This window comes from Pseudomonas sp. Hz4, from assembly GCF_054898165.1.
Map to the genome: position 1 here is coordinate 565,730 of NZ_CM142719.1, position 115,343 is coordinate 681,072.

Annotated in this window: 100 protein-coding genes and 3 pseudogenes (2 of these 103 running past the window's edge); 48 read left to right on the forward strand and 55 right to left on the reverse strand. The window is 59.8% G+C overall.

The window, feature by feature from the left end:
- The 5 genes from ntrC to glnA form a co-directional block, all read right to left on the reverse strand.
- Positions 1–585, reverse strand: partial view of a nitrogen regulation protein NR(I) gene (gene ntrC / locus ACYZTR_RS02580; protein WP_449642787.1) — the 5' end (the start) only. The gene continues 852 nt to the left of window position 1, outside the view; the window shows 585 of its 1,437 coding nt (coding positions 1–585); its start codon is at positions 583–585; the stop codon falls past the left edge of the window.
- Positions 582–1,667, reverse strand: coding sequence for a nitrogen regulation protein NR(II) (gene glnL / locus ACYZTR_RS02585; RefSeq protein ID WP_008024908.1), 1,086 nt, complete (start codon positions 1,665–1,667; stop codon positions 582–584). Before glnL ends, ntrC begins: the two co-directional genes overlap by 4 nt.
- Positions 1,668–1,897: 230 nt before the next feature.
- Positions 1,898–2,518 (reverse strand): DUF4124 domain-containing protein, encoded by a 621-nt coding sequence (locus ACYZTR_RS02590; RefSeq protein WP_461976197.1) that lies wholly within the window; start codon positions 2,516–2,518, stop codon positions 1,898–1,900.
- Complete coding sequence (locus ACYZTR_RS02595) at positions 2,515–3,030, reverse strand: DUF4124 domain-containing protein (RefSeq protein ID WP_461976199.1); 516 nt, start codon at positions 3,028–3,030, stop codon at positions 2,515–2,517. The genes ACYZTR_RS02590 and ACYZTR_RS02595 overlap by 4 nt, the downstream gene beginning before the upstream one ends.
- A gap of 205 nt (positions 3,031–3,235) precedes the next feature.
- On the reverse strand, positions 3,236–4,642 hold the full coding sequence (glnA, locus tag ACYZTR_RS02600; protein WP_449642784.1) for a glutamate--ammonia ligase: 1,407 nt from the start codon (positions 4,640–4,642) through the stop codon (positions 3,236–3,238).
- A gap of 330 nt (positions 4,643–4,972) precedes the next feature.
- On the opposite strand from glnA, the gene thiI reads away from it, so the two are divergent.
- Both thiI and typA read left to right on the forward strand, forming a co-directional pair.
- On the forward strand, positions 4,973–6,427 hold the full coding sequence (gene thiI, locus ACYZTR_RS02605) for a tRNA uracil 4-sulfurtransferase ThiI (RefSeq protein ID WP_461976201.1): 1,455 nt from the start codon (positions 4,973–4,975) through the stop codon (positions 6,425–6,427).
- 139 nt (positions 6,428–6,566) lie between these two features.
- Positions 6,567–8,387, forward strand: coding sequence for a translational GTPase TypA (gene typA / locus ACYZTR_RS02610; RefSeq protein WP_461976203.1), 1,821 nt, complete (start codon positions 6,567–6,569; stop codon positions 8,385–8,387).
- A gap of 205 nt (positions 8,388–8,592) precedes the next feature.
- Here typA and ACYZTR_RS02615 read toward each other — a convergent pair whose 3' ends face one another.
- Complete coding sequence (locus ACYZTR_RS02615; protein ID WP_008149447.1) at positions 8,593–9,036, reverse strand: YkgJ family cysteine cluster protein; 444 nt, start codon at positions 9,034–9,036, stop codon at positions 8,593–8,595.
- A 254-nt stretch (positions 9,037–9,290) separates the two neighbouring features.
- Between ACYZTR_RS02615 and ACYZTR_RS02620 the strand changes: the two genes are divergently transcribed.
- The 5 genes from ACYZTR_RS02620 (at position 9,291) to ACYZTR_RS02640 (ending at position 18,606) form a co-directional block, all read left to right on the forward strand.
- Positions 9,291–11,741 (forward strand): glycogen/starch/alpha-glucan phosphorylase, encoded by a 2,451-nt coding sequence (locus ACYZTR_RS02620; RefSeq protein ID WP_461976205.1) that lies wholly within the window; start codon positions 9,291–9,293, stop codon positions 11,739–11,741.
- Between the two features lie 130 nt (positions 11,742–11,871).
- A complete protein-coding gene (locus ACYZTR_RS02625) occupies positions 11,872–15,459 on the forward strand; it encodes a DUF2339 domain-containing protein (protein ID WP_461976207.1) in 3,588 nt (1,195 codons plus the stop codon).
- Positions 15,456–16,829: a DUF3999 domain-containing protein gene (locus tag ACYZTR_RS02630; protein ID WP_461976209.1), complete on the forward strand. Its 1,374-nt coding sequence runs from the start codon at positions 15,456–15,458 to the stop codon at positions 16,827–16,829. The genes ACYZTR_RS02625 and ACYZTR_RS02630 overlap by 4 nt, the downstream gene beginning before the upstream one ends.
- Before the next feature lie 159 nt (positions 16,830–16,988).
- The gene (locus tag ACYZTR_RS02635) at positions 16,989–17,999 is read left to right on the forward strand and encodes a class 1 fructose-bisphosphatase (RefSeq protein WP_461976211.1); all 1,011 of its coding nucleotides are present in this window, start codon (positions 16,989–16,991) and stop codon (positions 17,997–17,999) included.
- A gap of 4 nt (positions 18,000–18,003) precedes the next feature.
- Positions 18,004–18,606, forward strand: a complete 603-nt coding sequence (locus ACYZTR_RS02640) for a DUF924 family protein (protein ID WP_461976213.1) — start codon at positions 18,004–18,006, stop codon at positions 18,604–18,606.
- A gap of 45 nt (positions 18,607–18,651) precedes the next feature.
- Here the strand turns inward: ACYZTR_RS02640 and ACYZTR_RS02645 are convergent, their stop codons facing one another.
- Positions 18,652–19,416, reverse strand: coding sequence for a methyl-accepting chemotaxis protein (locus tag ACYZTR_RS02645; protein ID WP_461979559.1), 765 nt, complete (start codon positions 19,414–19,416; stop codon positions 18,652–18,654).
- A 93-nt stretch (positions 19,417–19,509) separates the two neighbouring features.
- Positions 19,510–20,601, reverse strand: a pseudogene (locus tag ACYZTR_RS02650) (HAMP domain-containing protein); the annotation flags it as partial.
- Positions 20,602–20,826: 225 nt separating this feature from the next.
- On the opposite strand from ACYZTR_RS02650, the gene ACYZTR_RS02655 reads away from it, so the two are divergent.
- Positions 20,827–21,081, forward strand: a complete 255-nt coding sequence (locus ACYZTR_RS02655; RefSeq protein WP_461976215.1) for a hypothetical protein — start codon at positions 20,827–20,829, stop codon at positions 21,079–21,081.
- A gap of 31 nt (positions 21,082–21,112) precedes the next feature.
- On the forward strand, positions 21,113–21,682 hold the full coding sequence (locus tag ACYZTR_RS02660) for a lipocalin family protein (RefSeq protein WP_461976217.1): 570 nt from the start codon (positions 21,113–21,115) through the stop codon (positions 21,680–21,682).
- Between the two features lie 130 nt (positions 21,683–21,812).
- Here ACYZTR_RS02660 and ACYZTR_RS02665 read toward each other — a convergent pair whose 3' ends face one another.
- Complete coding sequence (locus tag ACYZTR_RS02665; RefSeq protein ID WP_461976219.1) at positions 21,813–23,177, reverse strand: formimidoylglutamate deiminase; 1,365 nt, start codon at positions 23,175–23,177, stop codon at positions 21,813–21,815.
- A gap of 305 nt (positions 23,178–23,482) precedes the next feature.
- On the opposite strand from ACYZTR_RS02665, the gene hutC reads away from it, so the two are divergent.
- The 17 genes from hutC to mdoH all read left to right on the forward strand — a co-directional run bounded on the left by hutC (position 23,483) and on the right by mdoH (position 44,999).
- Entirely contained in the window at positions 23,483–24,193 is a 711-nt protein-coding gene (gene hutC, locus ACYZTR_RS02670) for a histidine utilization repressor (protein ID WP_177326944.1), read from the forward strand.
- Between the two features lie 10 nt (positions 24,194–24,203).
- Positions 24,204–24,773 (forward strand): HutD/Ves family protein, encoded by a 570-nt coding sequence (locus ACYZTR_RS02675; protein ID WP_461976221.1) that lies wholly within the window; start codon positions 24,204–24,206, stop codon positions 24,771–24,773.
- Between the two features lie 479 nt (positions 24,774–25,252).
- Entirely contained in the window at positions 25,253–26,956 is a 1,704-nt protein-coding gene (gene hutU, locus ACYZTR_RS02680) for a urocanate hydratase (RefSeq protein WP_461976223.1), read from the forward strand.
- Between the two features lie 55 nt (positions 26,957–27,011).
- Complete coding sequence (locus ACYZTR_RS02685) at positions 27,012–28,484, forward strand: purine-cytosine permease family protein (RefSeq protein WP_461976225.1); 1,473 nt, start codon at positions 27,012–27,014, stop codon at positions 28,482–28,484.
- Between the two features lie 68 nt (positions 28,485–28,552).
- A complete protein-coding gene (locus ACYZTR_RS02690; RefSeq protein ID WP_461976227.1) occupies positions 28,553–29,521 on the forward strand; it encodes an ABC transporter substrate-binding protein in 969 nt (322 codons plus the stop codon).
- 70 nt (positions 29,522–29,591) lie between these two features.
- On the forward strand, positions 29,592–30,443 hold the full coding sequence (locus tag ACYZTR_RS02695) for an ABC transporter permease (RefSeq protein WP_461976229.1): 852 nt from the start codon (positions 29,592–29,594) through the stop codon (positions 30,441–30,443).
- Complete coding sequence (locus ACYZTR_RS02700) at positions 30,440–31,270, forward strand: quaternary amine ABC transporter ATP-binding protein (protein ID WP_109627517.1); 831 nt, start codon at positions 30,440–30,442, stop codon at positions 31,268–31,270. The genes ACYZTR_RS02695 and ACYZTR_RS02700 overlap by 4 nt, the downstream gene beginning before the upstream one ends.
- Before the next feature lie 153 nt (positions 31,271–31,423).
- Positions 31,424–32,947 carry an HAL/PAL/TAL family ammonia-lyase gene (locus ACYZTR_RS02705; protein WP_461976231.1) on the forward strand — a complete coding sequence of 508 codons (1,524 nt, stop codon included), beginning with the start codon at positions 31,424–31,426 and terminating at the stop codon, positions 32,945–32,947.
- Positions 32,948–33,067: 120 nt separating this feature from the next.
- A complete protein-coding gene (hutH, locus tag ACYZTR_RS02710) occupies positions 33,068–34,600 on the forward strand; it encodes a histidine ammonia-lyase (RefSeq protein WP_461976233.1) in 1,533 nt (510 codons plus the stop codon).
- Between the two features lie 126 nt (positions 34,601–34,726).
- Positions 34,727–35,932 carry an imidazolonepropionase gene (gene hutI, locus ACYZTR_RS02715; RefSeq protein WP_461976235.1) on the forward strand — a complete coding sequence of 402 codons (1,206 nt, stop codon included), beginning with the start codon at positions 34,727–34,729 and terminating at the stop codon, positions 35,930–35,932.
- A 10-nt stretch (positions 35,933–35,942) separates the two neighbouring features.
- Positions 35,943–36,743, forward strand: a complete 801-nt coding sequence (hutG, locus tag ACYZTR_RS02720; protein WP_461976237.1) for an N-formylglutamate deformylase — start codon at positions 35,943–35,945, stop codon at positions 36,741–36,743.
- 169 nt (positions 36,744–36,912) lie between these two features.
- Positions 36,913–37,860 carry a choline ABC transporter substrate-binding protein gene (locus ACYZTR_RS02725; protein ID WP_461976239.1) on the forward strand — a complete coding sequence of 316 codons (948 nt, stop codon included), beginning with the start codon at positions 36,913–36,915 and terminating at the stop codon, positions 37,858–37,860.
- Complete coding sequence (locus tag ACYZTR_RS02730; RefSeq protein ID WP_461976241.1) at positions 37,860–38,780, forward strand: alpha/beta hydrolase; 921 nt, start codon at positions 37,860–37,862, stop codon at positions 38,778–38,780. Before ACYZTR_RS02725 ends, ACYZTR_RS02730 begins: the two co-directional genes overlap by 1 nt.
- A 114-nt stretch (positions 38,781–38,894) precedes the next feature.
- Positions 38,895–39,866: a prolyl aminopeptidase gene (gene pip, locus ACYZTR_RS02735; protein WP_461976243.1), complete on the forward strand. Its 972-nt coding sequence runs from the start codon at positions 38,895–38,897 to the stop codon at positions 39,864–39,866.
- Positions 39,863–40,300, forward strand: a complete 438-nt coding sequence (gene dtd / locus ACYZTR_RS02740; protein WP_461976245.1) for a D-aminoacyl-tRNA deacylase — start codon at positions 39,863–39,865, stop codon at positions 40,298–40,300. Before pip ends, dtd begins: the two co-directional genes overlap by 4 nt.
- A gap of 321 nt (positions 40,301–40,621) precedes the next feature.
- Entirely contained in the window at positions 40,622–42,436 is a 1,815-nt protein-coding gene (locus tag ACYZTR_RS02745) for a glucan biosynthesis protein (RefSeq protein ID WP_461976247.1), read from the forward strand.
- Positions 42,429–44,999: a glucans biosynthesis glucosyltransferase MdoH gene (gene mdoH / locus ACYZTR_RS02750; RefSeq protein WP_461976249.1), complete on the forward strand. Its 2,571-nt coding sequence runs from the start codon at positions 42,429–42,431 to the stop codon at positions 44,997–44,999. The genes ACYZTR_RS02745 and mdoH overlap by 8 nt, the downstream gene beginning before the upstream one ends.
- A 113-nt stretch (positions 45,000–45,112) precedes the next feature.
- Here the strand turns inward: mdoH and ACYZTR_RS02755 are convergent, their stop codons facing one another.
- From ACYZTR_RS02755 to ubiE, 11 genes and pseudogenes are all read right to left on the reverse strand, one after another.
- Positions 45,113–45,985, reverse strand: a complete 873-nt coding sequence (locus ACYZTR_RS02755; protein WP_461979561.1) for a methyl-accepting chemotaxis protein — start codon at positions 45,983–45,985, stop codon at positions 45,113–45,115.
- Positions 45,971–47,050, reverse strand: a pseudogene (locus ACYZTR_RS02760) (methyl-accepting chemotaxis protein); the annotation flags it as partial. The pseudogene ACYZTR_RS02760 and the gene ACYZTR_RS02755, both read right to left, overlap by 15 nt.
- A 127-nt stretch (positions 47,051–47,177) precedes the next feature.
- Positions 47,178–47,885 (reverse strand): 16S rRNA (uracil(1498)-N(3))-methyltransferase, encoded by a 708-nt coding sequence (locus ACYZTR_RS02765; RefSeq protein ID WP_461976251.1) that lies wholly within the window; start codon positions 47,883–47,885, stop codon positions 47,178–47,180.
- The gene (tatC, locus tag ACYZTR_RS02770) at positions 47,882–48,676 is read right to left on the reverse strand and encodes a twin-arginine translocase subunit TatC (protein ID WP_461976252.1); all 795 of its coding nucleotides are present in this window, start codon (positions 48,674–48,676) and stop codon (positions 47,882–47,884) included. Before tatC ends, ACYZTR_RS02765 begins: the two co-directional genes overlap by 4 nt.
- The gene (gene tatB / locus ACYZTR_RS02775; RefSeq protein WP_461976254.1) at positions 48,673–49,113 is read right to left on the reverse strand and encodes a Sec-independent protein translocase protein TatB; all 441 of its coding nucleotides are present in this window, start codon (positions 49,111–49,113) and stop codon (positions 48,673–48,675) included. The genes tatC and tatB overlap by 4 nt, the downstream gene beginning before the upstream one ends.
- 10 nt (positions 49,114–49,123) lie before the next feature.
- Complete coding sequence (locus ACYZTR_RS02780) at positions 49,124–49,402, reverse strand: twin-arginine translocase TatA/TatE family subunit (protein ID WP_461976256.1); 279 nt, start codon at positions 49,400–49,402, stop codon at positions 49,124–49,126.
- Positions 49,403–49,427: 25 nt separating this feature from the next.
- A complete protein-coding gene (locus ACYZTR_RS02785; protein ID WP_008047820.1) occupies positions 49,428–49,760 on the reverse strand; it encodes a phosphoribosyl-ATP diphosphatase in 333 nt (110 codons plus the stop codon).
- A complete protein-coding gene (hisI, locus tag ACYZTR_RS02790; protein ID WP_150796910.1) occupies positions 49,753–50,154 on the reverse strand; it encodes a phosphoribosyl-AMP cyclohydrolase in 402 nt (133 codons plus the stop codon). The genes ACYZTR_RS02785 and hisI overlap by 8 nt, the downstream gene beginning before the upstream one ends.
- Positions 50,155–50,235: 81 nt before the next feature.
- Entirely contained in the window at positions 50,236–51,840 is a 1,605-nt protein-coding gene (gene ubiB, locus ACYZTR_RS02795) for a ubiquinone biosynthesis regulatory protein kinase UbiB (protein ID WP_461976258.1), read from the reverse strand.
- A complete protein-coding gene (locus ACYZTR_RS02800; protein ID WP_461976260.1) occupies positions 51,837–52,460 on the reverse strand; it encodes a ubiquinone biosynthesis accessory factor UbiJ in 624 nt (207 codons plus the stop codon). The genes ubiB and ACYZTR_RS02800 overlap by 4 nt, the downstream gene beginning before the upstream one ends.
- Positions 52,460–53,230 (reverse strand): bifunctional demethylmenaquinone methyltransferase/2-methoxy-6-polyprenyl-1,4-benzoquinol methylase UbiE, encoded by a 771-nt coding sequence (gene ubiE, locus ACYZTR_RS02805; RefSeq protein WP_007948968.1) that lies wholly within the window; start codon positions 53,228–53,230, stop codon positions 52,460–52,462. The genes ACYZTR_RS02800 and ubiE overlap by 1 nt, the downstream gene beginning before the upstream one ends.
- Before the next feature lie 154 nt (positions 53,231–53,384).
- Here ubiE and ACYZTR_RS02810 point away from each other — a divergent pair, with 154 nt between their 5' ends.
- The 4 genes from ACYZTR_RS02810 to ACYZTR_RS02825 all read left to right on the forward strand — a co-directional run bounded on the left by ACYZTR_RS02810 (position 53,385) and on the right by ACYZTR_RS02825 (position 56,677).
- Positions 53,385–53,660 (forward strand): polyhydroxyalkanoic acid system family protein, encoded by a 276-nt coding sequence (locus ACYZTR_RS02810; RefSeq protein WP_461976262.1) that lies wholly within the window; start codon positions 53,385–53,387, stop codon positions 53,658–53,660.
- Positions 53,661–53,809: 149 nt separating this feature from the next.
- Entirely contained in the window at positions 53,810–54,232 is a 423-nt protein-coding gene (locus tag ACYZTR_RS02815; RefSeq protein WP_461976264.1) for a phasin family protein, read from the forward strand.
- Positions 54,233–54,242: 10 nt separating this feature from the next.
- Complete coding sequence (locus ACYZTR_RS02820; protein WP_461976266.1) at positions 54,243–55,007, forward strand: phasin family protein; 765 nt, start codon at positions 54,243–54,245, stop codon at positions 55,005–55,007.
- A 401-nt stretch (positions 55,008–55,408) separates the two neighbouring features.
- Positions 55,409–56,677 carry an IS110 family RNA-guided transposase gene (locus ACYZTR_RS02825; protein WP_461976268.1) on the forward strand — a complete coding sequence of 423 codons (1,269 nt, stop codon included), beginning with the start codon at positions 55,409–55,411 and terminating at the stop codon, positions 56,675–56,677.
- Between the two features lie 114 nt (positions 56,678–56,791).
- Here ACYZTR_RS02825 and ACYZTR_RS02830 read toward each other — a convergent pair whose 3' ends face one another.
- From ACYZTR_RS02830 to ACYZTR_RS02875, 10 genes are all read right to left on the reverse strand, one after another.
- Positions 56,792–57,412 carry a TetR/AcrR family transcriptional regulator gene (locus ACYZTR_RS02830; RefSeq protein ID WP_461976270.1) on the reverse strand — a complete coding sequence of 207 codons (621 nt, stop codon included), beginning with the start codon at positions 57,410–57,412 and terminating at the stop codon, positions 56,792–56,794.
- A 27-nt stretch (positions 57,413–57,439) separates the two neighbouring features.
- On the reverse strand, positions 57,440–59,122 hold the full coding sequence (gene phaC, locus ACYZTR_RS02835) for a class II poly(R)-hydroxyalkanoic acid synthase (protein ID WP_461976272.1): 1,683 nt from the start codon (positions 59,120–59,122) through the stop codon (positions 57,440–57,442).
- A gap of 129 nt (positions 59,123–59,251) precedes the next feature.
- Positions 59,252–60,106, reverse strand: a complete 855-nt coding sequence (phaZ, locus tag ACYZTR_RS02840) for a poly(3-hydroxyalkanoate) depolymerase (protein ID WP_461967947.1) — start codon at positions 60,104–60,106, stop codon at positions 59,252–59,254.
- A gap of 139 nt (positions 60,107–60,245) precedes the next feature.
- Entirely contained in the window at positions 60,246–61,925 is a 1,680-nt protein-coding gene (phaC, locus tag ACYZTR_RS02845) for a class II poly(R)-hydroxyalkanoic acid synthase (RefSeq protein ID WP_461976274.1), read from the reverse strand.
- A gap of 258 nt (positions 61,926–62,183) precedes the next feature.
- Entirely contained in the window at positions 62,184–62,564 is a 381-nt protein-coding gene (locus tag ACYZTR_RS02850) for a gamma-butyrobetaine hydroxylase family protein (RefSeq protein ID WP_461976275.1), read from the reverse strand.
- Positions 62,565–62,609: 45 nt separating this feature from the next.
- The gene (gene hslU / locus ACYZTR_RS02855) at positions 62,610–63,950 is read right to left on the reverse strand and encodes an ATP-dependent protease ATPase subunit HslU (RefSeq protein ID WP_461976277.1); all 1,341 of its coding nucleotides are present in this window, start codon (positions 63,948–63,950) and stop codon (positions 62,610–62,612) included.
- 55 nt (positions 63,951–64,005) lie between these two features.
- Positions 64,006–64,536, reverse strand: coding sequence for an ATP-dependent protease subunit HslV (gene hslV, locus ACYZTR_RS02860; protein ID WP_007899242.1), 531 nt, complete (start codon positions 64,534–64,536; stop codon positions 64,006–64,008).
- Between the two features lie 220 nt (positions 64,537–64,756).
- Positions 64,757–65,461 (reverse strand): SPOR domain-containing protein, encoded by a 705-nt coding sequence (locus ACYZTR_RS02865; protein WP_461976279.1) that lies wholly within the window; start codon positions 65,459–65,461, stop codon positions 64,757–64,759.
- A 1-nt stretch (position 65,462) separates the two neighbouring features.
- Entirely contained in the window at positions 65,463–67,199 is a 1,737-nt protein-coding gene (argS, locus tag ACYZTR_RS02870; protein ID WP_461976280.1) for an arginine--tRNA ligase, read from the reverse strand.
- Positions 67,200–67,438: 239 nt separating this feature from the next.
- Positions 67,439–69,658 (reverse strand): primosomal protein N', encoded by a 2,220-nt coding sequence (locus tag ACYZTR_RS02875; protein WP_461976282.1) that lies wholly within the window; start codon positions 69,656–69,658, stop codon positions 67,439–67,441.
- Between the two features lie 170 nt (positions 69,659–69,828).
- On the opposite strand from ACYZTR_RS02875, the gene rpmE reads away from it, so the two are divergent.
- The 3 genes from rpmE (at position 69,829) to ACYZTR_RS02890 (ending at position 72,329) form a co-directional block, all read left to right on the forward strand.
- Positions 69,829–70,062, forward strand: coding sequence for a 50S ribosomal protein L31 (gene rpmE, locus ACYZTR_RS02880; RefSeq protein ID WP_282379923.1), 234 nt, complete (start codon positions 69,829–69,831; stop codon positions 70,060–70,062).
- 14 nt (positions 70,063–70,076) lie between these two features.
- The gene (locus tag ACYZTR_RS02885) at positions 70,077–70,877 is read left to right on the forward strand and encodes a thermonuclease family protein (protein ID WP_461976284.1); all 801 of its coding nucleotides are present in this window, start codon (positions 70,077–70,079) and stop codon (positions 70,875–70,877) included.
- A 183-nt stretch (positions 70,878–71,060) separates the two neighbouring features.
- The gene (locus ACYZTR_RS02890) at positions 71,061–72,329 is read left to right on the forward strand and encodes a malic enzyme-like NAD(P)-binding protein (RefSeq protein WP_007948947.1); all 1,269 of its coding nucleotides are present in this window, start codon (positions 71,061–71,063) and stop codon (positions 72,327–72,329) included.
- Between the two features lie 222 nt (positions 72,330–72,551).
- Here the strand turns inward: ACYZTR_RS02890 and ACYZTR_RS02895 are convergent, their stop codons facing one another.
- Positions 72,552–74,993 carry a penicillin-binding protein 1A gene (locus tag ACYZTR_RS02895; RefSeq protein WP_461979563.1) on the reverse strand — a complete coding sequence of 814 codons (2,442 nt, stop codon included), beginning with the start codon at positions 74,991–74,993 and terminating at the stop codon, positions 72,552–72,554.
- Between the two features lie 217 nt (positions 74,994–75,210).
- Between ACYZTR_RS02895 and ACYZTR_RS02900 the strand changes: the two genes are divergently transcribed.
- From ACYZTR_RS02900 to hemE, 11 genes are all read left to right on the forward strand, one after another.
- A complete protein-coding gene (locus ACYZTR_RS02900) occupies positions 75,211–76,275 on the forward strand; it encodes a pilus assembly protein PilM (RefSeq protein WP_461976287.1) in 1,065 nt (354 codons plus the stop codon).
- Positions 76,275–76,841 carry a PilN domain-containing protein gene (locus ACYZTR_RS02905; RefSeq protein ID WP_461976289.1) on the forward strand — a complete coding sequence of 189 codons (567 nt, stop codon included), beginning with the start codon at positions 76,275–76,277 and terminating at the stop codon, positions 76,839–76,841. Before ACYZTR_RS02900 ends, ACYZTR_RS02905 begins: the two co-directional genes overlap by 1 nt.
- Entirely contained in the window at positions 76,838–77,461 is a 624-nt protein-coding gene (gene pilO / locus ACYZTR_RS02910; RefSeq protein ID WP_461976291.1) for a type 4a pilus biogenesis protein PilO, read from the forward strand. Before ACYZTR_RS02905 ends, pilO begins: the two co-directional genes overlap by 4 nt.
- Positions 77,458–77,985: a pilus assembly protein PilP gene (locus ACYZTR_RS02915; RefSeq protein ID WP_461976293.1), complete on the forward strand. Its 528-nt coding sequence runs from the start codon at positions 77,458–77,460 to the stop codon at positions 77,983–77,985. Before pilO ends, ACYZTR_RS02915 begins: the two co-directional genes overlap by 4 nt.
- A gap of 13 nt (positions 77,986–77,998) precedes the next feature.
- On the forward strand, positions 77,999–80,086 hold the full coding sequence (gene pilQ, locus ACYZTR_RS02920) for a type IV pilus secretin PilQ (RefSeq protein ID WP_461976295.1): 2,088 nt from the start codon (positions 77,999–78,001) through the stop codon (positions 80,084–80,086).
- Positions 80,087–80,090: 4 nt separating this feature from the next.
- Entirely contained in the window at positions 80,091–80,609 is a 519-nt protein-coding gene (gene aroK / locus ACYZTR_RS02925) for a shikimate kinase AroK (protein ID WP_010464421.1), read from the forward strand.
- 151 nt (positions 80,610–80,760) lie between these two features.
- Positions 80,761–81,861, forward strand: a complete 1,101-nt coding sequence (aroB, locus tag ACYZTR_RS02930; protein WP_449642731.1) for a 3-dehydroquinate synthase — start codon at positions 80,761–80,763, stop codon at positions 81,859–81,861.
- A gap of 10 nt (positions 81,862–81,871) precedes the next feature.
- Positions 81,872–83,455: an AAA family ATPase gene (locus ACYZTR_RS02935; RefSeq protein ID WP_461976297.1), complete on the forward strand. Its 1,584-nt coding sequence runs from the start codon at positions 81,872–81,874 to the stop codon at positions 83,453–83,455.
- Positions 83,456–83,803: 348 nt separating this feature from the next.
- Positions 83,804–88,249 (forward strand): glutamate synthase large subunit, encoded by a 4,446-nt coding sequence (gene gltB, locus ACYZTR_RS02940; protein WP_461976299.1) that lies wholly within the window; start codon positions 83,804–83,806, stop codon positions 88,247–88,249.
- A gap of 33 nt (positions 88,250–88,282) precedes the next feature.
- A complete protein-coding gene (locus ACYZTR_RS02945) occupies positions 88,283–89,701 on the forward strand; it encodes an FAD-dependent oxidoreductase (RefSeq protein WP_154979184.1) in 1,419 nt (472 codons plus the stop codon).
- A 238-nt stretch (positions 89,702–89,939) separates the two neighbouring features.
- Positions 89,940–91,007: a uroporphyrinogen decarboxylase gene (hemE, locus tag ACYZTR_RS02950; RefSeq protein ID WP_461976302.1), complete on the forward strand. Its 1,068-nt coding sequence runs from the start codon at positions 89,940–89,942 to the stop codon at positions 91,005–91,007.
- Between the two features lie 57 nt (positions 91,008–91,064).
- Here the strand turns inward: hemE and ACYZTR_RS02955 are convergent, their stop codons facing one another.
- The 3 genes from ACYZTR_RS02955 to ACYZTR_RS02965 form a co-directional block, all read right to left on the reverse strand.
- Complete coding sequence (locus ACYZTR_RS02955) at positions 91,065–91,706, reverse strand: retron system putative HNH endonuclease (RefSeq protein WP_461976304.1); 642 nt, start codon at positions 91,704–91,706, stop codon at positions 91,065–91,067.
- Complete coding sequence (locus ACYZTR_RS02960) at positions 91,703–92,974, reverse strand: AAA family ATPase (RefSeq protein WP_461976306.1); 1,272 nt, start codon at positions 92,972–92,974, stop codon at positions 91,703–91,705. The genes ACYZTR_RS02955 and ACYZTR_RS02960 overlap by 4 nt, the downstream gene beginning before the upstream one ends.
- A 78-nt stretch (positions 92,975–93,052) precedes the next feature.
- A complete protein-coding gene (locus ACYZTR_RS02965; RefSeq protein ID WP_461979565.1) occupies positions 93,053–94,282 on the reverse strand; it encodes an MFS transporter in 1,230 nt (409 codons plus the stop codon).
- 166 nt (positions 94,283–94,448) lie between these two features.
- On the opposite strand from ACYZTR_RS02965, the gene ACYZTR_RS02970 reads away from it, so the two are divergent.
- From ACYZTR_RS02970 to ACYZTR_RS02980, 3 genes are all read left to right on the forward strand, one after another.
- Positions 94,449–95,351, forward strand: coding sequence for a LysR family transcriptional regulator (locus ACYZTR_RS02970; RefSeq protein WP_461976308.1), 903 nt, complete (start codon positions 94,449–94,451; stop codon positions 95,349–95,351).
- Between the two features lie 371 nt (positions 95,352–95,722).
- On the forward strand, positions 95,723–95,986 hold the full coding sequence (locus ACYZTR_RS02975; RefSeq protein WP_461976309.1) for a DUF6124 family protein: 264 nt from the start codon (positions 95,723–95,725) through the stop codon (positions 95,984–95,986).
- Positions 95,987–96,428: 442 nt separating this feature from the next.
- Positions 96,429–96,872: a DUF2846 domain-containing protein gene (locus tag ACYZTR_RS02980; protein WP_461976311.1), complete on the forward strand. Its 444-nt coding sequence runs from the start codon at positions 96,429–96,431 to the stop codon at positions 96,870–96,872.
- 42 nt (positions 96,873–96,914) lie between these two features.
- Here the strand turns inward: ACYZTR_RS02980 and ACYZTR_RS02985 are convergent, their stop codons facing one another.
- The 5 genes from ACYZTR_RS02985 to ACYZTR_RS03005 all read right to left on the reverse strand — a co-directional run bounded on the left by ACYZTR_RS02985 (position 96,915) and on the right by ACYZTR_RS03005 (position 99,775).
- Positions 96,915–97,352 (reverse strand): excinuclease, encoded by a 438-nt coding sequence (locus ACYZTR_RS02985; RefSeq protein WP_461976313.1) that lies wholly within the window; start codon positions 97,350–97,352, stop codon positions 96,915–96,917.
- Positions 97,353–97,595: 243 nt separating this feature from the next.
- Positions 97,596–97,751 (reverse strand): hypothetical protein, encoded by a 156-nt coding sequence (locus tag ACYZTR_RS02990; RefSeq protein ID WP_461979928.1) that lies wholly within the window; start codon positions 97,749–97,751, stop codon positions 97,596–97,598.
- A gap of 29 nt (positions 97,752–97,780) precedes the next feature.
- Positions 97,781–98,092 (reverse strand): (2Fe-2S) ferredoxin domain-containing protein, encoded by a 312-nt coding sequence (locus ACYZTR_RS02995; RefSeq protein ID WP_461976315.1) that lies wholly within the window; start codon positions 98,090–98,092, stop codon positions 97,781–97,783.
- A gap of 19 nt (positions 98,093–98,111) precedes the next feature.
- Entirely contained in the window at positions 98,112–99,008 is an 897-nt protein-coding gene (locus tag ACYZTR_RS03000) for a DMT family transporter (protein WP_461976317.1), read from the reverse strand.
- Positions 99,008–99,775, reverse strand: a complete 768-nt coding sequence (locus tag ACYZTR_RS03005) for an iron-containing redox enzyme family protein (protein ID WP_461976319.1) — start codon at positions 99,773–99,775, stop codon at positions 99,008–99,010. Before ACYZTR_RS03005 ends, ACYZTR_RS03000 begins: the two co-directional genes overlap by 1 nt.
- 132 nt (positions 99,776–99,907) lie before the next feature.
- Between ACYZTR_RS03005 and ACYZTR_RS03010 the strand changes: the two genes are divergently transcribed.
- Positions 99,908–100,822, forward strand: coding sequence for a LysR family transcriptional regulator (locus ACYZTR_RS03010; RefSeq protein ID WP_461976321.1), 915 nt, complete (start codon positions 99,908–99,910; stop codon positions 100,820–100,822).
- On the opposite strand, the pseudogene ACYZTR_RS03015 reads toward ACYZTR_RS03010, so the two are convergent.
- The 16 genes and pseudogenes from ACYZTR_RS03015 to ACYZTR_RS03090 all read right to left on the reverse strand — a co-directional run.
- A pseudogene (locus tag ACYZTR_RS03015) lies at positions 100,823–100,943 on the reverse strand (excinuclease); the annotation flags it as partial.
- Between the two features lie 14 nt (positions 100,944–100,957).
- Positions 100,958–102,184: a beta-ketoacyl-ACP synthase gene (locus tag ACYZTR_RS03020; RefSeq protein WP_461976323.1), complete on the reverse strand. Its 1,227-nt coding sequence runs from the start codon at positions 102,182–102,184 to the stop codon at positions 100,958–100,960.
- Complete coding sequence (fabG, locus tag ACYZTR_RS03025) at positions 102,184–102,912, reverse strand: 3-oxoacyl-ACP reductase FabG (protein WP_461976325.1); 729 nt, start codon at positions 102,910–102,912, stop codon at positions 102,184–102,186. Before fabG ends, ACYZTR_RS03020 begins: the two co-directional genes overlap by 1 nt.
- Positions 102,909–103,382, reverse strand: coding sequence for an ApeP family dehydratase (locus tag ACYZTR_RS03030; RefSeq protein ID WP_461976327.1), 474 nt, complete (start codon positions 103,380–103,382; stop codon positions 102,909–102,911). The genes fabG and ACYZTR_RS03030 overlap by 4 nt, the downstream gene beginning before the upstream one ends.
- Positions 103,379–104,575 carry a beta-ketoacyl-[acyl-carrier-protein] synthase family protein gene (locus tag ACYZTR_RS03035; RefSeq protein ID WP_461976329.1) on the reverse strand — a complete coding sequence of 399 codons (1,197 nt, stop codon included), beginning with the start codon at positions 104,573–104,575 and terminating at the stop codon, positions 103,379–103,381. The genes ACYZTR_RS03030 and ACYZTR_RS03035 overlap by 4 nt, the downstream gene beginning before the upstream one ends.
- The gene (locus ACYZTR_RS03040; RefSeq protein ID WP_461976331.1) at positions 104,572–105,204 is read right to left on the reverse strand and encodes a hypothetical protein; all 633 of its coding nucleotides are present in this window, start codon (positions 105,202–105,204) and stop codon (positions 104,572–104,574) included. The genes ACYZTR_RS03035 and ACYZTR_RS03040 overlap by 4 nt, the downstream gene beginning before the upstream one ends.
- Positions 105,204–105,929, reverse strand: a complete 726-nt coding sequence (locus tag ACYZTR_RS03045; RefSeq protein ID WP_461976332.1) for a class I SAM-dependent methyltransferase — start codon at positions 105,927–105,929, stop codon at positions 105,204–105,206. The genes ACYZTR_RS03040 and ACYZTR_RS03045 overlap by 1 nt, the downstream gene beginning before the upstream one ends.
- Complete coding sequence (locus tag ACYZTR_RS03050; protein WP_461976334.1) at positions 105,926–107,173, reverse strand: NAD(P)/FAD-dependent oxidoreductase; 1,248 nt, start codon at positions 107,171–107,173, stop codon at positions 105,926–105,928. Before ACYZTR_RS03050 ends, ACYZTR_RS03045 begins: the two co-directional genes overlap by 4 nt.
- Positions 107,160–108,320 carry a cation:proton antiporter gene (locus ACYZTR_RS03055; RefSeq protein WP_461976336.1) on the reverse strand — a complete coding sequence of 387 codons (1,161 nt, stop codon included), beginning with the start codon at positions 108,318–108,320 and terminating at the stop codon, positions 107,160–107,162. The genes ACYZTR_RS03050 and ACYZTR_RS03055 overlap by 14 nt, the downstream gene beginning before the upstream one ends.
- Positions 108,317–110,656, reverse strand: a complete 2,340-nt coding sequence (locus ACYZTR_RS03060) for an MMPL family transporter (protein ID WP_461976338.1) — start codon at positions 110,654–110,656, stop codon at positions 108,317–108,319. The genes ACYZTR_RS03055 and ACYZTR_RS03060 overlap by 4 nt, the downstream gene beginning before the upstream one ends.
- Entirely contained in the window at positions 110,640–111,242 is a 603-nt protein-coding gene (locus ACYZTR_RS03065; RefSeq protein ID WP_461976340.1) for an outer membrane lipoprotein carrier protein LolA, read from the reverse strand. Before ACYZTR_RS03065 ends, ACYZTR_RS03060 begins: the two co-directional genes overlap by 17 nt.
- A complete protein-coding gene (locus ACYZTR_RS03070; RefSeq protein WP_461976342.1) occupies positions 111,239–111,664 on the reverse strand; it encodes an acyl-CoA thioesterase in 426 nt (141 codons plus the stop codon). The genes ACYZTR_RS03065 and ACYZTR_RS03070 overlap by 4 nt, the downstream gene beginning before the upstream one ends.
- Positions 111,657–113,201, reverse strand: coding sequence for an HAL/PAL/TAL family ammonia-lyase (locus ACYZTR_RS03075; RefSeq protein WP_461976344.1), 1,545 nt, complete (start codon positions 113,199–113,201; stop codon positions 111,657–111,659). The genes ACYZTR_RS03070 and ACYZTR_RS03075 overlap by 8 nt, the downstream gene beginning before the upstream one ends.
- Entirely contained in the window at positions 113,182–114,129 is a 948-nt protein-coding gene (locus tag ACYZTR_RS03080) for an LpxL/LpxP family acyltransferase (RefSeq protein WP_461976346.1), read from the reverse strand. The genes ACYZTR_RS03075 and ACYZTR_RS03080 overlap by 20 nt, the downstream gene beginning before the upstream one ends.
- Positions 114,126–114,860, reverse strand: coding sequence for a glycosyltransferase family 2 protein (locus tag ACYZTR_RS03085; RefSeq protein ID WP_461976348.1), 735 nt, complete (start codon positions 114,858–114,860; stop codon positions 114,126–114,128). The genes ACYZTR_RS03080 and ACYZTR_RS03085 overlap by 4 nt, the downstream gene beginning before the upstream one ends.
- Positions 114,853–115,343: the 3' portion of an AMP-binding protein gene (locus ACYZTR_RS03090; RefSeq protein ID WP_461976349.1), read on the reverse strand. It continues 1,192 nt past the right edge of the window; 491 of the gene's 1,683 nt are visible here — the last part of the coding sequence; its start codon lies off the right edge, out of view — the gene reads right to left on this strand; the stop codon is at positions 114,853–114,855. Before ACYZTR_RS03090 ends, ACYZTR_RS03085 begins: the two co-directional genes overlap by 8 nt.

Sequence of the window (115,343 nt, forward strand, 5' to 3'; positions counted from 1 at the left end):
CGCAATGAACGGCGAAGCCGCGCGCGGGCTGTGACGGTGCAGAGCGTGGGCCACGAGCTCTTTACCGGTCCCGGATTCGCCGTTGATCAACACGGTGATGTTGGAGTGGCTCAAGCGCCCGATGGCGCGAAACACTTCCTGCATTGCCGGCGCTTCACCGATGATTTCCGGGGTGCGGGTCAGGGCAACCGGGACTTCCAGGCCTTGCTGTTCCTGAGCGTGCTGGTTGGCGCGCTTGACCAGGGACACCGCTTCGTCGACATCGAACGGCTTGGGCAGGTATTCAAACGCGCCGCCCTGATAGGACGCGACAGCGCTGTCCAGATCGGAGTGAGCGGTCATGATGATGACCGGCAGCCGTGGGTGTTGTTCGCGAATCCGCGCCAGAAGGTCCAGACCGCTGGCACCCGGCATGCGGATGTCGGAGATGATCACGTCCGGCTGCTGGCGCGCCAGGCGGCTCATCACGCCATCGGCGCTGTCGAAGCTTTGCGTGGTCATGCCTTCTTGCTGCAAGGCTTTTTCCAGGACCCAACGGATAGAACGGTCGTCATCGACGATCCACACGGTTTCACTACGGCTCATGTCGATGTGGCTCCTTGTTCCAGTGGCAGAAAGATCGAGAAGGTGGTGTGGCCTGGGTGGCTGTCACATTCGATCAGGCCCTGGTGCTGGCTGATGATGTTCTGGGTTATGGCCAGGCCCAGCCCGGTACCGTCCGGGCGGCCACTGACCATGGGAAAGAAGATGGTTTCCTGCAACTCCGCGGGAATGCCCGGGCCGTTGTCGATGATTTCGATTTTTGTCACCAGGCGATGTCGAACGTGACCGATGGTGAACTGGCGCATGGCGCGGGTACGCAGGCTGATGCGGCCAAGGCGCAGCTCGTTCTGGCTGCTGATGGCCTGCATCGCATTGCGCACAATGTTCAGAACGGCCTGAATCATTTGTTCGCGGTCGATCAACACGTCGGGAATGCTAGGGTCGTAGTCGCGCACCAACGTGATGCAGCCCTGACTTTCGGCTTCCACCAGGTGGCAGACGCGCTCGAGCACTTCGTGGACGTTGCACATCGCCAGCGACGGCAGTTTGTTGGAGCCGAGCATGCGATCGACCAGATTGCGAAGGCGGTCGGCCTCTTCAATGATCACGTTGGTGTAGTCGCGCAGGCTTTCTTCCGGCAGTTCGCGAGCGAGCAATTGCGCCGCGCCGCGAATCCCGCCGAGAGGATTCTTGATTTCGTGAGCGAGGCCGCGCACCAGCATCTTGCTGGTTTCCTGCTTGGACAGCTGCGCTTCTTCTTTGGTGATTCGCAGCAAGCGGTCGCGGGGGTGGACTTCCAGCAGCAGCATGGTGGCGCCGTTGGCGAGAATCGGCGTGACCGCATAATCGACGGTCAGGGTCTGGCCGGTGAGGGCGGTGAGCATCGCTTCGCGTTTGGTGAACGGATGCGCCTGCTCGACCGCCTGGCGCAGGGAATTCAGCGCCTCGGTGGATTCGGTGAACAACTCGCTGATGAACTGCCCATGGCTACGCTGACCGCTGATGGCCAGGAGCATCTCCGCTGCCGGGTTCATGTACTCGAGGCGCAGTTCGGCGTCGAGCAGAATGGTTGCGGTAGTCAGGTTGTCGAGTAGCAAGCGGTGTAGTGCGTCGCTAATGGTCATCAGGACCTCTTTTGGAGCGGAGCGTGCGCAAGAATCAAGCGCTGATACGAGGAAAATGCAAAAACCAAACCAAGGCTCCGAAAAGAAGCGTTTAAGGCCTGAAACGGACGTTTGACGCTCGTCTGCGTGGCGTTCTGCCGGCTTTGTCGGGTACTTTCGAACCAAAATGGGTTGGAGTGTGGGTACGGTGCAGTCTATTGCACCAATATTGTGCGCTTAGCTGAACGGCGTTAGAAGAAACGCAGGAAGGGATTTTTCGGCTCGATGGGTTTGTCTTTGAGCGGACATTCCGGTCGTTGGCCGTAATCGACGAGGGCGCAGGGATTGACCTGGCGCTTCTGCGCGAGGGAGATGCGCAGCATGTGGAACGGCTGGTTGGCTGTGCGCTCAACGATGCGGCCCTGCTCGTCGAGGATTTCCACAGAAAGGTTATGGCTGCCGCGATCGATGTTGCTCAGGGCGAATACCGGGCTTGGGGCGGGCTCTGCGGTGGGTTGGCCGTCGAGTAGCAGTCGGTAGCGATGGCCCCGTTGCAGGCCGGGTTCGCTGGTGACACTGACGATTAGTTCTCCGGCGCTGCTGCGGACAGTGGCGTCTGGTTCCGGCACCAGTACGCGGAGCATGTCGTAATGGAAAAGCGGTTTTGTTTCGGTCTTTTTACCGGCAATGACCGGCGTTGTACCGGTGGAGTTGGCGGGCATGCGATTGCTCGGAGCTATCGGCACACGCTTGGCCTTGCCGGAGCCTGGCTGATCGGTGAAGACTCGATTGCCCTGGGCGTCGACGTAGGTGAACACCTCGGCCGTGACCGGCAGGGCGATCAAGCAGGCGATCAGTAGCCACACCCTCACGGCTTATGCACCCGTTGTACGGTAAACGTCACGGTGGGACTTTGCTGCACCAGATTTTCCCCATCGATCACCTGCACCGCGAGGCTGTGTTCGCCGCGATCGACGTTCACCAGTTGCAGGATCGGCACGTTGCTCGGTTGTCCGTAGGGCTGATCATCCAGCAACAACCTCAATAGATGCGGCCCTTGCAGGCGTGGCTTGATCAGTACGCTGACGGTGAAAGTGCCGTTGTTGGCGCGCAACGCCTCCTCGGTGGACAGGCCGGTCAGTTCCAGTACCTCGTAGGCGCTGCGAGGTTGCTCACGGCCGTTGGCTTCGGCAGGCGGTGCAGGTTCGCCCGGTGGCTGGCTTTCGACTCTGTTGAGCGGAGGCAATTCGACCGGTTGAGCTTTAACGCCATCGGGCGGTTGATTGCTGTAGGCGGTGTTGCCGTTGGCGTCGGTGTACTTATAGATCTGCGCTGCGGCAGGCAGGGCGATCAACAGCAAGATGAATAGAAAACCACGACCCATAAAATCGACCAGAAACGAAAGCGTTGAAGTGCAGCATAGGTCAGGGGCGGCGGTTGGTCCTAGCCGTAAACATTTCGCCATTACTTTCGCACAGTGATCGTTCCCACGCAGAGCGTGGGAACGATCAGGGGAACGACCGCCCACAAAAAAGGCCTCCCGAAGGAGGCCTCTTTTTTGTCACGCCGCGTGCCGCAGCGATACCGGATCAGCAGCTGTAGTACAGCTCATATTCCAGTGGGTGTACGAAGGTGCGTACTTTGATTTCTTCTTCGCTTTTCAGGGCGATATAAGCGTCGATGAAGTCGTCGCTGAAAACGCCGCCTTTGGTCAGGAACGCACGACCTTTGTCCAGCTCTTCCAGGGCTTCTTTCAGGCTGCCGCACACTTGTGGGATCTCTTTCGCCTCTTCAGGCGGCAGGTCATACAGGTTTTTGTCAGCAGCATCGCCAGGGTGGATCTTGTTCTGGATACCGTCCAGGCCGGCCATTACCAGAGCAGCGAAGGCCAGGTACGGGTTGGCTGCTGGATCCGGGAAGCGGGCTTCGATACGGCGAGCGCGAGGGCTGGACACGTAAGGAATGCGGATCGAAGCGGAGCGGTTACGAGCCGAGTAGGCCAGCATTACCGGTGCTTCGAAACCTGGGACCAGACGCTTGTAGGAGTTGGTCGACGGGTTGGTGAAGCCGTTCAGGGCCTTACCGTGCTTGATGATGCCGCCGATGAAGAACAGAGCGGTATCGGACAGGCCGGCATAGCCTTCGCCAGCGAAGGTGTTCTTGCCATCTTTGGCGATGGACAGGTGAACGTGCATACCCGAGCCGTTGTCGCCGTACAGAGGCTTAGGCATGAAGGTCGCGGTGCGGCCATAAGCGACAGCCACGTTGTGTACGCAGTACTTCAGGGTCTGAACTTCGTCAGCCTTGGCTACCAGGGTGTTGAACTTCACACCGATTTCGTTCTGACCGGCAGTCGCCACTTCGTGGTGGTGAACTTCGATGACCAGGCCCATTTCTTCCATGGCGTTGCACATGGAGGTACGGATTTCGTGGTCGTGGTCGAACGGTGGAACCGGGAAGTAACCACCTTTGATGCCTGGGCGGTGGCCATGGTTGCCGCCTTCGATGTCTTGGTCGGACATCCACGAACCTTGTTCAGAGAAGATTTTGAACATCGAGCCGGAAATGTCGGACTTGAACTTCACCTGATCGAAGATGAAGAACTCAGGCTCCGGGCCAACGAAAACGGTATCGCCGATACCGGTCGACTTCAGGTACTCCTCGGCACGCTTGGCGATCGCACGTGGGTCGCGATCGTAGCCTTGCATGGTCGAAGGCTCGATTACGTCACAAACGATGATCAGCGTTGGATCTTCGGTGAACGGGTCGAGAACGGCAGTGCTGTCGTCCGGCAGCAGGATCATGTCGGAGGCTTCGATGCCTTTCCAGCCGGCGATGGAGGAACCGTCGAACATTTTGCCTTCTTCAAAGAAAGCGTCATCCAGCGCGTCGCGAGCCGGCATGGTCACGTGGTGCTGAGTGCCTTTGGTGTCCGTGAAGCGCAGATCAATCCATTTGACGTCATGATCTTTGATGAGTTGAACCGACTTCGACATAGTGTCCTCCGGGTGGCTTCGGGCTTAGTAGTGGATGCCCTTGGAATGTGGGTGATGCCGGCGCGAATACTCTGCCAAGGCAACCTGCCTCACAAGGGAGCAAATTGCATGCCAGTGCCCAACCATGGGTTTTTTGCCCCAATATCACGCTTATAAAGGAACAAAGGAGCGCAGAACTGGAAATCGCGCCCCGTAATGTAGCGTTAAATTCAACAAGCGACCTGTTTTGGTGCGCGCAAAACCTTCTGCACATTAACTGGTTAAACCTTGAGCAATTTCCGCTATAATCCGCGCCCCCCTTTTTCGGCTGGCCCAGCGCGCGCTGTTTTCATGAAACTAATCGTAAAAGTCTTCCCCGAGATCACCATCAAGAGCCGCCCGGTACGGATGCGTTTCATCCGCCAGTTGGCCAAAAACATCCGTACCGTGCTCCGCGACCTGGACCCGGCTGTGGTGGTGAACGGTGTGTGGGACAATCTCGAGCTGGAAACCCGCGTCAGCGAGCCCAAAGCCTTGAAGGAGATGACCGAGCGCCTGAGCTGCATGCCGGGTATCGCGCATTTCCTGCAGGTCGACGAATACCCGCTGGGCGACTTCGACGACATCGTCGCCAATTGCAAGCAGCACTTCGGTGATGCGTTGGCCGGGAAGATCTTTTCGGTGCGCTGCAAGCGTGCCGGCAAGCACGAGTTCACCTCGATGGACGTCGAGAAATACGTCGGCAGCCAACTGCGTCGTCAGTGCGGCGCCGCCGGAATCTCGCTGAAAGACCCGGAAATCGAAGTTCGCATCGAAATTCGCGACAAACGGTTGTTTGTGATCCACAGCCAGCACAACAGCATCGGCGGTTATCCGCTGGGTGCCCTGGAACAGACACTTGTGCTGATGTCTGGCGGTTTCGATTCCACCGTCGCCGCCTACCAGATCATGCGCCGCGGGCTGATGAGCCATTTTTGCTTCTTCAATCTGGGCGGACGAGCCCATGAATTGGGCGTTATGGAAGTTGCGCACTTCATCTGGAAGAAGTACGGCAGCTCCCAACGCGTGTTATTTGTGAGTGTGCCGTTCGAGGAAGTACTGGGAGAAATTCTCGGTAAAGTCGATAACAGTCATATGGGTGTAGTTTTGAAGCGTATGATGTTGCGCGCTGCTTCCCGTATTGCCGATCGGCTGGACATCGATGCGCTGGTCACTGGCGAAGCGATTTCCCAGGTGTCGAGCCAGACGCTGCCGAACCTGTCCGTGATCGACTGCGTGACCGACAAGCTGGTCTTGCGTCCGCTGATCGCCAGTCACAAGCAGGACATCATCGACCTGGCCAACGAAATCGGTACTGCCGACTTCGCCAAGCACATGCCGGAATACTGCGGGGTCATCTCGGTGAACCCCAAGACCCACGCCAAGCGTCCGCGCGTGGAGTACGAAGAACAACAGTTCGACATGGCAGTGCTTGAGCGTGCGCTCGAGAACGCCAAGCTGGTGCCGATCGATCGCGTGATCGACGAATTGGGCCAGGACTTGCAGATTGAAGAAGTCAGCGAAGCGCTGGCCGGTCAGATCGTTATCGACATCCGTCACCCGGATGCCGCTGAAGATGACCCGCTGGGCTTGGCTGGCATCGAGGTACAAGCGATGCCGTTTTATGCATTGAACGCTCGTTTCAAGGAACTGGACCCTACTCGCCAGTACCTGCTGTATTGCGACAAAGGCGTGATGAGTCGCCTGCATGCCCACCATTTGCTCAGTGAGGGGCATGCCAATGTGCGCGTTTATCGACCGAGCTAAGAGCCCGGGGCTGTTTGCCTGTGGCCTGCGTCACCGGCCCCCCGACGCCGCCGTCAAGCTGTAACGGCAAGGCCTGACTCTACTGTTAATCGCTGCCAAGACTTGTCAGCACACCGAATCCTCTGATCGAGATACACAAGTGATCGAAAATCTACGCAACATCGCCATCATTGCTCACGTTGACCATGGTAAGACCACCCTGGTAGACAAACTCTTGCGTCAATCCGGCACCCTGGAGCGCAACGAGCTCAACGACGAGCGCGTGATGGACTCCAACGACCAGGAGAAAGAGCGCGGTATTACCATTCTGGCGAAAAACACCGCCATCAACTGGAACGGCCACCACATCAACATCGTGGACACCCCGGGCCACGCCGACTTCGGCGGCGAAGTTGAACGCGTAATGTCGATGGTTGACTCCGTTCTGCTGCTGGTTGACGCCCAAGACGGCCCTATGCCGCAAACCCGTTTTGTGACCAAGAAGGCTTTCGAAGCCGGCCTGCGTCCAATCGTGGTCATCAACAAGGTTGACCGTCCAGGCGCGCGTCCGGACTGGGTTCTGGACCAGATTTTCGACCTGTTCGACAACCTGGGTGCTACCGAAGAACAACTGGACTTCAAAGTCGTTTACGCTTCGGCCTTGAACGGCATTGCCGGTCTGGAACACACCGCCATGGCGGAAGACATGACCCCGCTGTACCAGGCGATCATTGACCACGTTCCAGCTCCACAGGTTGACCGTGACGGTCCGTTCCAGATGCAAATCTCGGCACTGGACTACAACAGCTTCCTGGGTGTGATCGGCGTTGGCCGTATCGCTCGTGGTCGCGTCAAGCCGAACACTCAAGTTGTGGCTATCGACATTGACGGCAAGAAGCGTAACGGTCGTATCCTGAAGTTGATGGGTCACCACGGTCTGCACCGTATCGACGTTGAAGAAGCAGCTGCCGGCGACATCGTCTGCATCAGCGGCTTCGACCAGCTGTTCATCTCCGACACTCTGTGCGACCCACTGAATGTTGAAGCGATGAAGCCGCTGACCGTTGACGAACCAACCGTTTCCATGACCTTCCAGGTAAACGACTCACCTTTCTGCGGTAAAGAAGGCAAGTTCGTCACCAGCCGTAACATCAAGGAACGTCTGGACAAGGAACTGCTGTTCAACGTTGCTCTGCGCGTTGAAGAAGGCGACACCGCCGACAAGTTCAAAGTCTCCGGCCGTGGTGAGCTGCACCTCTCGGTACTGATCGAAACCATGCGTCGCGAAGGCTTCGAAATGGGTGTTGGTCGTCCGGAAGTGATCATCCGCATGGTTGACGGCGTCAAGCACGAACCGTACGAAAACGTGACCATCGACCTGCCGGAAGTATCCCAGGGCGCGATCATGGAACAGATCGGTATCCGTAAAGGCGACCTGACCAACATGGTTCCGGATGGCAAGGGCCGTGTACGCCTTGAGTACAACATCCCGGCGCGTGGCCTGATCGGTTTCCGTAACGAGTTCCTGACCCTGACTTCCGGTGCAGGCATCCTGACCTCGATCTTCGACCGTTACGACGTGATGAAGTCCGGCGACATGTCCGGCCGTCAGAACGGCGTGCTGGTTTCGGTGGCTACCGGTAAGGCTCTGACTTACTCGCTGGAAACCCTGCAAGCTCGCGGCAAATTGTTCCTGGGTCACGGTGAAGACGTGTACGAAGGTCAAATCGTTGGCATCAACAGCCGCGACAACGACCTGGGCGTCAACCCAACCAAAGGCAAGAAGCTCGACAACATGCGTGCTTCGGGTAAAGACGAAACCATCGCTCTGGTTCCGCCTATCCGCTTCACCCTGGAGCAGGCTCTGGAATTCGTTCAAGAAGACGAATTGTGCGAAGTCACTCCTAAGTCCATCCGTCTTCGCAAGAAGATCCTGGGCGAAAGCGAGCGTACCCGCGCTTCCAAGAAAGCCGGTAACTGAGTTTCGACTTAGTTAGCAGCTAAAAAAACGCCCCCGATCGTAAGGTCGGGGGCGTTTTTGTATGTCCGGGGTTTGTGTAGTGTTTTTGCCGGCCCTTTCGCGAGCAAGCCCGCTCCCACATTGAATCTGCGTCGTTCACAGAACCAATGTGGGAGCGGGCTTGCTCGCGATATAGGTAGTCAGTCGCTGAAGAACTCAGCGCTGGTTAAAACTTCTCGAGGGTCCGACGGCTCTCGCTGGTCTCACGCGCCACTTCTTTCGGCTTGTAAGCGCAATACCCCGGCCGAGGCCCGATTTTTGGGTGGTTGCGGCAAGTATCCGGGCGCTTTTCATAAATAGTGCACAGACGGCTCTTACGATCCAGGTACAGGCAATCGTTGTTGCTCATGCGCTGAAGGGTGAAGATCTCGGACTTCTGGTTGTAACGCTCGACGATCCCTTCCTTCTGCAAACGCTTGGCGATGTTCTTCGGCGGCTCGCCGCGCTCGAATTCATCGACGATGCCGATACGGATCAGATCCTTGATCTTGACCTCGACCGGCAGGGTGCAGCAGCTGGACACGCACGAACCGCACATCGGGGCGGAGTACTTGGCCCAGGTGTCGAGGCGGTCGATCTCCGCGGCGGCGATCAGGTTGGACTTCATCATCGGTTGTTACCAGCGTGCATCAGGGCGCGCGATCATACCGGGACTGGTGGATTTTTGAACAACCTTTCGCCAGATTTTTTCGTATGCCGCCCAATAACACCTGTAACCCGGCACGGCCCCTGCATTCTTTCCGGTGCGCGACAAGGTAATGTCGATCTATCTCACACTAACGGGAAAAACTGCCGAACCAGAGTTCCAACGGCCTGTCAGACCGTCTAGGCTCAATAACTCCACGCTCGCTCGAGGTCCTATCGATGACTCAAGAACCACTTGTTCGCGAAGCAGAGGTGGCCGCATTCCGCGACGCCGTCTTGACCAAACTCACCTACGCGGTGGGCAAAGACCCGGATCACGCCTTCGACCACGACTGGTTCGAAGCCATTGCCCTGGCGGCGCGCGATCACATGGTCGAGCACTGGATGGATCACACCCGGCAGATCTACCGCAAAGGACAAAAGCGGGTTTACTACCTCTCCCTCGAATTTCTTATCGGCCGTCTGCTCTACGACAGCCTGAGCAACCTCGGCCTGCTTGACGTGGCCCGCGAGGCCCTGACTGAGCTCGGCGTCGACCTTGAGCGCATCCGCCTGCTGGAACCCGACGCAGCGCTGGGCAACGGCGGCCTCGGTCGTCTTGCCGCGTGCTTCATGGAAAGCATGTCGACACTCGGCATTGCCGGCCACGGTTACGGCATTCGGTACGAACACGGCTTATTCCGCCAGGCCATCGTCGACGGCTGGCAGCAGGAGCAAACCGAACACTGGCTGGATTTCGGCAACCCTTGGGAGTTCGAACGGCCAGAGGTCGTTTACCCGATCGGCTTCGGCGGCAGTGTCGAAACCGTGACGGATGAAGCCGGCAAGTCCAGGCAAGTCTGGACGCCAGCGGAAACCGTTCGCGCGATTGCTTATGACACGCCGGTCGTCGGCTGGCGCGGGGCGAGCGTCAACACGCTGCGCTTGTGGCGCGCCCGGGCCATGGAAGATTTGCACCTGGAACGCTTCAACGCCGGTGACCATTTGGGCGCCGTGGCAGAAGTGGCCCGGGCCGAAAGTATTTCTCGGGTGCTCTACCCGGCGGACAGCAACGAAGCGGGCCAGGAATTGCGCCTGCGTCAGGAGTATTTCTTTGTCGCCGCGTCCTTGCAGGACTTGCTGCGCCGTCATCGCAACATGCACACCTCGGTTCTGACCCTGGGCGATCATGCAGCGATCCAACTCAACGACACCCATCCCTCGATTGCCGTGGCCGAGCTGATGCGTCAGCTGGTCGACGTTTACGACGTCGCGTGGGATGCGGCGTGGCAAGTCACCGTCGACACGCTGTCCTACACCAACCACACGCTGCTGCCGGAAGCGCTGGAAACCTGGCCGGTCGGTTTGATGGAACGGATGCTGCCGCGGCACATGCAGATCATTTACCTGATCAACGCCCAGCACATCGATTCGCTGCGCGCCAAAGGTATTCACGACTTTGAAGTGCTGCGCGCGGTGTCGCTGATCGAGGAAGACAATGGCCGCCGCGTGCGCATGGGCAATCTCGCGTTCCTCGGTTCCCACAGCGTCAACGGCGTGTCCGCACTGCACACGCAGTTGATGCGCAAAACGGTGTTCTCCGAACTGCACAAACTTTACCCTGACCGGATCAACAACAAGACCAACGGCATCACCTTCCGCCGCTGGCTCTATCAGGCCAACCCGGAGTTGACCTCGATGATGGTCGACGCGCTCGGCCCGGATCTGCTGGACAACGCTGAGAAACGACTGCTGGAACTGGAACCGTTCGCCGAGAAAGCCGCGTTCCGCAAGGCGTTCGCCGAGCAGCGCCTGCACAGCAAGAAAGCCCTGGCGTACATCATTCATGAACGACTGGGGATTGCGGTTAACCCTGCAGCGATGTTCGACGTACAGGTCAAACGGATCCACGAATATAAACGTCAGTTGCTCAACCTGTTGCACACCGTCGCGCTGTATCAGGCCATTCGCGCCGAGCCGGAAATCGATTGGGTGCCGCGGGTGAAGATCTTCGCCGGTAAGGCCGCAGCCAGTTATCACCAGGCCAAGCTGATCATCAAATTGACCAACGACATCGCCCGGGTGGTGAACAACGATCCGACCGTGCGCGGTTTGCTGAAAGTGGTATTCCTGCCCAACTACAACGTCAGTCTGGCGGAAAGCATTATCCCGGCAGCGGATTTGTCGGAGCAGATTTCCACCGCAGGCTTCGAAGCGTCGGGTACCAGCAACATGAAGTTCGGCCTCAACGGCGCGCTGACCATCGGTACCATGGACGGGGCCAACGTCGAAATGTGCGAGCGCATCGGTGTCGAGCACATGTTCATCTTCGGCCTCAGCGCTCAGCAGGTTGAAGCGCGCAAGCAGAACCATGAGTTCAACGCGACGCCGGATATTGCGGCCTCCCACCGTCTGAATGACGTGCTGCAAGCGATACGCGGCGGGGTGTTCTCGCCGGATGATCCGTCCCGTTACGCAGGATTGATCGATTCGTTGATCGACTATGATCGCTTCCTGGTCTGCGCCGATTTCGACTCTTACTGGGACGCGCAGATGCGCGTTGAAGCCCATTGGCACGATTCTCAAGCATGGTGGCGTTCGGCGGTGTTGAGCACTTCCCGGATGGGCTGGTTCTCCTCCGACCGGACCATTCGCGAGTACGCCACGGATATCTGGAAAGCGCTGGAGTAACTTTTAGCAATAATTGCGAGCAAGGCCCGACGGTTGTTGGGCTTGGCCGATATACTGAGCGTCAGTTTGCCGAATGTTTCAGTGACCGCGCAGACGCCACAAGGCAATGGACCGCTTAGGGATATCGACAATGCAATGGATGTTCATGCTGATTGGGCTGGTGCTGGGTTGGCTACTCGACGAGTCGTTCAGCGATGCGCTGCTGGGCGGGCTGCTCGGGTTGGGAATTGGCCAGGCCATTCGCATTGGCCGCCTGGATTCACAAACTGTCGAGCAGCGCCGGCTGCTTGAACAGACTCAGGTGGCCCTGAGTGCGGTCGAGCAACGTCTGGCATTGCTCGAGGTGTCTGGCTTCAAAGCGCCTGAAGCCAGCGAACTGGCTGCCAGCGAAACCGTCCCGTCCCCAGAAATCTTGCTCGATGAAGCCCTTGTCGCCTCTCCGGAGCTGATCTGGGAACTCCCTCCCGAATTAGAACCGATTATTGCTGCGGCCCCTGAAACCAGTCGCCCGCTTCCTGCCGATCCCTGGAAACCCGAGCCAGTCGCCCGCGAGCCGCAACAGCCCGCCATCCCGCGCGGTCCGAATGTCATCGAGCGCGCCATCAGCGGCGCCCGCAACTGGCTGTTCGGCGGCAACACCGTGCTGCGAGTTGGTGTGGTGTTGTTGTTTCTCGGTCTGGCTTTCCTGTTGCGTTACGCCACTGAAGGCATGGTGGTGCCGATCGAGTTGCGTTACGCCGGTGTCGCGGCGGCTGCGTTGGGCCTGCTCGGCCTGGGCTGGTGGCTGCGATTACGCAACAGCCATTACGCGTTGATGCTGCAAGGCACCGGGATCGCGGTGTTGTACCTGACCGTGTTTGCCGCAATGCGCCTGCATCCGCTGCTCGATCCTACTGCGGCGTTGGGCCTGCTGGTCGCGGTGACGGTGTTCTCGGCGATTCTTGCCATCACCCAGGACGCGCTGGGTCTCGCCGCCGCAGCGGCACTCGGCGGTTTCGCCGCGCCGATCCTGACCTCCACCGGCGCCGGCAACCCTGTCGCGCTGTTTAGCTACTTTGCGTTGCTCAACGCCGGCATCCTCGCCATCGCCTGGTTCAAGGCCTGGCGGCTGCTCAACTTGATCGGCTTCGTCGGCACCTTCGGCATCGGTTTCGCCTGGGGCCTGCGCTCCTATGCGCCGGAATTGTTGTGGAGCACCGAGCCGTTTCTGATTGTGTTTTTCCTGATGTACCTGGCGATCGGCCTGCTGTTCGCCCGGCGCACGTTGCTGGAAATGAGCGACGCGCCCGAGGATGACAGCCGTCAGGCGCTGCTGCGCTGGTCAACGCGCAAGGGTGATTACGTCGACGGCACGATGCTCTTCGGTCCTGCGTTGGTGGGCTTCGGTTTGCAATTCGCTCTGGTTCAGCATCTCGAGTTTGCCGCCGCCTTCAGCGCGTTGGCGTTGGGCATGATTTACATGGGCCTGGCACGGTTGCTGATGGGGGGGCGAGCGTTGCTGCTGACGGAAACCTGCCTGGCACTGGGGGTCATCTTCGCCAGCCTGGCGATTCCGTTGGGCCTCGATGCGCGCTGGACCGCTGCTGCATGGGCCGTCGAAGGCGCCGGCATCTTCTGGCTCGGCCTGCGTCAGCAACGACCGCTGGCCCGAGCCTTTGCCTTGCTGCTGCAATTGGGCTCGGCCCTGGCCTTCCTCAGTGAACTGCGGATCGGTGAAAGCAGCCTGCTGGAGGGTGCGCCGCTGGGTGCGTTGATGCTCGGCGTGGCGTTGTTGTTCAGCTTCTATCAATTGCGTAAAGCCTTGCCCGAACAAGCATCGGAATGGGAACGCAAAGGGCTGCCCGTATTGGCCTGCCTCGGTCTGACTTTCCTCTATCTTCTGGCGCCGTTGTTCTTCTTCACTCACGGCACGGCGATCAGTTGGGCGCTGGCGGGGTTGGCGACGTTGTTCGTCGGCCTGCGTCTGCAATCGCGCACCTTCCTGTTCACTGCGTTCGCTGTGCAATTGCTCGGCGGTGCGTTGTTCCTGCTGCGGCTGCAGAGTTCGAGCGGTGAGTCTGGCGCCGTGCTCAGTGCCGGCTGGAGCGGCCTGCTGAGCGCGTCGTTGATCGGCCTGGCGCTGATCGCCGGCATGTTGCTGGCGGCACGGGACCAGATGGTGCGCCGCGACGCTCGACTGTTGCGCGGCTTGTCGGTGGTGTTGCTGGCCGGTCTGGTACTGATCAATCTGGCGGTGCTGTTCGTGTTGCCATGGCAAGCCGCGAGTGCGGTGTGGGCAGCCAGTGGCTTGTTCATCATTTGGCTCAGTCTGTACCTCAAGCAGCGCGTGAGTTTTGTCTTCGGCTTGCTGTTGCAGGTGATTGGCGGCGCGGCGTTCCTGTTCGCCGGTCCGGACCTGCTCGGGCCGCTGGCCAGCGAAGGTTTGAAGCCTCTGGCCCATAGCGGCTTCTGGACGCCGCTGGTGTTGGGCTTGGCCGCGATGGTCGGCGCGTGGCGCTTGCAGCTCGGCAACCATGCCTCGGCGTTTGATGCGCTGAGCTTGCAGCGTTTGTCCGAAGTGCTGCTGGTGTGGGGCGCGGGTTGGTGGGCGCTGGCGTGGGTCAGTGAAGTGCTGCGCTTCGCACCGTTGAATCTGCAAGCGACGCTGTTGCTGGCCGTTGCGGCGCTGAGCGTTGCGCTGTGGACGGTGTTGGCGTTGCGGTCGAAATGGTCGGCGCTGGGCTTGCTCTGCACCTTGCTGATTCCTGCTGCCGGGTTGGTGTTACTGGCTGCGTGGCACTCGCGTTATCACCCGGCGGCCAACGTTGGTTGGCTGGCATGGGCCGCCGTGTTCGTTATGCATTTCATCTCCCTGCGACGTCTGGCGCCGATGCTGCCGGCGCGCGTCCTCAGTACCGCCCACGTGCTCGGCTGCTGGCTGTTGATCGGCGTGCTGGCCCTGGAGCTGCGTTACGGCCTGTTGCTGTTGTCCGAGCAATACAATGCCTGGCGCTGGTTGGGTTGGGCGATTCTGCCGAGCCTGTATTTGGTGCTGATGGCGGCCCCCCGTGGCTGGCCATGGCCGGTATCGGCTTATCCGCGCGAATACCGTGTGTACGCGGCGGCACCGCTGGCGTTGCTGATGCTCGGCTGGTTCTGGCTGGCAAACGTCGTCAGTGACGGCACCGCCGAGCCGTTGCCTTATGTGCCGCTGATCAACCCGCTGGAGTTGGGTCTGCTGTTTGCGCTGTTCGGGGTTTATGTCTGGTCCCGCAGCGCCGTGCCGCACCTGTCGATCCGCCAGGACTACTTTGATCACGCCACGCAACTGGTCGCTGGCGTTTCGCTGTTTGTGTTCTTCACTGCACTGGTGATGCGCACGGCCCACCATTGGGGCGGTGTGCCGTTCGAGCTGGAGGCGTTGCTCGAATCCATGCGGGTGCAGGCCGGTCTGTCTATCGTCTGGACCTTGATGGCCTTGAGTCTGATGATCGGCGGTCATCTGCGTGATCGCCGCGAAGTCTGGCTGATCGGTGCGGGGCTGATCGGTGTGGTGGTGGCCAAACTGTTCTTTGTCGAGTTGAGTAACCGCGGCGGACTCGCCCGGATCGTCTCGTTTATCGGCGTTGGCGTGTTGCTGTTGGTCGTGGGCTATTTCGCCCCGTTGCCGCCCAAGCGCGCCGAGTCTGTGCCGGAGGCTGAAAAACCGGCCCCGCAAACCGAAGGAGTGTCGTCTTGAGTCAGAAGCTGAACTTGGGTTGGTTGGGCGCTGTTGCGCTGGGTGTGGCGCTGTCAGCCAGTGCTCAGGAAAAACCGGCGGACTTCGCCACCCAAGTGCCGTTGTCCGTGAGCGGCGAAGGCCCGTGGTATCGCCTCGAATTGCCCTTGAGTGTGCAATTGAATGCGCGGCAAACCGATTTCAGCGATGTGCGCGTGTTCAATGCCGCCGGTGAGGCTCAGGCTTATTCCTTGGCCCGCGCGCCGGCGCAAACCAGCGAGAACCGCACCCTGACCGACGTGAAGTGGTTCCCGCTGTACAACTCGGCGGATTCCACCGAGCACGCACCGAGCGTGCGGGTGCAATCGAATGCCAACGGCACGCTGGTCGAAGTGCAGCCGTCCAGTCAGCTGGAGGCGGGCGAAGAAATGCTGCGCGGCTGGTTGCTCGACGCCAGCAGCATTAAAGCACCGTTGCAGCAGTTGATCCTCGACTGGACCAGCGAACGCGACGGCTTCCAGCGTTTCTCCATCGAAGCCAGCGACGACTTGCAACATTGGCAGTCCTGGGGCGAAGGGCAGGTGGCACGCCTGACGTTTGCCGATGAACGGGTCGAGCAGCATGAAGTCGCCCTGCCGGGACAATCGGCCCGTTATTTGCGCTTGCTGTGGAACACGCCGCAATCGGCCCCGACGTTGACCTCGGCGCAACTGCAAAGCGCGAAGACCCGCAGCCTGCCGCTACCGCTGGTCTGGTCACAACCGCTGGCCGGCACCAGCGTGAAGCCCGGTGAATACACCTGGCTATTACCCATGGGGCTGAATGTCGAACGCTTGCAAATCGAGTTGAGTCAGCCCAACAGTTTGGCGCCGGTAACCTTGTCCGGTCGTCGGGAAAGCAGCCTGCCTTGGCAGCCGCTGAGCAGCGGTTTGCTCTATCGCCTGACCCAGAATGGCCAGGACGTGGTGCAGAACGAATTGCAGCTGTCGGGGCAAACCGTGCAGCAGTTGAAGCTGACGGTAGACGAGCGCGGCGGCGGACTGGGGGTCGAGGCCCCGACTGTGCGGTTCGCCGTGCGCTCCACTCAATTGGTGTTCCTGGCGCGCGGAGCGGGGCCTTATACGCTCGTGCTGGGAAGTGCCACGGTGAAGGCGGCGAGCCTGCCGCTGTCGACGTTGATTCCGGATTACAGCGCTGCAAAGTTGGCGACGTTGGGCAAGGCTACGGTGGAGGGCGGGGCGGTGGTCACGCCGGCGCCGACAGTGACAACGGCTGCTGCGACTGACACAAATTGGAAGAAGTTCGGGTTGTGGGCGGTGTTGCTGATCAGCGTTTTGTTTCTGGCGGCGATGGCGTTCAGCCTGTTGCGCAAGCCGCCGGTCAACCCTTGAATCTGGCAGCAGCGCCCGGTGCACATCCGGGCGGTTTCGAACTACGCTCAACCGGGCGCATGAACTCTATTGGGTGTAACACGTCTGATAGGAGGAAATGCGCCCCGACTCGCGTTAAACTGCGCGGGTTTTTAGCCCCCCATTCCACCGGAGCCTTCCATGTCCCGCGTTACCCTGAGTCGCTATTTGATTGAGCAGACCCGTAGCAACAACACGCCTGCCGATCTGCGTTTCCTGATCGAAGTGGTGGCGCGCGCCTGCAAGGAAATCAGCCACGCCGTGTCCAAAGGCGCCCTCGGTGGTGTTCTGGGCAGCATGGGCACCGAAAACGTCCAAGGCGAAGTGCAGAAGAAACTCGACGTGATCTCCAACGAGATCCTGCTCGAAGCCAACGAATGGGGCGGTCACCTGGCCGGCATGGCGTCCGAAGAAATGGACAATGCCTACCAGATCCCGGGCAAATACCCGAAAGGCGCCTACCTGTTGGTATTCGACCCATTGGACGGCTCGTCGAACATCGATATCAACGCACCGGTCGGCACTATCTTCTCGGTGCTGCGTTGCCCGAGCGAATACCTGAGCCAGAACGAAGCCTTGAACGAAAAGGCCTTCCTGCAGCCAGGCACCGAGCAGGTAGCCGCCGGTTACGCTATCTACGGCCCGCAGACCATGCTGGTGCTGACCCTGGGTGATGGCGTTAAAGGCTTTACCCTGGACCGTGAAATGGGCAGCTTCGTACTGACCCACGAAGACATCACCATTCCTGAAACCACGCAGGAATTCGCCGTCAACATGTCCAACCAGCGTCACTGGGAAGCGCCGGTACAACGTTACGTCAGCGAACTGCTGGCTGGCGAAGAAGGCCCGCTGAAAAAGAACTACAACATGCGCTGGGTCGCCGCGATGGTTGCCGACGTGCACCGCATTCTGACCCGTGGCGGACTGTTCATGTACCCACGCGACAGCCGCGAGCCGTCGAAGCCGGGCAAACTGCGTCTGATGTACGAAGCCAACCCGATGTCGTTCCTGGTTGAGCAAGCGGGCGGCGCCTCCACCGACGGCCATCAGCGCATCCTCAACATTCAGCCTGAAGGGCTGCACCAGCGCGTAGCGGTGTTCCTCGGCTCGAAAGAAGAAGTCGAACGCGCCACGGCTTACCACAAGGAATAAACCCATGACCGCGCCCTGGAAGCCGTTGCTCGAATGGTGGTTTGGAAACTCCGAATCACCCAACGAAGTAGCGGCTGACAAGGGCAAGTTATGGTTCGGCAAGCGCGACAGCCAGGACCTCGAAGCGCAGACGCGTTTCGGGGACTGGGTCGAGCAGGCACTGGCCGGCGAATTGACCGACTGGGCGCAACGCCCCGAAGGTTGGCTGGCTCTGGTGCTGCTGCTCGATCAACTCCCGCGAATGATCTTTCGCGACACGCCAACATCTTTTGCAGGCGATCTCAGGGCTCAGGCGCTGGTGGCGCAAGGTATCGCTGCGGATTTTGATCGGCAGTTGCTGCCGATTCAGCGGGTGTTTATCTATCTGGTGTTTGAGCATTGCGAGAGTCTGGCGGTGCAGAACGAGGCCGTCTCGCGGTTTATCGCGCTGGTTGCCGAGCAGCCAGAAGCTGATCGAGCGGTGTTTGCCGATAACCTGGATTATGCCGAGCGGCATCAAAAGGTGATTGCGCGGTTTGGTCGGTTTCCGCATAGGAATGCGGTGTTGGGAAGGGAATCTACGGCTGAGGAGTTGGTGTTTCTTTCGAGACCGGGGTCTCGGTTCTGACTGATCGTTCCAACGCTCTGCGTGGGAACGATCAAGTGAAGCGGCTTAAATCCTGAAGCTGCCGACCAATTGCTTCAAACGCGCCGCCTGCCGCTCAAGATCGGCACACGCGCGCAAGGTCGACTGCAAGTTCTCCACACCTTCCTGGTTTAACGTGTTGATCTCGGTGATGTCGACGTTGATCGACTCCACCACCGCCGTCTGCTCTTCCGTTGCAGTGGCCACCGACTGGTTCATCCCGTCGATCTCACCGATCCGCTGAGTCACGCTGCCCAGCCGTTCGCCCGCCTGGTTGGCGATGCCGACGCTGCTTTCGCTCTGGCGCTGGCTCTCGGTCATGGTGCTCACGGCTTCCCGGGCGCCGACTTGCAGTTCCTCGATCATCTTCTGCACTTGCTGCGCCGAATCCTGGGTACGGTGAGCGAGGTTGCGCACCTCGTCGGCCACTACGGCAAAACCACGACCGGCTTCACCGGCACGAGCCGCTTCGATGGCTGCATTGAGTGCCAGCAAGTTGGTCTGCTGGGAGATGCTGGTGATCACTTCCAGAATCTGCCCGATGTTCACGGTGTTGCTATTGAGCGTTTCGATGTTGCCGCACGAATCGCTGATCTTCGCTGAGAGCTGCTGCATCGCCGCGATGGTTTTATCGACGACTTGCTGACCGTCTTCGGCCAATGCGCGAGCATCGCTCGAATGTTGAGAGGCGAGGGCTGCGTTCTGGGCGATTTCCTGGGCGGCGGCGCCCAGCTCGTTGATGGCTGCGGCCACGCTGCTGGTGCGCGAGGCTTGCTGGTCGGAGTTGAACATCGACGAGTTCGACGCGGCAACCACACGCAGCGCGACTTCATTGACCTGGCCAGTGGCCGAGGACACCTCGCGAATCGACGTGTGAATACGTTCCACAAAACGGTTGAACGAGGTGCCCAGCGCACCGAATTCGTCCTGGCCGTGGATGGTCAGTCGTTTGGTCAGGTCGCCTTCACCTTCGGCGATGTCATGCATGGCGCGACCCATGGTCAGCAACGGCTGCATCAAGAAGCTGATCAGCATGCCCAACAGCGCGATGATGATCACCACGGCAATGACCATGGCGATAATCGCCGAGGTACGGAACTCGCTGAGCATCGAGAAGGCGGTGTCCTGATCCAGCACCAGCGCCACGTACCAGTCTGCCGAGGGCACACCGTTGACGTGGGTAAAGGATATGAATTGAGTCTTGCCGTCGAGTTCGACTTCCTTCATGCCCGGGCTGACGTTCGGGGCGCCGTTCGGGTAGGCGTCGGTCAGGCTCTTGAGTACCAGTTTGCTGTCCGGGTGGATCAGGATTTTGCCGTCGGCACTGACGATAAAGGCATGGCCGTGGCCGCCGAAGTTCAGCGAGTTGATGATCGCGCTGACGCTGGACAGGTCAATGTCTGCGCCGGCGACGCCGATCATTTGATTCTGATGTTTCACCGGCGTGGCGACGGTGATCACCAGTTTGCCCGACGACGCGGCGATATACGGTTCGGTGACGATGGTCTGCTGCGCGCTGTTGGCCGCCTTGTACCAGCCACGGGCGCGAGGGTCGTAATCCGCCGCACGATTGCCGGCCGGGACCGAAAACATTACGCCGTCGGTGCCACCGAAGTAGCTCAGCTGAAAATTACTGGTGTAGGCCGGCAGGTCGATGGCGCGCTTGAGGTTGGCCTGAGCGCTGCCGTCCACTGCGATCTGTTGGGACAGCGATTGCAGCAACTGAATGCGGCTTTCCAGCCAGGTCTGGATGTTGCTGGTGGTCAGGCTGCCGAGTTCCTGCATCGAGGATTCGGTGCTGCTGCGCAGGGTTTGCCGCTGGCGGTAGTCGTTGAAGAGGATGAAGCAAGCGAATGCAACGGCCACCACGAGGGCAGCAGCCAACAAGATCTTGTGGCTGAACTTCATGTTTCTGGTCATTAAATGAGCTACCACGAAGAGGCTGGTCAACAAAGGGGGGCAATCTGCCACAGTCATGGGGCTTTGCGCTGCCTTTATGTCGACTGAGCGGCGGCAAAGATTAGGCGGTTTTTGCGAAAACCGACGAAACGCTCAACAACAAACGAAAGTTCCTGATATTTCACGAAAAACAGACGAGCGGCCACACAAATAGCCGGCGAGCCGGGGAACCAGGCAGGGGTTTTCCCTTCTAAGCTTCAGCTTGGCAGTCATGCCATTCCCCTTCGCCCCAGGAGCTACACAATGTCGCTGCGCTCTATCGCCCTGCTTTCGTTCTGCGTGTTGTTGGCCGCGTGCAGCAAGATCAATCAGGAAAACTACTCGAAGCTGTCGTCAGGCATGCCCAAGGCCGAGGTAGAAACTTTGCTGGGCAAACCCACCGACTGCTCGGGCGCGCTCGGCTTGTCCAGTTGTACCTGGGGTGACAAGAACAGCTTTATCAGCGTGCAGTACGCCGGTGACAAAGTGCTGATGTTTTCCGGCCAAGGCCTGAAGTAATCCGGGGCTAAGCGCCCACGGGAGAAAAACAATGAAACGGTTACTGATAGTCCTTTTAGCCGGCCTGGTTTTGGCCGGCTGCGCCACTTCTGGCGTAGATCCATTGACACCGAAAACGGTCAACAGCGTCAATCTTAAGAAGTACCAAGGGACCTGGTACGAGTTGGCCCGTCTGCCGATGTATTTCCAGCGTAACTGCGCACAATCCGAAGCCCATTACACGCTCAAGCCTGACGGCGACGTGTTGGTACTGAACCGCTGTCTGACGGCGGACTGGCAATGGGAAGAGGCCAAAGGCACGGCTTGGCCACAGGTGCCGGGCAAGACCGACAAATTGTGGGTCGAGTTCGACAACTGGTTTTCGCGGCTGATACCGGGTGTTGCGAAGGGCGAGTACTGGGTGTTGTACGTCAGCGATGACTACAAGACCGCCATTGTTGGCGATCCGAGCCGCAAGTATCTGTGGCTGCTGTCACGGACCCCGACGGTCAATGGCGTTGTGCGTGAGGAATTGCTGAGCAAAGCACGTCAGCAGGGCTACGACACCACGCGACTGATTTGGCGTGCGACAGATACGCAAATGGCCAAGACTTCGAACTGATTACTCTGCTACTGATCGTTCCCACGCTCCGCGTGGGAATGCAGCCCGGGACGCTCCGCGTCCCAAGACCGGACGCAGAGCGTCCATTGAGGCATTCCCACGCAGAGCGTGGGAACGATCTGCTGAGGGATCAGCCCAGGAGATCGCGCAAGACCTGGGTGAACGCGCGGTTGCTTTCTTCTTCCCCGCCATGACGCCTGTCGCGCACAACCCACTGGCCATTGACCAGCACATCCCGCACCTGGCGGTCGCCACCGGCAAACAACCAACGATTCAGAATCCCGTCGCCACTGGCTGTTGCCAGGTACGGATCGTTGCCATCCAGCACCAGCCAATCCGCACGTTTGCCAACTTGCAGCGCGCCAATCGGCTGACCCAACGCCTGAGCCCCGCCATCCAGCGCTGCGTCGTACAGTGTGCGGCCAACCATCGGCTGATCCGCGCCATACAAACGATTACGTCGTTGGTCGCGCAGGCGCTGGCCATATTCCAGCCAGCGTAATTCTTCGACCACGCTCAATGACACATGACTGTCGGAGCCAATTCCTATGCGCCCGCCCTGAGCGAGGAAATCCACCGCCGGGAAGATACCGTCGCCGAGGTTGGCTTCGGTGGTCAGGCACAAACCGGCGATGGCGCGACTCTTGGCCATCAGCGTGACTTCTTCCGGGTTGGCGTGGGTCGCGTGAACCAGGCACCAGCGCTGATCGACCTCGGTGTTTTCGTACAACCATTGCAGCGGACGGCGACCGCTCCAGCCCAGGCAGTCATCGACTTCCTTCTGCTGCTCGGCGATGTGAATGTGCACCGGGCACCGCTTGTCGCTGGCAGCCAGTACTTCGCTGATTTGCTGCGGTGTTACCGCACGCAACGAGTGGAAACACAAACCCAGCGACTGCGCCGGTTGCTGCGCCAGGATCGGTTGCAAGCGCGACTGAAGCTTGAGGTAGTTTTCGGTGCTGTTGATAAAGCGCCGCTGACCTTCGTTCGGGGCCTGGCCGCCGAACCCGGAATGGCTGTACAGCACCGGCAGCAGGGTCAGGCCGATCCCGGCGGAACTGGCGGCCTGGCTGATGCGCAGCGCCAGTTCGGCCGGGTCGGCGTACGGCTGACCGTTGGTGTCGTGGTGTACGTAGTGAAATTCTGCGACCGAGGTGTAACCGGCCTTGAGCATTTCGATGTACAGCTGACGAGCGATGACGCCGAGCTGCTCCGGGCTGATTTTTCCGACGAGGCGATACATCAAATCGCGCCAGGTCCAGAAACTGTCGTTCGGGTTACCTGCCACTTCCGCTAGCCCGGCCATGGCCCGCTGGAAGGCGTGGGAGTGCAAATTCGGCATCCCTGGCAGCAGCGGACCGCTTAACCGTTCGGCGTCATCTGCGTGGGAATCGGCCTGGATATGGGTCAACACGCCGTCGGCGCTGACCTCAAGACGTACATTATTGGCCCATCCATTAGGCAGCAGCGCGCGTTCGGCAAAGAAGGCGGACATGGTTCAGCACCCCATCGTGTGTTATTTGTATATACATATACAGACGTTTGCCTGCTCGGTAAACTCCGGCAAGCTATGTGGCTCGTGTGGTTAGTTCGTCAGTTCAAGTTCGGATGCCAGAAATTCAGAGCCAAGGCGCTGCGACGAGTCATAGCTGGCTATGGCGAGGAGCAGCAACGCAGGATCTGGATTTCTGGCGCCGAAATTGAATGACAGAACTAACCATACGAGCCATATCACCTCTAACAGATCAACAAGGATTAACCGTGCCGACTCCGCCTGCAGTCTCTCCGTTGGCCGCACACATGGGCGACAGTCCGGCGCCCTTGTACGCCCGCGTCAAACAGATGATCACCCAGCAAATCGACAGTGGAAACTGGCCGCCGCACTACCGCGTTCCGTCGGAAAGCGAGCTGGTCAACCAACTGGGTTTCAGCCGCATGACCATCAACCGCGCCCTGCGCGAGATGACCGCCGACGGTCTGTTGGTGCGCATGCAAGGTGTCGGGACTTTTGTCGCCGAGCCGAAAAGTCAGTCCGCGCTGTTTGAAGTGCACAACATCGCCGACGAAATCGCCTCCCGTGGCCATCGTCATACCTGCAAGGTCATCACCCTCGAAGAAGAGGCCGCCGGTTCCGAGCGCGCCTTGGCGCTGGACATGCGTGAAGGCCAGAAAGTCTTTCACTCGCTGATCGTGCATTTCGAAAACGATATTCCGGTGCAAATCGAAGACCGTTTCGTCAACGCGCTGGTGGCGCCGGACTACCTCAAGCAGGACTTCACCCTGCAAACGCCATACGCCTATCTGAACCAGGTCGCGCCACTGACCGAAGGCGAGCATGTGGTCGAGGCGATTCTGGCTGAAGCCAGCGAGTGCAAATTGCTACAGATTGAAAAGGGCGAGCCGTGCCTGCTGATTCGTCGCCGCACCTGGTCCGGCCGTCAGCCGGTGACCGCCGCCCGTTTGATCCACCCCGGTTCCCGTCATCGTCTGGAAGGTCGGTTTCATAAATAGAGAGCCATAAATGAATGAGTTGAAGGTTCTACGCGCAAAAGATTACCCGCGCATGCCGTGGAAAAACGGCGGCGGTAGCACCGAAGAAATCACCCGTGATGCGGGCACCGGCCTTGATGGATTTGGCTGGCGCCTGTCGATTGCCGATATTGGCGAGTCGGGCGGGTTTTCTACGTTTGCCGGTTACGAGCGGGTGATCACTGTGCTGCAAGGTGATGGCATGACCTTGCGCGTCGATGGCCAGGACACGCAGCCGTTGTTACCGCTGGACCCGTTTGCTTTCAGCGGCGAGAGTCAGGTTTCCTGCACATTGCTCGGTGGGCCGATTCGCGATTTCAACCTGATCTATGCACCGCAGCGTTACCGCGCGCGGTTGCAGTGGCTGGACGGCGAGCAGCGGTTTTTCAGCTCGGCGGGCACTGTGCTCGTGTTCAGTGTCACCGACGAGCTTGAAGTGAAGGTCGGTAACAGTGCCTCGCAACTGGGCCGCCATGATTGCCTGCAACTCGACGGTAACGTTGGCCTGCTGGAAGTCTCCGTCAGTGGCCAATGCTGCGTGATTGAACTGACTGCACGCTGATTCAACCCCTCCACTGATCGTTCCCACGCTCCCGCGTGGGAATGCATCCCGTGACGCTCCGCGTCACCGTCGCAACAGCGGACGCTGAGCGTCCAAAGAGGCGTTACCACGCAGAGCGTGGGAACGATCATCTGATTCGAAACTGCGCACCAACTTGTTACCGAACGCCCCAGCGTGGCGCAAATCCACGCTCAAGTAACAGCGATCACTCCCCTCGCAAAACCCCCAGAAAAATTTCATCTCCGCCAGAACCCCTGATCTACAAGCCTTCCATCTCTCCAAAAACTTTTCTTGAACACCCATCCAATAAGTTGGCCGCTTGATTGCATATGCTTGTATGTACAAGTAAAGACGTATGCGTATGAGCCGATCGAGACTCCTCGCAGCGTCAACTGATTCGCTTGTGGCGCCACGATGCGCACAGGCTGGCTTACCCACCGCCAGGGTTGGTTTGGATTGATCGCTGAGGAGTCTTTTTCGTGACTGACAATACCCAGAAACCTACGACCGCTTCTTTTACAAAGCACCGTAACGTCGAAATCCGCGCTGCCCGCGGTAACAAGCTGACCGCCAAGAGCTGGCTGACCGAAGCGCCGCTGCGCATGTTGATGAACAACCTCGACCCGGAAGTCGCCGAGAACCCTAAAGAACTGGTGGTTTACGGTGGTATCGGTCGTGCGGCGCGTAACTGGGAATGCTACGACAAGATCGTCGAAAGCCTGACCAACCTGAACGACGACGAGACCCTGCTGGTGCAATCCGGCAAGCCGGTCGGCGTGTTCAAGACCCACAGCAACGCCCCGCGCGTACTGATCGCCAACTCCAACCTGGTGCCACACTGGGCGAGCTGGGAACACTTCAACGAACTCGACGCCAAAGGCCTGGCCATGTACGGCCAGATGACCGCCGGCAGCTGGATCTATATCGGCAGCCAGGGCATCGTTCAAGGCACCTACGAAACCTTCGTCGAAGCCGGTCGCCAACACTACAACGATGACCTGAAAGGACGTTGGGTCCTGACCGCTGGTCTAGGCGGCATGGGCGGCGCTCAACCACTGGCCGCCACCCTGGCCGGCGCTTGCTCGCTGAACATCGAATGCCAGCAGGTCAGTATCGATTTCCGTTTGAACAGCCGTTATGTCGATGAGCAAGCCACCGACCTCGACGACGCGCTGGCCCGCATCGCTAAATACACTAAAGAAGGCAAAGCGATTTCCATCGCCCTGCTTGGCAACGCAGCTGAAGTCCTTCCAGAACTGGTCAAGCGCGGCGTGCGCCCGGACATGGTTACCGACCAGACCAGCGCCCACGACCCGCTCAACGGTTACCTGCCAGCCGGCTGGACCTGGGACGAGTACCGCGCTCGCGCAAAAACCGAGCCTGCTGCCGTGGTCAAAGCCGCCAAGCAATCCATGGCCGTGCACGTTAAAGCCATGCTCGACTTCCAGAAGATGGGAATCCCGACCTTCGACTACGGCAACAACATCCGTCAGATGGCGCAAGAAGAAGGCGTGGAAAACGCATTCGACTTCCCAGGCTTCGTACCGGCTTACATTCGTCCGCTGTTCTGCCGCGGCATCGGTCCATTCCGTTGGGCTGCACTGTCGGGCGATCCGCAGGACATCTACAAGACTGACGCCAAAGTAAAAGAACTGATCCCGGACGACGCCCACCTGCACAACTGGCTCGACATGGCGCGCGAGCGCATCAGCTTCCAGGGTCTGCCGGCACGTATCTGCTGGGTTGGCCTGGGCCTGCGCGCCAAGCTCGGTCTGGCGTTCAACGAAATGGTTCGCAGCGGTGAATTGTCCGCGCCAATCGTGATTGGTCGCGATCACCTGGACTCCGGTTCTGTCGCCAGCCCGAACCGCGAAACCGAATCGATGCAGGACGGTTCCGACGCCGTGTCCGACTGGCCACTGCTCAACGCTCTGCTCAACACCGCGAGCGGCGCGACCTGGGTTTCCCTGCACCACGGCGGCGGCGTCGGCATGGGCTTCTCCCAGCACTCGGGCATGGTGATTGTCTGCGACGGGACTGACGAAGCGGCCGAGCGTATCGCTCGCGTACTGCACAACGACCCGGCCACCGGTGTCATGCGTCACGCCGATGCGGGCTACCAGATCGCTATCGACTGCGCCAAGGAGCAGGGGCTGAACCTGCCGATGATTACCGGCAAGTAATGCTCGCTCCTACAGGGATCACCAACACCAACTAACAATCCACAGAGGTTGAATCATGGCTGTTAACAACGATCGTGCAGGCAGTAAACCGTTGATCGAGAAACGCTCGATCGACTACATCCCGGAAGCGGAGAGACACGGTCGTCTGTTCAGCCAATTCACCCTGTGGTTGGGTGCCAACCTGCAAATCACCGCGATTGTGACGGGTGCGCTGGCGGTGGTGCTCGGTGGTGATGTGTTCTGGTCGTTGATCGGTCTGTTGATCGGTCAACTGCTGGGCGGCGGGGTGATGGCGTTGCATGCGGCGCAAGGGCCCAAGCTTGGCTTGCCGCAGATGATCTCCAGCCGGGTACAGTTCGGGGTGTATGGCGCGGCCATCCCGATCGTGCTGGTCTGTTTGATGTACCTCGGCTTCACCGCAACGGGAACCGTGCTTTCCGGTCAGGCGCTGGGCCAGTTGTTTGGCGTCAGCGACAGCGTCGGTATCCTCATCTTCGCCAGTGTCATCGTGCTGGTCACGGTGCTCGGTTATCGGGTGATCCATTTCATTGGCCGTGTCGCCAGCGTCATTGGTGTGATTGCCTTTGTTTACCTGTTCAGTCGTCTGATGAGCCAGACTGACATTGGCGCACTGCTGCAAATCCGCCACTTCAGCTGGAGCAGTTTCCTGCTCTCGGTGTCGCTCGCGGCGTCCTGGCAGATCGCCTTCGGCCCTTACGTGGCTGACTATTCACGCTACCTGCCAAGCAAGATTTCCTCGGTGAAAACCTTTTTCGCCGCTGGCGCGGGTTCGGTCATTGGCGCACAGGTGGCGATGATCCTCGGCGTGTTTGCCGCCGCCACGGCCAATGGGCAATTCGCCGGCCACGAAGTAGCCTACATCGTTGGTTTGGGCGGTACCGGTGCCACCGCTGCGCTGCTGTACTTCAGCATCGCGTTCGGCAAGGTCACCATCTCCACGCTGAATTCCTACGGCAGCTTCATGTGCATCGCGACCATCATCAGCGGTTTCCGTGGTCACCTGCAGGTCACGCGTTTGCAGCGTCTGGTTTTCGTACTGGTCATCGTCGGTACTGCGACCCTGATCGCGCTGCTCGGTCAGCACTCGTTCCTCGGTGCGTTCAAGTCGTTCATCCTGTTCTTGCTGGCGTTCTTTACGCCATGGAGCGCGATCAACCTGGTGGACTACTACTGCATCACCCGCGAGCGCTATGACGTGCCGGCGTTGGCCGATCCGAACGGTCGCTACGGCCGTTGGAACCCCCTCGGCATCAGCGTCTATGTCTTCGGTGTACTGGTGCAACTGCCGTTCATCTCCACCAAGTTTTATACCGGTCCGCTGGTAGACGCCCTGGGTGGTGTGGATATTTCCTGGATCATCGGTCTGGTGGTACCCGCAGCCCTGTATTACGTGTGCGCAAAAAAATGGCATGGCACCGTACCCGATCAACTGATTCTGCCGGTCGAGCAGGACAGCGTTGTACAACCTAAAACAAGCGGGGCCGGTCGCGCTGCGGCGCAGGCCTGATTGGACGTGGACAGGGCTGGATGCCTCTTGACTGCCGTAAGCCAATTCATGATTAGGAGCGTCACACAATGAAATCGAACAAGACCCTGCTGACCACGTTGCTTTCCATGGGCCTGCTGGCCAGTGCCGGCGCTACTCAGGCGGCTGGTTGGTGCGAGTCGGGCAAACCGGTGAAGTTCGCCGGCCTGAACTGGGAAAGCGGCATGCTGTTGACCGACGTGATGCAGGTCGTGCTGGAGAAAGGTTACGACTGCAAGGTCGACAGCCTGCCAGGCAACTCCATCACCATGGAAAACGCCCTGAGCAGCAACGACATTCAAGTGTTCGCCGAAGAATGGGTCGGCCGTAGCGAGGTTTGGAACAAGGCCGAGAAGGCCGGCAAAGTCGTCGGTGTCGGTGCTCCGGTGGTGGGTGCGATCGAAGGTTGGTACGTGCCGCGCTACGTGATCGAAGGCGACGCCAAGCGCAAGCTGGAACCCAAGGCGCCGGACCTGAAAAACATCACCGACCTGGCCAAGTACGCCGCCGTGTTCAAGGATCAGGAAGAGCCATCGAAGGGCCGTTTCTACAACTGCCCGGCCGGCTGGACCTGTGAACTGGACAACAGCGAAATGCTGAAAAGCTACGGCCTGGAAAGCACCTACACCAACTTCCGCCCAGGCACCGGCCCGGCGCTGGATGCCGCCGTGCTGTCGAGCTACAAACGTGGCGAACCGATCCTGTTCTATTACTGGTCGCCAACCCCGCTGATGGGCCAGGTGGACCTGGTCAAACTCGAAGAGAAACCAGGCGTGGACAAGCGCGTGACCATCAAGGTCGGCCTGTCCAAGACCTTCCACGAGCAAGCCCCGGAACTGGTGGCCGTGCTGGAAAAAGTCAACCTGCCGATCGACCTGCTCAACCAGAACCTCGGACGTATGGCCAAAGAGCGGATCGCGTCACCAAAACTGGCGAAAATCTTCCTCAAGGAACATCCTGAAGTCTGGCACGCATGGGTAAGCGAAGACGCAGCCAAAAAGATCGACGCGGCCTTGTAGGTCGAGCCTCTCCGACTGCCCTGAGCGGCAGTCGGACGCTGGATCGCAACCCCTTGATTGAGAGTCTCTTATGTTTCCCGAAAGCTTTACCTTTTCCATCGCCGATTGGGTCAACAGTTGGGTCGATTCGCTGGTCACCAACTACGGCGACGTGTTCCGGCAAATCTCCGACACCCTGTTGTGGGCCATCGTCAATCTTGAAGGGCTGCTGCGTGCGGCGCCCTGGTGGCTGATGCTGGCGATCGTGGCGGGCGTTGCCTGGCACGCGACCCGCAAAGTCGTGACCACCGCCGTGATCGTCGGTTTGCTGTTCCTGGTAGGCGCGGTCGGCCTCTGGGACAAGCTGATGCAGACGCTGGCGCTGATGATGGTCGCGACGGTCATTTCGGTGCTGATCGGCATCCCTCTGGGCATTCTCTCGGCGCGCAGCAATCGTCTGCGTTCGGTGCTGATGCCGTTGCTGGACATCATGCAGACCATGCCGAGTTTCGTGTACCTGATTCCGGTGCTGATGCTGTTCGGTCTGGGCAAGGTTCCGGCGATTTTCGCCACCGTGATCTACGCCGCGCCACCGCTGATTCGCCTGACTGATCTGGGCATTCGCCAGGTCGACGGTGAAGTGATGGAAGCGATCAATGCCTTCGGTGCCAACCGTTGGCAGCAACTGTTTGGCGTGCAACTTCCGCTGGCCCTGCCGAGCATCATGGCCGGGATTAATCAGACCACCATGATGGCCCTGTCGATGGTGGTCATCGCCTCGATGATCGGTGCCCGTGGCTTGGGTGAAGACGTGTTGGTGGGGATTCAGACCCTCAACGTCGGACGTGGTCTTGAAGCCGGTCTGGCGATCGTGATTCTTGCAGTGGTTATCGACCGCATTACTCAAGCGTACGGTCGGCCACGGCATGAGGTGAGCAAATGAACAACGAAGCCATCAGCAAAATCGAAGTCAAAAACGTCTTCAAGATTTTCGGCAACCGTTCCAAGGAAGCGCTGGGCATGATTGGCCAGGGCAAAACCAAGGATCAGGTGCTGGCCGAAACCGGCTGCGTGGTCGGCGTGAACGACTTGTCGTTGAGCATCGGCACCGGCGAGATCTTCGTGATCATGGGCCTGTCGGGTTCCGGCAAATCGACGCTGGTACGCCACTTCAATCGCCTGATCGACCCGACCAGCGGCGCGATCCTGGTGGACGGCGTAGACATCCTGCAATACGACATGGAAGCCCTGCGCGAATTTCGTCGGCACAAGATCAGCATGGTGTTCCAGAGCTTTGGCCTGCTGCCGCACAAGACCGTGGTGGATAACGTTGCCTACGGTCTGAAAGTGCGCGGCGAGAGCAAGCAGATGTGCTCCGAACGCGCGCTGCACTGGATCAACACCGTGGGCCTCAAGGGCTACGAAAACAAATACCCGCATCAGCTTTCCGGCGGTATGCGTCAGCGTGTAGGTCTAGCCCGCGCGTTGGCGGCGGACACCGACATCATCCTGATGGACGAAGCGTTCAGTGCCCTCGACCCGCTGATCCGCGCGGAGATGCAGGACCAGTTGCTGGAGCTGCAAAAGACCCTGCACAAGACCATCGTCTTCATCACCCACGACCTTGATGAGGCGGTGCGGATTGGTAACCGGATTGCGATTCTCAAGGACGGGCGCCTGATTCAGGTGGGTACGCCGCGAGAGATCCTGCATTCGCCGGCGGATGAGTATGTCGACCGGTTCGTGCAGCGGCGGGCTGCGGTGGTGTGATGATCGTTCCCACGCTCTGCGTGGGAATGCATCCCTTGACGCTCCGCGTCACAATGCGCAGGGCTTGGACCTTGCGCTGACAACGGGACGCAGAGCGTCCCAGGCGGCATTCCCACGCAGAGCGTGGGAACGATCAAGTTCAAGAGGTCAATGATGTCCCAGGCTGAAAAAATCGTTATCGCCGATGCCCCGTTGGGTTGGCAGGATGTGGTCGCCGTAGCCCGTCATGGCGCACAGCTTGAGCTGTCGCCACAGGCCTGGGCGCGGATCGAGAATGCCCAAGCGATCGTCCAGCGCATCGTCGTCAGCGGCGAACGTGCTTATGGCGTCAACACGGGCCTCGGCGCCTTGTGCAACGTCTCGTTGGAAGACGCGCAACTCAGCCAACTGTCGCGCAACACCTTGCTCAGTCACGCCTGTGGCGTTGGCGCTCCATTGGCCGACGAGCAGACCCGCGCGATCATGTGTGCGGCAATCCTCAATTACAGCCAAGGCAAATCCGGCATTCACCGCCGGGTGGTCGAAGCGTTGCTGGCGTTGCTCAATCGCGGTATCACTGCGCAAGTGCCGTCCCAGGGTTCGGTCGGTTACCTGACCCACATGGCCCACATCAGCATCACGCTGCTGGGTGTCGGCAATGTCAGCTATCGCGGGCAGATCGTTTCTGCGCAGCAGGCTTTGGCTGAAGAAGGTTTGCAACCGGTTCAGCTTGGCGCCAAAGACGGCCTGTGCCTGGTCAACGGTACGCCGTGTATGACCGGCCTCAGTTGCCTGGCAATTGCTGATGCCACGCGCCTGCTGCAATGGGCTGACGTGATCGGCGCCATGAGCTTCGAGGCCCAGCGCGGGCAGATTGCTGCGTTCGATGCCGAAATCATCGCGCTCAAACCGCATCCGGGCATGCAGCAGGTTGGCACCAATCTGCGGGCGTTGCTGGATGGCAGTGAAGTGATTGCTTCGAGCATAGGCATCCGCACGCAGGATGCGCTGAGCATCCGTTCTATTCCGCAAGTCCACGGTGCTGCACGAGATCAACTGGCGCACGCGACTCAACAGATCGAAACCGAACTCAACGGCTGCACCGACAACCCGTTGCTGCTGGGTACGCCGGACAACTTCCGTGTCATGTCCCAGGCCAACCCGCATGGCCAATCGGTCGCGCTGGCGGCGGACTTGCTGGCCATCGCCATGGCCGAAATCGGCTCCATCGCCGAGCGTCGCCTCGATCGCTTGATCAACCCGCACGTCAGCGGTTTGCCGGCATTCCTGGTGGCGAATCCGGGTGTGAACTCCGGGATGATGATCGTCCAGTACGTCGCCGCTTCCCTGTGTGCAGAAAACCGCCAGTTGGCGCAACCGGCGGTGCTCGACAACTACGTCACCTCGGGCCTGCAGGAAGACCACCTGAGCATGGGCACCAACGCCGCGCTGAAGCTGCATCGCGCGTTGGAAAACTGCACGCAGATCCTCGCGATTGAGTACCTGCTGGCGGCCCAGGCGTTTGAATTTCTCAAGGAACAACGCTTCGGCGCTGGCACCGATACGGCCTGGCGTCTGTTGCGCGAGCGGGTCCCGGCCTACGACCAGGACCGCTGGCTGGCGCCGGACATCGCCGCCGCTGCCGGCGTGTTGAACGATCCGATTTTGCTGCACAAGGCTTTACCGAACCTGAACTGATTCCTCCATCAAACCAGCGTGCCAAGGCGCCAGCCCCCCACAAGGCGGGAAGCGACGGACAACGGACATTTCCGGAGCGTCTGGTTAGTGAACAAAAAGACTCTCAAAAGGAGAATAAAAGTGACTGCTCTAAATTTGATTCCCGGCCAACTGAGCCTTGCCCAACTGCGTGATATCTATCAGCAGCCGGTCAAAATCACCCTCGACAACAGCGCCTCGGCCCAGATCGAAGCCAGCGTGGCCTGCGTGGAACAGATCCTCGCCGAGAACCGTACCGCCTACGGCATCAACACCGGTTTCGGCCTGCTGGCCTCGACCCGCATCGCCAGCGAAGACCTGGAAAACCTGCAGCGCTCGCTGGTGTTGTCCCACGCAGCCGGTGTCGGCGAGCCGATCAGCGACGCGCTGGTGCGGCTGGTCATGGTGCTCAAGGTCAACAGCCTGAGCCGTGGTTTCTCCGGTATTCGTCGTAAGGTCATCGACGCCCTGATCGCCCTGATCAATGCCGAGGTTTACCCGCATATTCCATTGAAAGGTTCGGTCGGTGCATCCGGTGATTTGGCGCCATTGGCTCACATGTCGCTGGTGCTGCTGGGGGTCGGCAAGGCGCGTTATAAAGGCGAATGGCTGGAAGCGACCGAAGCGCTGAAAATCGCCGGTCTGATGCCACTGACCCTGGCGGCGAAAGAAGGTCTGGCGCTGCTCAACGGTACCCAGGTTTCCACCGCTTACGCGCTGCGTGGCCTGTTCGAAGGCGAAGATCTGTTCGCCGGTGCCGTGGCGATTGGTGCCCTGACGGTCGAAGCGGTACTGGGCTCGCGCTCGCCATTCGACGCTCGTATTCACGCCGCCCGTGGCCAGAAAGGCCAGATCGACGCCGCTGCCGCTTACCGCGATTTGTTGGGTGAGCGCAGTGAAGTGTCCGACTCGCACCAAAACTGCGAAAAGGTTCAGGACCCTTACTCCCTGCGCTGCCAGCCGCAAGTCATGGGCGCCTGCCTGACTCAGTTCCGTCAGGCTGCCGAAGTGCTCGTCATCGAAGCCAACGCCGTTTCGGACAACCCGCTGGTCTTCGCCGCTGAAGGCGACGTGATCTCCGGTGGTAACTTCCACGCTGAACCGGTGGCCATGGCCGCTGACAACATGGCCCTGGCCATCGCTGAAATCGGCTCCCTGAGCGAACGCCGCATTTCGCTGATGATGGACAAACACATGTCGCAACTGCCGCCGTTCCTGGTGGCCAATGGCGGCGTGAACTCCGGGTTCATGATCGCCCAAGTGACTGCGGCCGCATTGGCCAGCGAGAACAAGGCGTTGTCCCATCCGCATTCGGTGGACAGCCTGCCGACGTCGGCGAACCAGGAAGACCACGTGTCCATGGCCCCGGCTGCCGGCAAACGTCTGTGGGAAATGGCCGAAAACACTCGCGGCGTTCTCGCGGTGGAATGGTTGGCGGCGGTCCAGGGTCTGGATCTGCGTAATGGTTTGAAGACTTCTTCGAAGCTGGAGGAGGCTCGAGGGATTCTGCGTAAAGAAGTGCCGTTCTATGAGAAGGATCGCTTCTTTGCGCCGGACATCAATGCGGCGACTGAATTGTTGGCGACGCGTTGCTTGAATGAGCTGGTCACTGTGAAGCTGCTGCCAAGCCTATAACCCCCAACCGATCGTTCCCATGCTCCGCGTGGGAATGCCTCCAGGGACGCTCCGCGTCCAGTGACGCGGAGCGTCACGGCTGCATTCCCACGCGGAGCGTGGGAACGATCACAACGGAGACCCCGAATGAAAACTCTCTGGCAACACTGCCACGTCGCAACCATGGCGCAAGGCGTCTACTCGATCATCGAGGATGCGGCCATCGTGACGTCCGGTGCGCACATTGAGTGGATCGGCCCACGCGCTGAACTGCCGGCGGGCGAATACCCGGCCGTCAATGATTTAAAAGGGGCTTGGGTTACACCGGGCCTGATCGACTGCCACACCCACACGGTGTTCGGCGGTAACCGCAGCGGTGAATTCGAACAGCGTCTGCAAGGCGTCAGCTATGCCGAAATCGCAGCGGCCGGTGGTGGCATTGCCAGCACCGTACGCGCCACCCGCGCGGCCACTGAAGACGAACTGTTCGCCAGCGCCGCCAAACGCCTGAAGAGCCTGATGCGTGACGGCGTGACCACGGTCGAGATGAAGTCCGGCTACGGCCTGGACCTGGCCAGCGAACGCAAGATCCTGCGGGTCATCCGCCGTCTTGGCGCCGAACTGCCGGTCAGCGTGCGCAGCACTTGCCTGGCCGCCCACGCCTTGCCACCGGAATACGCGGACCGCGCCGACGACTACATCGATCACATCTGCGCCGAGATGCTTCCGGCCCTGGCCGCCGAAGGTCTGGTGGATGCGGTCGACGCGTTCTGCGAATACCTGGCGTTTTCGCCGGCGCAGGTCGAGCGGGTGTTCATCACTGCACAAGAACTCGGCTTACCGGTGAAGCTGCACGCCGAGCAGTTGTCGTCCCTGCACGGTTCGAGTTTGGCGGCGGGATACCACGCACTGTCGGCCGATCACCTGGAATTCATGACCGAAGACGACGCCATCGCCATGGCCAAGTCCGGCACCGTCGCGGTGTTGCTGCCCGGTGCGTTCTACTTCCTGCGGGAAACCCAATTGCCGCCGATGGACGCCTTGCGCAAACACGGGGTGAAAATCGCCATCGCCAGCGACCTCAACCCCGGCACCTCGCCAGCGTTGTCGTTGCGCTTGATGCTGAACATGGCGTGCACCTGTTTGCGCATGACCCCGGAAGAAGCCCTGGCGGGCGCGACAATTCATGCCGCCACCGCGTTGGGCATGGCCGAGACTCACGGCTCGCTGGAAGTCGGCAAGGTCGCGGATTTCGTCGCCTGGCAGATCGATCGTCCGGCCGACCTGTCGTACTGGCTGGGCGGTGACCTGGAAAAACGCGTCGTGCGTCACGGCGTCGAAACAAGCGTTTAGGAGAGCAGTTGTGGATAAGGTTCTGAACTTCAAACAAGGCCGCGTGCCGTTGCTGATCAGCATGCCCCACGCGGGTCTGCGTCTGACCCCTGCGGTGGAAGCGGGGTTGATCCCCGACGCGAAAAGCCTGCCGGACACTGACTGGCACATTCCGCAGCTATACGAATTTGCTGCGGAGCTGGGCGCCAGCACCTTGGCCGCCGAGTACTCGCGGTTTGTCATTGACCTGAACCGACCGTCTGACGACAAGCCTTTGTATGTCGGCGCCACCACGGGCCTGTACCCGGCGACGCTGTTCGATGGCATTCCGTTGTTCCGTGAGGGTATGGAGCCATCAGCGGCGGAACGGGCAACTTACCTGGAGCAGATCTGGACGCCGTATCACACCACCTTGCAAAACGAGCTGGCGCGACTGAAAGCCGAGTTTGGCTACGCGCTGCTGTTCGATGCGCATTCGATCCGCTCGCTGATCCCGCACCTGTTCGACGGCAAGTTGCCGGACTTCAACCTTGGCACCTTCAACGGCGCCAGTTGCGATCCACAGTTGGCCACTCAGCTGGAAGCCATCTGCGCGCGCCACGGCGATTACAGCCATGTGCTGAACGGTCGCTTCAAGGGCGGCCACATCACTCGCCATTACGGCAATCCGGCCGAGAACTTCCATGCGGTGCAGCTGGAGTTGGGCCAATGCACATACATGGAAGAGTTCGAGCCGTTCCGTTATCGCCCGGATCTGGCGGCACCGACTCAGGTGGTGCTCAAGGAGCTGCTGCAAGGACTGCTGGCCTGGGGCGAGAAACACTTCCGGTGACTGATCGTTCCCACGCTCCCGCGTGGGAACGATCGAGCGAGACTGTCGCCACCGTGCAAAACACGGTCGCTACAGGTCGCTTTTAACCTCTCGACGCTGCGTAATGTGCTGGGCACGGTGCACTAGACACCGGGCCCATAATAATCCGCTGCCGCACGAGACTCTCCCAATGAAAAGACTGTTCACCCGCTGTCTCTCAATCCTCTGCGGCACCGCTCTTCTGAGCACCAGCGTCTTGGCCGGTGACGACGCTTCCTGCAAGGCCGTACGCATGGGCGTGGTCAACTGGACCGACGTCATCGCCACCAGTGGCATGGCCGATGTGCTGCTCAACGGTCTCGGCTACGAAAGCAAGCAAACCAGCGCCGTGCAGCAAATCATCTTCGCCGGCATCCGCGACAAGCGTCTGGACATCTACCTCGGTTACTGGAAACCGGCGATGGACAAAAACATCGCACCGTTCGTGGCCGCCAATCAGGTGAAGATCATGGACAAGCCGAGTCTGGCCGACGCTCAGGCAACGCTCGCCGTACCTGAGTACGTCGCCGAAGCGGGCCTGAAAACCTTCGCCGACATCGCCAAATTCAAGGATCAGCTCGGTGGCAAGATCTACGGCATCGAGCCTGGCAGCGGCGCCAACACCACCCTCAAAACCATGATCGAGACCAATCGCTTTGGCTTGAAGGATTTCAAGCTGATCGAGTCCGGTGAGGCCGGCATGCTTGCCGCCGTGCAGCGGGCGGTGAATCGCAAGGAATTCGTGGTGTTCGTCGGCTGGACCCCGCACCCGATGAACATCAACATGAAGATCGCCTACCTGACCGGCAGCGAAGACGTTTACGGCCCGAACGAGGGCGCCGCAACCGTCTCCACGGTGACCGCCCCGGACTACGCCCAGCGCTGTCCGAACGTAAACCGCCTGTTGGAAAACCTGACCTTCACCGCCGCCCAGGAAAGCCAGTTAATGGTGCCGATCATGGAACGCAAGACGCCTCAGGACGTTGCCAAACAATGGCTGCGCGACCATCCGGAAGATTTGCAGCGCTGGCTGGCGGGTGTCAGCAGTTTCGATGGCAAGGAAGGCGTGGCAACCGTTCAGGCCAGTTTGAAACCTTGATGGCGGCCTATCCTTTATCCGAACAGATGACGGCGTTCGTCGAGAAAACCGTCAGCTTCAACAGCACCGACAGCAACCTCACCGGTTTGCGTAAGGCCTACAGCCGGATGTGCCAGGCGTTTATCCCGCCGCGTCCCGCCGGGCTTTATGTGGTCGACTTTGAATTGGCAGGCGTGCCGGTGCGGTCGTACCAACCGCCGGTTTCACCACTGACCAGCGGTTGCCCGTGCATCGTGTATCTGCACGGCGGCGGGTGGGTGGTGGGCGACCTGGATTCCCACGACTTCATCTGCGCCGAACTGGCGTCGACGCTCGGCGTGCTGGTGATCGCCGTCGATTATCGGTTGGCGCCGGAACATCCGTTTCCGGCGGCGTTCGAGGATTGTCTGGGGGTCTGGCGCGCGCTACGGTCCGGGCCATTGCGGCTCAATCCCGACCGAACGCTGGTGGCCGGAGACAGCGCCGGTGGCAACCTTGCTGCTGCGTTGTGTCTGGCGTTGCGTGATGCGGGCGAGCCATTGCCGGCTGCGCAGGTCCTGATTTATCCGGGGCTGGGCGGTGATCAGCGATTGCCATCGCGCAGCGAATGCATCGATGCTCCCTTGCTCAGCAGCAGCGATCTGGAGTGTTATCACGCCTTGTACTTGCGCGGCACTCGGCGGCCAGTTGCCTATGCGATGCCGTTGCTCGCCGAGGATCTCAGTGGTTTGCCGCCGGCCTTGATCGCCGTGGCTCAGTTCGACCCGCTGCGCGATGACGGCGTGCTCTACGCCGAGCGACTGAACGCAGCAGGCGTGGCAGCGACGCTTTATTACGGCGAAGGGTTGGTTCATGGCTGTCTGCGGGCTCGGGGGCAAGTCGCCGAGGTCGACGCGCTCTACGAAACGCTGCTCGGCTATTTGTCTGAAAAAACCGGCTGAAAAACTCTGACTCTGCAAGGGCATGCTCATTGGCGTAATTCGGGTTTATGATGCCGGACGGCAGAATAATAGAAGTCCCCCCAGGGATGACCTCGACCCCTTACGGAGCGCGCAATGCAGACTTTGTACCCGCAGATCAAACCCCACGCCCGGCACGATCTGGCCGTCGATGAAACCCACACGCTGTATGTCGACGAAAGCGGTTCACCGCAAGGTTTGCCGGTAGTGTTCATCCACGGCGGCCCCGGCGCCGGGTGTGATGCCCAGAGCCGTCGGTATTTCGATCCAAACCTGTATCGCATTGTGACCTTCGACCAGCGCGGTTGCGGTCGTTCCACGCCCCACGCGAACCTGGAAAACAACACTACCTGGGATCTGGTCGCCGACCTTGAGCGGATTCGCCAGCACCTTGGCATTGATAAATGGGTGTTGTTCGGCGGTTCGTGGGGTTCGACCCTGGCGCTTGCCTACGCGCAAACTCACCCGGAGCGTGTGCACGGTCTGATTCTGCGCGGGATTTTTCTCTGCCGCCCGCAGGAAATCGAATGGTTCTACCAGTGCGGCGCCAGTCGTCTGTTCCCCGATTACTGGCAGGACTACATCGCGCCCATCCCGCTGGACGAGCGCGACGACTTGCTTTCGGCTTTCCACAAACGCCTGACCGGCAACGATCAGATCGCCCAGATGCATGCGGCCAAAGCCTGGTCCACCTGGGAAGGCCGGACCGCCACCCTGCGCCCGAACCCGCTGGTGGTCGATCGCTTCTCCGAACCTCAGCGCGCGCTGTCGATTGCCCGTATCGAATGTCACTATTTCACTAACAATGCGTTCCTTGAGCCGAACCAACTGATCCGCAACATGGACAAGATCGCTCATTTGCCCGGTGTGATCGTCCATGGCCGTTACGACGTGATCTGCCCGTTGGATAACGCCTGGGAACTGCATCAAAACTGGCCGAACAGTGAATTGCAGGTGATCCGTGACGCGGGCCATGCCGCCTCCGAGCCGGGCATCACGGATGCACTGGTTCGCGCCGCCGATCAGATGGCCCGGCGACTGCTCGACCTGGCCCCTGAAGAAGCATGAAGGGCCTGCTGCAACGCGTGCGTGGCGCGCGAGTCGAGGTGGCGGGGGAAGTGGTGGGTGCCGTCGATCAGGGTTTGCTGGTGTTGGTCGCGGTAGAGCCTGAGGATACACGGGCCAGCGCCGACAAACTTCTGCATAAGCTGCTTAACTATCGTGTATTCAGTGACGCCGAGGGCAAGATGAATCTGTCCCTGGCGGAGGTAGGCGGAGGGTTGCTGCTGGTCTCACAGTTCACCCTGGCCGCCGATACCAGGAGCGGGTTGCGTCCGGGGTTTTCGACCGCTGCCCCTCCGGCCCTGGGCGAGGAACTCTTCGACTATCTATTAGAGAAGGCGAAACAGGTGCATGGCACTGTGGCATCAGGTAGATTCGGCGCGGATATGCAGGTGCACCTGGTCAATGATGGCCCGGTAACCTTCCTGTTACAGACCTGAAAGCGCTTGAAACATGTTTTTAAGCCCTTTTCGACTGAAAACAGGGGTTTTTCGCGATAAATACTTTGTTGCCCCTGATGCGTTGTAACGCGGCCTACTAGATAATCGCGCGCTACGGGGATCAGCGTTCGTTGGTCCATTTTGACTTAGGTAGAGACTTGTCCTGGACCGTTTGGGGAATCATTTAGTCCCATCGGAGTCGGAATAATGCTCGCCAACTTGGCAAGAGTGGTCTGTAGGGTCGGTTTTATCATGCCGCACACCTCACAGGCACTTTAACTGGCCGTTGGTTTTTTGATCTGTTTTCGGCGAGGGTTGCTCGTGATTGTTAGTCCCTGTAATGCACCAAAATTGTCTGCCAAACGGTTTCGAAGCGCTCTGGTAGCGGGCTCTGCACTGCTCTGCCTACTCAGCGCCGGTCAGCTTTGGGCATTCAATCTGGATGATGTATCGGTCAAGGCAAAAGAGCTGGCCGGGCAGAAATACGAAGCTCCGCGCAGTAACCTGCCGAACGAGTTTCGCGAGATGAAATTCGCGGACTATCAAAAAATTCGCTTCCTGACCGAAAAAGCCGAGTGGGCCGATCAGAAAACGCCGTTCAAACTGTCGTTCTATCACCAGGGTATGCATTTCGATACGCCGGTGAAAATCAACGAAGTCACGGCTAACACGGTCGAAGAGATCAAATACGACCCAAGTCGGTTCGATTTCGGTGACGTAAAGTTCGATCCTAAAGCCACCGAACAACTGGGTTATGCCGGGTTCCGTGTGCTGTACCCAGTCAACAAGGCCGACAAGCAAGACGAAATCATGACCATGCTCGGCGCGAGTTATTTCCGCGTTGTCGGCAAGGGTCACACCTATGGCTTGTCCGCGCGCGGCATGGCCATTGATACCGCTTTGCCGTCTGGCGAAGAATTCCCGCGTTTCACCGAGTTCTGGATTCAACAGCCAAAACCGGGCGACAAGCACTTGGTGATCTTTGCTCTGCTGGATTCGCCACGGGCTACTGGTGCGTACCGCCTGACCGTGCGTCCAGGCAGCGACACCGTTGTCGACGTCAAGGCCAAAATGTTCCTGCGTGACAAGGTCACCAAGCTTGGCGTTGCGCCGCTGACCAGCATGTTCCTGTTCGGCGCCAATCAGCCGTCGAAAGTGCTGAACTACCGTCGCGAACTGCACGACTCCAGCGGTCTGTCGATCCATGCCGGCAATGGCGAGTGGATCTGGCGTCCACTGAATAACCCGAAACACCTGTCGGTGAGCAACTTCGCCATCGAGAACCCGCGTGGCTTCGGCTTGCTGCAGCGTGGCCGCGACTTCAGTCACTACGAAGACCTCGACGACCGCTACGACAAGCGGCCAAGTGCGTGGATCGAACCAGAAGGCGATTGGGGCAAGGGGTCGGTCGATCTGGTCGAGATTCCGACTGCCGACGAAACCAACGACAATATCGTTGCGTTCTGGAGTCCGGAAAAGCTGCCTGAGCCTGGCCAGCCGCTGGACGTCGCTTATCGCATGCACTGGACCATCGACGAAGCCGCACTTCACGCACCGGACAGCGCCTGGGTCCAACAAACCCTGCGCTCCACAGGTGACGTGAAACAGTCCAATCTGATCCGTCAGCCGGACGGCAGCGTTGCCTATCTGGTGGACTTCGAAGGTCCGTCCCTTGCAGCACTGCCGGAAACTGCGGACGTTCGCAGCCAGGTCAGCGTTGGCGAGAATGCCGAGCTGGTCGAGAACAGCGTACGTTACAACCCTGAAACCAAGGGCTGGCGCCTGACCGTGCGGATGAAAATCAAGGATCCGGGCAAACCTACCGAGATGCGTGCTGCACTGGTCAAGAACATCGTGACTGCCGACCTGGCCAAAACTTCGCTGCCCGCGTCCAATTCTTCCGTCGCCAAGGCCGACAAGGTTGCCGCCAAGCAACAAGAGAAGATGGATAAGGAAGCCAAACAAGCTGAGGCCAAACAAGCCGAATTCAAGCCGGTCGCAGATTCCAAGGACAAGGACAACAAAGACGCCACGCAGCCAGTCGCTGCCGACGCGGTCCCAGCCACACCGGAATCGGCACCGACTGAAGAAGTCTTGACCGAGACCTGGAGCTACCAGTTGCCTGCCGATGAGTAATTCTCAAGTACAGCCAGAGACTCTTGCCGAGTATCTGGCGCATCTGCCAATGACCGACGAGCAGCGCGCGGAACTCGCAGGCTGCAAGTCTTTCAGCGAGCTGCACCAGCGTCTGTCGTCCTCGACGTTCGATGCACCGACCGAGGCTGCTCAAGCTTCGGTCGGTCGTCGCCTGACCCTGAACACCGCCGAAGAGCTGGCAGACGCTGAAATGCTGGTGCTCGACGCCAGCGGCCGGGTCTGCCTGCGGGCAACCCCGCCGATTCGTCGGACCAAAGTTGTGCCGGAGCCGTGGCGCACCAACATTCTGGTGCGAGGCTGGCGTCGTCTGACCGGTCGCTCCAATCCCCCGGCCCCGCCGAAAGATGAGAACGTATTGCCGGCAGCTCGCTGGCGTACCGTCGGTTCGATCCGGCGCTACATTTTGCTGGTTTTGATGCTCGGTCAGACCATCGTCGCTGGCTGGTACATGAAAGGCATCATGCCGTACCAGGGCTGGTCGTTCGTCGACCTGAACGAAGTCCTGCATCAGCCGTTCCTGCAAACCGTCACGCAAGTCCTGCCCTATGCACTGCAAACCAGCATCCTGATTTTGTTCGGGATTCTGTTCTGCTGGGTATCGGCCGGTTTCTGGACCGCGCTGATGGGCTTTCTGGAGCTGCTCACCGGTCACGACAAATACCGCATTTCCGGTAAAAGCGCCGGCAACGAGCCGATCCCCAGGGACGCTCGCACCGCACTGGTGATGCCGATCTGCAACGAAGACGTGCCACGGGTGTTTGCCGGTTTGCGGGCGACCTTCGAGTCGGTTGCGGCCACGGGTAACCTGGATCGATTCGACTTCTTTGTCCTCAGCGACAGTAACGATGCCGATATCTGCGTTGCCGAGCAACAAGCCTGGCTGGACGTCTGCCGTGAAGCCAAGGGCTTCGGCAAGATTTTCTATCGCCGCCGTCGCCGTCGCGTTAAACGTAAAAGCGGCAACCTCGACGACTTCTGCCGTCGCTGGGGCGGTGACTACAAGTACATGGTCGTGCTCGACGCTGACTCCGTGATGAGTGGCGAATGCCTGACCAGTCTGGTGCGCTTGATGGAAGCCACGCCGGACGCCGGGATCATCCAGACCGCGCCGCGTGCGTCGGGCATGGACACCCTTTATGCGCGTATGCAGCAGTTTGCGACCCGCGTGTACGGTCCGCTGTTTACCGCCGGTCTGCACTTCTGGCAGTTGGGCGAATCCCATTACTGGGGCCACAACGCGATCATCCGCATGAAGCCGTTCATCGAGCACTGCGCCCTGGCGCCGTTGCCGGGTAAAGGCGCGTTTGCCGGTGCAATTCTGTCCCACGACTTCGTCGAAGCGGCGCTGATGCGTCGTGCCGGCTGGGGCGTGTGGATTGCCTATGACTTGCCGGGCAGCTACGAAGAATTGCCGCCGAACCTGCTGGACGAACTCAAGCGTGACCGTCGCTGGTGCCACGGCAACCTGATGAACTTCCGTCTGTTTCTGGTCAAGGGGATGCACCCGGTGCACCGTGCGGTGTTCCTGACGGGCGTGATGTCTTACTTGTCGGCGCCGCTGTGGTTCTTCTTCCTCGTGCTGTCAACGGCGCTGCTGGCGGTCAACACGCTGATGGAGCCGCAGTACTTCCTTGAGCCACGTCAGCTCTATCCGCTGTGGCCACAATGGCACCCGGACAAGGCGATCGCGCTGTTCTCGACCACTGTCGTGCTGCTGTTCCTGCCGAAGTTGCTGAGCATCATCCTGATCTGGGCCAAGGGCGCGAAAGAGTTCGGTGGCAAGTTCAAGGTGACCCTGTCGATGCTGCTGGAGATGCTGTTCTCCATGCTGCTGGCGCCGGTGCGGATGATTTTCCATACCCGTTTCGTCCTCGCCGCGTTCCTCGGCTGGGCCGCGACCTGGAACTCGCCGCAACGTGACGACGATTCCACGCCCTGGAGCGAAGCGGTAAAACGCCATGGCCCGCAAACTTTGCTGGGCTTCTTCTGGGCCCTGCTGGTGATCTGGCTGAACCCGAGCTTTCTCTGGTGGCTGGTGCCGATCGTCGGTTCGTTGATGCTGTCGATTCCGGTGTCGGTGATCTCCAGTCGGGTCGGCCTGGGCCTCAAGTCCCGTGACGAGAGCCTGTTCCTGATCCCTGAGGAATACAATCCGCCACAGGCATTGCTGGCAACCGACCAGTACACCCACGAAAACCGTTGGCATGCGCTGAACGACGGCTTCATCCGGGCAGTGGTCGATCCACAGCAGAACGCCTTGGCGTGCTCACTGGCGACGTCCCGGCACCGTCAGGCCGAGCCGATCGAGTGGCTGCGGATCGAACGGGTTCGTCATGCGCTGAAAGCCGGGCCTGAGGGTCTGAGCAACAATGAGCGCGTGGAGCTGCTCAGTGACCCGGTGGCATTGGGTCGTCTGCATGAGCAGATCTGGAACGAAGGTCACCCCGAGTGGCTGGAGGCGTGGCGTAAATCGGTGAAGGCCGATCCCCATGCGCCGCTGTTGCCGCTCAAGCCGCTGAGCGTGCAGCCTCAGTTGGCCTGATAAAAAACCCCGCGAAAGCGGGGTTTTTTTTTGCGCTGATGATCGTTCCCACGCTCTGCGTGGGAATGCCGCCCGGGACGCTCCGCGTTCCTTCTCAGCGATCAGGCCGCTTATTAGACCTTGAACCTGCCCACCAGCATCTGCAGATGCGTCCCCAACCGCGCCAGCTCAACGCTGGCGGCCGCGGTCTCTTCACTGGCTGCCGAGGTCTGCTCGGATACATCGCGCACGTTCAGCACGCTACGGTTGATCTCTTCGGCCACCGCGCTCTGCTGTTCGGCGGCTGCAGCAATCTGCTGGTTCATCGACTGAATCGCCGAGACGGTGCGGGTGATGCTTTCCAGTGAGCCACCGGCGCGGCGGGTCAGTTCGACGCTGCTGTCGGTCAGGGTGCGGCTGTTGTCCATGATGGTCGCCACTTGCTGGGTACCGGTTTGCAGGCCGACGATCAGCTCTTCGATTTCTTCGGTGGACTTCTGGGTGCGCTGGGCCAGGCTGCGGACTTCGTCGGCGACCACTGCGAAACCACGTCCGGCCTCACCGGCACGGGCGGCCTCGATGGCGGCGTTGAGGGCCAGCAGGTTGGTTTGCTGGGCCACGGATTTGATCACGTCGAGCACACTGCCGATCTTGTCGCTTTCGCGTTTGAGATGACCCATGGCCTCGGTGGAGTTGCCGACTTCCTTGGCCAGGCGTTCGATCTGGGCGATGGCTTCGCCGACCACTTTGTCACCTTCGCGGGCCTGCTGGTCGGCGGCGACAGCGGCTTCGGACGCTTCTTCGGCGTTACGCGCGACTTCCTGCACGGTGGCGGTCATTTCGTTCATGGCGGTGGCCACCTGGTCGGTCTCGACCTTCTGGCTGTTGACCCCGGCGCGGGTCTGCTCAGTGACGGCCGACAGCTCTTCAGCGGCGCTGGCGATTTGCGTGACGCCGTTGCTGATGCCACCGATCAACTCGCGCAGGCCCAGGGTCATGCTTTGCATGGCGCGCTGTAGCTGGCCGAGTTCGTCCTGACGCTCAGAGATAAGGTTTTGGGTCAGGTCGCCGGCAGCAACGCGCTCCGCCACTTTGAGGGCCTGGCTCAGGGGAATCACGATCTGGCGAGTGATGGCGCAAGCGGCAAGCAGGCCGAAGGCGAGCGCCAGGACGGTGGCCAGCAGCAGCAGGTTTTTGGCGTGCGCGGCGTCAGTGTCACGGACGATGGTTTGCGACACGGTGAGCTTTTTGCTGACGTCGAGCAGGATGTCGCCTTGTGCGGCCATGCGTTTGAGCGCGGCAGCGCTGGCAACCTGAGAGTCGCGGAACTGGCTGACGGCGGCTCGATAGGCCTTCAACGAATCCGTAGCTTGCTGCAGGTTGGCGATGTGCTGCTCCGGCAGTTTGGAGGGCAGGCTTTCGAGGTTTTTCAACGCGTTGTCGATGGCGTCCAGAGCCGGTTGCTCGGCCTCGGTTTTGCCGCTGTAGGTATAACCGCGAACCTGGAAGCGTGCTTGCTGGATCAGTTTGCTCAGGTCGATCACGCTGTTGAAATCGGCGACGTTGTCGCCTTGCAGCATGGATTTTTCGACTTCGGCGACACGGGTCACGGCGTTGTCGGCGGTGGCGCCGAGTTTGCCGCGGGCGTCTTCGCGGTTGGCGCCGGCCTGGGTCATGGCGGTAAAGGCTTGTTTGTACTCACTGACGGCGGCCAGTTGCTGGTCGATCATGGCCGCGTCGGCCGGTTGTTCGATCAACGTGCGCGCGGTTTTCAGGCCGGTAGCGAGTTGGTCAAGCAGGTCGTTGACCGCACCGGGACCTTGTTCGCCGCGACGCATTTCGTAATCCAGACGGGCCAGGCGCAGGTCTTTGGTCAGGCCATTGAGGCTAGCAATAAACCCCAGCTTATCGCCGCGACTCATCACGCCGCTCAGGCCGGTCCAACCGGTGAAGGTGATCAATAAGGTAAGAAGCAGCACCAGGCCGAAGCCAACACCCAATTTGCGATTGACGCTGACGTTCCCCAGTTTCTCGGCTAGCCATCGGTACATGCTGCAACTCCCTCGAACCATTCGTTGGTTTTATGGGGAATGTATCGGCAGGCAGACGAGATTCTATAGGCGCTGTGGGCACAGACTTCCGGTGAACGCGTTCCCTGTAGCAACTGGCGAAGCCTGCTGCTACAGGTAGTGTTTAGCCTTAGAACAGGCGTGCGAGCAGCGCAGTGACGGCGGTTTCGACCCGCAGGATGCGGTCGCCGAGCTGCACCGGTTGCAGGCCGGCCTTGCCCAGCAGGTCGATTTCGTAAGGAATCCAGCCGCCTTCGGGGCCGATCGCCAGAGTCACCGGTTCGTCCAAGCCACGAGGGCAAGGTGGGTAATTGCCGGGGTGGCCGACCAGGCCGAGGGTGCCTTCGGTGATGGCCGGCAGACGATCTTCGACGAACGGCTTGAAGCGCTTCTCGATAACGACTTCCGGCAACACGCTGTCCCGGGCCTGTTCGAGGCCGAGAATCAACTGCTCACGAATCGCCTCGGGCTCAAGGAACGGGGTTTGCCAGAAGCTCTTCTCGACGCGATAGCTGTTCACCAGCACGATTCGTGGCACACCCATGGCCGCCACGGTCTGAAACACCCTACGGAGCATTTTCGGCCGTGGCAGGGCCAGCACCAGGGTCAGCGGCAGCTTGGCCGGTGGTGGCTGGTCGAGAGTGACGCGCAGTTCGGCTTCATCGGCGTCCAGGCGTAGCAGTTCGGCCGACCCCATCAGCCCGCCGATGCGCCCGACTCGCAGGCTGTCGCCGACAACGGAGCGATGGACTTCCTGCATGTGCGTCAACCGGCGATCGCGCAAGGTCACCCGGTCGGCCGCAATGAAGTCGGCCTCTTCGAGCAGCAGCAGGTTCACGGTTGGGTCGCTGGCGGCTGGTCGTTGTGATCGTCGGCCGGTTGGTCGTCCGGGTGCTCGCCGCGCTTGCTGATCAGACCGCCGAACAGGATGCCGATTTCAAACAGCAGCCACATCGGTACGGCCAGCAGCGTCTGCGAGAAGATGTCCGGCGGCGTCAGGATCATGCCAACCACAAAGCAGCCAACGATCACGTACGGGCGGATTTTCTTCAGGTATTTGACGTCGACCACACCGATCCATACCAGCAGGACCACGGCCACCGGAATTTCGAAGGCCACGCCGAAAGCGAAGAACAGCGTCATGACGAAGTCGAGGTAGCTACTGATGTCCGTCATCATCTCCACGCCGGCCGGGGTGGCGGCGGCGAAGAATTTGAAGATCAGCGGGAACACCAGGTAGTAGGCGAAGGCCATGCCGGCGTAGAACAGCATGATGCTGGACATCAGCAACGGTACGGCAATGCGCTTCTCATGCTTGTACAGGCCCGGCGCAATGAAGCCCCAGATCTGATGCAGGATCACCGGGATTGCCAGGAACAGCGAGACCATCATGGTCAGCTTAAGTGGCGTCAGGAACGGCGACGACACGTCGGTGGCGATCATTGTCGCGCCCACTGGCAGGTACTGACGCAGCGGCGTGGAGACAAAGGTGTAGATCTGCTGGGTAAAGGCGAATAACCCGGCGAAGATGATGAAAATCGCCGCTACACAGCGCAGCAGACGAGTACGCAACTCGGTGAGGTGCGAAACCAGCGGCATGTGCTGGTCGTTTTCGGGGAGATCGCTCATGAGACTCGCGGCGGCAAAGTGGTGTCGTGAGGAGCCGGCGTTGTCGGCGCGGCGGCAGGAGCAACGGGGTCTGCGGGTGCCACAACCGGTACCGGTTCGACGGCGGTCTGCGTTTCGGCCGGAGCCGCTTCAGCGTTTGGCGCATGAATCGTCGGCGTTGCCACCGGTTGAAACGGCGTCGGCTCCTGCTGAGTCGGCGTGAAAATCTTCCGCGCCTCCTGCTCCAGCGACAGAATGTGCTCGTTGTGCAGTTGCCGACGAATCTCGTCGGCACCGATTTCACGTTCAACTTCCTGTTTGATCGCGTTGAAGCTGCGCTTCAGACGACCGACCCACAGGCCGGCGGTCCGTGCAGCCCCCGGCAGACGCTCGGGGCCCAGCACCAGCAGGGCCACGAGGCCGACGAGCAGCAGTTCAGAGAAGCTGATACCAAACATTAGTCAGTGCTCACACGTCTTTGCGGATCGGCTCTTCGACTTTTTGCGCCTGCACATCGATGGTGTGCGGCGGGTTCACGGACTGTGTGGTCTGTGGCTGAACGGGTGGAACCGGTTGGGCCGGTGTGACCGTCGGGTCAACTGGCTTGTCTTCATCGTTCATGGCTTTGCGAAAGCCCTTGATCGACTCACCCACGTCAGTGCCGAGGTTTTTCAGTTTCTTGGTGCCGAACACCAATACGACAACAACCAGGATGACGATCCAGTGTTTCCAGTCAAAAATGCCCATATCGCTGCTCCTCTCTAATAGGTGTTCAGGCGGACGGACGCGAGGCTTTCTCGGCGTGTCCGGACAGACCGAAACGACGGTCCAGTTCATCGAGTACAGCCTGTGGATGCTGCCCCAGTTGTGCAAGCATGACCATGCTGTGGAACCACAAATCGGCGGTTTCGTAGATCACATCGCTGCAGTCACCGCTGATGGCGGCATCCTTGGCGGCAATGATGGTTTCGACCGACTCTTCGCCGACTTTTTCCAGAATCTTGTTCAGGCCCTTGTGGTATAGGCTGGCGACATACGAGCTGTCGGCAGCGGCGCCTTTGCGCTCTTCCAGTACCTCGGCCAGACGGGTCAGAGTGTCACTCATGAGTGTGTCCTGCGGAATAGATAGCGTGCGGGTCTTTCAGAACCGGGTCGACGGTTGTCCAGTCGCCATTCTCGAAGACGCGGTAGAAGCAGCTTTGACGGCCGGTATGGCAGGCGATATCGCCGATCTGCTCGACCATCAGGATGATGACGTCGGCGTCACAGTCCAGGCGCATCTCATGCAGGGTCTGCACGTGACCGGACTCTTCGCCCTTGCGCCACAGTTTGCCGCGGGAACGTGACCAGTAAATGGCGCGGTTCTCGGCAGCGGTCAGTTCCAGCGCTTCACGGTTCATCCAGGCCATCATCAGGACGCGCCCGGTCTTGTGATCCTGTGCAATCGCCGGCACCAGGCCATCGGCGTCCCACTTGATCTCGTCCAGCCAGTTTTTCATCTTCGACTCCGACAGCGGGCTCCACACTTCATTAGTGAAGCCCAGGCGTTGAAACAGTGTGCCAGCGTGCGGGGGCTCTGGCTATCGGCGAACGACCAGATACAAACCGACGGCCACCATGATGCCGGCTGGCCAATGGCCCAACTCGTTCAACGGCCCACCGGCCGCGAGTATCGCGCCGCCTGCCAGGTGAGCAGCGCCGAGCAGGCGCATGAACCAGTCGTCCTTGCGCCGGTGCCACGGCGGCGGCCGGTCGTAGGCGTGCGGTTGGGACATACGTTCGAGCAGGTCGCGGGCCATGTTGGCCAGGTGCGGCAATTGCTCGAACTGGCTCTGTACGTTGCCGATCAAGGCTTTGGGGCTGACGCGTTCGCGCATCCAGCGTTCGAGGAACGGCTGGGCGGTGTTCCACAAATCGAGGTCCGGGTACAGCTGACGGCCCAGGCCTTCGATGTTCAACAGGGTTTTTTGCAGCAGAACCAGCTGCGGTTGCACTTCCATGTTGAAGCGTCGAGCGGTCTGGAACAGGCGCATCAGCACCTGGCCGAAGGAAATATCTTTTAACGGTTTTTCGAAGATTGGCTCGCACACGGTGCGGATCGCCGCTTCGAATTCGTTGAGTTTGGTTTCCGCCGGCACCCAGCCCGAATCGATGTGCAGCTGCGCGACACGACGGTAATCACGCTTGAAGAACGCGAACAGGTTGCGCGCCAGGTAATCCTGATCTTCCGGGGTCAGGCTGCCGACGATGCCGCAGTCGATCGCAATGTACTGCGGGCTCCACGGGTTCACGGTGCTGACGAAGATGTTGCCGGGATGCATGTCGGCGTGGAAAAAGCTGTCGCGGAACACTTGGGTGAAGAAGATCTCCACACCGCGTTCGGCGAGCATTTTCATGTCGGTGCGCTGATCAGCCAAGGTCGCGAGGTCAGTGACCTGAATGCCGTAGATGCGCTCCATCACCAGCACTTTCGGCCGGCACCAGTCCCAATAGACTTGCGGCACGTAGAGCAGCTCCGAGCCGTCGAAGTTGCGCTTCAACTGGCTGGCGTTGGCCGCTTCGCGCAGCAGGTCGAGTTCGTCGTAGATGGTTTTTTCGTAGTCCAGTACCACGTCCACCGGGTGCAGCAGACGGGCATCGGCCGAGAGCCTTTCGGCGGCGCGAGCGAGGATGAACAGCCACGCGAGATCCTGTGCGATGATCGGTTTGAGGCCCGGGCGGATGACCTTGACCACCACTTCTTCACCGGTTTTCAGCTGCGCGGCATGCACCTGCGCCACCGAGGCCGAGGCCAGTGGCTCGACGTCGAAGCGGCTGAAGACTTCACTGATCTTTTTGCCGAGCTGCTCTTCAATCAGCTTGATCGACACTTGCGAGTCGAACGGCGGCACGCGGTCCTGCAGCTTCATCAGCTCATCAGCGATGTCTTCCGGCAGCAAGTCGCGGCGGGTGGACAGGATTTGGCCGAACTTGATGAAAATCGGTCCCAGGTCTTGCAGCGCCAGACGCAATCGCGCGCCACGGCTCAGTTCCAGCGTCTTGCGCGGGAACCAGCGCCACGGTAAGGCGTAGCGCAACGCCAGCAAAAACCACGGCAATGGCAAGGCGAACAACAGGTCATCGAGGCGATAGCGAATCACAACGCGCTGGATGCGCAACAAACGGCGGACGGCAAGCAGCTTCATGCGTTATCGCTTGGGTCGAGGGATCGGGAAAGGCGCTCGAAGCGCGCCTCGAGACGTTCCAGATCGAGTTTGATCTGGTCCAGTTCATTGAAACGGGCTTCAGCTTCGCGCTGACCGACGAGGGTGCGCGATTCTTCGGCCAGGTACTCGCCAAGATTCTGATTCAGGCTGGCGAACCCTTGCTGATACCAGCGTGCGCGACTGCGCAGGTGACCGCCGAGCAGTTGCGTGGCGACGGGTCCCAGCACGCGTGCGAGTTCGTACTCCCAGTCCAGCTCAAGGTCCTGAAGGATCGACGCCAGTTCCAGCAGCACGCCGCTGTCGCCGTCGAGTTCGACTTCAGGGCTATGCAGGGCCGAGGTCTTGTCCTTGCTCATCGCCAGTTTCAACAGGCTTGAGGCCGGTGCACGCAGGGTGCAGTCGGCGCCGGATTCCCAGTGGGAAGCCAACATCAAGCCTTCGTCGCTGGGTAGGATGAACAGCTGCAGCGCCGGACTGCGGCAGTCGACGGCAATCACCTTGCCACTCAAATGTGCCAGCCGCGGCAGGGCCGTGCTGTCGAGACGCAGCACCCGGTTCAGACCGAGTTCAACGCTGGCGAGCAGGCCGGCCAGCAACATCAGGGTTTGATGCCGCGGTGCAGGGCGACGATGCCTGCGGTCATGTTGTGGTAGGTCACGCGGTCGAAACCGGCCTCGACCATCATCGACTTCAGGGTTTCCTGATTCGGGTGCATGCGGATCGATTCGGCCAGGTAGCGATAGCTTTCCGAGTCGTTGGTGATCAGCTTGCCCATCAGCGGCATGAAGGCGAATGAGTAGGCGTCGTAGGCTTTGGACATCAGCGCGTTGGTCGGTTTGGAGAATTCCAGCACCAGCAGACGTCCGCCCGGTTTCAGCACGCGCAGCATCGAGCGCAAGGCGTCCTCTTTATGGGTAACGTTGCGCAGGCCGAAAGCGATGGTCACGCAGTCGAAATGGTTGTCCGGGAATGGCAGTTTTTCAGCATCGGCCTGGACGAACTCGACGTTGCCAGCCACACCCAGATCCAACAGGCGGTCACGACCGACCTTGAGCATGGATTCGTTGATGTCGGCCAACACGACCTGGCCGGTCGGGCCAACGAGGTGCGAGAACTTCTTGGTCAGATCGCCCGTGCCGCCGGCGATGTCCAGCACGCGGTTACCGGTGCGAACGCCCGACAACTCGATCGCGAAACGCTTCCACAGACGGTGCATGCCGCCCGACAGGAGGTCGTTCATCAAGTCGTACTTGGCGGCTACCGAGTGGAAAACCTCAGCGACTTTTTCCGCTTTTTGGCTTTCCGGAACGTTTTTGAAACCGAAGTGAGTGGTGGGTTCGGCATCGCTGCCTTTGCGCTGATCAGTCATATCGCTGTCACCAGAAGAGAATGCGGACATTCTAATCCCGGTGGCCTGCTTTGTCTTGGCAAGGCTGCAGGTAAGATAGGCAACCGCCGGGACGTTTTGCCGCAGTAGCGGTCAAGATGCTTCAGGAAAGTATCCATAAAGCAGGAGTCATTCGATGGCCCGTATTAGTGTTGAGCGTGCCCACGGCCTGGGTAAGGAAGCGGCCCGCGAGAAGGCCGACAAGTTGGCGCAGAAACTGTCCGATCAATATGGCCTGGAGCCGCAATGGTCCGGCGACACCCTGAACCTCAAGCGTTCCGGTGTGAAAGGCGCGGTGTATGTGGGTGAGAGTTCGATCAAGGTCGATGTCGAACTTGGCCTGTTGATGTCGGCCATGAGCGGCACGATCAAATCGGAAATCGAGAAGGCCCTCGATAAAGCCCTCGCGTAACCCGCGCTTTGCTCCTACAGGTGAGCGGTGGGGCACCAGCGATTTGTGTCAGTTGTTAGGGTGCTGTTTCTAATTATTCTCACTACTTTGTGCCTGAGCCCGACTCTTTCGCGGGCAGTTCCTCAAACCTTCTGCGCGTGAGGTGCACCATGGCCAAAGTTATTTTGAAGAAAAAAATCGACGCTTCGACAACTGCTCTGAGCGACGTTAAATCTTATGCCCGCAAGATCTGGCTGGCAGGCCTGGGGGCCTACGCCAGGGTCGGCCAAGAGGGTAGCGAGTACTTTCAAGAGTTGATCGTCGCGGGTCAAGCTGTTGAAAAGAAAGGCAAAGAAGCAGTTACCGAGAAACTTGAAGCGGCTAATGCCGAGATCGATGAAGCCAAGAGTGAAGTCACTACTTTCAAAGGCAAGGTCGAAGTTCAACTCGACAAGGTCGAGAAGGCTTTTGACTCGCGTGTCGCAAGTACCTTGAATCGTATCGGCATTCCGTCTAAACATGACGTTGAGACACTCTCTGCCAAGCTCGATGAGCTGACGGCATTGCTCGAACGCGTCGCGCAAAAATCTTAAGGAGAACGGGATGGCTGGTAAAAAGAATACTGAAAAAGAAGGCAGCTCGTGGATCGGGAAAGTCGAAGACTACTCCCGCAAAATCTGGCTGGCTGGTTTAGGCGTGTACTCGAAGATCGACACTGACGGCAGCAAGCTCTTCGATACATTGGTTAAAGACGGCGAGAAAGCCGAGAAGCTCACCAAGAGCGCTGTCGACAAGAAAGTCGATGCCGCCAAGGACTCTGCTTCGTCGGCCAAGTCGCGCATCAGCGGCGTGAAAGATCGCGCAATGGGCAAGTGGGATGAGTTGGAAGGGGCTTTCGACAAGCGTCTGAACAGCGCCATTTCGCGCCTGGGTGTACCGAGCCGCAATGAAGTCAAAGCGCTGCACAGCAAGGTCGATACCCTGACCAAGCAAATCGAGCGTCTGACCGGTGCGAAGGTTGCGCCTGTTGCGGCGAAAACCGCGGCGGCCAAACCTGCTACCAAACCACTGGCCAAGGCTGGCGCTAAACCGGCTGCCAAAACTGCCGCAGCGAAACCTGCAGCAGCCAAGTCAGCGGCCAAACCGGCTGCCAAAACTGCAGCGGCCAAGCCAGCGACAAAACCTGCCGCAGCGAAGAAGCCGGCAGTGAAAAAACCGGCAGCACCGAAAGCCGCTGCACCAAAACCAGCAGTGGCTGCCGCCAAACCGGCAACCCCGATCAGCGCATCGAATTCCGCTGCTGCGCCAACCCCTGCTGCAACCCCGACTGTCGCGCCAGCTCCATCGACGCCAACCAGTCAGTCCTGATGATCGTTCCCACGCTCTGCGTGGGAATGCCTCACCGGACGCTCCGCGTCCATTGCGCCCGGCCTGCGAAGGTCGGGCGTTTTTGTTTGTGATTACGTTTTGCAAAACACCACAAGTCACCTGTGGGAGCGAGCCTGCTCGCGATATAGGTACTCCGTTCCTTTCTCTTCCATACTGACTTCGCTGGAAGTTGGCTGTCGGCGAGGAAGGAACATGCACCTGCGGGCTACGAATATGCTCGCGCAGCACTCGATGATTACGCTTTCACCTTCGAGTCCACAGGTGCGCTTGCGCCCTCTAACGAATTCTCAGGGAAAGCCCGACACGGCTCTCTATATCGCCTTCGCTGGACGCAAGCATGCATGTCCCTGCATGTACTTTAGCGTCTGTGGAGGTGTTCCATGCAAACGCTCCTGTCTCAGAGTTTCACTGCTTATATCGGAATTGATTGGGCAGACGCCAAGCACGACATCTGTTTGCAGATAGCTGGAGAGGCTCAGCGGAGTTTCGAGGTCATCGACCACAAGCCCGAGTCGATTGATCGCTGGGCCAGGTCGCTGCATCAACGTTACGGTGGCCCGATCGCGATCGCCGTGGAGTTGAACAAAGGCCCACTGATAGCGGCTCTGCAAAAATATGAGTTTTTTTGTATCTTTCCGATCAATCCGAGCACCTTGGCCCGGCACCGTAAAACCTTCGTCCCCAGTGGCGCCAAGGATGATCCAACGGATGCTCAATGGGCGCTTGAGCTGTTGCTGAATCATCCCGAACGGTTTCCTCAACTGGTCCAGCAAAGCTCCGCCATGCGTTCGCTCGCCAGCCTGACCGAACATCGCCGCGGGTTGGTCGATGACCGGGTCAAGATCAGCAATCGTCTGGTCTGCATGCTCAAACAGTATTACCCGTTGGCTCTTGAGCTGTTTCATGACCATGACACGCTGGTTTTCTGTGAGTTTTTGGCGCGCTGGTCGACATTTGAAGTGCTTAAGCACGCTCGGCCAGCCAGCGTTTTGAAGTTCCTTCACGCGCATAATGTTCGCCATGCTGAGCTCAATCAGCAGCGTTTGGCATTGATCGCCAAAGCCATGCCGTTGACTGAAGATCCAGGCGTGGTCAGTCCTTCAGCGCTGTATGTGCTGGCCCTGGTCTCGCAACTGAAAGGGGTTATCACGGCGATCAAAGACTTTGATCGGGAGATCGAAAAAACTGCCAACACCCTGGCCGACTACCGACTCTTCAAGGCCTTGCCCGGCGCGGGACAACAGCTTGCCCCACGGTTGATGGTCGCCTTTGGTGAGCAGCGTGATCGCTTCAAGGATGCCAGTGCGGTGCAGCGATATGCCGGAATTGCCCCGGTCACCGAACGCAGTGGCAAGAAAAAAGTCGTCCACTGGCGCTATCAATGCGCAACTTTTTTGCGCCAGACCTTTGTTGAGTGGGCTGCCCACAGCATCAATCAATCGGTGTGGGCAGAGGCGTATTATCGCCAGCAAAGGGCCAAAGGCAGCTCTTACCAAGCAGCCCTCAGGGCTCTGGCGTTCAAGTGGATCCGGATCGTTTATCGGTGCTGGAAGACCAGCACCGTGTACGACGAAAACGTTTATTTACAGACCTTGCTTCGGCACGGCTCACCGTTGACCAGCGAGCTGGACACAGCAAAACCGCGTTGACGGAAAGGCTCAGGGCGTGAAAGCGGTGTGTCATTCAGCATTTATGTCGACTGACACTGCGCCTTCGCGAGCAGGCTCGCTCCCACAGTAAAATGTGTTTTTCCAGTGACACTGTTATTCGTGTTCCTCCAGGTACTGCAGTGCCAACTGCTCCGTCGCCACCTTGATCGGCGGCAACAGGTGCGGCGCCACCAGCATCATGATCTGGTACACCACCAATCGCACTTCACCTTCACGGTCAAGAATCCGCTGATAGTCCAGTGAGAACAGCAGCGTCATGGTGATCTGCTCCACCAGTTGTCCCAGTGCCTGGGTCTCGCTGACCAATTGCCCCTGAGCCTTCAATCGAGCGAGTAACGAAGCCAGCGTGCGCTTCAGTGCATTGAGCAGGTTGCGTATGCCCTTGGCCAGTTTCGGCAAGCGCCCGGCGAGGTTCGACAGGTCCTGGAACAGAAACCGGTAGTGCGCCAGGCGTTCGACGATCAGGTGCAGGAACAGCCAGTAATCTTCCGGTGCAAGCTCGACATCGGCCGGTGGATCGAGCAGGGGCGCCAGTTCGGCCTGGAAGCGCTCGAACAACCCGAGAATCAGCGGTTCCTTGCCGTGGAAGTGGTAGTAGAGGTTGCCCGGGCTGATCCCCATTTCATTGGCCACTTCCATGGTTGAGACGTTCGGTTCGCCCTTCTGATTGAACAACAGCAAAGCACATTCGAGAATCCGGTCGCGGGTTTTCATCCAGTCTTCTTAATGGTTCGTTGAACGTCAGCGCACACGCACGTAAGTACCGGGTGCTGCCTCCATCGGTGGATAGTTCTGGTTGCCGAGGGCCATGTCGGTTTCTTTTTGCGCGCCTGAACGTTCTTGAATCCAGCTCAGCCATTGGGTCCACCAACTGCCGTCGACTTGCTTGGCGTCGTAATACCAGGCCCGTGGGTCGCTGCTCAGTTTGGTGCTTTCGACGAAACTGGCTTTCGGGTTGGAGGGCGGGTTGAGAATGCTTTGCACATGACCGCTGTTGGACAGTACGAATCGTCGCTCGCCACCCAGTAGCAAGGTGGAGCGATACACCGCATCCCACGGGGTGATGTGGTCGTTGATGCCCGCGACGCTGAAGCTGTCGACGGTGACTTTCTGCAAGTCGATCGGCGTGCCGCACACCTCCAGACCACCCGGATGACTCAGCGGGTTGTGCTTGAAGAAGTCCAGCAAGTCGCCATGGAGGGCTGCCGGCAAACGTGTGTTGTCGTTGTTCCAGTAGAGAATGTCGAACGCTGGTGGCTCTTTGCCCAACAGGTAGTTGTTAACGAAATAGCTCCAGATCAGATCGTTCGGGCGCATCCAGGCGAAGACCTTGGCCATGTCGCGGCCGTCCAGCACGCCTTTTTGATAGGAGCGACGCTTGGCCGCCTCAAGGGTCTGTTCATCGGCGAAGAGGGTCGCAGGCGAGTCCATCTGACTGTCGAGCAGGCTTACCAGGTACGTTGCGCTGGACACTCGCCGCAATTGCCGCTTGGCCTGTAAATGCCCTTGCAGCGCGGCAATGGTCAGCCCGCCCGCGCAGGCGCCCATCAGATTGACTTCGCGAGCACCGGTGATCGCCCGGCAGACGTTCATCGCTTCTTCGACGGCTTCGACGTACGTCGACAGCCCCCATTCGCGATGCCGTACATCCGGATTGCGCCAACTGATCATGAAGGTCTGCAAACCGTTTTTCAGGGCGAACTGGACGAAGCTGTTGCTGGGGCTCAGGTCGAAAATGTAGTACTTGTTGATCTGTGGTGGCACCACCAGCAGCGGTTTTGAATACTGCTTTTCGCTCATCGGCTTGTACTGGATAAGCTCCAGCAACTCATTGCGAAACACCACGGAGCCAGTAGTGGTGGCGACCGTTTTGCCGACCTCGAAAGCTTGTTTGGTGACTTGTCTGGGCAGGCCGTCGTTGTGCAGGAAGTCGTCGACCAGGTGGCTGATACCTCGCACCAGGCTGTTGCCGCCGGAGTTGAAGATCTCCTTGATCGCCAGCGGGTTGAGCAGGCTGTTGGACGGTGATACGGCGTCGTTGAGCAAGGCGAACGCGAAGTGGGCGCGGGTGCGATCGTCCGGGCTCATGTTGCTCTCGTCGATCCAGTTTTTGACCTGCTTTTGCCAGGTCAGGTAGGCCTGCAAACTGCGGCGATAAAAAGGGTTGAGGCTCCACGCCGGGTCGGCGAAGCGATTGTCCTGCGGATTGGTCGCATGCAGGGTTTCGCCCAGCAGCACGCGGCCCAGTTGACCGCCCAGTTTCAAGGCGTGTCGGGCGCTGTGCACCGGGTTGCGCAAGCCATGGGCGGCAACACTGCGCAGGGTCGACAACAAATCCCGACCGCGCACGCCGGTAATCGCACTCTGTGCATTGATGAACGCGGCGGGAGTGGGTAAAAAGTCCCTCGCTGGTTTTTCGCGCATGAATCAACACTCCTTCGTCTTCAGGCCAAATACAGATACACCGAACCAGAACACCATAGACGCTGTTACGGGTTGTTGCGCGGCGCGGCGTCCTGCCGCCCTCTTTTTGTTAACAAAAGTCGGGGGCGGTTATCCGCCGAATGGCGCCGGATGCGGATGCATCACGGCACGCTGCCGTTCTTCCTCGAGGAATTTCATGATGATCGGTGCAACCGCTTCGGCTCGGGTAATCAGGAACAGATGCCCGTCATCGATGATGTGCAATTGGGCATTGGGGATCCGCCAGGCGAGCAATCGCATGTTGACCAGCGGGATCAGCGGATCGTCATCACCGGCCAGTACCAGGGTCGGCTGATGAATCTTGTGCAGCCAGTGAATGCTGGTCCAGCCCAGCCCGGCGAACAGCTGCCAGTAGTAACCGAGTTTGCCCGCCGAGCGGACTTTCGCAGCATGGCTTGCGGCCAATGTTGGATCGCGACGGAACGCGCCGCCGTAGATCATCGGCGCAATGCGAATCACGTGAGACGGTTGGATATAGCGTCGTGGGCTGGCCATCATCCACAGGACTTTCGGCTTGCCCGGCACCATCACCGTGCCGGCTGCCGTGGCCGCCAGCACGAGTTTCTTGCAGCGTTCGGGATAGTCGTAAGCGAACTGCTGGGCGAGGGCTCCTCCCCAGGAAACGCCGATCACATTGACTCGGCCGTAATCGAGATAGTCGAGCATTCGCGCTGTGAGTTTCGCCAGGCCCGGAAAGCGATACGGCCGATTCGGCGTCGATGAACCGCCGACGCCAGGGACATCGAAGGCAATGACTTCCAGGTCCGGATCCAGTGCTGCGACGAACGGAAACACCAACTCAAGGTTGGCGCCGATGCCGTTGAAAATCAGCAAGGGCGTCAAGTGAGGCTTGCCGGGGCGTACCGCCGTGCGGAGGGTCTGGCCATCCAGGTCGACGGTACGAAATATGAATTGTTGCGGCATGCTTCAAGCCCTGTGGGGTGGTATCGCTATCTCATCTTTACTGTGGGAGCGAGCTTGCTCGCGATAGCGGTCTAACAGTCGACATCAATGTTGAATGTAATGACCTCATCGCGAGCAAGCTCGCTCCCACAGGTATCAGTTACCGCTCATGCACATAAGTGCCCGGCGCAGCTTCGCCCGCCGGATAGGCCTTGCTGCCCAAACTCCCCGGAGACTTCTTCAGCTTGCCCGAACGCTCGGCTTGCCATGCCTGCCAGTGCAGCCACCAGGAGTCGGTGTGTTTGGTGGAATTTTCTTGCCAGTCCTCAGCCTGGACCGGCATCTCGGTGCTGGTCATGTAGCGTGATTTCGGATTGCCCGGCGGGTTCAGAATGCTCTGGATATGCCCGCTGCTGGACAGCACGAATTCGACCTTGCCACCGAACAGTTGCGCCGACTTGTAGCAGGACTTCCACGGGGTGATGTGGTCGTTAGTGCCGGCCAGGGAGAAGATGTCGGCAGTGACCTGCTTCAGATCGATCGGTGTGCCGCACACTTCCAGTGCATCAGGACGGATCAACGGGTTGGTTTTGAACAGCTCGATCAGGTCGCCATGGAACGCTGCGGGCAACCTTGTGGTGTCGTTGTTCCAGAACAGGATGTCGAAAACCGGCGGTTCGTTGCCCAGCAGGTAGTTGTTGACCCAGTAGTTCCAGATCAGGTCGTTGGGGCGCATCCAGGCGAAGACTTTCGCCATGTCACGGCCTTCCAGGACGCCGGCCTGATAAGAGTGGCGCTTAGCGTATTCGAGGGTCTGTTCGTCGACGAACAGTGCCACATCGCTGTCCAGGGTGGTGTCCAGCACGCTGACCAGCAGCGTCAGGGCGTTGACTTTCTTCTCACCGATCGCGGCATAGTGGCCCAGCAGCGCGGTGCAGGTGATGCCGCCGGAGCAGGCACCGAGCATGTTCACATCTTTGCTGCCGGTGATCGCGCTGACCACATCGACCGCTTCCTTGAGCGCTTCGATGTAGGTCGACAAGCCCCACTCGCGCTGCTCCTTGGTCGGGTTGCGCCAGCTGACAATGAACGTCTGCACATTGTTGCGCAGGCAGAAGCGCGCCAGGCTCTTGTCTGGGCTCAGGTCGAAAATATAGAACTTGTTGATCTGTGGTGGCACCACCAACAGTGGGCGCTCGTACACCTGCTCGGTGGTCGGCCGATAGTGGATCAACTCCAGCACGTCATTGCGAAACACCACCGCGCCTTCGGTGACGCCCAGGCTCTTGCCGACCTCGAACGCGCCCATGTTGACCTGGCTCGGCATACCGCCGTTGTGCACCAGGTCCTTGGCCAGATGAGACAGACCGTCGAGCAGGCTTTTGCCGCCGGTTTCGAAGAAGCGTTTGACCGCCGCCGGGTTGGCCGCACTGTTGGTCGGGGCCATGGCTTCAGTCATGAGGTTGATCACGAAATGCCCGCGACTGGCGTCCTTTGGCGGGAGATTACTGTCGTCGATCCAGTCGTGGAGTTCCTTGCGCCACGCCAGGTAAGTCTGCAAGTAACGTTTGTAAAGCGGGTTCTGGCTCCAGGCCGGATCGGCAAAGCGACGGTCATCGCTTGTCGGTAGAAGCTCGGATTTGCCGAACAACACATTCTTCAGTTCAAGACCGAAATGGGCGACATGCCTGGCGCTGTGGATCGGTTGTCGGATGGCCTGCCTTAGCACCATTCGAGCAGAAGCCAGTAAATCCTTTCCACGCAGCCCAACGACAGGATTCAGCCCCAAGGTGTTTTCCGAGGCTTGATACTTCAAGTCATCGTTATTCTTGTTACTCATCTACGACGCTCCATTGTCCTGAGGCGAGTACCTGGTCCCAGCTGTGCATTCACACGGCAAATGCCAGGTACTACTGCTAGGGTGACCGTTAATTCTGCATCGCTGCTTTTTATCGCAGAGAGCACTGCAGGGAACTTGCCAGTTCCATTGGTTACCCGAGTTTAATTTTTTTCGCAAGCAGGCCAATCGTCGGCCCGGAAGCGGAGCATTCAAACAGATGAAATTAGAAAATGCCCTCTAAAGAGCGAAAGGCCCGAGTTAGAGCATCAGCTTGACGATGGATTGGTCCGGGTCGCGGGTTTTTCCGGCGGCTTTGAGCTCGGCAAGATAATCGTTCCAGAGATCCTCTTGGCGCACACCCAACTGGTACAGATATTCCCAGGTGAACAGGCCGCTGTCGTGGCCGTCGTCGAAGGTCAATTTCAGTGCGTACTGACCGGCCGGTTCGACCTTGGTCAGTCCTACGCCGATCTTGCCAAATTGCAGGATAGGTTTGCCGTGGCCCTGGACTTCGGCGGAAGGAGAGTGCACGCGCAGGAACTCGGCAGGCAGGTGATATTCCTCGCCGGACGCGTATTTCAGCGACAGGGTTTTCGAGGCTTTGTGCAGTTTGATATCGGTGGGGAGTGGGGTCGTCATTTTGGTTCAGGGCCGCAAGCGGCCCTGCCATGTAGAGAATGAGACCTACAGGATATAACGGGACAGGTCTTCGTTCTGCGCCAATTCGCCCAAGTGGCTGTTGACGTAATCGGCGTCGATCACGATCGCTTTGTCGTCGTGGGCACTGGCCAGATCACCGGCGCTGAACGATACCTCTTCGAGCAGGCGCTCAAGCAGCGTGTGCAGGCGACGGGCACCGATATTCTCGGTCTTCTCGTTGACCTGCCAGGCGATCTCGGCAATACGCTTGATACCGTCCGGCTGGAACTCGATCACCAGGCCTTCGGTTTTCAGCAGTGCGCAATACTGCTCGGTGAGTGACGCATGCGGTTCGCTGAGAATGCGCTCGAAATCTTCAGGCGTCAGCGCCTTGAGCTCGACCCGAATGGGCAGACGACCTTGCAGCTCGGGTACCAGATCGCTCGGCTTGCTGAGGTGGAACGCACCGGACGCGATGAACAGGATGTGGTCGGTCTTGACCATGCCCAGTTTGGTGTTGACGGTGCAGCCTTCGATCAGCGGCAGCAGGTCGCGCTGTACGCCTTCACGGGACACGTCGATGCCACCGGAGTTACCGCGCTTGGCGACCTTGTCGATTTCGTCGATGAACACGATGCCGTGCTGCTCGACGGCTTCCAGCGCCTTGGCCTTCAACTCTTCTTCGTTGACCAGACGACCGGCCTCTTCGTCACGCACCAGTTTCAGCGCGTCCTTGACCTTGATCTTGCGGCTTTTCTTTTTGCCCTTGCCCATGTTGGCGAACAAGCTCTGCAGCTGGTTGGTCATCTCCTCCATGCCCGGTGGCGCGGAGATGTCGACGCCGGTCACTTCGGCGACTTCGATTTCGATTTCCTTGTCATCCAACTGACCTTCGCGCAGGCGCTTGCGGAACAGCTGGCGGGTGTTGGAGTCGGCCGACGGTGCGGCGTCGTCGTTGCTGAAGCCCATGCGTGCCGGTGGCAGCAGGGCGTCGAGGATGCGTTCTTCGGCGGCGTCTTCGGCGCGGTGGCGAACCTTGGTCATTTCCTGTTCGCGCAACAGTTTGATCGCCGCGTCAGCCAGGTCACGAATGATCGATTCAACGTCGCGGCCGACATAACCGACTTCGGTGAACTTGGTCGCTTCAACCTTGATGAATGGCGCGTTGGCCAGTTTGGCCAGACGACGAGCAATCTCGGTTTTACCGACACCGGTCGGGCCGATCATCAGGATGTTCTTGGGGGTCACTTCAACGCGCAGCTCTTCAGGCAGCTGCATCCGGCGCCAGCGGTTACGCAGCGCGATGGCGACGGCGCGCTTGGCATCGTCCTGGCCGATGATATGGCGATTGAGTTCGTGGACGATTTCACGGGGAGTCATGGACATAGTAATTGGCGGTCCTCAAGTGAAAGTGAGCCGTGGCGTGGTGGCCAAAACAGGCTTACTCAGCGAGGTCCTGCTCCTCAATGGTGAAGGTGTGGTTGGTAAATACACAGATGTCGCCGGCGATGCCGAGGGCGGTTTCGACGATTTCACGGGCCGACAGATCGGTTTTCTTCAGCAGCGCGCTGGCGGCGGCCTGGGCGTAACCGCCGCCGGAGCCCATGGCGATCAGACCTTCTTCAGGTTCGACCACGTCGCCGTTGCCGGTGATGATCAGAGAGGCATCTTTGTTCGCGACCGCGAGCATGGCTTCGAGGCGGCTGAGGGAGCGGTCTGTGCGCCATTCTTTGGCGAGTTCGACGGCGGCGCGAACCAGGTGCCCTTGATGTTTCTCAAGCTGGCCTTCGAAACGCTCGAAGAGGGTGAAGGCGTCAGCGGTGGCCCCGGCAAAACCGGCGATCACCTGACCGTGGTACAGGCGACGAACTTTCTTCGCGTTGCCTTTCATCACGGTATTGCCGAGAGAAACCTGGCCGTCGCCGCCCATGACGACTTTGCCGTGGCGGCGAACTGAAACGATGGTGGTCAAGGGAGCGTCTCCACGCAGCGGGGCGAAAATGCCTTATGCCCATTCATATGGGGGTGGTGGAGCGTTTTTCAACTGCGGAGCGGGAGATGGGACGAGCGGTTGATCGTTCCCACGCTCTGCGTGGGAATGCCTCTGGGGACGCTCCGCGTCCAGTGACGCGGAGCGTCACGGGCTGCATTCCCACGCGGGAGCGTGGGAACGATCAACGTTCAGCGGAAGGTCAGCGGTTCTGGCGTTGTTGTAACAACAGGTTGCTGAACCCGCTTCCAGCCAGTTGTTTCTGGGCAGTAGTCAGCTGTTCGCGGTTGCTGAACGGTCCGACCAATACCCGATACCAGGTCTCGTCCTTAACGGTGCCGGACTCAACCGCCACTGCCTGGCCGAGCAAAATGATCTGCGCCCGAACTTTGTCCGCGTCAGCCTCCTTGCGGAACGAACCGGCCTGCAGGAAGAACTTGGTCACTGGCGCTGCTTTGGACACCGGTGGCGCTGGCGGCGGAGTGATCCCGGCCAGTGCAGCCTGAGCCCGCGCGGTATCGATCTTCGCCGCTTGCTCTGGCGTGACCGGCGTCGTCGGAATGGCCGGTACTTGCGGCGTCGGCAGGGTTTTCTCCGGCACGGCATCCGGCGGCACGATGACTTCCGATTCCGGCAGCAAGGTGTAGAAGTCATACTTCGGCTTCACCGGTTGCGTCGGGCTCGGCGGGGTCTTGTTAGCCTCGGCGATTTTGGCCTTCTGTTGCTCGATTCTCTCGCGTTTGACGCTCTCGCTGCCCTTGCCTGGCTCCAGCTTCATCAGGAACACAATGAATGCGCCGACCGTCAGGCCGATGGCCATCCACAGCCAACCCGGGATCGGTTGCTTTGCAGGAGCTTGGTAACGGCTGGCGCCACGTTTGGGTGCAGGTTTTTTCTTGGCAGCCAACTTACATACGCTCCAGAGTTTCCAGACCCAAGAGTTCCAGGCCTTGCTTGAGAGTGCGGCCGGTCAGCGCGGCGAGGCGCAAACGGCTCTGCATTTGCGCCGCAGTGTCGGCACTGAGGATTGGGCAGTTCTCGTAGAAACTGGAAAACAGGCCGGCGACATCGTACAGGTACGTGCAGAGGATGTGCGGCGTGCCCTTGTCGCAAACGCTGTTCAACACTTCGCCGAACTGCGCGAGCTTCGCCGCCAGCTCGTGTTCGTGCGCCGCTTCGAGGACGATCTGGCCTTCGACTTCGCTGAAGTCCTTGCCGAGTTTGCGGAACACACCGGCCACGCGGGTGTAGGCGTACAGCAGGTACGGTGCGGTGTTGCCTTCGAAGTTCAGCATCAGGTCGAAGTTAAAGCTGTAGTCGCTGGTGCGATGCTTGGACAGGTCGGCGTATTTGACCGCGCCAATGCCCACGACCTTGGCGATGTTGCGCAATTCGGCTTCGGCCAGCTCCGGGTTCTTGTCCTTCACCAGGGTGTAGGCCCGTTCCTGGGCTTCGGTCAGCAGCTCGATCAGCTTCACGGTGCCGCCATCACGGGTTTTGAACGGACGGCCGTCGGCGCCGTTCATGGTGCCGAAGCCCATGTGTTCCATGTCCATCGGGTGCGTCACAAAACCGGCCAGGCGCGCGACCTGGAACACTTGCTGGAAGTGCAGGGCCTGACGCTGGTCGACGAAGTAGAGCGCGCGATCAGCCTTCAACTTGCCGCTGCGGTAACGCACGGCCGCCAGGTCGGTGGTGGCATAGAGGTAGCCGCCGTCGGCCTTGACGATGATCACCGGCAGCGGGTCGCCGTCGGCATTCTTGAATTCGTCGAGGAACACGCACTGGGCGCCGTTACTTTCGACCAGCAGGCCAGCGGCCTTGAGGTCGTTGACCACGTTGATCAGGTCGTCGTTGTAGGCGCTTTCGCCCATCACGTCGGCCATGGTCAGTTTGACGTTCAGCAGTTCATAGATTTTCTGGCAGTGCGACAGCGAGATGTCCTTGAACTTGGTCCACAGCGCCAGGCAGTCCGGGTCGCCGGCTTGCAGCTTGACCACCAGGCCGCGGGCGCGGTCGGCGAACTCTTCGGATTCGTCGAAGCGTTGCTTGGCGGCGCGGTAGAAGTTTTCCAGGTCCGACAGCTCATCGCTGGTGATCGGGTTTTCCTGCAGATACGCCATCAGCATGCCGAACTGGGTGCCCCAGTCGCCGACGTGGTTCTGACGGATGACTTCGTCGCCGAGGAATTCCAGAACGCGGGCCACGCCATCGCCGATGATGGTCGAGCGCAAGTGGCCGACGTGCATTTCTTTGGCCAGGTTCGGTGCCGACAGGTCGACGACGGTGCGCTGCACCGGGCCGGCCTTGCGCACGCCGATGTGGGCGTCGGCCAGGGCGGCGTCCAGGCGAGTCGCCAGGGCTTGGGTGTTCTGGAAGAAATTCAGGAAGCCGGGACCGGCGATTTCGGTCTTGGTGACGTTTTCGTCAGCCGGCAATGCGGCGATGATTTTCTCCGCCAGGTCACGCGGCTTCATGCCGGCCGGCTTGGCCAGCATCATCGCGATGTTGCTGGCGAAGTCGCCGTGGGTCTTGTCACGGGAGTTTTCCACCTGGATCGCCGGCGACAGGCCTTCAGGCAACACACCTTCGTTGACGAGTTGGGTGATGGCTTGTTGGATTAGCTGGCGAATGGTGTCTTTCATGGTGTTCTCTGTCGACCGCAAGCGCGGCGGCGCTTCGATGCGCTGGTGGAAAAACTGGGCATTATCCGTTGCGAAGACGGGCTTGCCAACTATAGCGGGCAGGTTATGGATATGTGGTGACAAATCGGGCCCCATCGCGAGCAAGCTCGCTCCCACAGGGGATATGCGTCGATCACATAACCAATGAGCACCGCAGACCCCCTGTGGGAGCGAGCTTGCTCGCGATGGCGAACTCTAAATCAATACAAATCGACCGGATCGACATCCAACGACCAACGCACCGCCCGCCCGCTCGGCATCTGCTCCAGCACCAGCAACCAATTGCTTAACAGCCGATGCAGCGGCGCCCGAGCCGTCGCTTGCAGCAACAACTGCGCACGATATCGCCCGGCCCGGCGTTCCATCGGTGCCGGCACCGGCCCGAGCAGTTCAATCCCGGTCAGCTTCTGCTCGGCCAGCAAGCGCTCGGCCTCGCAGCATGCCTCATCGAGAAAGCCCTCGGCCTGCCCCGGTTTGTGCGCTTCAGCCCGCAGCAGTGCCAGGTGCGAAAATGGCGGCAGGCCCGCCGAGCGACGTTCGCTCAAGGCCTGTTCAGCGAAGGCGAAGTAACCCTGTTCGGTCAATTGCACCAGCAGCGGATGGTCGGCCAGGTGCGTCTGGATTATCACCTTGCCCGGTTCTTCAGCCCGGCCTGCGCGCCCGGCCACTTGGACAATCAGCTGCGCCATGCGCTCGCTGGCGCGGAAGTCGCCGGAAAACAGCCCGCCATCGGCATCGAGAATCGACACCAGGGTCACCCGAGGGAAGTGATGCCCTTTGGCAAGCATCTGCGTGCCGACCAGAATGCACGGTTGGCCCTTCTGGATGGTCGCGAACAGCTGATTCATCGCGTCCTTGCGCGAGGTGCTGTCGCGGTCGACCCGCAGCACCGGGACATCCGGAAACAAAATCCCCAATCGCTCTTCGGCGCGCTCGGTGCCGGCGCCCACTGGCCGCAAATCGACCTTGCCGCATTTCGGGCAATGCCGGGGCACACGTTCGACGTAGCCGCAATGGTGGCAGCGCAATTCGCCAGAGCGCTGGTGCACGGTCATGCGCGCATCGCAGCGCTGGCACTCGGACATCCAGCCGCAGTCGTGACACAGCAAGGTCGGCGCAAAACCGCGACGGTTAAGGAACACCAATACTTGTTGGCCCGCGGCCAGTGTCTGACCGATGGCTTGCTGCATCGGCCCGGAAATGCCGCTGTCCAGCGGACGGCTTTTTACGTCCAGGCGCAGAAATCGCGGCTGTTTGGCGCCACCAGCACGCTCGTTTAATCGCAGGAGGCCATAACGGCCGGTGTAGGCGTTGTGCAGGCTTTCCAGCGAAGGCGTGGCGGAACCGAGGACAATCGGGATGTTTTCCTGCCGGGCGCGGACCAATGCCAGGTCGCGGGCGTGATAGCGCAAGCCTTCCTGCTGTTTATAGGAACCGTCGTGCTCTTCATCGATGATGATCAGGCCGGGGTTCTTCATCGGCGTGAACAGCGCCGAACGGGTGCCGATAATAATGTCGGCGTCACCGTCCCGGGCGGCGAGCCAGGCTTCGAGGCGTTCTCGATCATTGACCGCCGAGTGGATTAGCGCGATGCGTGCATTGAAACGCTGCTCGAAGCGCGCCAGGGTCTGCGGGCCAAGGTTGATCTCCGGGATCAGCACCAGCGCTTGTTTGCCGGCCTCAAGGGTTTCGCGGATCAACTGCAAATAGACTTCAGTCTTGCCGCTGCCGGTGACACCGGCCAGCAGGAAGGCGTGATAACTGTCGAACCCCGCCCGAATGGCTTCATAGGCCGCACGCTGCTCCGGGTTGAGTGGCAGTTCCGGCTGCGCCAGCCAATGTTCGTGGCGGGCGCCGGGAGCGTGCTTGCGGATGTCGACTTGCACCAGGTCCTTGGCCAGCAGCAGGTCCAGGCTGTCCTTGCTCAGCATCAGTTTGCTCAACAACTGATGGGCGACGCCGTGGGGATGCTGGGCCAGTGTCGCCAGGGCCTCACGTTGGCGCGGGGCGCGAGCGATGCGCGGGTCATCAAGGCTGGCGCCCTGCGTGGCGGACCAGAAGCGCTCCTGCCGTGCTTCGGCCAGTTCGCCCTGGCGCAGCAACACCGGCAGCGCCCAGCTCAAGGTGTCGCCGAGGCTGTGCTGATAATACTGAGACGTCCACAGGCACAGTTTGAACAGCGCCGGCGGCAGCGGCGCTGTGGCATCGAGCAGTGCCAGAGCCGGTTTGAGTTTTTCGACCGGCACTTCGCTGGTGTCGGTGACCTCGACCAGAATGCCGATCATCTCCCGCCGGCCGAACGGCACCCGCAGGCGCATGCCCGGCTGCAACTGGGCGCGCAGGACCCCGGCCGGGGCACGGTAATCGAACAGGCGGCGCAGGGGCGAAGGCAGGGCGAGGCGCAATATGGCGTCGGGCACGCGATGATTTTCTCGATGATGAAGCGGTGAAGAAGGCCGGGAGCCTAGCAGACGGTCGGTAGAAGCGACAGCTTGCGTGATTGGCATTGTCTGGTAGAATCCGCGGCCTAATTACGTGCGGTATTCAACAATAGTGTTGAGTGGCGGCACGCCAGCCTGAGGAATACACCATGAAAGCCGATATCCATCCAGCGTACGAAACCATCGCAGTAACTTGCAGCTGCGGCAACAAGTTCGAAACTCGTTCGAACCTGTGCAAGCCACTGGGTACTGACGTATGCAACGAGTGCCACCCGTTCTACACCGGTAAGCAGAAGACTCTGGATACTGGCGGCCGTGTACAGCGCTTCGCAGACCGTTTCGGTGCTTTTGGCAAAGCCAAAGCTCCTGCTGCTGCAGAGTAAGGTTGCAAAGCCCGATGGGCTTTACCTTGCTGATGAAAAAGGCGTCCCTTGCGGGCGCCTTTTTTGTGTCCGCGATTTGGCTGTCCAGTGCCCAGGCCTTCTGCCCGGCGCCGAGCGGGCTGACATCCGTCGCGGTGCAGCGGGTGGTGGATGGTGACACGCTGCGCCTGAGCGATGGCCGCAGCGTGCGCATGATCGGTTTGAATACGCCGGAGCTGGGCAAGAAAGGCCGCTCCGACGAACCGTTCGCGGTGACCGCGCGCCAACACCTGGAAGCGCTGGTAGCCGCCAGCGACGGTCGGGTCGGTTTACTGCCCGGCAAAGAAAGCAAAGATCATTACGGTCGCACGCTGGCCCATGTCTACAGCGCCGATGGCGCCAACCTCGAAGCGCAGATGCTCGCAGAAGGGCTCGGTTTTCAGGTGGCGGTCGCGCCGAATGTCGATCTGGTCGACTGCCAGCAAGCGGCGGAACACAGTGCCCGTCAGGCCGGACTCGGGTTGTGGCGCCAATCCCCTGTACTGAAAGCGGAGCAGATCAGCACGTCTGGTTTCACTGTGCTCAGCGGTCGCGTGAGCAAGGTTCAGCGCAATCGCGGTGGGGTTTGGATCGAGTTGCAGGATTCGGTTGTATTGCGCGTTGCACCCAATGTGTTGGAGCAGTTCGACGTTGCGACGCTTGAGCAGCTGAAGGGCAGGCAGGTTGAGGCGCGTGGCTGGGTGCTGGACCGTTCGCGGCGCGGTGGACTTAAACAAGGGCAGGCGCGCTGGCTTCTGCCATTGACCGCCCCGGCGATGCTGCAAGCGGCGCCATGAGAAAAAACTGTAGACATTCTTTCTATCGATTGTGAACAGTCTATCCCTTGTGTTCCGCGGCTCTCGGTCCAAAGTCGTAGGGCCGGGCGCTTGGCAGGGGTGACCGCTCAGTCTTGTGGGGACTTTGCGACACGCGTATCCTCGGCGGTCCGTCTGTCCAACAGTAAAAAGCGGAATGCCCATATGTCTGATTTGAAAACTGCCGCTCTCGAATATCACGCCCATCCTCGTCCAGGGAAGCTGAGTGTCGAGCTAACCAAGGCCACCGCTACCGCCCGCGACCTGTCGCTGGCCTACAGCCCCGGCGTAGCCGAACCAGTACGCGAAATCGCCCGCGATCCTGAACTGGCCTACAAGTACACCGGCAAGGGCAACCTGGTTGCAGTCATTTCCGATGGCACCGCAATTCTCGGCCTGGGTAACCTCGGCCCATTGGCTTCCAAACCCGTGATGGAAGGTAAAGGCGTGCTGTTCAAGCGCTTCGCCGGCATTGACGTATTCGACATCGAAGTCGATTCCGAAAGCCCGCAAGCCTTCATTGACACCGTCAAGCGCATCTCCATCACCTTCGGTGGCATCAACCTGGAAGACATCAAGGCACCTGAGTGCTTTGAGATCGAGCGCGCTCTGATCGAGCAGTGCGACATTCCGGTATTCCACGATGACCAGCACGGCACCGCGATCGTTACGGCGGCCGGCATGATCAACGCCCTGGAAATCGCTGGCAAAACCCTGGCGGACGCCAAGATCGTCTGCCTGGGCGCCGGTGCGGCCGCCATCTCCTGCATGAAATTGCTGGTGAGCATGGGTGCCAACATCGAAAACATCTTCATGGTTGACCGTACCGGTGTGATCCACTCCGGCCGTGACGACCTGAACCAGTACAAGGCTGTCTTCGCTCACGCGACCGACAAGCGCACCCTGGCTGACGCCCTGGCCGGTGCAGACGTGTTCGTGGGCCTGTCCGGCCCGAACCTGCTGAGCGCTGAAGGCCTGAAATCCATGGCAGCCAACCCGATCGTGTTCGCGTGCTCCAACCCTGATCCGGAAATTTCCCCGGAACTGGCTCACGCCACCCGTGACGACGTGATCATGGCCACCGGCCGTTCGGACTACCCGAACCAGGTCAACAACGTGTTGGGCTTCCCGTTCATCTTCCGTGGTGCCCTGGACGTTCGCGCCAAGCGCATCAACGAAGAAATGAAAGTGGCTGCCGCCAACGCCCTGCGTGAACTGGCCAAGCTGCCGGTTCCTCAGGAAGTGTGCGACGCCTACGGCGGCATCAAACTGGAATTCGGTCGTGAGTACATCATTCCGAAACCAATGGATGCGCGTCTGATCACTCTGATCTCCGATGCTGTGGCCAAGGCCGCGATCGAGACCGGCGTAGCGACCCTGCCGTATCCGAAGAACTACCCGCTGAAAAGCGTGGATGACGTGTTCAACGGCTAAGTCGTTGTAGCGCTTCAACAGAAAGCCCCGGCTCTTGCGAGTCGGGGCTTTTTTATTACCAGCGATCGTTCCCACGCTCTGCGTGGGAATGCAGCCCGGGACGCTCCGCGTCCCTTCCCACAGCCGAACGCGGAGCGTCCGTAGAGGCATTCCCACGCAGAGCGTGGGAACGATCAGCCCCGACTTCTAGAGAAGGGCGGGGCTTTTGCGGGTGCTACTTGATCAGAACAAATCGATCGGTGCCGCTTCATCCGCTGGCAGTGGGCTGCCCGGCGCATTGCCGTTACCCAGCTCATTCGCCGACGGTGGCGTGTCTTCGGCCTTGAACAGCTCGAAGTAGGCGCCTGGCGTGCCTGGGGTGGCTGCACGGCCGCTAATCGGGTCGACTCGCAGGCTGAGGATGCCTTCCGGCTCTTGCTGCGTATGGGGCGGCATGTCTTTGAGTGCGGCGCCCATGTAACTCATCCAGATCGGCAGGGCGACGGTGCCGCCGAACTCCTTGCGACCCAGGCTTTCAGGCTGGTCGAAACCGGTCCAGACGGTCGTTACATAATCGGCGTTGTAACCCGAGAACCAGGCGTCCTTGGATTCGTTGGTGGTACCGGTCTTGCCCGCGATGTCGCTGCGGCCCAAGGCGAGGGCGCGGCGACCGGTGCCGAGTTTGATCACGTCCTCGAGCATGCTGTTGAGGATGTACGTGGTGCGGCCATCGACGATGCGCTCGGCCACGGCTGGCGTTTGTGGCGCTGGCTGGGCAGTCAGGGTATCGCCCGGGGTTGCGTTGACGGTGAAGGCGTTGGCCGCGACAGGGGCGGCGATGCCGTCGGTGGCGACGTCGCCTTTCGGGACGCTCGGCGGGTTGGCGACGAACAGCGTGTCGCCATTGCGGCTTTCGATCTTGTCGATGATGTAGGGGCTGATCTTGTAGCCGCCATTGGCGAAGGCGCTCCAGCCAGTGGCGATTTCCATTGGCGTCAGTGTTGCGGTGCCCAGGGCCAGGGATAAGTTGCGTGGCAAGTCCTGCTTGTTGAAGCCGAACTTGCTGATGTAATCAATGGTGCGGTCGACGCCCAGCGCCTGCAGCAAGCGGATCGACACCAGGTTGCGCGACTTGTAGAGCGCTTCACGCATACGGATCGGGCCGAGGAAGGTGTTGGTGTCGTTCTTCGGACGCCAGACCTTGTCCAGGTACTCGTCAACGAACACGATCGGTGCGTCGTTTACCAGGCTAGCGGCGGTGTAGCCGTTATCCAGCGCGGCACTGTAGACGAACGGCTTGAAGCTCGATCCCGGCTGGCGCTTGGCCTGCATCGCGCGGTTGTAGTTGCTCTGTTCAAAGGCGAAACCGCCGACCAGGGAACGAATGGCACCGTTCTGCGGGTCGAGGGAAACCAGTGCGCCCTGAGCCTGCGGGATCTGGCTGAATTTCAGTGAATTGTCTGGCTGACGCTGTACCCGAATCAGGTCGCCGACCTGGGCGACGTCCGACGGCTGCTTCGGATTGGCACCCATGCTGTTGGTGTTCAAGAACGGACGCGCCCATTTCATGCTGTCCCAACCGACGTGTTCGTCACCGGTACGGGTCATCACTTGTAGGCCGGTCTTGTCGACCTGGGTGACGATGGCAGGCTCAAGGCTGCTGATGGTGCGCTGCTTGGTCAGCTCGGTTGTCCAGGCCTCGCGAGTCTTGCCCGGCAGGCGCGACTCCGGGCCGCGATAACCATGACGCTGGTCGTAGGTCATCAAACCTTCGTGGACCGCGGTGTTGGCCATTTCCTGCAGGTTGCTTGGCACCGTAGTGGTGACGCGGAAACCCTCGGTATACGCGTCGCTGCCATAACGACCGACCATTTCGGCGCGGGCCATTTCAGCGATGTACGGTGCATTCACTTCCGGGGTCGGCACGTGATAGCTGGCGTTCAGAGGTTCGTTGATCGCCGTGGTGTAGTCGGCTTCGGTGATCTTGCCGAGCTTGTACATGCGCCCAAGGATCCAGTCGCGACGTTCCTTGCTGCGGGTCGGGTTGGCCAGCGGGTTAAAACGCGAAGGGGCTTTTGGCAGGCCGGCGATCATCGCCATCTGCGCCAGGCTGACGTCACGAATCGATTTGCCGTAATAAACCTGTGCGGCGGCTTCGATGCCGTAGGCGCGGTTGCCCAGATAGATCTTGTTGACGTAGAGCTCGAGGATCTCGTCCTTGGTCAGCTGCCGTTCGATCTGCAGGGCCAGGAGAATTTCGGTGGTTTTGCGCGAGAAGCTGCGTTCGCTGGTCAGGAAGAAGTTCTTCGCCACCTGCATGGTGATGGTGCTGCCGCCGGACTGGATGTGTCCGCTTTTTACCAACTGGGTGGCCGCGCGCATCAGGCTGCCAGGGTCGACCCCATAGTGGTTGGCGAAATTGTCGTCTTCAGCACTTAGTAACGCATTAATGAAATTGGGGGGAATGTCGGCGAAACGGATCGGTGTGCGGCGCATTTCGCCAAATTCTGCGATCAACTTGTTGTCGCTGCTGTACACCCGCAAAGGGATCTGCAACTGAATGCTTCTCAGCGCCTCCACGGACGGTAATCCCGGACTAAGGTAGAGAAATGCGCCGCTAAGACCGAGGAGCAGTCCGCAGAAAACGGCGACGATGGACCATCCGAAAAATTTCAGCAGACGAATCAAGGCTTTTGGACATCCAGGGCAAAGAATGAATGAGGCATCAGGGTTCAGATAACAGGGAACGACCCGCGCTTGAAGTAAAAACCAGAAAAAAACGCTGGGCATTATAAGCATTTTTCCGTCGAGGGCGTCATTTGCGCTGCTGTCAAGACGGGTGGTTTGAACGCAATTGATATTTCAGAGTCCGTAAGACACGGATAGTCATAGGGAATTAGTAGTGCTAGGACTCTTCAATAAAAAGGCCAATACGCTTCTAGGAATCGACATCAGCTCCACGTCGGTAAAGCTTCTGGAGCTAAGCCGCCAGGGCGACCGCTATCGGGTCGAAGCCTATGCGGTGGAGCCTTTGCCCGCCAATGCGGTGGTCGAGAAAAATATCGCCGAACTCGAAGGCGTGGGGCAGGCACTCGCGCGCGTGTTGCTCAAGGCCAAAACCAGTCTCAAGAACGTAGCCGTGGCTGTGGCCGGTTCAGCGGTGATCACCAAGACCATCGAGATGGATGCCGGTCTTTCCGACGACGAGATGGAAAACCAGCTGAAGATCGAGGCCGATCAGTACATCCCTTATCCATTGGACGAAGTGGCCATCGACTTTGAGGTCCAGGGTGTTTCCGCGCGCAACCCCGACCGAGTCAATGTGCTGCTGGCCGCCTGTCGCAAGGAAAACGTCGAGGTCCGGGAAGCGGCCCTGGCCCTGGCCGGGTTGACGGCGCGCGTGGTCGACGTCGAGGCCTATGCGCTGGAGCGTTCTTACGGATTGCTGGCGGGGCAACTGGCTACTTCTCAGGAGCGTCTGACAGTAGCGGTGGTCGACATCGGTGCGACCATGACCACCCTGAGCGTGCTGCACAAGGGACGAATCATCTACACCCGTGAACAATTGTTCGGCGGTCGCCAACTGACGGAGGAAATCCAGCGACGTTATGGGCTGACGCTTGAGCAGGCCGGGTTGGCGAAGAAGCAGGGCGGTTTGCCTGACGATTACGTCAGCGAGGTGTTGCAGCCGTTTCGCGATGCGCTGGTGCAGCAGGTGTCCCGTTCGTTGCAGTTTTTCTTCGCCTCCGGTCAGTACAACGCGGTTGATCACATCCTGCTGGCCGGGGGGACGGCGTCGGTTTCGGGGCTGGATCGGTTGATCGAACAGCGATTGGGCACGCCGACGCAAGTGGTCAACCCTTTCTCCAACATGGCCTTGAGCAGCAAGGTCAACGCCGGAGCCCTGGCCAACGATGCGCCGGCACTGATGATCGCCTGCGGGCTTGCCCTCAGGAGTTTCGACTGATGGCGCGGATCAATCTTTTACCCTGGCGTGAAGAGCAGCGTGAAGCACGCCGCAAACGCTTTTTGCTGGCGCTGGTCGGTGTAATGGTGGGGGCAGTGGGCGCGGTGCTGATCGCGAACCAGGCCATCAATGGCGCCATCGAGCGGCAAGTTGCTCGTAATGACTACATCGGAAAACAGATTGCCGTGGTCGACGAGCGGATCAAACAGATCAGCGATTTGAAGGCTCGTCGCCAGCAACTGGTCGAGCGCATGCGCATCATCCAGGACCTGCAAGGCAACCGTCCAATCAGCGGGCGGATCTTCGATCAGTTAGCGCGTACCTTGCCGGACGGAGTGTATTTCACCGAGGTGAAAATGGCCGGCAAAACCCTGTCCATTACCGGCGCGGCAGACTCCAACAATCGTGTTTCGGACTTGATGCGTAATCTGGATGCGTCGGACTGGTTCAATGCGCCGAACCTGACGGAAGTCAAAGCGACCACCGCGGGTCAGCTGGACCAGGCCAACGTCTTTCAATTAACCGTTCGTCAGACTCAGCCAGCCGCTGCGGAGGGCGGTCAATGACTCCGTCTAAATGGTTTGAGGGACTGCGCAAGATCGACATCAACGACCTGGACACCAATAACATGGGTTCCTGGCCGCCAGCCATCAAGGCGCTGGCGGGCATTCTGCTGATGATCCTGGTGCTTTCGCTGGGCTACAGTTTTTCCGTCAGTGACCTTCAGAGTCATCTCGATCTCAAGCGCGAGGAAGAGTCGACCCTCAAGGAGCAATTCGCCAATAAAGCCCACATGGCGGCGAATCTGGAGCTGTATACCCAGCAGATGAAGCAAATGGAGAACTCCTTTGGCGTGCTGCTGCGGCAATTGCCCAGTGACACCGAAGTGCCAGGCCTGCTGGAGGACATTACTCGCACCGGCCTGGGCAGTGGCCTGGAATTCGAAGAGATCAAACTGCTGTCAGAGGTTACGCAGCCGTTCTACATCGAGTTGCCGATCCAAATCACCGTCACTGGTGCCTATCACGACCTCGCCACCTTTGTCAGCGGGGTGGCCGGGCTGCCACGGATTGTCACCCTGCATGACTTCGACCTTGCGTCGGCCAACCCGGAAGGTGGTCCGAAGTTGCGCATGAGCATCCTTGCCAAGACCTACCGCTACAACGACAAGGGGCTGCAAAAATGAGCCCGATTCGTTGCTTTTCGATGGTTGTGTTAGTCGCCGGCCTGGGCGGGTGTGGCAGCGACAATGACTTCAGCGACCTGGACGCCTACATGAACGAAATGCGTTTGCGTGCGCCCGGCAAGATTGAACCAACACCGACATTTCAGTCTTACCCAACATTCACCTACCACGCCGCCAACCTGCGAAGCCCGTTTTCCCCACAGATCAGAGTTGATCTGGCTGGCCAGAAGCACGGCTCACGCAATGTCAAACCTGACCCTGATCGGGTCAAGCAGTACCTCGAAGGTTTCAACATCGAGCAGTTTGAAATGGTCGGAACGATCGCCAATGCGACCGGCTCCTTTGCGCTGGTGCGCGGGGCGGGTGGGGTGCATCGGTTGAAAGTCGGCGATTACCTGGGGCGTAACGATGGGCGGATCGTCGCCATCAGCGGCTCGCAGGTCGATGTGGTCGAAATCGTTCCCGACGGCCAAGGCGCCTGGCTGGAGCGGCCGCGGACCATCCCTTTGAAAGAGCACTCATAGTGGAACTCGAATAATGAACAGGATTTTCTCAACCTTCGGTATTGCGCTATGGATAGCGTTGCTGTCGCCGATGGTACAAGCGGCCAACCTCAAAGCGCTGGATGTTGCGGCGCTGCCGGGGGACCGCGTCGAGTTGAAGTTGTCGTTCGATGGGCCGCCACCGCCGCCCCACGGTTACACCACGGAACAACCGGCTCGGATTGCGCTGGATCTGCCGGGCGTGGTCAGTCAGTTAAAAAGCAAAAATCGTGACCTGGGCGGTGGAAATGCCCGCAGCGCCACGGTGGTGGAAGCCAAGGACCGCACGCGGCTGATCATCAATCTGACCCAGTTGACCCCGTATAACGCACGGGTCGAAGGCAACAATCTGTTCGTGGTGGTCGGGCAAGGAGCCAATAAAACGGCCTCTAGCCCAGCGCCCAAAATGCAACGCGCCGCGACTGCAACGCCAGCCCCGGCGAAAGCCTATGCGCCGGTAGGCAAGGCCATTCGGGGTGTGGATTTCCAGCGCGGCACTCAGGGCGAGGGCAATGTGGTCATCGACCTGTCGGATCCTTCTATCGCCCCCGACATTCAGGAGCACGACGGAAAGATCATCCTCGGTTTTGCCAAGACCCAATTGCCTGAGCCGTTGCGTGTGCGTCTGGACGTCAAGGATTTCGCCACGCCAGTGCAGTTCGTCAACGCCAGCGCCACCGGTGATCGGGCCACGATCAGCATTGAGCCCAGCGGCGCATTCGATTATTCGACGTACCAGACCGACAACAAGCTGACCGTCAGCATCCGGCCGATGACCGTCGATGACTTGCAGAAGCGCAACACTGAACGTTTTGCCTACACCGGTGAAAAACTCTCGTTGAATTTCCAGGACATCGATGTGCGTTCGGTGCTGCAACTGATCGCCGATTTCACCAATCTCAATCTGGTGGCCAGCGACACAGTGCAGGGCGGCATCACGCTGCGTTTGCAGAACGTACCGTGGGATCAGGCGCTGGATCTGGTGTTGAAAACCAAAGGTCTGGATAAACGCAAGATCGGTAACGTTTTGCTGGTGGCGCCGGCCGATGAAATCGCCGCTCGCGAGCGCCAGGAGCTTGAGTCGCAGAAGCAGATTGCCGACCTGGCGCCTCTGCGTCGGGAGCTGTTGCAGGTCAACTACGCCAAAGCTGCCGATATCGCCAAGCTGTTCCAGTCGGTGACCAGTGCCGAGGCAAAAGCCGATGAGCGGGGCTCAATCACGGTTGATGAGCGGACCAACAACATCATTGCCTACCAGACCCAGGATCGCCTCGACGAACTGCGCCGTATCGTCGCGCAACTGGACATCCCGGTGCGTCAGGTGATGATCGAGGCGCGCATCGTCGAAGCCAACGTCGACTATGACAAAAGCCTCGGCGTGCGCTGGGGCGGTTCGTTGCAGAACAAGGGCAACTGGAACACATCAGGCGTCAGTAATGGGGCGAACGCTTCGTCGACCATAGGCACGCCCGGCAGCACCAGCACCAACTCGCCATTCGTCGACCTGGGCACCGCCGCCAACACCTCGGGGCTCGGCATCGCGTTCATCACCGACAATGTGCTGTTGGACCTCGAGCTGACGGCCATGGAGAAGACCGGCAACGGCGAAATCGTCTCGCAGCCCAAGGTGGTCACGTCGGACAAGGAAACCGCGAAAATCCTCAAGGGCACGGAGATTCCCTACCAGGAAGCCAGCTCCAGCGGCGCGACCTCGGTGTCGTTCAAGGAAGCCTCGCTGTCTCTGGAGGTGACGCCGCAGATCACCCCGGACAACCGGATCATCATGGAGGTCAAGGTCACCAAGGACGAGCCGGATTACCTGAACAAAGTGCAGGACGTACCGCCCATCAAGAAAAACGAGGTCAATGCCAAGGTCCTGGTCAACGACGGCGAGACCATCGTGATTGGCGGAGTTTTCTCAAATACTCAGAGCAAGGTTGTAGATAAGGTGCCATTTCTCGGAGATGTGCCGTATCTTGGCCGCCTTTTCCGGCGTGACGTGGTTTCGGAGAAAAAATCCGAGCTGCTGGTATTTCTCACTCCGCGTATCATGAACAATCAGGCGATTGCTGTGAGTCATTGATTCTGTGCGAAATTTGATTCTTGTTGGACCGATGGGGGCTGGAAAAAGCACCATCGGCCGGTTGCTGGCCAAAGAGCTGCGCCTGCCGTTCAAAGATTCCGATAAGGAAATTGAATTGCGCACGGGCGCCAATATCCCGTGGATTTTCGATAAGGAAGGCGAACCGGGCTTTCGTGACCGCGAGCAGGCGATGATTGCCGAGCTGTGTGGCTGCGACGGCGTGGTGCTGGCGACCGGTGGCGGCGCGGTGATGCGCGAGGCCAATCGTCGGGCGCTGCACGCCGGTGGTCGAGTGGTCTATCTGCATGCGTCGGTCGAGCAGCAGGTGGGCCGCACTTCCCGTGATCGCAATCGACCACTGTTGCGCACTGCCGATCCGGCCAAGACCCTTCGGGATCTGCTGGCGATTCGTGATCCGCTTTATCGGGAAATCGCCGATCTGGTGGTGGAAACTGATGAGCGGCCGCCGCGAATGGTGGTGCTCGATATTCTCGAGCGCTTACAGCAGCTACCTCCCCGTTAATGCGCAGCGCGAAATGCGCTATCCTCGGCGTCCTGCCACAGCCGCTCAAGGTTGTGGCGGATGGCTACCGAACGGCTTCAAACCAGCAGACGCCGTGGACATTCGTTAACTCAAGGCAGGACGCCTGATTCCATCTTCACTGTGGGGACACATGCAGACACTCAAGGTCGATCTAGGCGAGCGCAGCTACCCGATTCATATTGGCGAAGGTTTGTTGGATCAGCCTGAACTGCTGGCCCCGCATATTCGCGGGCGGCAAGTGGCGATCATCTCCAACGAGACCGTTGCGCCGCTCTATCTCGAACGTCTGACCCGCAGCCTCGCACCGTTCTCGGTGGTTTCTGTGGTGCTGCCCGACGGCGAAGCCTTCAAGACCTGGGAAACCCTGCAGCTGATTTTCGACGGTCTGCTGACCGCACGGCACGACCGCCGTACCACGGTGATCGCCCTCGGTGGCGGCGTGATTGGTGACATGGCCGGTTTTGCTGCCGCCTGCTACCAGCGTGGTGTCGATTTCATCCAGGTTCCGACCACGCTGCTGTCGCAAGTCGACTCTTCGGTGGGCGGCAAGACCGGGATCAACCACCCCTTGGGCAAGAACATGGTCGGCGCTTTCTATCAGCCGAACGTGGTGCTGATTGATACCGCTACCCTCAACACCCTGCCGGCCCGCGAACTGTCCGCCGGGCTTGCCGAGGTGATTAAATACGGGCTGATCTGCGACGAGCCGTTCCTGACCTGGCTTGAAGAAAACGTCGATCGCCTGCGCGCCCTGGACCAGGTCGCCCTGACTTACGCCATCGAGCGATCTTGCGCGGCCAAGGCTGCGGTGGTGGGTGCCGACGAACGGGAGACCGGTGTTCGCGCCACGCTCAATCTGGGTCACACCTTCGGCCACGCCATCGAAACCCATATGGGCTATGGTGTGTGGCTGCATGGGGAAGCGGTCGCTGCTGGCACCGTAATGGCCTTGGAAATGTCCGCGCGCCTGGGCTGGATCAGCGAGCAAGAGCGCGATCGCGGCATTCGTCTGTTCCAGCGTGCAGGCCTGCCGGTCATCCCGCCTGAAGAGATGACTGAAGCCGATTTTCTCGAACACATGGCAATTGACAAGAAAGTGATCGACGGTCGTTTGCGCCTGGTGCTGCTGCGCCACATGGGCGAAGCGGTGGTGACCGACGATTATCCGAAAGAGGTTTTACAGGCCACGCTGGGAGCGGATTACCGCGCTCTGGCTCAGCTTAAAGGTTAATAAGATCCCGATGACTAGTTTGCACGCCGACGAGGCTTTCCTCGGCCATTACCAGTTGAGTCATGACCCTTTTGCTCCACGGGTACCTGGCTTCAAATTCTTCCCGGCCCAGCGCAAACCGGTGCTGGGACAACTGCATCACCTGGCACGCTACAGCCAGTTGCTGTTGGTCGTCACTGGCCCGCAAGGCAGTGGCAAGACGCTGCTGCGCCAGGCCCTGGTGGCCAGTACCAACAAACAATCCGTGCAGAGCGTGGTGGTTTCCGCCCGTGGCGCTGGCGATGCGGCTGGCGTGCTGCGCCAGGTCGCTCAGGCGCTGAACGTCGCCCAGGCCGAGATCGGCGCGATTCTGGCTCAAGTGGTGCAACTTGCGCTCACGGGACAGGAAGTCTATTTGCTGGTGGATGACGCCGAGCAACTCGACGAGTCCGCGCTGGAAGCCTTGCTGGCCCTGGCCGCCGGTGCACCGGAAGGTCGCCCGCATGTGTTCCTGTTCGGGGAGTCGTCGCTGATTGCTCAACTGGAGGCGCTGACCCTCGAGGAAGAGCGTTTCCACGTCATCGAGTTGCAGCCCTACACCGAAGAAGAAACCCGCGAATATCTGGACCAGCGGCTCGAAGGCGCCGGTCGGGGTATCGAACTTTTTACCGCAGATCAGATCTCTGATATTCACGAAAGCTCCGACGGTTGGCCTGGCACCATCAACCAGGTCGCCCGCGATGCAATGATCGAAGCCATGATTGCCAGCCGCTCAGCGGTCAAGCGTCCAAGTATGGGGTTCAACATGCCGAAGAAACACGTATTGGCGATTTCCGCCGTCGTCGTGGTCGCGGTAGCCGCCGCCTGGTTGATGCCGGGTCGCAGCAAAGCACCGACCACTGGCGCACCTGCCAACGAACAGGCGCAACTGCCGCTCGGGCAGGGCACGCCACAACCTGACACCGGCGGCGCGCCTGCCGTCGAATTCGCCGGTAACTCGCAACCGATGCCATTGCCGCTGGTCGGCAACTCGCAGCCGGTCATGCGCGGTCCGCTGGCCGAAGCCGCCGGTGGCATCACCGAAGGCGACGACGGCGTGCCGGTCGAAGGTTCTAGCGCTACGCCGCCAACCGTGACCACCACCGCGCCTCCAGCAGGTCTGTCGGCCGGTCCTGCACCGACGCCAGCCGCCAAGCCTGTGCCTGCGCCGACTCAGGTCGCTACGGCCAAGCCAGCCCCGGCGCCTGCCGTGAAGCCTGCGCCAGTGGTTAAACCAGCGCCGGTGATCAAGCCTGCCGAGAAACCAACCACCGTGGCCAAGGCCGCCGGTGGCACTTGGTACGCAGGGCAAGCGCCGGGTAACTACGTGGTGCAGATCCTCGGCACCAGTTCTGAAGCGGCCGCGCAATCCTTCGTCAAGGAGCAGGGCGGCGAGTACCGTTATTTCAAGAAAGTCCTCAACGGCAAGCCGCTTTTCGTCATCACTTACGGTAGCTTCGCCAACCGCGATGCCGCCCTGACCGCCATCAAGGCCTTGCCAGCGAAGGTTCAGGCTGGTAAACCTTGGCCTCGCACTGTCGCCAGCGTCCAACAGGAACTGGCAACAACTCGCTGAAGATTCGGCGGCCTTACCCAGGCCGCCTCTCCCGGCACCTCAATTTCTGCATGCGCATGCCGTCTCTACAGACCGCGTGCCTTGTGGTGTCTGCGTCACAGTAGTCTTTGAGTCGTTGCAGTCAAAATTAAAAAAGTTTTGACTAGCACAGCAGATCGCTTTAAACCTTTCATGAATGCGACATAGATTTACGACATTTCGTCGTCAGATTTGTGAGCCTCTGTGTCGGTGTGTACAATGACCTCCCTTTTGCCCCCGCAAAGCTGGCGTACGTTCGGCGCGGATGGTAAGTGGTTGAATTGAAAAGAAATTTGCCTCGATAAGGGGCAGCCTGGTGAGAAAGTGTCTATGAAAGCAGGTCTGTACCAACCAGATGAATTCAAGGATAACTGCGGTTTCGGCCTGATAGCCCATATGCAGGGCGAGCCCAGTCATACCCTTTTGCAAACGGCCATCGAGGCCCTGACCTGCATGACCCACCGCGGTGGGATCAACGCCGACGGCAAGACCGGTGACGGTTGCGGTCTGCTGATTCAAAAGCCGGATGTGTTCCTGCGTGCCATCGCCCAGCAAACCTTCGGCGTCGAACTGCCCAAGCAATACGCGGTGGGCATGGTCTTCTTCAACCAGGACCCGGTTAAAGCCGAGGCCGCTCGCGAGAACATGAACCGCGAGATCCTGGCCGCTGGTCTGCAACTGGTCGGCTGGCGCAAAGTGCTGATCGACACCAGCGTCCTCGGCCGCCTGGCCCTAGAGCGCCTGCCGCAGATCGAGCAGGTGTACATCGGCGGTGAAGGCCTGAGCGATCAGGACATGGCGATCAAGCTGTTCACCTCCCGTCGTCGCTCGTCCGTGGCCAACGCCGCCGACGCCGATCACTACATCTGCAGTTTTTCGCACAAGACCATCATTTATAAAGGCCTGATGATGCCGGCGGATCTCACCGCCTTCTATCCAGACCTCAGCGATGAGCGCCTGCAAACTTCGATCTGCGTGTTCCACCAGCGCTTCTCCACCAACACCCTGCCGAAATGGCCGCTGGCTCAGCCTTTCCGCTTCCTCGCCCACAACGGCGAGATCAACACCATCACCGGCAACCGCAACTGGGCCGTGGCCCGTCGCACCAAGTTCACCAACGACTTGATGGACCTGGAAGAACTCGGCCCGCTGGTCAACCGCGTCGGTTCCGACTCCTCCAGCATGGACAACATGCTTGAGCTGATGGTCACCGGTGGCATCGACCTGTTCCGTGGCGTGCGGATGATCATTCCGCCTGCGTGGCAGAACGTCGAAACCATGGACCCGGATCTGCGTGCGTTCTACGAATACAACTCGATGCACATGGAACCGTGGGACGGCCCGGCCGGCGTGGTAATGACCGACGGTCGTTACGCGGTGTGCCTGCTCGACCGTAATGGTCTGCGTCCGGCGCGCTGGGTCACCACCACGAACGGTTTCATCACCTTGGCCTCCGAAATCGGTGTCTGGAACTACCAGCCTGAAGACGTGATCGCCAAGGGCCGCGTCGGGCCGGGTCAGATTTTTGCCGTGGACACCGAAACCGGCCAGATCCTCGACACCGATGCCATCGACAACCGCTTGAAGTCGCGTCATCCGTACAAGCAATGGCTGCGCAAGAATGCCCTGCGCATCCAGGCGACCATGGAAGATAACGACCACGGTTCGGCGTTCTACGACGTCGACCAACTTAAGCAGTACATGAAGATGTACCAGGTCACTTTCGAAGAACGTGACCAAGTGCTGCGTCCGCTTGGCGAGCAAGGCTACGAAGCCGTCGGCTCAATGGGCGACGATACGCCGATGGCCGTGCTGTCCCAGCGCGTGCGCACGCCGTACGACTATTTCCGTCAGCAGTTCGCGCAGGTCACCAACCCGCCGATCGACCCGCTGCGTGAAGCCATCGTCATGTCGCTGGAAATCTGCCTCGGTGCCGAGCGCAACATCTTCCAGGAGTCGCCGGAACACGCCTCGCGCGTGATCCTCAGCTCGCCGGTCATTTCCCCGGCCAAGTGGCGCTCGCTGATGAACCTCGATCGTCCGGGCTTCGAACGCCAGATCATCGACCTCAACTACGACGAAAGCGTCGGCCTCGAAGCGGCGATCCGCAACGTCGCCGATCAGGCGGAAGAGGCTGTGCGCTCCGGTCGTACCCAAGTCGTGCTGAGTGATCGTCACATTGCCCCGGGCAAATTGCCGATCCACGCTTCCCTGGCCACCGGCGCGGTGCACCACCGCCTGACCGAAAAAGGCCTGCGTTGCGACTCCAACATCCTCGTGGAAACCGCGACGGCTCGCGATCCGCACCACTTCGCGGTGTTGATCGGTTTCGGCGCCTCGGCGGTCTATCCGTTCCTGGCTTACGAAGTGCTGGGCGACCTGATCCGTACCGGTGAAGTACTGGGCGACCTCTACGAGGTGTTCAAGAACTACCGCAAAGGCATCACCAAAGGTCTGCTGAAGATCCTGTCGAAGATGGGCATCTCGACCATCACGTCGTACCGCGGTGCGCAGTTGTTCGAAGCCATCGGCCTGTCTGAAGAAGTCTGCGAGCTGAGCTTCCGTGGCGTACCGAGCCGCATCAAAGGTGCGCGTTTCGTCGACATCGAAGCCGAGCAGAAAGCCCTGGCTGCCGAAGCCTGGAGCCCGCGCAAGCCAATTCAGCAGGGCGGTTTGCTGAAGTTCGTCCACGGTGGCGAATATCACGCGTACAACCCGGACGTGGTCAACACCCTGCAAGCCGCTGTGCAGCAGGGCGACTACAGCAAATTCAAGGAATACACGGCGCTGGTCGACAACCGTCCGGTGTCGATGATCCGCGACCTGTTCAAGGTCAAAACCCTGGACACGCCGCTGGACATCAGCGAGATCGAACCGCTGGAGTCGGTGCTCAAGCGCTTTGATTCCGCGGGCATCTCCCTCGGCGCATTGTCGCCGGAAGCTCACGAAGCCCTGGCCGAAGCCATGAACCGCCTCGGTGCGCGTTCCAACTCCGGCGAAGGCGGCGAAGACCCAGCGCGTTACGGCACCATCAAGAGCTCGAAAATCAAACAGGTTGCGACAGGCCGTTTCGGTGTAACCCCGGAATACCTGGTCAACGCTGAAGTGCTGCAGATCAAAGTCGCCCAAGGCGCCAAGCCCGGCGAAGGTGGTCAACTGCCAGGCGGCAAGGTCAACGGTCTGATCGCCAAGCTGCGTTACGCAGTGCCGGGCGTGACCCTTATTTCGCCGCCGCCGCACCACGACATCTACTCGATCGAAGACTTGTCGCAGCTGATTTTTGACCTGAAACAAGTCAACCCGAAAGCGCTGGTCTCGGTGAAGCTGGTCGCAGAAGCAGGTGTCGGCACTATCGCCGCCGGTGTGGCCAAGGCGTACGCGGACTTGATCACCATCTCCGGCTACGACGGCGGCACCGGCGCATCGCCGCTGACCTCGATCAAATACGCGGGTGCACCGTGGGAACTCGGCCTGGCCGAAACCCACCAGACCCTGCGCGGCAACGACCTGCGCGGCAAAGTCCGGGTACAGACCGACGGCGGCCTGAAAACCGGCCTCGACGTAATCAAGGCTGCGATCCTCGGCGCTGAAAGCTTCGGCTTCGGCACCGCGCCAATGATCGCGCTGGGCTGCAAATACCTGCGCATCTGCCACCTGAACAACTGCGCCACCGGCGTCGCGACTCAGAACGAAAAGCTGCGCAAGGATCACTACATCGGAACCGTCGACATGGTGGTGAATTTCTTCACCTTCGTTGCCGAAGAAACCCGTGAGTGGCTGGCCAAACTGGGCGTGCGCTCCCTCGAAGAGCTGATCGGTCGTACCGATCTGCTGGACATCCTCGAAGGCCAGACCGCCAAGCAGCAACACCTGGACCTGACGCCGTTGCTGGGCAGCGATCACATCCCGGCAGACAAACCACAGTTCTGCCAGGTTGAGCGCAACCCGCCGTTCGACAAAGGCCTGCTGGCCGAGAAAATGGTCGATATGGCCACCTCGGCCATCAACGACATGAGCGGCGCTGACTTCGCCCTGGATATCTGCAACTGCGACCGCTCCATCGGCGCGCGCATCTCCGGTGAAATCGCTCGCAAACACGGCAACCAAGGCATGGCGAATGCGCCGATCACCTTCCGCTTCAACGGGACGGCCGGTCAGAGCTTCGGCGTGTGGAACGCTGGCGGCCTGCACATGTACCTGGAAGGCGACGCGAACGACTACGTCGGCAAAGGCATGACCGGCGGCAAGCTGGTCATCGTTCCGCCGAAGGGCAGCGTCTACAAGACCCAGGACAGTGCCATCATCGGCAACACCTGCCTGTACGGCGCCACCGGCGGCAAGCTGTTCGCTGCGGGTACCGCGGGCGAGCGTTTCGCGGTGCGTAACTCGGGTGCTCACACCGTGGTGGAAGGCACTGGCGATCACTGCTGCGAGTACATGACCGGTGGTTTCGTCTGCGTATTGGGCAAGACCGGTTACAACTTCGGCTCTGGCATGACCGGCGGTTTCGCCTACGTGCTCGACCAGGACAACACCTTCGTTGACCGGGTTAATCACGAACTGGTGGAAATCCAGCGGATCAGCGGTGAGACGATGGAAGCCTATCGCAGCCACCTGCAACGCGTGCTGAACGAATACGTCGCGGAAACCGACAGCGAGTGGGGCCGTAACCTCGCTGAGAACCTCGACGACTATCTGCGTCGTTTCTGGCTGGTCAAGCCCAAGGCTGCCAACCTGAAATCGTTGCTTTCCAGCACCCGTGCCAACCCGCAGTGATATGCGCCTGAAGAGTTTGATGAGGTTTTAACAATGGCTGAACGTCTGAATAACGACTTCCAGTTCATCGATGTCGGGCGCAAAGATCCGAAGAAGAAACTGTTGCGTCAACGCAAGAAAGAGTTCGTGGAGATCTACGAACCCTTCAAACCCCAGCATTCGGCCGATCAGGCCCACCGCTGCCTGGGTTGCGGTAACCCGTATTGCGAATGGAAGTGCCCGGTGCACAACTTCATTCCCAACTGGCTGAAGCTGGTGGCCGAGGGCAACATCCTCCAGGCCGCCGAGCTGTCGCACCAGACCAACACCCTGCCGGAAGTGTGCGGCCGGGTGTGCCCGCAGGATCGTCTGTGCGAGGGTGCCTGCACCCTCAACGACGGCTTTGGCGCAGTGACCATCGGTTCGGTCGAGAAGTACATCACCGACACCGCATTCGCCATGGGCTGGCGCCCGGACATGTCCAAGGTCAAGCCGACCGGCAAGCGTGTCGCGATCATCGGCGCAGGTCCTGCTGGCCTGGGCTGTGCCGACGTGCTGGTGCGTGGCGGCGTGACCCCGGTGGTGTTCGACAAGAACCCGGAAATCGGCGGTCTGCTGACCTTCGGCATCCCTGAGTTCAAGCTGGAAAAGACCGTGCTGAGCAATCGTCGCGAAGTCTTCACCGGCATGGGCATCGAGTTTCGCCTGAACACCGAAGTGGGCAAGGACGTGACCGTCGAGCAACTGCTCGAAGAATACGATGCCGTGTTCATGGGCATGGGCACCTACACCTACATGAAGGGCGGTTTTGCGGGTGAGGACCTGCCGGGCGTGCATGACGCGCTCGACTTCCTGATCGCCAACGTCAACCGCAACCTGGGCTTTGAAAAGTCGCCGGAAGATTTCGTCGACATGAAAGGCAAGAAGGTTGTGGTGCTCGGTGGCGGCGACACGGCGATGGACTGCAACCGTACTTCGATTCGCCAGGGTGCCAAGTCGGTGACCTGCGCTTATCGTCGTGACGAAGCGAACATGCCGGGCTCGCGCAAAGAGGTGAAGAACGCCAAGGAAGAAGGCGTGAAATTCCTCTACAACCGCCAGCCGATTGCCATCGTCGGTGAAGACCGTGTCGAAGGCGTGAAAGTGGTCGAGACCCGTCTCGGCGAACCGGACGCCCGTGGCCGTCGCAGCCCCGAGCCGATCCCGGGTTCCGAAGAGATCATCCCGGCCGACGCCGTGGTCATCGCCTTCGGTTTCCGTCCAAGCCCGGCGTCGTGGTTCGAACAGCACAGCATCCAGACCGACAGCCAGGGCCGCGTTGTGGCACCGGAACAAGGCCAGTACAAGCACCAGACCAGCAACCCGAAAATCTTCGCCGGTGGCGACATGGTTCGCGGGTCCGACCTGGTGGTAACGGCGATCTTCGAAGGCCGCAACGCCGCCGAAGGGATCCTGGATTACCTGGGCGTCTAAACCCTCCATTGATCGTTCCCACGCTCTGCGTGGGAATGCCTCCATGGACGCTCTCTGCGTCCGCTCTTAAAGGCGTGACGCGGAGCGTCACAGGAGGCGTTACCACGCAGAGCGTGGGAACGATCTTTCGGTGACGAAACCGCGACAAATTGACCCGATAGACAAAAGGCACGGCTCTTGCCGTGCCTTTTGCGTCGAGCTCTGAGAAAATGCCCGTACTTTTTTTCCGGATGCCGACATGACTGCCCTGAAGAACGACCGTTTCCTTCGCGCCCTGCTCAAGCAACCCGTAGACGTCACGCCTGTGTGGATGATGCGTCAGGCCGGCCGCTACCTGCCTGAATACCGCGCCAGCCGTGCCAAGGCCGGTGACTTCATGAGCCTGTGCATGAACCCGGAGTTCGCTTGCGAAGTCACGATGCAACCGCTCGACCGCTATCCTCAACTGGACGCGGCGATCCTTTTCTCCGACATCCTGACCATCCCGGACGCTATGGGCCAAGGCCTGTACTTCGAAACCGGTGAAGGTCCGCGCTTCAAGAAAGTCGTCAGCACCCTGGCCGACGTCGAAGCCCTGCCGATCCCTGATCCGCACAAAGACCTCGGCTACGTCATGGACGCGGTCAGCACCATCCGCCGTGAACTGAACGGTCGCGTGCCGCTGATCGGCTTCTCCGGCAGCCCATGGACCCTGGCCACCTACATGGTCGAAGGCGGTTCGTCGAAAGACTTCCGCAAGACCAAGGCCATGCTCTACGACAACCCGCAAGCCATGCACCTGCTGCTCGACAAGCTCGCGCAGTCGGTCACCAGCTACCTCAACGGCCAGATCATGGCTGGCGCGCAAGCGGTGCAGATCTTCGACACCTGGGGCGGCAACCTCTCGTCTGCGGCGTATCAGGAATTCTCCCTGGCCTACATGCGCAAGATCGTCAGCGGCCTGATCCGTGAACACGAAGGCCGCAAGGTACCGGTCATCCTGTTCACCAAGAACGGCGGCCTGTGGCTCGAAAACATCGCCGACGCTGGCGCTGATGCCCTTGGCCTGGACTGGACTTGCGACATTGGCGAAGCCCGCCAGCGTGTCGGCAACAAAGTCGCGCTGCAAGGCAACATGGACCCGACCGTGCTGTACGCCAAGCCAGAAGCCATTCGCACCGAAGTCGGCCGGATCCTCGCCAGCTATGGCAAGGGCAGCGGTCACGTGTTCAACCTCGGCCATGGCATCACACCGGAAGTTGATCCGGAACATGCAGGTGCGTTCCTGCGCGCGGTGCATGAACTGTCGGCGCAGTATCACGAGTGATCGTCGCCCGATAAAAAACGCCCGGCTTGTGCCGGGCGTTTTTGTTTGTGTTGGTTTTCAGTGGCCGAGGAGCTGTTCGGCGTAGCGGGCGATGATGTGGTCGAAAGCGTCATGCTGGCCATTTTGCGGTTGGCGGTATCGCCGAATGATCGCTTCGAGTTCTTCTATAGAAAAGTCGGCCAGAAAGGCGTCATCGAAGATTCCTTCCAGTTTTTGCTTGCGTCGGGTATTAAGAAAACTGATGTCGAGGGCGAGTATATCGATCATGTTCTTGGCGGGTGTATCGGCGTTGGCACTTTCTATCTGACCAATTAGCGTGAATCTGAATTGCCTCTCACAGTCCTCTTCTAAAGGCGATATGTGAGAGTTTTCGGAAAATCTGTTTCCCTTTTTGTGCCCGCAGTGTGCAGGTTTTGATTCTTCAGTCTCGCCTTGGCAGGAAGCATGGAGATTGGTGTACTCCAGTTCAAGATGGTTAAAAGGCTTTTGAGGGCGGAAATGCTCTATATGACTGGATTCCAGCGTGATCTTGTTACCGCAATAGCAACACACATAACCTTGCTCGCAGAGCAGGCTCTCGTGCAGGGCGTGTTTCTCTGGGTTTCGCAGTATCGAGTAAGAAGGTATCCACTCTTCATTCGCTAACGCTTTCCACTGGATAAATAAAGCGGGCTCAGTTCCTTTGATCACTCGCTTCATCGGCCAATAATCTCCTTACGCCTGAGCAATGCTTCGGCTCTCAGGAACTCTGGCAGATCCGGAGCTTTTTTCTTGAGTGCCTGAAGCTGCAGTTTGGCTTTTTCAAGGTCGTTATCTTCCAGAGTGGAAAACAGTTCCGAGAGCATTGCTTCAATCTTTGGTTCGCGTTGAGCAACGTCCATGACCTCCTCAAGAATGCTGCTGGAGTCCAGCCCGTAAGTGACTAGAGGATGGTGGGCATCACCATCACTTAGAACTATGACTTCTTCTGGTCTCAGGCTGCCGATGATTTGAGGGGAGTGGCTCGCGGCGATGAATTGGACTTTGGGAAATGCTTGCCTCAATGCCGGGACAATGCTGCGCTGCCAGGCTGGATGAAGATGGATATCCAACTCATCAATGATGACGACACCCGAAGTTTTTTTCAGGACGTCCTTGCCCATGTGCGGGTTGAGGATGCACATGCGGCGGGCGATATCTGCGAAGAGGGCGACCATGCCGCGTTGGCCATCGCTCAGCAGATTGAAGGGAAGGGTTTGCCCATTGTTCATATCTACGAGCAAACACTGCATCCGAAGGTCGTAACGTAAGTCCGTCGATTGTGGCAATGCAAACTGAATCGCTTGGTTGACCCATGCTAATTCATCGTCAAATGGTGCAGACGTCATTCCTTCATCCAGCAAGGTTTGCATTCGCTCCAGCGTCTTGGCGATCAGCCAGCTTTCGAAGTCCTTTAGATCCGTGACTGCGTCATACCAGTTGCTATAGCTATCAAAGCGGGAAACCTTTTGCTGGGCCGCAAACTCTGTCGAAATATTTGCACTCTTCCAGCGTCGGTCCGCGCGGTAAAACGAAAGGATGGGTAGGTCCGGAATAGTTTTTGCCTCAGATAAGGCAAGTACTTGGTCAACCTTATTTTTCAGCTGTTTATTCGAAGCAGCAGGTGAATCCTCAACAAGGCTGAACGTTTTCCATTCGTTTGCACCCAAAACATCCCCTGTACTCACTATCGAAAGAGGGAATTTTTTTTCGTAACGAGTTTTGCCTTGGAATTTATCAACAACAACACGAACATCATCGTTTATTGAGAAGGTTCGGTCGGATGTCATTGCGTTGGCAAACTCAACGAATGATGCAGCCACCGCCTGCAACAACGAAGTCTTCCCACTCCCATTGACCCCCACCACCAGATTGAAACCCGGTTGAAAGTCGAAAGTGGAATCTTCGTAGCAACGAAAATTCTGAATGTGGAGACGGTCCAGGCGCATTCTGGCTTCCCTTTACCAAGACTGACGAATGCCGTCAGTGTACCTTGGCTCGCGATAACCGCTAGGGCGCAGTTGTGGCTAAACCTGTGCGGTGCCTGGCAGCGGCGGCAACTTCGCCAGTTTCAACGCCACCAGCAGCGCAATCACCAGCAACCCGCCAATGAACAACCCGATCCCGTTCCACCCGCCCATGTGCCAGAAAACCCCGCCCGCCGTCCCGGCGATGCTCGAACCGGCGTAGTAGCTGAACAGATAAAGCGACGACGCCTGCCCCTTGGCTTTGATCGCCCGACGCCCAATCCAGCTACTCGCCACCGAATGGGCGCCGAAGAAGCCGAAGGTAAAGATCAACATGCCGATGATCATCACCGGCAGCGGCGTCAACATGGTCAGTGCAAGGCCTGCGAACATCAGCACGATGGTCGCCCAGAGCACTTTGCGCCGGCCCAGTTTGTCGGCCAACGAGCCGATTTTCGCTGAACTGTAGATACCCGACAGATACACCACCGAGAGCAGCCCGACGAAGGCCTGATCCATGTGGTACGGCTCGGCCAGCAGGCGATAGCCGATGTAGTTGAAGAGGGTGACGAACGCGCCCATCAGCACGAAAGCTTCAAGGAACAGCAGCGGCAGGCCGGCATCGCGAAAGTGCATGGTGAAGCCGTCAATCAAGCTACGCGGGTGCAAAGAGCGGGCGCGGAAGTTGCGCGACTCGGGAAGGATTTTCCAGAACACCGCCGCCGCGATTAGCGCCAGGCCGCCGATCACCAGCATCGCCGTGTGCCAGCTGACGAAGTCGATCAACACGCCGGTGATCAAGCGTCCGCACATCCCGCCAATCGCGTTGCCGCCAATGTACAAACCCATTGCCAGACCGATGTGCTGCGGATGGATCTCTTCACTCAAGTAAGTCATGGCGACTGCTGCCAGACCGCTCAACGACAACCCTATCAGCGCGCGCATCACCAACACACCGTGCCAGCTCGGCATCATTGAACTGGCGATTGTGCAGAGCGCGGCGGCGAACAACGCGGCGACCATCACCGGTTTACGTCCGACACGGTCGGAGATCGGGCCAGTGATCAGCAGACCAATGGCGAGCATGCCGGTGGCCACCGACAGGATCAGGCTGCTCTGCGCCGCATTGATTGAGTACTCGTGGGACAGCAGCGGCATCATTGGCTGCACGCAGTAGAGCAAAGCGAAGGTTGCGAAGCCGCCGGAGAACAACGCCAGCACCGTGCGCATGAACATTGGCGTGCCTTTTTCGATGTAGATCTCCTTTAATTCGGCGACAACATCGTCCACCGCTGCGGGCGGAACTTCATGGGCAAGTGGAGCGACAGCAGTTTTCACTTCGGACCTCGGAGGACGCAGCCGGTCAGGCAATGAAAAAAGCATATAGCTGCCTAATGATTCAATCCAATATATTGTTCGACCTGTTTGATAGGTTTAACGACCTAATGGAGTTTTCATGGAATTGCGTCACCTGCGCTACTTCATTGCTGTTGCCGAAGAACTGCACTTCGGCCGAGCCGCCCAGGTGCTGGGCATCTCGCAACCACCCCTGAGTCAGCAGATTCAAGCGCTGGAGCAGGAGATAGGTGCGCGGTTGTTCGAGCGGACCAATCGTCGGGTCGAGCTCAGTGAAGCCGGTCGGCTATTTCTGGAAGAGGCGCGGCTGGTGCTGGCGCAGGTCGATAAAGCGGCAGACGTGGCACGGCGGGCGCAGCTGGGTGAGTTGGGCGAACTGAAGATTGGCTTCACCTCGTCGGCGCCGTTCAACTCAACGATCCCTCAGGCGATTTTTTCATTTCGCCAGCGATTCCCGGCTGTACACCTGAACCTGCGGGAGATGAGCAGCACCCAGGTGGCGGATGCGCTGGTGGATGAGTCGATAGAAGTCGGGATCATGCGGCCGCTTGGGTTACCGGACTCGCTCAGCGTGGTGGAGCTGATGCGCGAACCACTGGTGGCGGTGCTCAGCTCCAAGCATCCGTTGGTGAACGATAGCGAAGATGGCTTGTTTCTGTCAGCCCTGGCCCTCGAGCCCTTTGTATTTTTCCCACGCAGCTATGGCAGTGGTCTGTACGCCCAATTGCTCAGCCTGTCCCGGGATGCCGGCTTCAGTCCGCACTTCGCTCAGGAGGCGGGCGAGGCAATGACGATCATTGGTCTGGTGGCGGCCGGGTTGGGTGTTTCGGTGCTGCCAGCGTCCTATCAACGGATGCGCATCGATGGCGTGGTCTATCGGCCTCTGCTCGATCCTGAAGCGGTGTCGGCTGTGTGGCTGGTGCAGCGCAAGGATCAGAAGTCGCCGATGGCCAAGGCGTTTGTTGAGTTGTTGACGAGTAAGGTTGAGCCGTTGAAGGCGTGACTGCTTTGCAGTCATTCGCTGAAGGGCGTAGGACATTTCCGAACTACCTTGAACAGGCTACAGCGCCTTGCGGCATTGCCTACAACTACTCCAGAATCCGCCGGCTTGTGCGCTTTGGGGGCCATCGGTAACTTCGTTCGCATCACTGATTCCCAGTGATCGGGTTTAGTAGCTCGTTGTCCCGTGAAGCGCATTTGCGTTCCATACAGTCAAGTATTTCTATACTTGCGCTTGATGGCAGCAGTGCGCAGGGCGCCTTCGGGCGCGCCGGTTCACGCGTCCCCGGTCTACTAACCTGCGTACAGCTGCCACCCTTTTGTTTAGTAGCGACTCGGGTGACGGCTCCACTTTTCTTTTCTGGACGCCGAATCATGACCAATACAACAAATTCACTGAATACTGATCCAGACGCTCCACGCCAACCGAGCCAAATCTTCCTCATCGCTCCCAATATCGACAACCTGATCCTGTTGGAATACGCCTGTGAATCCCTGGCATCAGCGAATGTCATGGCGAGCGATTTCGCGAGGTCTCTGCAAGGATCGCAGAGCAACACACTGCTGGGGATTCAACAGTCGATCATGCTGGGAGAACTGGCGGTGAACCGCGTGCTGGATAACCTCGATCCACGCTGAGCGGCGTAACTGATCGTTCCCACGCTCCCGCGTGGGAATGCCTCAACGGACGCTCCGCGTTCGGCTCTGGAGGGGACGCGGAGCGTCCCGGGCTGCATTCCCACGCAAAGCGTGGGAACGATCAAAAACGCAGCATCACCGTACCTCACGGGTACCAATTACTAGCCGCGTTCCCGAAAGGGGCTTGTGAGGCTCTGAGGATCCTGGGCAACCAGCCATCGCAGAGCCAGACAGGTACAGGGCGATGACAAGCCGGCCTGTTTGTGAAGGGGCGCCGAAAGGCGCCCTTTGTCGTTCTGGCGTTATTGAGATCGTTGACTGACTCGATTTATGACCAGCGCAGGAAGATCAGTGGGACGGTTACGACCCCATTGAGCTTCAAGGTTTTGTTGGGTACGGCCGATAACCGTCGTTGGACTCATCAAAACAATGGAGAAACAGGATGTTCAAGCAGTTAACCTTCACCGCTTTACTGGCATTGACCGCTCTGACCGGTGGTTGTGCTTCGGTAAAAATGGCGGATGAAAGCCAGGACGCTCAGGCCAAGACCTTCCAGGTCACCCCGGACAAAGCCAATATCTACGTTTATCGCAACGAGAGTATGGGTGCAGGCGTGAAAATGCCGGTGGCACTTAATGGCAAACCGGTAGGGCAGACCGTCGCCAAGTCTTACCTGATGTTATCCGTCCCGGCCGGTCAACAGACCCTGGTGTCCTCGGCGGAAAACGATTCTGAACTGAAACTCACCGCAGAAACCGGCAAGAACTACTTTGTCTGGCAGGAGGTGAAAGTGGGCTTCATCAAGGCGCGCAACAACCTGCAAGTCGTCGACGACAAGACAGGCCGCGCTGGCGTCACTGAAAGCAAGTTGATTCAGGCTCAGTAAATGACTGGGCGACCCCTGCGTAAATCGCGGGGGTGGTCCCGTTCACTGCACCCGTACCAAATCCCCGCGCAACGCTACTCGCGCCACAAACACTCCGGCCCGGCACTCATAGGTGTTCAGGTCTTTGCGCACATGCTGATCGTAATAACTCACGATGTTGGTCACCGCATTCGCCCCGACCCGCTTTGCCTCTGCTTGCAACTCGATCAACGTCGATTGCACTGCCCACTCACAGGCATCGAAATCGCTCTTGTTGGAGGCATTGGTGGGCCAGTCGCTGACGACATTCGTGCGCAACACTTGGAGGTGTTCCGTCGGTCCGTTGCCGGCCAGGTAGAACCTCACGCTGCCATCGAGCCGCCCGGCGCGGATCGCATTGGACAGGACTGTCTCAAAAGGCATGTACATCAGATTGGTCGCCTGGCTGGCACTGGGCAGCAGGCCGAACAGTAACGCGGCGATCAGGGCTTTCATTTGCATGGTCATCTCCTTGACGTGAAAGAGAACCGCGAGTCGTGTGACGGATCAGCGTTTTCGGTTCAAGCAGGCTGGGTGCATGCGGTCTGATTCTGCGAGTGTAGATGGGATTGACTGATCGTTCCCACGCTCCCGCGTGGGAATGCCTCAACGGACGCTCCGCGTTCGGCTCTGGAGGGGGACGCAGAGCGTCCCGGGCTGCATTCCCACGCAGAGCGTGGGAACGATCAATCACCTACTTCCCTGTTACGACCAACGCCGAAAAATCAGCGACGTATTAACCCCACCAAACGCAAAATTATTGTTCATCACGTACAGGTTGCTCATCTTTCGGAACTCGCCGCGCAGGTATTCGGCCAGCATCCATTGGGCGATGCGCATGTCTTCATCTGTCCAAGTCATGGCGTGGATTCTTGCTGAAGGCCCTTGGTTCACAATTGCTGATCGGGGCGGATGAGGTGTTGATCGAGAATGCGTTCAACCTGTTGCGGCGTCTTGCACGAGAACCACAGGTTAGCGGGGTAAATCACCATGACCGGGCCGTGGTCGCAGCGGCCCAGGCAGCCCGATGCGTTGGCACGCGATGTTCCCGGTTCACCCATTTTGGCGAGCTTGCGTTTTGCTGCGCTGAGCAGTTCATGAGCGCCTGAGCCTGAGCAACTACGGCGACCATCGGGGCGCAGGTTGGTGCAAATCAGCACATGGTGTTCGTAAGCCAGGGTCGGATTTTCTGCGTCATTCATAGGTGGTCACGACCTCTGTTCAAACTTTGTCGACAGGCACTGCGGCTTTCGATGGTTCCAGATTGAGGGCGAGTACGCTCGTCAGCACAATGGCCGTTCCTACGATGACCATGGCAGAAGGGCGTTCACTCAGAACCCACGAGGCCATCAACATCGCTGTGGGTGGTATCAGGTAAAGCGAAATGGACGCGCGGCTCACGTTGCTCTGTGCCAGTACGTATGCCCAGGCGAGGTACGCAAGGGCGCTGGGGAAGATGCCCAGAATGAGCACCGCCAGGTTGACCGAAATTGAGGCATTTTGTACTTCGCCCCACAGCCCCGGGATATATACAAGCAGCAGTACCGTGCCCGACCAAATGGTGTAACACACCATCGTCAGCCCGTCATAACGATGGGAATGACGTTTTTGCAAGGCGAAATATAGACTCCAAGACAACGCCGCCAGCAGTATCAACAGCCCATGCGCGTCCAGCTCACCAAAACCACGGTCCCCGGTGACTACCACCGCGGCGCCGAGTAGCCCGCATAGCACACAGATCCATTGCCAGCCGTTGACCCGATCTTTGAACGCGAAATGCGCCAATAACGTGCTGAACAGCGGGGTGGATTGTGCCAGTACGCTGGCGGCCCCAGCGCTAACACCTCGTTGGCCGTAGTTGAGGGCTATGTGGTGCAGGCTGACGGCAAAGAACCCCAGCACCGCCAGCAGAGGCAGGTCTTTCAGGCGAGGCAGAGAAATACGCATCACTAATGCGACGCCAGCCATGAACGTTGATGCGATGAGAAATCGCATCAGCGCGAGATGACCGGGCTCATAGGCCTTTAGCCCGATGTGGATTCCAATGGGGGAATAGGCCCAGCAAAGGATTACAAAAATCGCCGCCAAAGCGGTTTTTATGCCGGGCCTTGTATTCATTAAGTCGTAACCCTCGACGCAGCCCGATTTTGCATGCTGGGCATGGCACGGGCTATACCGTCCCAGTACTGCTCGGTGATGATCAGGAAGCGGTTGAACGAAGCGCTGACTTCCTCTATGTGCTGGTCGGTGGTGCATTCTTGAGTGGCCGCTTTCACCGCCTGGATCTTGTGATCTTTTTCTGCATCCCCGATGTGGATGTAGAAGTACTCGCAGTGCTCATGAAAGTCGTCGTTATGGGCGTACAGGTGCTTATAGTTGCGTGCCCCTTCGTACAAACGGGTGAGCATCGAATAGGCCAGCCATTCCTGAGCCAACAATGTGCCGAGTACATGGCGCGGATTGTTGTTGCCACCGTCGGTGTAGAGACTCAATTGTTCGCGACTAAACGTGAGGCTACTTTCCAACACCGGCAAAGCCGTGAGTTCGTCCATACTGTACGGCCGATCAGCGAGACGGCTGAGAAGGTCGATGAGGTAGCTTTCCAGCAGGGCGAGGTGGGCCTTTTCCGGGTTGCCGTAGCCCATTTCGGAGTACAGGTTTTTGACGATTTCGACTTGAGCGTACAGGTCGTCAGTGCTCACAAATGATAGGGCAACCATACGAGAAGTCTGTGTGGTACGGGCCAGGTAGTTTCGAGCAAACACCTCAACGTCGGCGAGGGGGAGTGAGCCACCCATCCAGCGTCGATAGAATTCGTTATCCAAGGCTTTATGGGTGAAAACACTTTCGGCGAGGGACTGTATTTTTCGCTCAACTAACTCCATAAAAACTCCTGCTTATCGAGGGATATGAAAGGGCGACGGCGTCACTGCAACGTGCGCCGGTTGAAGTATCAAAAACACTCAGCCTCACTACAAGTGACTTAAACTGATCTATGCATTCACTCTGGGTGAGCTATGGAATTGTCCCAACTGCGCATGTTCAAGACGGTTTACGACTTCGGCAGCATCGCGCGCGCTGCCGAGTTGCTGCACTGCGTGCCGTCCAATATCACCGCACGTCTCAAGTCCCTGGAGCGTGAGCTCGGCACACCGTTGTTTTTCCGCGACGGACGAGGGTTGCGGATCACTCCTGCTGGGGAGGTGTTTCTTGTTTACGCGACGAAGATCCTGGGTTTGGCTGATGAAGCTCGGCGCGCGGTAGCTCCCACCAACACGCCAGGCGGTCGACTGCGCATTGGCGCCATTGAATCGAGTGCTACGGGACGGCTGCCCCGTTTATTGGCCAAGTACCATGCGCTGTACCCGCAGGTGTCTCTGGAGTTGAGCACCGGCACTTGGGCTCAATTGCTGGACGATACTCAACATCACCGACTTGATGGGGTGATCGTGGCAGTGAACATTGAACGCCCCGGTCTTGAGCGTGCAGTGGTGTACCGGGAAGATTTAATTCTCATCGCGTCCGAGTCGCATGGACCATTACGCAAAGCAGCGGATCTGCAAGGTAAGGAAATTTTCATGTGGCCCCCGGGCTGTCCGTACCGGTTGGCGCTGGAGCAGTGGCTGTTGCGCCATGATCAGGTGTTGCCGATCGTCAGCATTGCAAGCTATGGCACCATAGTTGGTTGTGTCAGTGCCGGTGCTGGCGTTGCGCTGGTACCTCGCGGTATCTACGAGCAATACCGCCACAGTGCGGGTTGGCAAGGATATGAATTCCCGGAACTGACCCGTATCGACAACCTTTTTTATTGGCATGAAAATGCAGGTCGACACCCGGCTCGGGAGGCGTTTTTGGCGCTACTGCAGACTGAGTTCGAGGGCCCAGCGGCATTGAAAGGAGGCGCTTGTGCGCCTCAGGTAGATCCATGCTGATTACGGCACCTTCACCAGATCCCCTTCAACGCAACCCGGCCATAATCGTCCCGGCGTGGCATTCATAGGTCTTGCGGTCCTTGCGCTCATTGCTCTTGTAGACGCTGACGATATCCTTGACCTTGAAGTTTTAAGTTACGACCAACGCCGAAAAATCAGCGACGTATTAACCCCACCAAACGCAAAATTATTGTTCATCACGTACTGGTTGCTCATCTTTCGGAACTCGCCGCGCAGGTAATCGAGCTTGCCGCAGCGCGGGTCGACGTCGTCGAGGTTGAGGGTGTGGACGTACAGGTCGCGGTTCAGCATTTCGATGCTGAACCAGGATTCCAGCGCGCCGCAGGCTCCCAGGGTGTGACCGAGGAAGCTCTTCTGCGAGCTGATCGGCATGTGTTCACCGAACAACGCGCTGGTCGCCAGTGTTTCGGCAATGTCGCCCTGTTCAGTGGCCGTGCCGTGACCATTCACGTAGCCGATGTCCGAAGGCTTCAGCCCGGCATCTTCCAAGGCCAGCTCCATGGCTCGGCGCATGGTGGTTTGCTCCGGCCGGGTGGCGTGCTGGCCGTCGGCGTTACTACCGAAACCGACGAGTTCGGCGTGGATGTGCGCACCGCGAGCCAAGGCGTGTTCGAGTTCTTCGAGCACCAACATGCCGCCGCCTTCACCGATCACCAGGCCATCGCGGGCGCTGTCGTAGGGGCGGGGGGAAGTCTGCGGTGCATCGTTTTTCAGGCTGGTGGCGTAGAGCGCGTCGAAGACCATGGCTTCGGTCGGGCACAGTTCTTCGGCGCCGCCGGCGAGCATCAATGGCAGGCGGCCGAACTTGATCGACTCGTAGGCGTAACCGATGCCCTGACTGCCGCTGGTGCAAGCGCTGGAGGTCGGGATCAGCCGGCCGGTGAGGCCGAAGAAGATGCTGATATTCGCCGCTGTGGTGTGCGGCATCATGCGCACATAGGAGTTGGCGTTCAGGCCCTCGGCCACCGAGTTGAGCAGCATGTTGCCGAACGCCTTGATCTCATCGGTGCTGCCGGTGGATGAGCCACAGGAGACGCCCATGCGCCCGTCCTTGATCGATTCGTCACCCAACAGCCCGGCATCGGCCAACGCCCGTTCCGCCGCACCGACCGCCAGGCGCGAGACCCGGCCCATACTGCGCAATTGTTTGCGGGTCCAGTGGCTCGGCACTTTGAAATCATCGATCGGCCCCGCCAGGCGCGTGTTGAGTTCGGTGAAGCGATCCCACTCGTCCATGCGGCGGATGCCGCTGCGATTGGCGGCGAAGTTGCTGGCGATGGTGTCCCAATCGCTGCCCAGTGAGGTGATGCCGGCCATGCCGGTGACGACGACGCGCTTCATCAGCACAGGCCTCCGTTGACGGCCAGAACCTGCCGGGTGATGTACGACGCTTCCGCCGACATCAGGAAATTCACAGCGCTGGCCACCTCTTCAGGTGTGCCCATGCGTTGTGCGGGAATCATTTTCATCAGTTCTTCCACCGGCACGTTTTCATCGAGCATCGCGGTGTCGATCAAGCCGGGTGCGACACAGTTAACGGTAATTTTGCGCTTGCCCAATTCGATTGCCAACGCCTTCGCGGCACCGATCAAACCGGCCTTGGAGGCGCTGTAGTTGACCTGCCCACGGTTGCCGATCAACCCGGAAACCGAGGTGATGCAAACAATCCGTCCGGCCGCGCGGCGACGAATCATCGGCATCATCACCGGGTGCAGCACGTTGTAGAAACCGTCGAGATTAGTGCGCATCACCACATCCCAATCCTCCTCGCTCAGGGCTGGAAAAGCACCGTCGCGCGTCAGGCCGGCGTTCAGCACCACGCCGTAATAGGCGCCGTGGGTTTCCACGTCGGCTTCGAGAATGGCTTTGCAGCTGGCGCGGTCGGATACGTCAAATTGCAGGATGCGCGCTTTACGCCCCAACGCTTCGATGTCGGCCTTCACGGCTTCAGCGTCCGCAACGCCGTTGCGGCAGTGCAGCACGATGTCATGCCCGGCCTGGGCCAGACGCAAAGCGATGGCGCGGCCGATACCACGGCTGGAACCGGTGACCAGTACGGATTCAGTCATGGCTGGGTTCCTTTTGAAGAGCCGGTAGATTCATGAAGGTATTGAGCGGCCTGAGGCGGACGGAACACGTTCAGACGAGCGGTGGCGTGAATGCCGGGGGCGGTGATGTGGCATTCGAACACGCCCATGCCGTTGTCGTCTTCCAACGAGCGTATTCCATGGATGGTCAGCTCGGTGCCGGCGGGGAAGTGCTCGACGTTGCATTCGAATTTACGGGTGCCGAGCAAAAACCCCAGCGCCACCGCATCTCCACGCTGGCGGGCATGGCAGCCGGCGTAGGCGGCGACGCTCTGGGCCATCAATTCGATGCCGACCCAGGCCGGCAGGCTACCGTCCGGGCGGTTGAACAGGCCATCGGGTTTGACCGTGAGGCGGGTGAAAATCTGCTCGTCATCGAACGACAGGATCTGCTCGATAAAGATCATGTCGCCAGCGTGCGGCAGCAGTTCGGCGATCGGCCAGTCAATCATGGGGCGTCTCCGATAATCAGGCTGACGTTGTTGCCACCGAAGGCAAAGGAGTTGCTCATCAGATAGCGAGGTGCAATGGACGCCAGGCGATCGGTCGGGGTCACCCAATTCAGGGCGGGCAGTTCTGGGTCCGGTTGGCCGTCCCAGACGTGGGGCGGCAGGGCGTGCTCGCGGTTGCCTGCACTCAGGCTCAACCAGCAGAACGCTGCTTCCAGAGCGCCGGCCGCGCCGAGGGTGTGGCCGGTCATGGGTTTGGTCGACGAACACGGCACACCCGCCGGGAACAACGTCGCCACCGCCAGGCTTTCCATGGCGTCGTTGTGTTGGGTGGCGGTACCGTGCAGGTTCAGGTAATCGATCTGCTGCGGTTGCAATTTTGCTTGGCTCAAGGCTTTACGCATTGCTTGCAGGGCGCCACGGCCGGTCGGTTCCGGCGCAGAAATGTGATGCGCATCGGAGCTGGCGCCACTGCCGAGCAGGGCAATCGGCTGGCTGTCGCCGACACGGTTGCTCATCAAAAAAAGCACCGCCGCTTCGCCAATGTTGATGCCGTTACGGTTCACCGAAAACGGGTTGCAACGTTGCCCGGACACCGCTTCCAGCGCCGAGAACCCATTGAGGGTCAGCTTGCACAGGCTGTCGACACCGCCGCACAGCATCGCGTCGCAAACGCCCAGGTCCAGCAGTCGCTGAGCACTCATCAGCGCCCGGGCGCTGGAAGTGCAGGCCGTGGAAATCACATAGGCCGGGCCGCTCAATTGCAGCCAGTCAGCGAGGAAGTTCGCCGGGGCGCCGAGTTCCTGTTGCTGATAGTCATAATCGGCCGGGAACTGATGCTCGCGGATGTAATGGGCCAGGCCGCGACTGGCTTCGTCGATGCCCGAAGTGCTGGTGCCCAGAACGATACCGATTCGGCTGCGACCGTAAGTCTGAATCGCTTGGTCGATGTCGTCGCGAATTTGCAACGCGGCTTCCAGCAGCAATTGATTATTACGGCTGCTTTGCTGCGCAAGCTCAGCCGGGATCGGTGCCAGTTCACCTCGGACCGCGGCCACGGGCAGCGACCGTTCCGCCACCCAGCCGGCCTCATTGCGCATGCCCGAGCAGTCACCGGCAAACAGGTTGCGGGCGACTTCGTGCTTGTCACGGCCCAGGGCGCAGATCACCCCGAGGGCGTTCAGGTAGGCCGTCATGGCGCGTCCCCACTGAGCGGCGTGACTCGATATTTCGGGCCTTTGGGCAGGTTCAATTCAAAACTCATGGGTTGTGAATAACGGACTTCCCAGTGCGCGGGCAAGGACCGTTGCGCGCCATGCTGCCAAGCGGCGGGATAGTTGCCCGACAGTTCATCTTTGGGGGTCAGCGCAAACAGCAGCGCGGCGAACAGCTCTCGTGCTTCCGGATTGGGTGGCAGCAGGCCGTCAGCCTGCCACTCGCCGTCGACCAGTTTCTGGCGTGCCTGTGGAATGCCCAGCAAGTCCATCATCGACCAGCGAATCCCTAAGCCTTCACGCTGGATCACCAGCACCCAGTCCTGCCGTTGATCAGCCACCAGGCGCTGGATGTGCAATTGCAGCGGCAACGACAGGTTCGGGGTTTGCTCGGGCAGCGGCGCCCGGCTGGCGCAGGCGCTCAGCAACAGGACTGCGCCGAGGAGCAAAAATCTCAGGATGCCCGCTATCCCTGTGGGAGCGAGCTTGTCTCCGGGCGGCGATCCGACGATGAGGGCACTACATTCAACAGTTATGTTGGCTGACCCACCGCTATCGCGAGCAAGCTCGCTCCCACAGGGGCCGCAGTTTGAGCCACTGACAATGAACATCAAACACACCCTTCAAGGGGTTTGCGCGCAACCACATTGACCAGGGTTTCTTCCCGTTGGCCAACGGGTTTTGGCTGGCGCAGACCAAAGCGTTCAAGCAGGCCGAAATCCTTGGCGCGACTCCACCACAAGTACGGATAAGACACGTTTTTCGGGCCGAATTCGAAACCCTGCTGGCGAATCATTTCCAGATACCCGGCGGCGCTCTTCTGCACGTGCATCGGATGGCGAAACAACCAGCGGATCACCCAGGTATCAATGTAAGCCTCGGTGGATTCGGCGAACAGCAGATAGCCACCGGGCTTGAGCACGCGGTAGAACTCGGCCAGTGCCTGTTCCTGCTGCACCAGGTGATGGAAGGTCTGGTGACAGAACAGCAGATCAACGCTGGCGTCCGGGACGTTGATGCTCGCGCAGTCGCTGCCGATCAACTCCACCTCCATGCCCTGACGGACGGCTTCTTCGTCGGCCAGGTTCAGGCTGTGAGGGTCGGCATCCAGACCGATCAGGCGCTGGGGCGCAAAGGTCTGGCGCAAGTACTGGAACGACTTGCCCTGACCGCAACCGGCATCCAGCAGCACCGGGTTGTTCGGCAATGGGTCGCTGAACAGGCTGCGCAAATCGTTGATGGCCACTCGCAGTACATGATGCTGCCAGGTGTGGCTGCGCAGGAACCAGACACCGAAACGGGTTTCTTCGACGTAGGTGTCGCTCAAGTAGCTCATGTGTCATCCCTTGAACAGAGCTCCGACAACATCCGCAGCCGGCGCTTGGGTTCGGTAACGAACGGATTGCGCTCGTCCCAGGCATACCCGGCCAGAATCGAACTGATCATGCGGCGAATATCCGCAGAGCCGCCCACGTGATAGATCACATCCTGGAACGTCCCGGCGTACCAGCCTTCGACGTAGCAACGGAACGTGTCGACGCCGCGCTTGAGCGGGAGGGCGAACTCAGTCTGCCAATCGACACGTTCGCCTTGCAGTTGGCGATGCAGAACCCCGGCGGCCATGCTCGCCGAGCGCATGGCGATGGTCACGCCGGAGGAGAACACCGGGTCGAGAAACTCCGCCGCGTTGCCGAGCAGTGCAAAGCCTGGCCCGTGGAGGGTTTTGACGTTGGCCGAGTAGCCGCCGATGGTTCGAGCAGGCGTATCCCACACGGCGTTGTTCAGCACACCGGCGAGGCTTGGGGTTTCAGCGATAAACCCGCGCAGGCACTCGTCCAGGTTTTCCATGCGGCCTTCGAAGTGTGCAGCTGCCGCGACCACGCCCACCGAGCAACGACCGTTGCTGAACGGGATGGTCCAGAACCAGATATCGCGGTGGATCGGATGGGTGGTGATAAGGATTTTTTCCCGCTCGAAGGCCGGGTTGTCGATGTGGTCTTCGACATGGGTAAAGACGGCCTGGCGCACCGGGAAATCCGACGGAGCTTCAAGGTCGAGCAAGCGCGGCAGCACGCGGCCGTAGCCGCTGGCATCAAGCACGAAATCGGCTTCGACGCGGTACTGACTGCCGTCTTCGCGAAGCACATCGAGCTGCGGTTTGGGCAGGGTGAAATCGACGCTGACGATGGCTTCGCCGTAGCGAACGTCCACGCCTTGCAGCGCGGCCTGATCGGCCAGCAGTTTGTCGAAATCGGCGCGCTGGACCTGGAAGGTGGTTGGCTTGCCGTTGCTGAAGGTGTCACCGAAATCAAAGGCGCTGTACTGCTCGCCCCAGGCGAATGCCGCACCGTTTTTCAACTGGAATCCAGCGGCGTTCACGGCCTCGAGCATGCCGGCTTCTTCGACGAAATCCAGGCAGTGGGACAGTAGGCTTTCACCGATGGAAAACCTTGGGAAATGCTGGCGTTCGATCATCAACACGTCGTGACCTTTGCGCTTGAGCAGCGCAGCGGCGATGGCGCCCGATGGGCCGGCACCGATCACCACGACCTGGCGATGTTCCATTTCAACTGTTGGCACGGGGGCTCCTTGCCGGGACGGCGATGATCAAAGGGGTTCGGTGCATGCCGGCGAGTGCCGGCAGCAGTGTCGCGATCAGGCCCATCACCATCAGCGCGAAGTACAGCGCCGGGCTGATGAGGTGTTGTTGCAGCAGCAGGTTGAGAAAGACGATCTCGCTCAAGCCACGAATATTCAGCAAGACACTTTCGCGCCAGCGACTGGCGCCTTCAAACGAGGCGTCGGCCCAGCCGAGGCCCAGCCAGTTGCCCAGCAGTTTACTGGCAATCGGGAACAGCAGCAGTGCGCTCAGTTGCACCCAGCTGAGACTGGCCATGGCCGCGTGTACGTTGATTTGCACGATGCCGAACGTGAGGATCAGCGGGATCGCGATGTACGTCTGCAAGTGACTCATCCAGATCACCGGCAACGGCAGCACCAACGGCACTTTGAGCATTGCCATCCACAGCAGGTAACCGATGCCGAAAATCAGCGCGTTGAGCTTGAAGTGTTCCGCCACGACCAACAGTGCGAAGAAGCCCCCGCTGTGCAGCAACGGCTGGCGCAATCGGAACAGGCGCAGCAGCAACGGCAAGCAGGCGCCGGCCAGTGGCAGCAGGAGGCTGCTCAAGTGCAGGCTGCCTTGGGCAATGGCGAACAGGGTCCAGCAGGTGAGGTCGATGAGGATCGCGGTTTGCACCAGTCGCCGAGTGGCGGCGGGCGGGTAGTTGATGTGCCGCAGGTACAAATACAACACCGGAATCGCGGTGATGGCGAACAGCAAGCCGACCGCCAGGGAACTGATCCACGGTTGCGGTGGCAACAGCCACACCGCGGTTGCTAGCCCGCAGGCAAACGGAATGGAGAAACTCGGCAGGGCGATTTTCAGGCTCTGACGGTCGAGCCGCAGGTCGATCACGTCACTGAGAATGTGCCCCAGCAACAAGGCAAAACTCAGGCTGTAAAGGTTTTTCAGCCAGACCGGCGCGACCAGCGCAGCGCCGCTCAACTGCCACTGGGGTTCGATCCAGAAGTACATGAGCAGCGGCAGGCCGAAGGTGGCCAGCAGCAACTGGCTGACGATCGGGATCACGCCGAAGTGACGACCGACACGAGTGGCCACGGCGAACAGGGCCAGGGCCATTGCCCAAAACAAGGCGATCATCATGCAGCAGACTCCGTGATCGGGGTGGCGTGAACCTGGCGTCCGGCCCAAGGCGCAAGCATGAAGCTGAAGGCCAGGCCCAGGCTAACGGACAGGCCGAAGTTGCTCACCGCCGGTGTGCTGGACACCGCCAGTAGACCGAACGACAGCCAGGTGGTCAGCGCCGCCAGCAAGGTGCCCAGCAAGCTCACGGCAGCGCCGCCGACCTGTTCGCGCATGAGGATCGCGTAATCGACGCTGATGGCCGTCACCAGCAGCAGACCGAACAGGCTGAACAGCGTCAGCGGTTGCCCCAGCCAGCCGAGACTGGCCAGGCTGCACAGCGCGGCCAGCAGCGGCAGGGCGACGATTCGCAGCGCACCACCGAAGCCGAACGGCAGGATCAGCACCAGCACGATCAGCACACAGGAAGCGAGTTTCAGCTCTGCGGCACTGACCTGAGTGGCGGCGAATACGTTGTTCAACTCACCGAGGCGATCCACCAGTTCTACGCCCGGCAAATCCAGCGCCTGGACTCGCAACAGGGCAGGGTTGTTCAGACCTTGCAGACTGACCATCGCCGCTACGCCGTCATCGGTCGGCCCCAGCCACAGCGCGCGATAGGGTTCCGCCAGCGGGCCGACCAGCGCCGCGTCGATGTCTTCGGTGGGCAGTGCCTGTAACTTCGTGAGCTCTGCTTGCAGCGCCTCGGCCGGCACGCCGACATCGAGCAGCGGCTGCCAAAACTGCGGCAATTTGTTCAACGCTTCGCGCACTTGCCGCTGTTCGCTCGGTTGGCTGACCAGTTGATTGAGCGACAGATAACCCTGGAGTTTTTCCAGGTTGACCAACTGATCCAGTCGCTCGCTCAACGCGGTGTGGCGTTCCAGCAGTTCTTGCTGATTGGCCGCGCGCACCAGGAAGAACTGGCTGGTGGGTTGATAGCCCGTGATGCGCGCAATGGTTTGTGCTTCGTCAGTCAGTTGTTGCGGGGCACCGACCCATTGGCGAATGTCGTTTTTGGTGTCGAGCTGCAACAGACCGCCCACACAAAAGGCAATCAGCAGCGCCAGCAACACCGGCGTACTGGCGAGTCTGAGCAACGCTTCGCGGCGCCCCAGCAAATACTCGCAAACCCGCATTGGCCATTGCGCCGGTCGCAGGTCGACGCCTTTGAGCAGTGCCGGCAGCAGGCACACCGCGGACAAATAAGCGCCGAGCAGACCGGCGGCCGAGAACACGGCAATTTGGGTCAGCGCCGGGAACGGTGTCCAGGCCAGAGCCAGGTAACCGATGCAACTGGTGATCAAGCTCAGCGTCAGGCCCGGCAACGTCAGGCGCAGGGCCGGCCAACTGTGCCAGGGTTTCAGGCTCCAGCTCTTGGACAGGTAATGCAGCGGGTAATCGACTGCCACGCCGATCAGACTCGAACCGAGCACCAGGGTCATCACGTGCATATGGCCGAACAGCGCCACACAGGCCACCGCGCCGAAGAGCATGCCTACCAGCACCGGGACGAAGGCCAGCAACACGCGCCAGCGCCGGAAGGCCAACAGCAACAGCAATAGAATGCCCACCGTGGCGCCGCCACCGACCCAGGTCATTTCTCGCGTCGCTTGCTGTTGACCGGCTGCACCGTAGAGCAGGCCGCTGGCGGCAATCAGCTGCACGTCGGCTTGGGCGGCCACTTCGCGGCTGTGCTGGAGCAGGTCGGCCACTTGTAGCGGCAAGTTCATGTCGAAGGCGTTGCCCGTGGTTCGCGAGCGCAGCAACACCCAACTTTTGCCGTCGGCATCGGCGACCAGCGCACCGCTGCCGATGTCCAGTTGCACGGCGCCGTGTTGCGGCTGGCTGTTCTGGATGCGCCCGGTCAGGCCCAGCCAGTCATCCTGGCTCGGCACCAGACTGAAACCGGTGAAGGGATCGAACAGCGCTTGCACCCTTTGCTGGATAAACGCGTCGGGATGCTCGATCAGTTGCTGCCGGTCGGCCACTGACAACATCGCCAGTCGACCATTGAGCAATTGCGTGCGTAGCGCCGGGAGGTCGGCTTGCAGGTTCCATTGGACCTTTTCGAAAAAGCCGCTGGCCTGCCATTGCTCACCCAGTTTCTGGGCCATGGCGACGGCTTGCTGGCGATCCGTATGGCCCACCAACACCAGCATTTCGCGGTTCAGCGGTTCTTGCATGCGTTGTTCGGCGCGCAGTTCCAGCGCGTCGGGCGCCGTGCCCGGCACCAGCTCCATCAGGTTGGCCGACAGCGGGGCGCCGTCACGCCATTGCCAACCGGCAAGCGCAAGCACCGCCAGCAGCAGGATCAGAAACAGCCATGGAAGCCTCCGTTCACTGCGCAAAGTCATGTTGCTCCGCATCGCTCAACGGTTGGATGCTGGTGCTGTCTTGCAGGCGTAAAAGCGTGCTGTCGCCCTGGGTTTCGAGCAGCTCGATGCTGTGCACCAGTTCGCCGCCGACAATGTTGATCTGAGTGAACACCTGCTTGAGCAGCATTGAGCGCGGGGTCAGCGTCAGCTTCCAGTTCTGCGCATCGCCGCTCAGCGCAAGCTCGAAATCCCGTTGCAGCCCGCTGCTGTCACCTTGCAGTACGGCGAGGAACAAGCGGTTCTGCTCGGCGCCGGCACTCTTGCTCGGGAGCATTTGCCAACCGGTGGCGTCACGCCGGGCAATGCCTTTGTCGCTGATGCGGTAATCCTGTTGCAGCGGGGTTTTCAGCAGCCAGAGCAAACCGTGGTTTTTAGCCAGGACGAAGGTGCCCTTGCTGGTCAACGGCTGGGGCAGGGCTCGCAGGTGTTTTTCCTGGATGAAGTTGCCGTGGATTACATCAGGTTTGGCCAATTGATCGCTGAGTTGTTGCAGATCGAAGGCATGAGCGATCGATGACAACCCAAGCAGTGCCAACGCGCCGAGGCATTTGAAGAACGGGGTCATGCGAGCATCCTTTCCACAGCGTCGGTGAACACCTTGGGTGAGGCCAACAGCATTTCGCGGCTGCTCATGTCGACGGCAACCTGCACGGAACTGGCGCGGGTCAAGCGCTCGCCGGTTTCCAGATCGCTGATCAGGTAGCTGATCTTCAGACGGTTCTCCCACTCCACCAAGTTGGCGCGTACGTTCAACTTCTGACCGAACACCGCGCCGCGCACATAACGCAATTGCAGATCGATCACCGGCCACGCGTAACCGGACTCAACCATGGCGTCGTAGTTGTGGCCGATCTTGTCCAGCAGCGCGCAGCGAGCGACTTCCAGGTATTTGACGTAATGGCCATGCCAGACGACGTTCATGGTGTCGACGTCAAAGAACGGCACGAGGATTTCCGTATTGGTGTGGAGCACGCCCTTGCTACGCATGCAGCCTCCAGTGTTGCTCGGCAATACGCTTCAGGCACAGGCGCAATTCGCCTTCCAGCGCACGGTCTTCGATGACCGGCGGGAAGTCTTTCGCCAGCTCGAAGTGCATGGCGGCCAAGGCTGGCGGCAGCGGGCGCGCATCCTCGGCCTTGCTGCGCAGCCAGACGCCTTGATTGGCGGCCAGCAGGGTGGCGGCGGCGACCTGCTCGGTCAGCTCCAGCACGCGAATCGCATCGCGAGCGGCGATGGTGCCCATGCTCACTTTGTCCTGGTTGTGGCACTCGGTGGAGCGCGAGAAGACACTGGCCGGCATGGTGTTTTTCAGCGCTTCGGCGGTCCAGGCACTGGTGCCGATCTGCACGGCTTTGAAGCCGTGGTTGAGCATCGCGCGATCCGCGGTTGCACCGGACAGGTTGCTCGGCAAGCCGTGGTTGTAACGCTCGTCTACCAGCAACGCGAGTTGACGGTCGAGCAGGTCGGCGACGTTGGCCACCAGGTTCTTCAGGCTGTCCATGGCGAACGCAATGTGGCCGCCATAGAAGTGCCCGCCGTGCAGCACGCGTTCGGCTTCGGCGTCGATGATCGGGTTGTCGTTGGCACTGTTGAGTTCGATCTCGATGAACGAGCGCAGCCAGTTCAGGCTGTCGGCCAGCACGCCGAGGACGTGGGGCGCGCAACGCAGGGAATAGCGGTCTTGCAGGCGATGCAGCGGCGCGGTCGGCGCGTCGATCGCCAGATCCTTGCGCAGCCACGCGGCGACTTGCATTTGCCCCGGATGCGGCTTGGTGGCGAACAGGCGCTCGTCGAAGTGCTCGGGGTTGCCTTGCAGCGCGACCACGTTTAACGCGGTGATGCGGGTGGCCAATTGCAGCAGGTAGTCGGCGCGGGCGTAGGCCAGGCAGGCGAGGCCGGTCATGACGGCGGTGCCATTCATCAAGGCCAGGGCTTCTTTCGGGCGCAGTACCAGCGGCTCCCAACCCAGTTCGCGGTGCACGTCGGCGGCGAGCCAGCGTTCACCCCGGAACATCACTTCGCGCTCGCCGGACAACGTCGCGGCGACATAGGACAGTGGCGTCAGATCACCACTGGCGCCCACCGAGCCTTCTTCCGGAATCAGCGGCAGAATGTCGTGTTCGAGGAAGGCTTGCAGGCGTTCCAGCAGCTCCACGCGCACCCCGGACACGCCGTGGCACAGCGACTGTAAACGCGCCGCCAGTACCGCGCGAGTGGCCTGCGCATCGAGCAGTTTGCCCAGGCCGCAGCCGTGGAACGTGTACAGATGACGGGGCAACGCCTCGACGTGATGCAGCGGCACCGCGACCACGCAGGAATCGCCGTAACCGGTGGTCACGCCATAGATCACGCCTTCCTTGTCCAGCAGGGAGTCGAGGAATCGCGCACCCTTGGCGATACGCTCGCGGTACGCAGGGTCGCCTTGCAACTGCGTCGGCACCTGACGATTGGCCAGGGCCAGCACGTCTTCGATGCGCAAAGGGAGTTCGCCGAAGGTTACCGGCTCAAGCGTTGGCGTCGTCATCGGTCTTCCAGAAAGGGTAAAAATTGAACCATTGTTGAGGCGCTTCAAGGCAATAGTGACCCAAGCGTTCGGCATAGCGGGAGGCCCACTGATGAATGACCTGCTCGCGGTCGCTGCGTTTCCACACCACGGCCTCGGCGAACGGTTCGAGGGTCAGTCGATAGTCGCCCATCGGTTTCTTCAGGCACAGCATCAGGTTGATCGGGCATTTCAGCAGGCCGGCCAGCAACCATGGCCCCTGAGGGAACGCGGCTTGATGGCCGAGGAAATCCACGGTCACGCTACGCCCGCCATGCAGCGGCACGCGGTCGCCGGCAATCGCCAGCCACTCGCCGCGCTCCAGGCGCTCATGGAGTTGCAGCATGATCAGCGGGTCCAGCTCGCTGACCTGGATCAGGCGCAGATTGGTCGCGCCGGCTTCGCCCAGCAAACGGTTGAATTGCTCGGCGTGCTTGGTGTGCACCAGCACGTTCATCGTGACTTTTTCGCCGATCTCGGCCAACGCACGGCAGACCTCGAGATTGCCCAAGTGCGCGCCCACCAGCATCTGCCCGCGGGTGCCGCGCAGTTGATTGCGCAGCAATGCCGGGTCGATGATTTCAATCTGCTCGATGCTCAGCTTGCCGTTCCACACGTCGAGCTTGTCGAGCATGGAATCGGCGAAGGCCATGAACTGGCCGAACACCCGCCAATGAGTCGGGCGCAATTCGTTGCGACCACTCCAGTCGGCGAGCCGTTGCTGGTATTGCCAGGCGCTGCGGCGAGCACTGCGACCGAACAGGAAAAAGTACAAAACGATGCCGTACAGCAGCGGACTCAGCAACCGACGGCCCAGCACCTTTGCACCGAACGCCGTGAGCTTCATCAGCCAGAAACTGCCGCGCTCCTGGCGGTCGGCCCAATGCTGTTTGTCCGCGTTGCTGCTCATGCTCGCCACCGTCGCCAGAGAATCAACGGCGCCCGTAGCAACATGCCGAAGAACAGCCGGGTGTGCATGCTCGTAATCAGCACATTGTCGTGGAACAGGCGGAAATGCGAGACGCCGTCCAGCGGGTAATGGACTTTGGTTTGCAGCCATTGCATGGGGAGATTGCGCCACGCCAGTCGCACGAGAATGTCCGAGTCGAAGTCCATGCGCTTGCCGATCTTCGCCGAATCGATCAGCGCCAGGGTCGGTGGCAACGGATAGACGCGGAAGCCGCACATGGAATCGCGAATCTGCAACGACAGGGTGTTGATCCAGACCATTACGTGAGTCAGGTAGCGGGCGTACAAGCGACCTTTCGGCACGCTGGCGTCGTATTGCGGATAGCCGCAGATCACCGCTTCGGGATGGGCGCGTGATTGTTCGATGAAGGTCTGGACGTCTTGCAGATCATGCTGACCGTCGGCGTCCACCTGCAAGGCATGGCTGAAGCCCAGGCGCGAGGCTTCGCGCATGCCGGTCATGACGGCGGCGCCCTTGCCTTGATTGGTGGCGAGACGGATCAGGAACACCTTGTCGCGCTGGGCCAGTTGATTGAGCACCTTTGCACAGGCCGGGCTGCTGGCATCGTCCACGAGAATGCATGGCAGGCGGCTTGCCAGCAGCGCATCAACCACGGTGGTGATGGCGGTTTCGTGGTTGTAGACCGGGACCACGGCGCAGGGGTTATGCATCGGTTGCTGCCTCCAGCAAGATCCGCCCACTGGAGCAGGTCGCGGTCTCGTTGCGATAGGCGAAATACAACTTGCTGCGCGTCGGATCGAAGCGCAAGTGCAGCTGGACTTCATCGCCGGGGCGCACCAGTTGCTGGAATTTCAGCACTTCCATGCCGGCGAATTTTGCCGGCAAGTCCATCAATTGCTGGCCCAGCGTTAACGCCCATTCCACTTGCACCACACCGGGCAATACCGGCGTCTGGGGGAAGTGGCCGCTGAAGTAGGCGAGGTCGGGGGGGACCGCCAGTCGCAGGCTCCACTCACCATTGACTTCGATCTGCTCCAGCACCTCCGGCGCCTTTGGGCGCGGCGCCAGCAGCAGGGCTTCAACGGTGGCCTGGGGCAGTTTGCCCTGAGCGTTCAGCGGCAGATGCCGCAACAGGCGCCAACGGCGTGGCAAGGCCAAGGCTTCGCAATGCTGGCTCAGATGTTGACGCAGTT

Coding starts and splice junctions, on each gene's coding strand:
- glnL (WP_008024908.1), bottom strand. CDS start 1,667: ATGACCATTAGCGACGCACTACACCGCTTGCTACTCGACAACCTGACT.
- ACYZTR_RS02595 (WP_461976199.1), bottom strand. CDS start 3,030: ATGGGTCGTGGTTTTCTATTCATCTTGCTGTTGATCGCCCTGCCTGCC.
- glnA (WP_449642784.1), bottom strand. CDS start 4,642: ATGTCGAAGTCGGTTCAACTCATCAAAGATCATGACGTCAAATGGATT.
- thiI (WP_461976201.1), top strand. CDS start 4,973: ATGAAACTAATCGTAAAAGTCTTCCCCGAGATCACCATCAAGAGCCGC.
- ACYZTR_RS02615 (WP_008149447.1), bottom strand. CDS start 9,036: ATGATGAAGTCCAACCTGATCGCCGCCGCGGAGATCGACCGCCTCGAC.
- ACYZTR_RS02620 (WP_461976205.1), top strand. CDS start 9,291: ATGACTCAAGAACCACTTGTTCGCGAAGCAGAGGTGGCCGCATTCCGC.
- ACYZTR_RS02625 (WP_461976207.1), top strand. CDS start 11,872: ATGCAATGGATGTTCATGCTGATTGGGCTGGTGCTGGGTTGGCTACTC.
- ACYZTR_RS02635 (WP_461976211.1), top strand. CDS start 16,989: ATGTCCCGCGTTACCCTGAGTCGCTATTTGATTGAGCAGACCCGTAGC.
- ACYZTR_RS02640 (WP_461976213.1), top strand. CDS start 18,004: ATGACCGCGCCCTGGAAGCCGTTGCTCGAATGGTGGTTTGGAAACTCC.
- ACYZTR_RS02645 (WP_461979559.1), bottom strand. CDS start 19,416: ATGTTCAACTCCGACCAGCAAGCCTCGCGCACCAGCAGCGTGGCCGCA.
- ACYZTR_RS02655 (WP_461976215.1), top strand. CDS start 20,827: ATGTCGCTGCGCTCTATCGCCCTGCTTTCGTTCTGCGTGTTGTTGGCC.
- ACYZTR_RS02660 (WP_461976217.1), top strand. CDS start 21,113: ATGAAACGGTTACTGATAGTCCTTTTAGCCGGCCTGGTTTTGGCCGGC.
- ACYZTR_RS02665 (WP_461976219.1), bottom strand. CDS start 23,177: ATGTCCGCCTTCTTTGCCGAACGCGCGCTGCTGCCTAATGGATGGGCC.
- hutC (WP_177326944.1), top strand. CDS start 23,483: ATGGGCGACAGTCCGGCGCCCTTGTACGCCCGCGTCAAACAGATGATC.
- ACYZTR_RS02675 (WP_461976221.1), top strand. CDS start 24,204: ATGAATGAGTTGAAGGTTCTACGCGCAAAAGATTACCCGCGCATGCCG.
- ACYZTR_RS02685 (WP_461976225.1), top strand. CDS start 27,012: ATGGCTGTTAACAACGATCGTGCAGGCAGTAAACCGTTGATCGAGAAA.
- ACYZTR_RS02690 (WP_461976227.1), top strand. CDS start 28,553: ATGAAATCGAACAAGACCCTGCTGACCACGTTGCTTTCCATGGGCCTG.
- ACYZTR_RS02695 (WP_461976229.1), top strand. CDS start 29,592: ATGTTTCCCGAAAGCTTTACCTTTTCCATCGCCGATTGGGTCAACAGT.
- ACYZTR_RS02700 (WP_109627517.1), top strand. CDS start 30,440: ATGAACAACGAAGCCATCAGCAAAATCGAAGTCAAAAACGTCTTCAAG.
- ACYZTR_RS02705 (WP_461976231.1), top strand. CDS start 31,424: ATGTCCCAGGCTGAAAAAATCGTTATCGCCGATGCCCCGTTGGGTTGG.
- hutI (WP_461976235.1), top strand. CDS start 34,727: ATGAAAACTCTCTGGCAACACTGCCACGTCGCAACCATGGCGCAAGGC.
- ACYZTR_RS02725 (WP_461976239.1), top strand. CDS start 36,913: ATGAAAAGACTGTTCACCCGCTGTCTCTCAATCCTCTGCGGCACCGCT.
- ACYZTR_RS02730 (WP_461976241.1), top strand. CDS start 37,860: ATGGCGGCCTATCCTTTATCCGAACAGATGACGGCGTTCGTCGAGAAA.
- pip (WP_461976243.1), top strand. CDS start 38,895: ATGCAGACTTTGTACCCGCAGATCAAACCCCACGCCCGGCACGATCTG.
- dtd (WP_461976245.1), top strand. CDS start 39,863: ATGAAGGGCCTGCTGCAACGCGTGCGTGGCGCGCGAGTCGAGGTGGCG.
- mdoH (WP_461976249.1), top strand. CDS start 42,429: ATGAGTAATTCTCAAGTACAGCCAGAGACTCTTGCCGAGTATCTGGCG.
- ACYZTR_RS02755 (WP_461979561.1), bottom strand. CDS start 45,985: ATGCAAAGCATGACCCTGGGCCTGCGCGAGTTGATCGGTGGCATCAGC.
- tatC (WP_461976252.1), bottom strand. CDS start 48,676: ATGAGCGATCTCCCCGAAAACGACCAGCACATGCCGCTGGTTTCGCAC.
- tatB (WP_461976254.1), bottom strand. CDS start 49,113: ATGTTTGGTATCAGCTTCTCTGAACTGCTGCTCGTCGGCCTCGTGGCC.
- ACYZTR_RS02780 (WP_461976256.1), bottom strand. CDS start 49,402: ATGGGCATTTTTGACTGGAAACACTGGATCGTCATCCTGGTTGTTGTC.
- ACYZTR_RS02785 (WP_008047820.1), bottom strand. CDS start 49,760: ATGAGTGACACTCTGACCCGTCTGGCCGAGGTACTGGAAGAGCGCAAA.
- hisI (WP_150796910.1), bottom strand. CDS start 50,154: ATGAAAAACTGGCTGGACGAGATCAAGTGGGACGCCGATGGCCTGGTG.
- ubiB (WP_461976258.1), bottom strand. CDS start 51,840: ATGAAGCTGCTTGCCGTCCGCCGTTTGTTGCGCATCCAGCGCGTTGTG.
- ACYZTR_RS02800 (WP_461976260.1), bottom strand. CDS start 52,460: ATGTTGCTGGCCGGCCTGCTCGCCAGCGTTGAACTCGGTCTGAACCGG.
- ubiE (WP_007948968.1), bottom strand. CDS start 53,230: ATGACTGATCAGCGCAAAGGCAGCGATGCCGAACCCACCACTCACTTC.
- ACYZTR_RS02810 (WP_461976262.1), top strand. CDS start 53,385: ATGGCCCGTATTAGTGTTGAGCGTGCCCACGGCCTGGGTAAGGAAGCG.
- ACYZTR_RS02815 (WP_461976264.1), top strand. CDS start 53,810: ATGGCCAAAGTTATTTTGAAGAAAAAAATCGACGCTTCGACAACTGCT.
- ACYZTR_RS02820 (WP_461976266.1), top strand. CDS start 54,243: ATGGCTGGTAAAAAGAATACTGAAAAAGAAGGCAGCTCGTGGATCGGG.
- ACYZTR_RS02825 (WP_461976268.1), top strand. CDS start 55,409: ATGCAAACGCTCCTGTCTCAGAGTTTCACTGCTTATATCGGAATTGAT.
- ACYZTR_RS02830 (WP_461976270.1), bottom strand. CDS start 57,412: ATGAAAACCCGCGACCGGATTCTCGAATGTGCTTTGCTGTTGTTCAAT.
- phaC (WP_461976272.1), bottom strand. CDS start 59,122: ATGCGCGAAAAACCAGCGAGGGACTTTTTACCCACTCCCGCCGCGTTC.
- phaZ (WP_461967947.1), bottom strand. CDS start 60,106: ATGCCGCAACAATTCATATTTCGTACCGTCGACCTGGATGGCCAGACC.
- phaC (WP_461976274.1), bottom strand. CDS start 61,925: ATGAGTAACAAGAATAACGATGACTTGAAGTATCAAGCCTCGGAAAAC.
- ACYZTR_RS02850 (WP_461976275.1), bottom strand. CDS start 62,564: ATGACGACCCCACTCCCCACCGATATCAAACTGCACAAAGCCTCGAAA.
- hslU (WP_461976277.1), bottom strand. CDS start 63,950: ATGTCCATGACTCCCCGTGAAATCGTCCACGAACTCAATCGCCATATC.
- argS (WP_461976280.1), bottom strand. CDS start 67,199: ATGAAAGACACCATTCGCCAGCTAATCCAACAAGCCATCACCCAACTC.
- rpmE (WP_282379923.1), top strand. CDS start 69,829: ATGAAAGCCGATATCCATCCAGCGTACGAAACCATCGCAGTAACTTGC.
- ACYZTR_RS02885 (WP_461976284.1), top strand. CDS start 70,077: ATGGGCTTTACCTTGCTGATGAAAAAGGCGTCCCTTGCGGGCGCCTTT.
- ACYZTR_RS02890 (WP_007948947.1), top strand. CDS start 71,061: ATGTCTGATTTGAAAACTGCCGCTCTCGAATATCACGCCCATCCTCGT.
- ACYZTR_RS02905 (WP_461976289.1), top strand. CDS start 76,275: ATGGCGCGGATCAATCTTTTACCCTGGCGTGAAGAGCAGCGTGAAGCA.
- pilO (WP_461976291.1), top strand. CDS start 76,838: ATGACTCCGTCTAAATGGTTTGAGGGACTGCGCAAGATCGACATCAAC.
- ACYZTR_RS02915 (WP_461976293.1), top strand. CDS start 77,458: ATGAGCCCGATTCGTTGCTTTTCGATGGTTGTGTTAGTCGCCGGCCTG.
- pilQ (WP_461976295.1), top strand. CDS start 77,999: ATGAACAGGATTTTCTCAACCTTCGGTATTGCGCTATGGATAGCGTTG.
- aroB (WP_449642731.1), top strand. CDS start 80,761: ATGCAGACACTCAAGGTCGATCTAGGCGAGCGCAGCTACCCGATTCAT.
- ACYZTR_RS02935 (WP_461976297.1), top strand. CDS start 81,872: ATGACTAGTTTGCACGCCGACGAGGCTTTCCTCGGCCATTACCAGTTG.
- gltB (WP_461976299.1), top strand. CDS start 83,804: ATGAAAGCAGGTCTGTACCAACCAGATGAATTCAAGGATAACTGCGGT.
- ACYZTR_RS02945 (WP_154979184.1), top strand. CDS start 88,283: ATGGCTGAACGTCTGAATAACGACTTCCAGTTCATCGATGTCGGGCGC.
- hemE (WP_461976302.1), top strand. CDS start 89,940: ATGACTGCCCTGAAGAACGACCGTTTCCTTCGCGCCCTGCTCAAGCAA.
- ACYZTR_RS02955 (WP_461976304.1), bottom strand. CDS start 91,706: ATGAAGCGAGTGATCAAAGGAACTGAGCCCGCTTTATTTATCCAGTGG.
- ACYZTR_RS02960 (WP_461976306.1), bottom strand. CDS start 92,974: ATGCGCCTGGACCGTCTCCACATTCAGAATTTTCGTTGCTACGAAGAT.
- ACYZTR_RS02970 (WP_461976308.1), top strand. CDS start 94,449: ATGGAATTGCGTCACCTGCGCTACTTCATTGCTGTTGCCGAAGAACTG.
- ACYZTR_RS02975 (WP_461976309.1), top strand. CDS start 95,723: ATGACCAATACAACAAATTCACTGAATACTGATCCAGACGCTCCACGC.
- ACYZTR_RS02980 (WP_461976311.1), top strand. CDS start 96,429: ATGTTCAAGCAGTTAACCTTCACCGCTTTACTGGCATTGACCGCTCTG.
- ACYZTR_RS02985 (WP_461976313.1), bottom strand. CDS start 97,352: ATGCAAATGAAAGCCCTGATCGCCGCGTTACTGTTCGGCCTGCTGCCC.
- ACYZTR_RS02990 (WP_461979928.1), bottom strand. CDS start 97,751: ATGACTTGGACAGATGAAGACATGCGCATCGCCCAATGGATGCTGGCC.
- ACYZTR_RS02995 (WP_461976315.1), bottom strand. CDS start 98,092: ATGAATGACGCAGAAAATCCGACCCTGGCTTACGAACACCATGTGCTG.
- ACYZTR_RS03000 (WP_461976317.1), bottom strand. CDS start 99,008: ATGAATACAAGGCCCGGCATAAAAACCGCTTTGGCGGCGATTTTTGTA.
- ACYZTR_RS03005 (WP_461976319.1), bottom strand. CDS start 99,775: ATGGAGTTAGTTGAGCGAAAAATACAGTCCCTCGCCGAAAGTGTTTTC.
- ACYZTR_RS03010 (WP_461976321.1), top strand. CDS start 99,908: ATGGAATTGTCCCAACTGCGCATGTTCAAGACGGTTTACGACTTCGGC.
- ACYZTR_RS03020 (WP_461976323.1), bottom strand. CDS start 102,184: ATGAAGCGCGTCGTCGTCACCGGCATGGCCGGCATCACCTCACTGGGC.
- fabG (WP_461976325.1), bottom strand. CDS start 102,912: ATGACTGAATCCGTACTGGTCACCGGTTCCAGCCGTGGTATCGGCCGC.
- ACYZTR_RS03030 (WP_461976327.1), bottom strand. CDS start 103,382: ATGATTGACTGGCCGATCGCCGAACTGCTGCCGCACGCTGGCGACATG.
- ACYZTR_RS03035 (WP_461976329.1), bottom strand. CDS start 104,575: ATGACGGCCTACCTGAACGCCCTCGGGGTGATCTGCGCCCTGGGCCGT.
- ACYZTR_RS03040 (WP_461976331.1), bottom strand. CDS start 105,204: ATGTTCATTGTCAGTGGCTCAAACTGCGGCCCCTGTGGGAGCGAGCTT.
- ACYZTR_RS03045 (WP_461976332.1), bottom strand. CDS start 105,929: ATGAGCTACTTGAGCGACACCTACGTCGAAGAAACCCGTTTCGGTGTC.
- ACYZTR_RS03055 (WP_461976336.1), bottom strand. CDS start 108,320: ATGATGATCGCCTTGTTTTGGGCAATGGCCCTGGCCCTGTTCGCCGTG.
- ACYZTR_RS03060 (WP_461976338.1), bottom strand. CDS start 110,656: ATGACTTTGCGCAGTGAACGGAGGCTTCCATGGCTGTTTCTGATCCTG.
- ACYZTR_RS03065 (WP_461976340.1), bottom strand. CDS start 111,242: ATGACCCCGTTCTTCAAATGCCTCGGCGCGTTGGCACTGCTTGGGTTG.
- ACYZTR_RS03070 (WP_461976342.1), bottom strand. CDS start 111,664: ATGCGTAGCAAGGGCGTGCTCCACACCAATACGGAAATCCTCGTGCCG.
- ACYZTR_RS03075 (WP_461976344.1), bottom strand. CDS start 113,201: ATGACGACGCCAACGCTTGAGCCGGTAACCTTCGGCGAACTCCCTTTG.
- ACYZTR_RS03080 (WP_461976346.1), bottom strand. CDS start 114,129: ATGAGCAGCAACGCGGACAAACAGCATTGGGCCGACCGCCAGGAGCGC.
- ACYZTR_RS03085 (WP_461976348.1), bottom strand. CDS start 114,860: ATGCATAACCCCTGCGCCGTGGTCCCGGTCTACAACCACGAAACCGCC.